A 111,255-nucleotide genomic window follows, 5' to 3' on the forward strand; every position below is an offset into this window, starting at 1 on the left:
TCCCGGACGGAAAACCGGTTCCCACTTTTCCTGGGATTGCTTCAGAGCCAGCCCTGCAGTTCGCGCTCGATGACGGTCTGCAGCACCCGCATGCCTTCCGGGCTGTCGTTGAGGCACGGAATGGCGGCGAACTGCTCGCCGCCGGCCTCGTGGAAGAACTCGCCGTTCTGGATGGCGATCTCCTCCAGCGTCTCCAGACAGTCGGACACGAAGCCGGGCGTCATGATGGCGAGCCGTTTGACCCCACTCTGCGCAAGCTCCTTCACCGTCACGTCGGTATATGGCTGGAGCCAAGGCTCCTTGCCGAAGCGCGACTGGAAGGTGACCCTCAGCCGCTCCTCCGGCCACCCCAACCGCTCGCGCAGCAGCCGCGTCGTCTTGTGGCAGTGGCAATGGTAGGGGTCACCCTTGCGGAGATAGGATTCCGGCAGCCCGTGATAGGAGGTGAGGATCACCTCCGGCTCGAAGTCGAGGCCCTCCAGGTGGCGCGTCAGCGAGGCTGCGAGCGCCTCGATATAGACCGGATCATCGTGCCAGGGCGCGGCGGTGCGCAGGGCCGGCTGCCAGCGCATCCCGGCCAGCGCCTCGAAGGCCTTGTCGTTGACGGTCGCGGTCGTGGAGGCGGCATACTGGGGATAGAGCGGCACCACGAGGATCTTCTCGCAGCCCTGCTCCTTAAGCGCCTGCATGCGCTCCACGATGGACGGCTTGCCGTAGCGCATGGCCCAGTCGACGACGAGGCGCGGATCCTTGCCCTCCATCAGGCCTGACAGGGTGTCCGACTGGGACCGGGTGATGGTCTTGAGCGGCGACTCGTCGCGCTCCTTGTTCCAGATCGTCTCGTAGGCCTCGCCCGACTTCTGGGGGCGCGTCGACAGGATGATCAGATTCAGGATCGGCCACCAGATCGCCCGCGGAACCTCGATGACACGCCGGTCGGAGAGAAACTCCTTCAGATAGCGGCGCATGGACCAGTAGTCGGTGCCCTCCGGCGTGCCGAGATTGACGATCAGCACGCCGACCCGCCCGAAGCGCACGGGCGGATGATCTTTCGGGAGAACGGTGGCAACCGCGGGGCGGCGGAGTTGGGACAGGTCGTTCATGGGGCCTCAAGGTGCTGATGACCGGTCCGGGCGGGCCAGTTCCAGAAAGTTTCTAATGCATCGACGGCCCGCGTCCACCGTCGGCCACCGCGACGATCCTTCGCGCCCACTGGCGCAAGCGCGCTTGCGTCTCGCTTCCTGCCGCCGACGGTGGCACTGTGAGGCCGTTCGGTCCGCTGCGGCGGACGGCTTCACGGGGAATGGGATGGCAGGTCCGTTATCGCGCACGCTTGCAGGGCTGGCCGGCCTGGTGGCCGCCGGCATCCTGGCGCTTGCCCCGCTTCCCGCCGGTGCCGAAAGCGGCGCCTTCACGCTGGTCGTCGTCAACGACGTGGACCAGATGACCAGCGACACCGGCAAGGGCGGCCTCGATCGGATCGCCACCGTCGTGCGCGAGGAGCGCGCCCGCGGCGGCGACGTCGTCGTGGTGCACGCCGGCGACGCGCTGTCCCCGTCCATCCTGTCCAGCATGGACCGGGGCGCTCACATGGTCGACCTCCTGAACCAGGTGGGCATCGACATCTTCGTGCCGGGCAACCACGAGTTCGATTTCGGCCGCGACATCTTCCTGGAGCGCATGGCAGCGCTCGAGACCACCAAGCTCGCGGCCAACCTGCGCGACGCGCAGAACGAAAAGCTGGCGGGCTTCAACGACCGGATCATTCGCGAGATTGCCGGACTGAAAGTGGGTTTTCTCGGCATCGCCGGCGACCGGACGCCGGTCGTCTCCTCCCCCGGCGACCTACGCTTCGCACCCAGCATCCAGACGGCGTTCGACCAGGCGCGCCTGCTGCGCAACGAGGGGGCAGACTTCATCGTCGCCGTCGTGCACGACAACATCTCACGCGACCTGCTGCTGGCCCGATCCGGTGCATTCGACGTGGTCTTGTCGGGCGACGACCACGTGCTGACCGTGACCTATGACGGCCGCTCGGCCCTTCTGGAATCCCGCGAACAGGGCGAGCTTCTCGTGGTGATGGACGTGGATTTCTCCGTTGAGGAGAGCAACGGCCGACGCGATGTCGACTGGCACCCCGCCTTCCGGATCGTGGAGACGGCAACCGTCGCACCCGACCCAAACCTCTCCGCCTCCGTGTCCGCCTACCAGGCGTCGCTGGACGAGGGCCTCGACGATCCGATCTGCACCATCGCCGCCGAGCTCGACACCCGCCGCGCCAGTGTACGGATGCAGGAGGCGGCATTCGGCAACCTCATCGCCGATGCCATGCGCGAGGCGACCGGCGCCGACATCGCCATCACCAATGGCGGCAGCATCCGGGGCGACCGGGTCTACCCGGCAGGCACGCCGATGACGCTGCGCAACCTCCTGACCGAACTGCCGTTCGCCAACCGGACCGTGCTCGTCGAGATCACCGGAACCGATATCGTGCGCGCGCTGGAGAACGGCTTCTCGCTTTCCGACACCGGCGCCGGACGGTTTCCGCAGGTCTCGGGCATGATCGTCGAGGCCGATCGCTCCCGGCCGGCCGGATCGCGGATCGCCGCGGTCACGATAGCCGGCGAGCCGCTCGATCCCGGCAGGCGGTACCGGCTCGCAACCAACGACTTTCTCGCCCGGGGCGGAGACGGCTACTCCGCCCTGCGCAATGCCGACACCATCATCGACGCAAAGGACGGCGTTCTGGTGGTGAACGTGGTTGCCGCCCATCTCGGCCGTGCGGCCGCGTTCACGCCGAAGACCGACGGGCGGATCCGCCTGGACTGACGCCGCTACCAGATGTCGGAGCGGACGGCCCCGCCAAGCACCTCGTCCAGCCGCCGGCGGGTCGCCGCCGTTGTCGTCTTCGGCAGGTCGTCGATGGCAAAGAAGCCGCACTCCAGGATCTCGCCATTGGGAACCTGCGGCGGCGCCGGCTGGGTGGCGTCCCGGGCCACGAACAGGACCACGTGATCGCGTCGGTCGAGAGCCTCGTTGAAATAGACGCCGAAGAGGCTGGCCGGTGACCCGAGTTCCAGGTTGCCCTCCTCGCGCAATTCCCGCGCCATCGCCTCGTGCACCGTCTCGCCGGGGTCGACGCCACCACCCGGCAGATGGAAGCCCGGCAGGTAGGAGTGGCGCACGAGAAAGACCTCGTTGCCGGGCGTGAGAACCATGCCCTTCACCCCCAGCGACACGCCGAGCCTGACCCGATGACGCACGCGCAGAAGCCGCTTGCCGGCGAAGGAATGCAGGCGCTGGCGCAGGTTCGGAGTGTCAATCGAATCGATCATGCGACAACCCTACCGACACGCGGTTCCACGCGCACGGGCGCTGTCGGGTGCGCCGCGCCTGATCGACTTGCCGGGCGAAGCCCGCTAGCGTCGGGGCCGTCGCGAGCAGGCCCTGAAGCGCGTGTTCCGCCGACGATGACATCCATCGGGAGATCCCCATGAAAGCCCTGCCCCTGGCGCTCGCGCTGATCGTCCTGTCCGGCGTCCCGGCGTTGGCGGAGTCCGCTGGCACGACGGTAAAACCGATTCTGCGCACCAGCGAGACGGCGTCCGGGAACCCGATCGAGGTTCCCGCCCACCCGGAGGTGATCGTCAGCACCTACGAGATCGCGGCGCACCAGAGGCTTCCGCTCCACAAGCATCCCTTCGCCCGCTATGCCTACGTGCTCGACGGCAACCTCACGGTCGAGGTTCGCGACGGCGGCCGGACCGACTATGCGACCGGCGATTTCATCGTCGAGGTGATCGGGGAATGGCACACCGGGGTCACCGGAGACAGCCCGGTGAAACTTCTCGTCATCGATCAGGTTCCTACCGGGGAGACGAACACCGTGCTCTGGGAGAAGAAGCCAGCGGAATGACCGACAGCTCCTCGAAGACCTACACGCTCGGCCACCTGTCGGATCCGCACCTCGGCCCCCTGCCCCAGCCGAAGATGCGCGAGCTCGCCTCCAAGCGCATGATTGGTTACGTGAACTGGAAGCGCAACCGGGTGAAGGCGCATCTGGAGGCACCGCTGCTGCGGCTGATGGACGACCTGCTGTCGCACGAGCCGGACCACATCGCGGTGACCGGCGACCTGGTCAACCTGGCGCTGAAGGCGGAATTGCCGCCGGCCCGCCAGTGGCTCGCCACCCTCGGCAACCACGACGACGTGTCGGTGATTCCCGGCAATCACGACGCCTATGTGCCCGGCGCCCTCAAACGGGCCTGGAAGGCCTGGGCCGACTACATGACCGACGACGAGCGGCCGCTCTCCACCGCCGGTGACACCTTTCCCTACGTGCGCCGGCGCGGCCCGCTCGGCATCGTCGGCACCTCGAGCGCGGTGGCCACCGGGCCGTTCATGGCCACCGGCAGCTTCGGTCCGGTCCAGGCGCAACTGCTCAAGGACTGCCTGCAGGCGCTCGGCCATGAAGGGGCTTTCCGGGTGGTGCTGATCCACCATCCGCCGATCCGCAACGCCACGCCCTGGCACAAGCGCCTGGTGGGCGGCTCGCGCTTCCGCGCCGCCATCCGGGAGGCCGGCGCGGAGCTCGTCCTGCACGGCCACACCCACAAGCGGTCCATCAACTGGATCGGCGACGTACCGGTGATCGGCGTTCCGGCCGCCTCGAACGCGGCGCACCGCCACGGCTCGGCCTTCAACCTCTTCCGCATTTCCGGCGGCGCGCGCCGATGGGACTGCGAAATGATCGAACGCGGCCTGACCTCGCCGACGGAAGAGGTCCACGAGATCGACCGGCGTTTCCTCTATCGCAAGGGCGCCATCCAGGGCGCGCCGGCCAGCGGCGAGCCGGCGCCGGTCGACAAGACGGAACCGGCGGAAACGGAGACGGCCGAGCGATGAGCGAGACAGTGCTGCCGGACAGTGCCCGGCGCGTGGCCGACGCCGCTGAGGCGGCCGGCCTCGCCATCACGGTGCGCGAGATGCCGGCCTCGACGCGAACGGCGGAGGAAGCTGCGGCTTCCTGCGGCACCGGCGTCGGCCAGATCGTCAAGTCGCTGGTGTTTCGCGGCAAGGAAAGCGGACGGGCCTACCTGCTGCTCGTCTCCGGCGAGAACCGGGTGAACGAGAAGGCCGTGGGCCGCGAGATCGGGGAAAAGCTGGAACGGCCAGACGCCCGCTACGTGCGGGAGACGACCGGGTACGCCATCGGCGGGATCCCGCCGATCGGCCACGCCGCGCAACTGCCCGTGTTCATGGACGCAGCGCTCCTCGCTTATGACGAGGTCTGGGCTGCGGCGGGCACGCCGCAGGCCGTTTTCGCAGTCGATCCCAAGGCCCTGAGAACCGCGACGAACGCCACGGTCCTGTCGATGGCCGGATAGGATCGCGCCGGTTCATCAGACCCGGTAGTCCTGCACCTTTGTCGCGCGGAGGCCGGCGAGCCCGTGACGGTCGATCAGCGAATTCCAGGACAGGAATTCCTCCACCGTCAGCGTATAGCGCTCGCACGCCTCTTCAAGCGACAAGAGCCCGCCGCGCACGGCGGCGACGACTTCCGCCTTCCGGCGGATCACCCAGCGCTTGGTGTTCGGCGGCGGCAGATCAGCCAACGTCAAAGGCGTCCCGTCCGGTCCGATGACATACCGGTAACGCGGTGAAACATGTTCGGTCATTCGACTCTCGTACTCACACACAAACCTGACCCAACTGAGCGTCGATATGACCTGCAGCTCTTTAAAAATCAGCTAAGCCGTTGCTAAGGAAACGGTAACGATAACTAATACTTGCCGACGACCATGCAGGCGGGGGTCGAGCGGCGAGGAATGGCGGAGGCGCGATCCGGCGATCCGGGGCGCATGCGCGGCCCCGCTTTCAGGACGCGCCCCGATCCGGTATGACGGAACCCTGGCCGGCGGCGGCAATTCTTCCCGGGGGCTTTGTGCTGCCCGATTTGATGCTTAAGTGCGGTTGAACGCTTTGCATTTCGCCGTCGCAGCGGGAGCCGGATCCGGTCTCCGGGCCGCGGCAAGCGCACTGGATGATTGCGGTTTCGCCAGGTCGGCCCGAACGGGCGCCGCCTGGCACGATCAGATGAACCGGAGCCCGCCTCCCCTCCCCGGCCCCCCGGCATCGGCCGGCGGCCGCAGCCGCATCCGGCGGCGACAGGGGTGGAGGCAGGGCACGACAAAGACGGGTTCGTGACGATGACGAACAGCCTGGACTTGCCCGGACGCCCCGAAGATACGCGAATCGTGGTCGCGATGTCGGGCGGTGTCGATTCGTCCGTCGTGGCCGCGCTGCTGGCGCGCGAGGGGTACGATGTGGTCGGCGTGACGCTGCAGCTCTATGACCACGGCGCGGCCACGCATCGGAAGGGCGCCTGCTGCGCCGGCCAGGACATCCAGGACGCGCGGCGCGTGGCCGAGATGCTCGGCATTCCCCACTACGTCCTCAACTACGAGGACCGGTTCCGCGAGAGCGTCATCGAGCGCTTTGCCGATTCCTACCTGCACGGCGAGACGCCGGTGCCGTGCATCTCGTGCAACCAGACGGTCAAGTTTTCCGACCTTCTGGACACGGCGAAGACGCTGGACGCGGCGGCGCTCGCCACCGGCCACTATGTCGACAGCCGCGCCAACGGCGCTCACCGGGCGCTCTATCGCCCGAGCGATGCCGAGCGCGACCAGAGCTATTTCCTCTACGCCACCACCCAGGACCAGCTCGACTATCTGCGCTTTCCGCTCGGCCGGATGACCAAGCCGGAAACCCGGCGGCTGGCCGGCGAGCTCGGCCTGCCGGTGGCCGACAAGGCCGACAGCCAGGACATCTGCTTCGTGCCGTCGGGTCGCTATGCCGACGTGATCGAACGGCTGCGCCCGGGCGCAGTGGAACCCGGCGACATCGTGCACATCGACGGCCGAGTTCTGGGCCGCCACGAGGGCATCATCCGCTACACGGTCGGCCAGCGCCGCGGGCTCGGGCTTGCCGTGGGCGAGCCGCTCTACGTCGTCGGCCTGGACGCGGAAGGCCACCGCGTCATCGTCGGCCCGAAGAGCGCGCTGGAAGCGCGCCGGGTCGTGCTGCGCGACGTGAACTGGCTGGGCGACCAGTCGCTGGAGCGCGCGGTGGAGGACAATGTCGAGGTCTATGCCCGGGTCCGCTCCACCCGGCCGCCGGTCCCCGCCCAGCTGATGGAAGAGGACGGCCGCATCGTGGTGGAGCTCCTGTCACCGGAGACCGGCGTCGCACCGGGCCAGGCCTGCGTGTTCTACGCCGAGCCGGAAGGCGCCTGCCGGGTGCTGGGCGGCGGGGTCATCGACCGCGCCCCCACGGCGGGCAGCCGGATGGCCGCCGGCGACACCCTGGCCTTCGTCTCGTGACGGCGGGGAACCTCGTCGCGCCCACCCTGTTACCCAACAAGCCGTTCCACTTCAGGACCCGACCGCGATGACCGATCCCGACCGCAGCCCCGCCTACGCCCGCAGCGCCACCCCCGTCGCCGCCGGAGCGGGGACCAGCCGGGACATCGCCATCGACGGCGACATGGTCCGCTCCGCCTATGCGCGCTGGGCCCCGGTCTACACGCTTCTCGCCGCCCCCACCGCACTCGGCCGCAAGGATGCCGTCGCCAAAGTGAACTCCATCGGCGGCCATTTCCTGGAGGCCGGCGTCGGCACCGGCCTGGCGCTCCCCGACTACGCCCCCAACGTGACCATCACTGGCGTGGACCTGTCCCACGACATGCTGGTGCGGGCGAACGAGAAGATCGCCAAGGAGCGGCTCGCGAACGTCACCGGCGTCCACGAGATGGACCTGACGAACCTCGCCTTCGCCGATGGCGCCTTCGACGGCACGGTCTGCATGTTCACCATCACGGCAGTGCCGGACGCCGCGAAGGTGATGGACGAACTGGCGCGCGTCGTGCGGCCCGGCGGCCACGTGGTGATCTGCAGCCACTTCCGCGCGGAACGCTTTCCCTGGACGCTCAGCGACAGGATCCTGTCGCCCTTCGCCACGCGGCTGGGCTGGAACCCCTCGATGACGATCGACGGCGTGCTGGGCTGCGAGGCGCTCGAACTGGTGTCCCGCGAGGACACGCGCCCGTCCGGTCTGTTCGACCTCCTCACCTTCCGCAAGCGCTGAGGAACGGACCCGCCCGGGCGACGAGACCGCGGGCAGACCGTGCCCGGGCACGCAGCACCATCCGATGCGGTCGCGCGCCCGCACCGGCCCCATGAGGGCGCCCGCGAGACAGGCCGGGCCCGAGCCGCCGTGCAGGGCACGGCCGGGCAGGCCCGGCTCCGCGGGGCGGGCGGAAAGGCCGTTGTGGCGGCCGGATCGCCGGTCGCTCCGGGCCCTCCACAATCCCCCGGTCCGGCGCCTTGACAATCCGGGTCCGGATCGCCTTATTAGCGCCTCGCGCGGCACCCGATTCAGTCGGGCGTCGCCGGCTCCACGCCGCCCCACCCGGTCGTTTGCGACCGCGATCGGCGGACGGCGTCGCGCCCCGAGCGGGCCCTGGGGCGGAGTAGCTCAGTTGGTTAGAGCAGCGGAATCATAATCCGCGTGTCGGGGGTTCAAGTCCCTCCTCCGCTACCAATTTTCCCTGACTACCAGCAAACCCGGCGCGCGGACGTGAAGACTGCGTGTCAACGTCCGCCCTGGATGACGACGGTCCGAAACGTCAGCGACATGCGCCGCGCCAGAGGACGCTTCACGCCGTCCACGACGTCCGTTTTTCGGGCTGCAATACCGTGTTTCCAGCCATATGGCGCCTCGCCGGAGAGGATAAGCAGGCTTCGCGGTTCGAGCAGATGGTCGAGCCGCTCGGACTGCTCCGCCTTTCGAAACTCCATCAGGCTGGCCGACCCGAGACTGAGGGAGGCGATCGTGTCGCCAAAACACGGTTCGCAGTCCACATGGGGCGCGATCCCCTGCCCAGGCAGATACTCGTTGACGATCACCTGATCTGGCATCGCGGCGAAAAAGCCATCAGCCACCAGCAGGCGCGCAATCGGCAGAAGCCAGTCCGGCAACGCACCCAAAAAACTGCCCTCTGCCACCCGCCGCTCACGATAGTCGTAGCGATAGCCGTAGTGCTGGACGCGCCGCTTCAGCTCGTCGATCCAGTCCGCGCGATCGAGCTGCGCCAGAAGGGCGGCTTCTTCGGCTACCCCGACATAATCCGGTCGATAGACGGCACCCGGCGGAAGCATGGCATCTCTGCTTTATTGCGGGGCGGGGTTCACCGTTTCCACGGCTTGCGGCTGATCTCGACCAGCCGGCGAATTTCAGCTCCCAGTTCCTCGTCTGACACCGATTCGGGAAGATCGGTGGGCTCTACACGTCGGAGACTGGTGAACCCGCCTCGCCCCTCATACTTCATCGGCCTCAGCCTTATGACGCCGTTCTTCAGCGTGAGGCCGACTTCACCGACCCCGCTATAGAGCGCTCCGTGGGTCTTCACTCCGGCGCGGGTCATGAACCGATCGAGAAGCTCGCGGTCCGGCAAGCTCTTCGAAAACGCGTCGACACGATCCCAGTCAGGGTGGTCTGGACCGATGAAGCGGCTTGCCAGAAGCGCCTCGCGTGCAGCAGCACCGAGTTCCGCGTCGTCCAGGTCCGGCGCATGGTCGGCATCTATTCCATCGGGGTCGAGCAGACAGGCTCGATAGACCGCCCAGGAGTGGATCCGATAAAATTTCTTGAAGGCAGTGACGCTGGCTTCTTTCCGCTGTTCAGGCGGCGGTGAATTGAATCGATTTCGATCTGTCATCGAACGAAGGTCACCTCCATCTCAATGCCGAGTTCGTCGGCATAGGCACGGGCCCGGGTGATTTCGTCGATCTGCGCCGAAGTCGATTCGAAAGGAACCGCCAGTTCAAGGCGACGACGCTCCCCGATCAGCGCGTCGCGGCGGGCAATGTCGCGTTCATCGAGGCCGACGAGTGCGTCCCTGACGACGAGAGCGGCAAGCTCCGCAGCCTCACCGGCGACCTCCGCGAGCTCGGCAAGTGCGTTCAGCAACGCCAGAGATCGTCCACAGACGAGACGAAATCGGAAACGAAATCCACCGCCGCGTCGAACGCGCCTTCGAGGATCGCTCGGTCGATCGCCCGGCCGTAGCTGCCGTCGATCGTCGGACGCCACTCCGGCTCGTCGACGAGCATCGGCTCTGCAAAGCAGCGACAGTTGTGGGCATCGCCCGGATGCCCGCGCTCTGGCGGATCGTCCCAGAAGAAGATCTTGTCGCCGGTCGCTGACACGCTGCCTGTAAATGATCTTGCACCGTTGCAGCAGACCTATTTCCGACGCAGCACATCCTGCCACTCGGGGTGGCGGTCGATCTGGGCCTTCGCGAACGGACAGAGCGGAATGATGCCGATCCCCTCGCTCCGGGCATCCTCGACCGCCCGACGGACCATCTGTTCGCCGACCTTTCGGCCACGCAAGGCCGTCGGAACGTCGGTGTGGTCGATGATCAGAAGGCCTTTGCCGACCCGGCTGTAGGTCATCTCGGCCTCGTGTCCGTCGACCAGCATCCGGTAGCGTCCCTTCGCGGGGCCATCCTCACGCTCGACGGTTCCTTCGGCCGCCGCCGGTGAAAGCGACGCCTGCCGGGCCGCTGGCGGGCGGACACTTCCCGGCTGCCCGGGTGCACACTCCAGAAGGTCACGGTCCCACCCGCCCAGATCCGCGGCGGCCTCGTAGGTGGAGAAGAGAAACGCCAGGAGCGCGGCATCCGGATCAGGAGCCGACTGCACGGCTTCGTAGGGCAGGACGAACTCCGACAGTCCCTCGTGCCAGAACGCGGCATCGGGCCGGACCGGGGCGGCGCGGTAGCCGTTCGGAGCCGGATAGGCGTAGGCGTAGAAGGCGGGATAGTCGATGCCGCCGCCGCCCGGCCAGAAGCCGGCCGAGGAGACTTCGTGGTCGTAGGCCTCCTGCGCCACCTCGTCCGGCAACGCCGGAACGCCGGCGGGATGGAGCGGGGCGCGCCGCCCGGAAAAGCGGGTAATCGCCATGTCGAAGCTGCCCCAGAACAGGTGGGCCGGGCTCGACTTGCCCAGAAACGAGGTCCGGAATGTCTTGAAAACGCGGTCGACCGCCATCAGCGCCTGATGGAACCGCCGAACCGCGTCTCCGTCATAGGGGCGGTCGCGGTGATCCTCGTCGAACGGGATGGGATCCGCGACTTCGTTCGGCCGTCGGTCGAAGGTCGGCGTGCCGCCGAGATCGGAAACCAGGCGCACGAAATCGGCGTGAAACTGCGCGACCGTCGTCGCCCCGAGGTCGAAGGCGGCCTGCCGGCCATCGCCGCTCGTCCCAATGACCCTGTGATCATGGACGTCGAACAGGATCTCGATACCCGGACCATCGGGGATCGGAGAAGAGATCAGCCCGCGCGGCGTCACATAGAAGGTCGCGTGCCAGGAATGGTTGAGCCACGGCGTGTGAGCCAGCCGATACTTGCCGGCAATCTGCAGATAGAGATGCAGCGCGGAGCACGTGTCCCGCCAGCCGAGATAGTCAAGGTGAGGCCAGTTGTTGCTCATTTGGCATCCTTCGGCCGGCCTGCACCCGGCGCATGTCGGTTTCGTCTTGTCTCGTCTCGGGGGACGGGGGCGCCTTCGGGGCCCTCCCCCGATCAGTCCGGCAGCGGGATATGCTCGTCGCGGTCATCGACCGGGAGATCGAAACGGCCCGTCCCCCAGTTCTGCGCCCGCCATTCTGCCTTCGCGGCCTCGATGCGTTCCTGCGACGAGGCGACGAAGTTCCACCAGATGTAACGAGGCCCCGGAAAGGTTGCGCCGCCGAGGATCATCAGCCGGGCGCCCCGGTCGCCCGCGCCGATGGTGATCTTGTCGCCGGGACGAAACACCATCATCCGGCCTGCGCCGAAGTCCTGACCGGCCACCGAAATCGAGCCTTCGACAATGTAGAGGCCCCGGTCTTCGTGATCGTCCGGCATGGGCAGGCGGCGCCCCGGCTCCAGCTGAACGTCGGCATAGAATGTCTCGGAGTACATCGCCGCCGGAGCGACCTTTCCGTAGGCGTTGCCGAGGATGAGCCGGACCGAAACGCCGTGATCCTCGATCACCGGCAGCGTCTCCTTGCCGTAATGCTCGAACGACGGCGCCGTGTCCTCGTGGCTGTCCGGCAGGGCGAGCCAGGTCTGGATGCCGAACAGGCTGTTGGGCCCGCTTCGCGCGGCCGCCGACGTGCGTTCCGAGTGGGTGACGCCGCGTCCGGCCACCATCCAGTTCAGCGCGCCGGGGGTGATGACCTGATCGGCTCCGGTGCTGTCGCGGTGATGGAAGTCGCCACGATAGAGGTAGGTGACGGTGCCGAGGCCGATATGCGGATGAGGCCGGACATCGACGCCTCGCCCGGTCAGCATCTCGGCCGGCCCTGCCTGGTCGAAAAAGATGAACGGCCCCACCATCTGTCGCTTCGGTGCCGGCAGGGCCCGCCGGACCTCGAAATCGCCAAGATCCCGGGTCCGGGGAACGATCAGGGTTTCAATCGCGTCGACGCCCACCGCGTCAGGGCAGCCCGGTTCGATTGCTGGATTCCAACTCATGATCGGTCGCTTTTCCTCGGCTTTGGTCTGGCCCCGCCGTCGCCGGCGCGCAGTGCGATGCCGGGCAGCGGTTTCAAACTGGCGCCTCGGCACGCATGCCACTAGCCGCGCTCGGCGATCAGCCGTGTCGCGTGGCGGGGAACGCGCTCCCCGCGCGTTCGCAGTCCCGGTCCGACCGATCGCACCTCACCGTTCCCATTCGGCCGCAGGTGCGGTGCGAATTCAGCGGCTCGCGCCCCAGACCTCCGGGTTCCGCTCGAAATGCTGGATCATCATCTCGGTCAGGACCCGAACCTTCCGCGAAGGATATTGGCCCGGCGGGCGGACGACGTAGACGCCTGCCGCTGGCGGCGGGTAGCGCGTCATGATCGGAACGAGGGCACCGGACATCAGATGGTCGTAGGTGAGGCAGTCGGGAAGCCAGCCGATGCCGAGCCCGGCAACCGCGGCCGCCGTCAGCGCGATGCCGTTGTCGGCCTTGAAGCGGCCCTGGGGCTGGACCCTGACCACGCTGTTACCGTCCATGAACTGCCAGGTTTCGGTGCCCTGCATGAGGGCTTCGTGCGCGACGACCTCGTCCGGCGTCTCCGGCTGGCCATGGGCTTTGATGTAGTCGGGGCTAGCGACGAGCTGTCCACAGCTCGGTCCGACACGTCTGGCGATCAGATTGGAATCCGGCATGAGGCCGACGCGGATCCCGCAATCGAAGCCTTCGGCGATCAGATCGACGAAGCGATCGCTGTAGGAGCTGTGGATCTGGAGCTCGGGGTGGCGGTGTGCCATGGACGCGAGCACCGGCGCGAAGTGCGTCGGCCCGATGGACAGCGGCATGGCGACGCGCAGACGGCCGCGGAGGTTTCCCGCCGGGTGGATGGTTTCCTTCGCCGTGTCGATTTCTGCGCCAACCCGCGCTGCATGCTCGCGAAACGTGACGCCCGCCTCCGTGAGAGCCGCCCCCCTCGTGGTCCGGGCCAGGAGCTGGACGCCCAGTTCGGCCTCGAGCCGGAAGAGTCGGCGGCTGACGATCGACTTGGAGATCCCGAGGCGGCGCGCGGCCGCCGAAACACCGCCGGCATCGGCAACGACAACGAACGTCTCAAGATCCTCGATATCCAAATCGGCGTTCCTCATTTGGCGACAGCGCGTGCTGGGCGCCGGCACTATCGCGCTGGTCAGCGGAACGGCAGAAAGCGACGAGGCAACGACGCCAACACCCTCTTCACCGAAATCCCAGCGCCACCCGAAGTGGCAGGAAGTGTGCAGAAATGACCTCTCGCAACGGCCTCGCTTCGCTTCTTCGTCCCGAGGATTCCGTCCTCGTCCTGATCGATCACCAACCATACCAGCTCGCCAACCTGAATAGCCACGACCCTCATCTAGCGGTCAACAACGCGACCGCTCTGGCGAAGGTCGCCAAAGTCTTCGGTGTTCCGACCATCTTGAGCAGCGTGGTCGCCGAGCGGGGAGGACGCATCTTTCCGCAGATCACCGACGTGTTTCCGGACCAGGAGGTGATCGACCGGACGTTCATCAATACCTGGGAAGACGAGAAGGTCGTCGATGCGGTCAAGGCCACCGGCCGCACGCAGCTGATATTCGCCGGCCTCTGGACCGAGATCTGCGTCGCCATGCCGGCGATCCAGGCGCTTGGAGAGGGCTGGGACGTGACGGTCGTGACCGATGCCTCCGGCGGCACGTCCATCGAGGCCCACGAGGTCGCGATACAGCGCATGATCGGCGCCGGCGCCAACATGATGACCTGGCTGGCCGTGGCCTCCGAATGGCAGCGCGACTGGGCCCGCACCGAGCACGCCGGCGAATTGACGGACATCCTGCTGCAGCACGCTGCCGGCAGCGGCGTCGCGTACCTCTGGGAGCAGCAGCTTCTCAACACGCCGGCACCCGGCGCGGCGGGCTGATCCAGGCGGAGTGACGCGGTCAGACCGATGGGGGCTCCGGTCGCCGGTCGAGCCGCGTCATTCCTTCACGGGCGTTCCCCCATGGACCATTCAGCCTACCTGACCTTCGTCCTCGTCAGCGCGGCCCAGGCGGCGACACCGGGTCCTTCCACCCTGTTTCTCGTCAACAACGCCGTGGCGGTCGGGCGCCGCCGTGCGCTCAGCGCGTTGAGCGGCGATCTCGTCGCGATTGCGCTGCTGGCAACACTTTCGGCGGCAGGGCTCAGCGCTCTGCTTGCCGCACGTCCGGCGACCTTCCTCGTCCTGCGCCTCGCAGGGGCCGCCTACGTCATCTGGCTCGGGTGGGACCATCTGCGAACCATCCCGCCCGAAGCGAAGGGGCACGCCGCCTCTAAACACCATGGGCGGAGTGGATTGGGGCTTTGGCTGCACTCGTTCGCAGTGGGCATCAGCAACCCGAAAGCCGTTCTCTTCTTTGCCGCCCTGTTTCCCCAGTTCATCCCCGCGGACAGTGACGCCTCTGTCCTTGCGCTACTCGTCCTGACCTTCGTCGCGGTGAAATTCCTGGTGCTCGGCGGCTATGCGCTCGGAGCGCGTCATGTCGGCCGGCTGTTGCGCAACCGAAAGAACGCAAGGCGTGGACGGGCGCTGACGGGCGTCATCTTCATAGTGTTCGGCGCGGCGATGATGGGGGCGGCGCTGAGCGAATATTTCGCCCCATGACGCCGACCGGCACAGGCTCGCCGAACCACTTCGAATAGGAAGACAACACCATGGCCGACGGTGGCTTGGGGCACACGATAGGCCCTGCAGTGGTTCTCATGGGGGCGGCGATTGTCGCCGTCCCGTTGTTTCGCAGGCTCGGCCTGGGTTCGGTCCTGGGCTATTTCGCGGCCGGTATCCTCGTGGGCCCATCGGTGCTCGGACTGTTCGGCGATGCCCAGTCCATTCTGCATTTCGCCGAACTTGGCGTGGTGATGTTCCTGTTCGTGATCGGGCTGGAGCTACGTCCCCAGAAACTCTGGTCGATGCGCGGCCAGATCTTCGGACTGGGCCTAGTCCAGGTGGCCGCCGCCACCGCCGCCCTCGCCCTGGCAGGTGCCCTGGTTTTCGGCTTTCCGCGCGAGGTCGCGTTCGTGGCAGGAGCCGGCTTCGTGCTTTCCTCAACGGCCGTCATCATGTCGGTGCTCCAGGACCGGGGTGAGGTCGCAAGCGTTGAAGGCCAGAAGTCGGTCGCGATTCTCCTCTTCGAGGATCTGATGATCGTGCCGCTTCTGGCTGTGGTCGTGCTTCTGTCGCCCCTCGCTCACGAACAGGCCGGGTGGACGGAAATCCTGGTGGCTGCTGCTGCGCTGGCAGCGCTGCTCGGCGTGGCGCGCTGGGGCTTGAATCCCTTCTTCGCACTGCTCGCACAGGCGCGAACCCGGGAAGTGTTGACCGCCGGCGCCCTCCTCGTCGTTCTCGGTGCCGCACTGCTCATGGATGCTGTCGGACTTTCGATGGCGATGGGTGCCTTCCTTGCCGGCGTGATGCTGTCGAGTTCGAGCTACAGGCATCAGATCGAGAGCGATATCGAGCCGTTTCGCGGCTTGCTCATGGGGCTCTTCTTCCTGGCCGTGGGCATGTCGCTCGACCTGTCCACGGTGGCGGCCGAATGGCGGCTTCTGCTGTCCATGCTCGCGGCTTTCATCGTTGCGAAGGGCACCGTGGTCTATGCGGTCGCACGCCTGTTCCACAGTTCCAATCATCAAGCGCTGCACCGGACCTCGATGTTTCTGCAGGGCGGTGAATTCGCCTTCGTGCTGTACACGGCGGCAATGTCGGGAGGCGTGATCGACGCGCGCGAAAACGCTCTGTTCGCCACCGTCGTGATCCTGTCCATGACCCTGACACCGGTGCTCATGATCGTCACAGACCGGATCCTGCGCGCCGAAGAGTCAATGGACGGCGTCGAGGCCGCCCGCGACCTGAAGGGACGCATTCTTCTCATCGGTTTCGGACGCTTCGGCCAGATTGCCGCCCAGCTCCTGCTTTCCAGGGGCATCGACCTGTCCGTCATCGACAACGATCCGAACCGGATCCGCGACGCAGGCCGGTGGGGATTCAAGGTTTTTTACGGCGACGGCGTCCGGCTGGACGTCTTGCGCCAGTCCGGCGCGGGGGAAGCCGATGCGATCATGATCTGCATCGACGACCAGAAGGCTGCGACCCGGATCGTGGAACTGGCGCAGCACGAATTCCCGCAGGCGAGGCTCCTGGTGCGAAGCTATGATCGGGGCCACGCCGTCGACCTGATCCGGGCAGGTGTCGACTATGAGATCCGCGAAACGGTCGAGTCCGCCTACCTGATGGGAGCCGCAGGCCTGCGGGCGTTGGGGTTCGCCGAGGTCGATGTCGAGGAGACGGCGGAAGACGTCCGCCGGCGCGATACCCTGCGTCTGTCTGAGCAGGTGCAGGGCGATCTCATGTCCGGCCGGGCGTGGATGCACACTCAGCCAGTGCCGGAGCCTCTCGGCACAGCTCCCGCACGGGACGGGTAGCAGAGCCGGATTGACTGTCGGCGCCCCGTCAAACTCTGCCCCGGCGGCTCTGCCCCCCCTGTAGGGCGTTCCGCACTTCGCGACACAGATGGCACCCGCGCGGCACTACCGGATCCCGCAGCGAGCTGGCACCTAAGTCCACAGACAAGGCGGCCACCGAGTGCCTGTCGTGTGTCTGTCGCGCAGCCTTTTGGAACCGCTCACGGAGCTCCTCAATGTCTCGCATCTCTGCCACAGGCCTCCTGCTCAGCCGCCGCGATGCGCTGATCTCGGCCTCTGCGATCGCCGCCAGCTTGGCCTTTCCATCGAGCACCCCGCATGCTGCGGGGCCAATCGCCCACCCTGTTCCTGAAGGAGAACACACCATGGGCTTTGTCACGACAGATGACGACGTGCAGATCTTCTACAAGGACTGGGGCCCCCGGGACGCCCAGCCCATCGTCTTCCATCACGGCTGGCCGCTCAGCTCCGACGACTGGGACGCGCAGATGCTATTCTTCCTTTCGAAGGGCTACCGCGTCATCGCCCACGACCGACGCGGGCACGGACGCTCCGAGCAGGTCGATGAAGGCCACGACATCGATCACTACGCGGCCGACGCCTTCGCCGTCGCCGAGGCGCTGGATCTGCGCAACGCGGTTCACATCGGCCATTCCACCGGCGGTGGCGAAGTCGCGCGCTACGTTGCGCGGCACGGCGAACCTGCCGGCAGGGTGGCGAAGGCCGTCCTCGTGGCCGCCATTCCGCCGCTGATGCTGAAGACCGCCGACAATCCTGAGGGCACGCCGATGGAGGTGTTCGACGGCTTTCGCACGGCGCTTGCCGGCAACCGTGCGCAGTTTTTCCGCGACGTCCCGTCGGGTCCCTTCTACGGGTTCAACCGCGAGGGCGCGGATGTCCACGAAGGCGTTATCCAGAACTGGTGGCGGCAGGGCATGATGGGCAGCGCTAAGGCGCACTATCACGGCATCAAGGCCTTCTCCGAGACCGACCAGACCGAGGACCTCAAGGCAATCACCGTGCCGACGCTGGTGCTGCACGGCGAGGACGATCAGGTCGTGCCGATCGACGCCTCCGCGCTGAAGGCGGTCAAGCTGCTGCCGAACGGCACGCTGAAAACCTATCCCGGGTTCTCGCACGGGATGCTGACGGTGAACGCCGATGTCTTGAACGCGGATATCCTGGCGTTCATTGCCGGCTGAGCGGCACGCCGGCCGGCCGTTCTGTTGCGGCCTGAAGCAAGCGGCCGACCGGCTGGCGGCCCTGATGGCGCTCCTGTTCGTCTTCCTGCGGCTGATCACCACCGATGTTCGACACCCATCCGTTTCTGGCGCCGGAGTTCACGCGGCTGGCCTTCATCGTTGTCATCATCCGGTCGGGAGCTTCTCTCCAACGACCAGGTCCGCGCCGCCTATCTCGGCCTTTAGTGGAGCGGAAACGGGCGGATCCGGGTCGAGTTCGGGCAGGCCTATCGGGCTATCGCACGAACTGCTCGACGTATTCGGCGCCCAGGCCGCAGCGTTCATAGTGGGCCCGGCACATGTCGAGCTTGGTGAACACGTCGTCGTGGCCAACGATCGCGCCGGCCTCGTCGACATAGAGCATCGCGCCGGAGATGTTGAAGAAGGTGATCATCTCTTCCTCACCCTCGACGACGAGGGTGTGAGTCTCGCCGGGCGGCTCGAACACGTAGTCGCCGGCGTTGGCGATCCAGTCGTGCTCCAAGTAACGCCAGCTGCCCCTGACCACGTAGCCGTGGACGGGGGCCGGATGGATGTGGCGACTGAGGACACCGGACTTGCGGACCCGCAGGAGATTGCACCACTGGCCCTGCACCGTGTTGAGAAGCAGCGGCCGGAACCAGACGTTCTCCTCTTGCGGCACCCAGACGCGCTCGTCCTCCGGTTCGCCCGTGACAACCAGTTCCGGCGGCGCCAGGGGATGGACAGAAGAAGACATGCTCATATCCGATGGCTCCGATAAAGACTGATGTCAGATGGCCGAGTAGCCGCCGTCCGCGGCAATCACGGCACCCGTAACGAACGCTGCCTGCGACGAGCACAGGAAGACCACGGCGCCCGTCACGTCCTCCGGCCGTCCCCAGCGGCGCATCGGCGTGCGCGCCTCGATGCGGGCACGGTGCCCGTCGTGGGTATGCAGCGCCTCGGTCAGCTCGGTTTCGATATAGCCCGGCGCGACGGCGTTGACGCGGATGCCTTCCTCCGCCCACGCCCCGGCCAGCGATTTCGTCAGGAGCAGCAGCCCGCCCTTGCTCGCCGCGTAGGCCGGAACGGTGGGGCTGCCGAAGAAGCTCAGCATCGAACAGACGTTGACGACACTCGACGCCTCCGCCTCCTGGAGCTGCGGCCTGGCCGCCATGCTCATGCGCATGGCGCCGTTCAGGTTGACGTCGACGATGCGGCAGAACACGTCGGGCTCGAACTCGCGCCCCTCGCGGGCGGTGATCCCGGCCGCGTTGACCAGGACCGACAGCGGGCCGAGCCCCTTGAGCACCGCCGCAACGCTCCCGTCGTCGGTCACGTCGAGATCGCGCCCCTCGACACCCTCCGGCAGGCCCGCACCGGTTCCGTCGAGCGCAGCCACCACGACGCGGTAACCCGCGTCGCGCAGCGCGACTGCGATCGCGCGGCCAATGGCCCCCGTGCCTCCCGTGACGAGGGCGACCGGCGCCGCGCTCATCGGACAGTCTCCCGTTCCGGTCTCACGCGATGCCCTCAGCCAGCGCCCTGCGCACGGCCTCGGCCTTCGGCATCGGCGCCACGGCGCCATGACCGAGGGTGGACAAGGCGGCTGCGGCATTGGCGTAGGTCGCCGCTGCGACCACGTCGTCGCCGGCAAGCAGGCGGGCGAGGAACGCCCCGTCGAACATGTCGCCCGCGGCGGTGGCATCGACGGCGCTGACCTTCAGGGAGGCAACGCGCTCGCGGCGGTCGGCGGTGGCGACCAGGGTCCCGTCCGCCCCCATGGTGAGAACCACGGTCGTCGGTCCGAGCGCCAGGTAGAAGTCCACGATGGCATCGGGATCCTCGAGCCCGGTGAGCTGGCGCGCGTCATCAAGGCCGGGAAGCGCGATGTCCGCCATTGCCATGGCGGCATGCGTGACGGCACGCGCCCGTTCGATGGGCCAGAGCTTCAGGCGCAGATTGGTGTCGTAGCTGATCCGGACACCCGCCTCGCGGGCGGCCCCGATCGCCGAGAAGACGGCGTCGCAGGCGCTGTCGCTGATCGCCTGGCTGATGCCGGAGACGTGCAGGATCTTCGCCTGGCGGATGGCGTCCAGCGGTAGAGTGCGGGGCGCCATCAGGCTCGCGGCGGACCCGGCCCGGCGGTAGCTGAACTCGTGCTCGCCGTTGGCATAGGTGATGAAATAGATCCCGGTGGGCGCCACGGGATCGACGGTCACGGCGCTCGCGTCGACGCCTTCATTGCGCCACAGGCGAAGGAACTCGCGCCCGAACGCGTCGTCGCCCACGGCCGTGACATAGCCGACGCTCGCACCCTGGCGGGCTGCCGCGATGGCGCAGTTGGACGTGTCACCGCCATAGCCCTGCAGATAGAAGGTCTTGCCGTCCCGCTCCTGGGAGGAAAACTCCAGGAGCGGTTCACCGAGACAGACGAGTTCGGGCATCGTGTCCTCCGATGGCTCAGATGCGGCCGTATTTCGCCAGACCCTTGCGAAGCGACTTCTCGGCCATGATCAGTTTGGCCTGTTCCGCCTCGCGGGCGTCGATCTCGTGGGCCATTTCCAGTACCGCCTCGGCGTGCTCGCGGGGAACCACGACGACGCCATCGACGTCCCCGACGATGATGTCCCCGGGATGGACCAGCACGCCGCCGATCTCCACCGGGATCTGTGACGCGATGGTCATGGCGCGGCCGAGCGTCGTTCCGGGCGACGACGAGCGGGCATAGACCGGGAAGTCGTAATCGCGTCGGATCTCCACGATGTCGCGGACTGCGCCGTCGAGGACGGCCGCCGCATGCGCGTTGGCGACCGCGCCTGCGGTCATCAAGCCACCCCAGACGGCGACGTCGGCATCGGCTCCGATGGAAATGCAGATGACGCTGCCGGCGTCCGCCTCGTCGATCAGGTCCAGGGCATGCTGCGGCGGTAGCACCTCGTCCGTGGGCACCTCGAGCACCGTGACGGCGGGACCAACGATCTTGTTCTCGTTGATGCGCGGGGCGATCTGGTGGTCCATGTAGCAGCGACGGCCGACGATCTTGTCGCAGGCGTCGGCGCAGGACGCGATGGCGGTCTGGTTGAAACCGGCGACCAGCTCTTCGAGAGTCATTGGTAGTCTCCTCGTTACAGAAAAAGCGTCAGGAACGGGCCGCCAGCCGAGATGCCCGCTCGACGATCGGGGCCTTGTCACCCGCTTCGATCTCGGCATCCCTCGCAAGCTGGCTGCCCAGACCGACGGCGAGCGCGCCGGCCTGGAAGTACGCGTCGACCTCGTCGATCTCGATGCCGCCGGTGGGAACCAGACCGACGAAGGGCAGTACGCTGCGGACGGCCTTGAGGTAGGCGTGGCCGCCCAGCTGACGGATCGGAAAGATCTTCACCGCGGTGGCGCCGGTCCGGTGTGCGGCAAGAACCTCCGTGGGGGTCGCGGCGCCTGCGATCACCGGGCAGCCCGCCGCAACGGCGGTCTCGATCACCTCGGGCACCACGCAGGGCGACACCAGGAAATCGGCACCCGCGTCGATGGCACGGCGGGCACCATCGGCGTCGAGCACCGTGCCCATGCCGACGAGCGCGTCCGGATCACCGGCCAGGTCGCGGACGATCGCGTCGTGACCGGGGACGCTGGTGGTGATCTCGAAGACGCTCATGCCGCCTTCGCGCAGCCAGTCGACAAGCACGCGGGCCGACCGCTCGATACCGGTGCGCACGACAGGAATGGCGGTGTGTTTCAGGCGTTCGAAGGTTTCGCTCATGTCAGCGGGCCGCCGGGAGTACGGGGTTGACGAGCGGCTCGCCGGTGAGGCCGCGCTTCACCTCTTCCGCGGCTTTCCTTTGGAGGTCCTGAACGGCCTCCTCGGAGAACCAGGCCGCGTGATCGCTCAGGACACAGTTCGGCGCTTGCCGCAGCGGGTTGTCCGCCGGCAGCGGTTCTTCGGCGAAGACGTCGAGGCCGGCGCCGAACAGGCGGCCGTTATGCAGCGCCTCGGCAAGGGCCGCCTCGTCGACGAGCCCTCCCCGCGCGGTGTTGATGAGGATCGCGGTCGGCTTCATCAGGGCGAGCCGGCGTGAATCAACGATGTTGCGGGTGGCCTCCGTCAGCGGCACGTGCAGCGAGATCACGTCGGCCTCGGCGCAGATGCGGTCGATATCGGCGGCCTCGGTACCGGCGGGCACGCTGTCGCGCGAATGGACGAGCACGCGCTCGAAACCAAGCGGCCGGGCCTTGTCGATGAAGCACTGGCCGATGCGGCCTGCGCCGATCAGGCCGAGAACCGTGCCGCGTGTGCGTTGAATGGGCTTTGCGGCCACGTCGCCCCAGCGGCCGGCGCGCACGACAGCATCGCGCTCGAAGAGCCGGCGCTTGACCGCCAGAAGCAGGGCCACGGCATGCTCGGAGACCTCCTCCACGCCGTAGTCGGGGACATTGGCGACCTTGATGCCGTTGGCGGCGGCGTAGGCCAGGTCGATGTTGTCGGTGCCGACGCCGTAGCGCACGATAACCTTGCAGCGCGGCAACCGCTGTAGCGTCGAGGCGGGAAGCGGCGTCTCGCGGACGAGCACCGCATCCGCCCCGTGCGCCACCTCGACGACGCGCTCGGCGTCGCCCTCGCACGGAGCCACCACCAGCTCGGCACCGAGGGGTGCCAGGATGGCGCGTTCCAGATCGTAGTGGTCGTAGCCGCCGTCGACGACGACGACCGTGGCTCCGTGCTCGGACATCAGTCGCTCCCTACTGGTTGCCGGCGGGCGCGGCCGCTTCGACCGCGGAGAACAGGCCATCGACCCACTCCTGGCCGACTTCGCCAGCGACCCACTCGGCCACCGGACCCTGCGCCTTCTCACGGAAGGCGGCCACCTGATCGGGGCTCAGCGGCGTCACCTGCATCCCGACGTCGGAGAGGATCGTCTGGGCATTGGCGTCCTGGGCCGCCGTCATGCCGCGATGGATCCACTTGGCGATCTCGATGCCTTCGAGAACGGCCTGCTGCTCCTTCGGATCGAGGCCCTCGAAGAAGTCGTTGTTCATCATGTAGGCGTGCAGGCTGTACACGTGGCCGTCGAGCGAGACGTAGTCCTGGTTCTCGTAGAGATCGGCCGCGAGGATGTTGGTGACGCCATTCTCCTGCCCGTCGACCACGCCCTGGGCGAGCGCACTCGGAAGCTCCGGCCATGCCACGACCGTGGCGCTGGCGCCCAGGCTCTCAACGAGACGCTGGAACACCGGGCTCGGCTGGACGCGGATCTTGAGGCCTTCCATGTCGGCCGGCGTCTCGATCGGCCGCTCGTTGTTGGTGAAATGGCGGATGCCGTTGTCGGCGTAGCCCATCAGGCGGATGCCGGTCTCTTCGAGCATGGCGTCCGCCACCTCGTCGCCGAACTCGCCGTCCAGCACGTCCCAGGCGACGTTCTGGTTGCCGAAGACGTACGGGATCTGGAACACTTGGAAGGGCGGGAAGGTGGAGCCGATCGGCCCGTCGTGGACCACGCCGAGCTGGATGGAGCCGAGCTGCAGCCCCTCCATGACCTCCTGGCCACCGCCGAGCTGGCTGGCCGGGTAGATCTCGACGGTGACTTCACCGTTGGTCGCCGCTTCCACGTGCGACTTGAAGGCCAGCGCGGCCGCGTGCTTCGGCTGGTCGAGCGAGGCCGGCTGGAAGTGGGCGTAGCGGATGGTCTCCGCGTTTGCGGCCCCGGCAAGGAAGGCGGCGGCGCCGACGAGCGCGGCGGTTTTCAGTCCCCTGGAAAACATAGGTCGTTCCTCCTAGCGTCCGGCTATTTTTCGGTTGGTTACCCTCGCCATCTGTCAGCCCCCGTAGCCGAACAACCGGGGAATGGAGAGGGTGATTGGTGGAATGAGAATGATGGCCATCAGCACCAGAATCTGGACCGCGAGCAGCGGCAGGATGGCGCGCGTCACGACCTCGATGCGGATGCGGCCAACGGTGCTGATGACGAACAGGACGGGTCCGACGGGCGGCGTCACCATCCCGATCGTGAGGTTGAGGATCAGCACCATGGCGAAGTGGAGCGGATCGACACCGGCCTTGAAGGCGATGGGCGCCAGGATTGGCGTCAGCACGATCACCGCCGGGATGGTGTCGATGAACAAACCGCAGAGGAAGATCAGAAGCGCGAGCAGCAGGAGCGTGCCGATCGTGCCGACGTCGAGGGCCGCGATGGCCGCGCCGAACTGCTGCGGCAGCTGAAACACGGTCAGGAGCCAGGCGAAGATCGACGCGGTGGCCACGATCATCAGCACGGCGGAGGTCAGAAGCGCCGAGCGGACCAGGATCTGGGGCAGCAGCCGGACGGTGAGCGTGCCCTGCAGGAAGCCCACGATCAGCGAGTACACCACCGCGACGGCGGCAGCCTCGGTGGGAGTGAACACTCCGCCCAGGATGCCGCCGAGGATGATCAACGGCACCAGCAATGCCGGCAGAGCCCTCAGCGCCGTGCGCACGACGGTTGCCGTGCCCGCGAAGGTCTGATCGCCGCCATAGTTGTTGCGACGGCTGATGACGAAGTTCGCGGCCGCGAGCGCCAGGCCCATCAGGCAGCCGGGAACGATGCCGGCCAGGAACATCTGGGCGATCGACACGCGCGATTCGGAAATGCCGTAGATCACCATGATGATGCTCGGCGGGATGATCGGCCCAATCGTCGCCGTCGCGGCACTCAGGGCCGCCGAGTAGGACGCGGGGTAACCGGCCTTGGTCATCATGCGCATGGCGATGGCGCTCGGCCCTGCGGCATCGGCGAGCGCGGATCCGCTGATGCCGGCGAAAAACACCGAGACCAGCACGTTGACGTGACCCATGCCGCCCCGGATGTGGCCGACCAGGGCGCGCGAGAAGGTCAGAAGCGCGGCCGTGATGCGCCCCGCCGTCATCAGGTCGGCGGCAAGAATGAAGAAGGGCACCGCCATCAGCGGGAACGAGTCGAGCCCGTTGAACATGCGCTGTGGCACGACGAGCAGCGGAAACGTTCCCTGCACCAAGAGCACCACGAGGCTGGCCACGCCCATCACGAACGCGATGGGAACGCCGAGAAGCAGCGCGCCGACGAAGACGCCGATCAGGAGCCCGCTCATGCGTCGCCCGCCGAGGGTCGGCCGGGGGACGGCGCGGAAGCCGACGGATCACTCCCCTGTCGCTCGGTCGGCTCGTCGGCCTCGAAATCCTCGAGCGCCAGCATGTTGCCGGAGAGGAAACTGCGCAGCGACAGCGCCAGGTGGATGAGCGCGAAAAAGGCGCCGAGCGGGACGGCGAGGTAGGGAAGGCCCCTCGGGATCTGCAACACCGGGGTGCGCAGTTTCCAGGAGAAGACGGAGAACTGCAGGCCGAGAACGACCAGCGCAAGGAGGAAGGCAACGATCACCAGGACGACGCCGAGCCGCATGGCGCGGGCGCCGGTCTCCGGGAGCATGAACTGTACCATCTCCACGGCAGCAAGCTGTCCGTAGCGCAGCGCCAGGCCCACGCCGAGGAAGGCGGCCCAGATCATTGCAAAGCGCGACAGCTCCTCGGCCCAGCCGAACGAGACGCCGAAGACGTACCGCCCCACGACGTTGCCGAAGACGAGTACCGTCATCGCCGACATCAGGAAGGCGAGAATGACTTTGTTCGCTGCCGTGAACCAGTGATCGAAGGCGTTGACCCCCGCCATGGCTCCTCCCGTGATATTATGGCATTATTAGATCTAAGATATCAGTTTGCGGTTTGGAGCGTCAAGGCGCATGAAGGGATCCATGGCAAAATCGAAGTCTCCGCGGTCGGGCGCGGCGGCAGGCCTCATCAGCCCCATCCAGGAAGGCCCGCAAGGCAGGACGAGCATGGAACCGATCAAGCGCAGTCCCCTTCTCGTCGACGAAGTCCTGGCGCGGATGCGTACCGCGATCGTTCAGGGCGACTGGGAGCTGGGCGAAAAGATCTCTGAAGCCCGGGTCGCCGCCTCGTTCGGCACCAGCAAGTCACCGGTGCGGGAGGCCCTCCTCCAGCTGAAGCGCGAGGGACTGGTCGAGATCCGGCCCCAGGCGGGAACCTACGTCTTCACTCTCCAGCCGGGCGAACTGGAGCACATCTGCGACATGCGCCTCATTCTCGAATCGGCCGCGCTGCAGCGGGTGTTCGAGCACGAGGCCCGCGATGTCCTCGGCAATGCGCTCTCCCGCCTCATGCAGGCCATGCAGACGGCCTGGTCACGGCAGGATGTCCGCGACTATCTCGACCTCGACGGGGCGTTCCACCATGCGCTGTGCGCCAACAGCGGCAACCCCTACATCATGCAGAGCTACGGGCTGATCGAAGGCAAGGTCGCTGCGCTGCGCACGCGGCTCGGCACCGACCCGCATCACATGAAGAAGTCCTACGAGGAGCACGGGCGGATCGCCGACTTGGTGGCGGCCGGAGATCTGGGCGCCACGCTCAGGCTGCTCGGCAGCCATATCGCCCGCAAAGAGGGATCCTACTGGGAGTATCTCACCCAGACGTCGGAAGGTGGTCTCCGCAAGTCCGCCGGCGGCGCACCAGCCTAATAGGCGATGCGCGGCAGGTGCAGGGCGAGGTCCGGGATCAGCCAGACCGCGATCAGGCCAACGAGCTGCAGGATCACGAACGGCACGATGCCCCGGTAGATCTGCACCGTCTTCACGTCGGGCGGCGCCGCGCTCTTCACGTAGAAAAGCGCCATGCCCACCGGCGGCGTCAGGAACGAGGTCTGCAGGCAGATCGCGATCAAGATCGCCACCCACAGCGGATCGAAGCCGAGCCCGACCACCACCGGCACCGTCAGCGGCGCGATGATCAGCACGATCTCCATCCAGTCGAGCACGAAGCCGAGCAGGAAGACCACCAGGAGCACCATGCCGAGCACCGCTTCCGGCGGGAACGGCAGGCCGGTGATGGCGCCCTCGATCACCTCGTCGCCGCCATAGCCGCGCAGCACGACGGAGAAGCAGCTGGCACCGAAGATCAGCGCGAACAGGAAGGCGGTCGTCTTGCCGGTTCCATGGCAGACGTCCTTGAGCGTCTCCCAGGTGAGCCGACGGTCGGCCGCGGCGAGCAACGTCGCACCGAGCGCGCCGACACCGGAGGCTTCCGTCGGCGAGGCAATGCCGAGGAAGATGGAGCCGAGCACCGCCGCCATCAGGGCCATCGGCGGCACCAGCGCGCGGACGAGTTCGAGGATGGCACTCCCCTCCCCGTTCCTGTCCGGCTCTGGCGGCAGCTTCGGCGCCATGTCCGGGCGAAGCGCGCACAGGATGACGATGTAGAGCGAATAGAGCACCGACAGGATCACGCCCGGCACCACCGCCGCCATGAACAGGTCGCCGACCGAGAGACGGAGCTGGTCGCCCATCACGATCAGCATGATCGAGGGCGGGATCAGGATGCCGAGGCAGCCGGACGCGGCCACCGTACCGAGACTGAGCGGGATGTCGTAGCCGGCCTTGCGCAGCGCCGGCAGCGCCACCGTCGCCAGGAGCACCACAGAGGCACCGATGATGCCCGTGGAGGCGGCCAGCACCAGCCCGATGAGCACCACCGACAGGCCGAGGCCGCCGGGCACGGAACGCATCACCCGCGACATGGCGGCAAGCAGCCGGCCGGCGACGCCGGAGCGCTCCAGCATCAGCCCCATGAACACGAACATGGCGATCGGCACGAGGCTGTAGTTGGAGAGAGAGCCGAAGATGCGGTCGGAGGAGAAGCCGATGAAATTGGTGCCGGCCATGACCTTGATGCCGACCATGGGCAGAAGGTCGCCGAGGACGGCGAAAAGAATACCGGTGCCGCCCAGCACGAAGGCAACCGGGAAACCGGCGAACAGCCCGCCGGCGAAGACGGCGAACATCAGCGCGACGAAGACGACTTCCTGCGTCACCGGGGCCCCCGCTCGCCGGTCGCCACCGCCGCGCCGCGCAGCGTGAGGATGGAGCGACAGATCTGGGCGATGCCCTGCAGTCCGAGCAGGAAGAAGCCGGCGAACATCAGGAACTTGATCACGTAGCGGGCGGGCAGGCCACTGGGCATGGGCGAGCCCTCACCGATGGACAGGGAGTAGGTGAAGGTGCCCCAGGCGAACCAGCAGATGCCGACCACGAAGGGCATCAGCAGCAGGACGCCGCCGAAGAGCTCCACCAGTGCCTTGCGGCGGGGAGAGTAGCGCGCGTGCAGGACATCCACCCGCACGTGCGCGTCGTCACGATAGGCGAAGGCGAGGCAGCCGAGGATCACCACCGCGTTGATGTGCCACTGCAGCTCCTCCATCTCCACCAGCCCCAGCCCGAAGCCGTAGCGCAGGGCGACATTGGCGATGATCACCAGCATCAGGACCGGCAGGAGAAGCGAAGCGGCGTGCCCCACGGCACCGGAGATCCGGTCTATGGCCGTTGCGATGCCGTGGAGCGTCGTGTTCATCGTGCGGGCGGTCGTTCCCGGTTGCGTCAGTCGTTGCGGACGCTGGCCCAGTCGGCCGCGTTGTCACGATAGGCCTGCAGCGAGTCCCAGACACGCTTGAAGTTCTCGTCCTTGTCGGACTGCTCAGCCATCACTTCGGCGGTCTTCACGCGGAAGGCCTCAATCAGCTCCGGCGAGAACTCGCGGATCTCCACGCCATTCTCCTTGAAGGCCTGCACGGCCTCGGCGTTCTCCGCAAGCGTGGAGGTGACGCCCCAGAGCATGGTCTCGCGGCAGGTGAGCTCGATCAGCATGCGCTGGGAGTCGCTCATGGCGTCCCATTTCGTCTTGTTGATGATCAGCTCGTTGATGGCCGCCGGCTGGTGCCAGCCTGGCAGATAGTAGTTCTTGGCGACGCTGTCGAAGCCGATGATGGCGTCGATGGCCGGCATGGAGAACTCGGTGCCGTCGATCACGCCGCGCTCCAGGTTCGGGAAGATATCACCACCGGCGAGCAGCACGACGGACGCGCCCATCTTCTTCATGACCTCGCCGGCGAGACCCGCGAAGCGGAGCTTCAGGCCGTCGAGATCGGCCTCGGTCTCGATCGGCTCCTTGTACCAGCCGCCCGCTTCCGGCTCCATCAGGCCGCAGGGAACTGTCATCACGCCCTGCTCGGCGTAGATCTCGCGCCAGATGTCGAGGCCGCCGCCGTTGTAGATCCAGCCGAGATACTCAATGGCGTCCGGGCCGAACGGCACGCCGCCGAAGAGCTGCAGCGCCGGGAATTTGCCGGCCACGTAGAGCGGGCTGGTGTAGCCGGCGTCCAGGGTGCCGCGCTGCACGGCGTCGAAGATCTCCAGCGAGGGGACCAGCTTGCCGGCGCCGTAGAGATCGATCTCGACCTGGCCGCCGGACGCCGCGTTGATGGCATCGGCGAAATGCTGGGCGTCGCGCCCGCTGGCGGGCAGCGTGAGCGGCCAGGCGCTCTGCACGCTGAGCGATACGGAATCCTGGGCCTGAAGCGGCGCCCCCCAGGCAAACGCCGTCAGTGTCATCGCGGCCAGACCGGCCACGCGGATGCTACGGATCATGATTGTCCCCTGTCCTCTGGTTGGTGCGTGTTCCGGCCCTGTCTCCTCACAGCGCCGCCACGGCTCTCTCCACCACGGTACCCGCTATCTCATATCGTAATTTAGCTTTTGACAAGCTCATTTTGTCCGGTAATTTTTCAGAATCCGGGTGAGCATGGGGCTCCGCCGGACCGCGACCGGAGTTGTGTACGGTGCAGGTTTTGGAGAACCGGGTGGCCCTCGTCACTGGTGCGGCGGGCGGCATCGGCCGGGCCTGCGCGCTGGCGCTGGCGGCAGCCGGAGCCCGCGTTGCCGTTACCGATCTCGACCCCTTCGCGCTCAACGAGCTGGTCGCGGAGATCCGCACGACCGACGGCGACGCCATGGCGTGCCGGCTGGACGTGGCCGACGAGGCGTCGGTCGCCGCAGCCTTCGACCGTGTGATCGAGACGCTCGGGCCGGTGTCGATCCTGGTGACCTGCGCCGGCATCATGGCGGAAGGTCCGGCCGCTGCCCATGACATCACCGACATCAGCCTCGACGACTGGGAGCGCATCCAGGCGGTGAACGCGCGCGGCACATTCCTGTGCATCCGGGAGTATATGCGCCGGCACCGCAAAACGCCCGTTCAGAACGGACGCATCATCACTCTGGCCTCGGCGGCGGCGCAGCTTGGCGGCTATCGGGGCGACCCGTGCTACGTGGCATCGAAGGCCGCGATTCTCGGGCTCACAAAGATCGCAGCACGGCAGGCGGCCGGGTCCGGCGTCACCGTCAACTGCGTCGCAGCCGGCCCGGTGAAGACCGGCATGTTCGAGCGCGCGATGAATTCGGAAGCGGTTCCCGGCCTGGTGGAGAAGATCCCGCTCGGTCGCGTCGGCGAAGCGTCCGACGTGGCCGCCGCCGTCACCTACCTCGCCGGCGACGGAGGGGCGTGGGTCACCGGCTCGACCCTCGACGTCAACGGCGGCTACAGGATGCAGTGAGCGGACGATGTCACGGCTGACGGTTCATGATGAGATCGCCGGACTGGTCGTAGATGCCGATCATCACGTGCATCTGCAGGATCAGCGTGTCGAGGTCGTCGGGGGCCGGCGCGACCTGCTGGAACAGCCGCAGCAGCACCTTGCGCCGCTGCTCCAGGTAGGCGCCGATGATCTCGTCGCCCCGGACCGACACGGCGTAGGTCATGTTCTTGCGCGAGTTGCCCCGCTTCTCGATGAGCCCGAGCTGGCCGAGCTTCTTCAGCCCGTACTGGATGTTGGTCATGTCGTCGCGATGCAGCAGGCGACCGATCTCCACCAGCCCCTTGTCGGTGCCGTTCATGTGGACGGCGTGCAGGATCGAGGCCTCTGTGCTGCTCAGGCTCACGTCGGAGACGGACCCGAGACAGTCGCGCCGCCAGCGCGTGAAGGCGGCCCCGAGATGCCAGATCGCGTACTCGAACTCGGCGAACTTGGTCTCGTAGTCGACGCCGGAGGCGCCTCCTTCCCCGGTCTTCGGCTGGACACTCTTCTTGGCCGTCATTCCGGACAGAACCTTTCAACTCAATGCGCGAACGAGATCGGATGACAGCGGAACAAGTCGCAAGACCGCAAGAAAGTCAACGCGCTGGCAACGGCAGCGTGTACGAGCTGCTGCGCGCCCAGACGGCGCGGTTCGCCGACAACGATCTCTTCGTCCTGCCGGCCGACGTGCAGGCGCTGTGGGCCATCGAACGCGCGTCTTGGAGTTACGCCCAAACGCTCGCCGAGGTCGACGCACTCGCCGCGCGCTACCGCGCAGCCGGCTATGGACCCGGCCACCGCGTCGCCCTCCTCATGGAGAACCGGCCGATCCACTTCTTCCACTGGCTGGCGCTCAACGCCGTCGGCGCAGGCACGGTGCCGGTCAATCCCGACTACACCGCCGACGAGCTCCACTACCTGCTCTCCCACAGCGAGGCCGATCTGCTCGTTCACCTGCCGTCGCGCGCCGAGCAGGCCCAGGCCGGGGCCGAGGGGCTGCATGTCGCGCTCGTCGCCAGCGATGCGGCTGGGCTGCCGGCCGCCCCCTCTCCCGCCGGATCGCCGCCCGCGGACGCGACCGACGCGGAGTGCGCGCTGATCTACACCTCCGGCACCACCGGGCGGCCAAAGGGATGCCTGCTCTCCAACGGCTACTTCCACGGCTGGGCGGAGTGGTATTGCTCCCAGGGTGGGCTGATCGCTCTACGCGAAGGCCAGGAGCGGCTGATGACGCCGCTACCCACCTTCCACGTCAACGCCATGGGTAACTCCTTCATGGGGATGCTGGCTTCCGGCGGTGCCCAGATCATCATCGACCGGTTCCATCCGCGGTCGTGGTGGGCGATGGCCCGCGAAACCGGCGCGACCTGTTTCCACTATCTCGGCGTCATGCCGGCGATCCTGCTGGCCCTGCCGGAAAGCGAAAGCGACCGCGATCACGGCCTCCGCTTCGGCATGGGCGGTGGCGTCCACCCCGACCATCACGCGACCTTCGAGGCGCGCTTCGGTGTACCGCTCCTGGAAGGCTGGGCCATGTCGGAAACCGGCGGCGCCGGCATCCTCTGCGCCGCGGAGGAGCCGCGTCATGTGGGCGAACGCTGCATCGGCCGCTCCGACCGGCCCGGCCCGCCGGTGGAAATGCGCCTGGTCGACGATGACGGCACAGAAGTGGCGCCGGGCGAGCCGGGCGAACTGATCCTGCGCGCCCGGGGCGATGACCCGCGCCGCCGCTTCTTCTCCGGCTATCTGAAGAATGAGGCGGCGACCGAGGAGGTTTGGGACGGCGGCTGGCTGCATACCGGCGACATCATGCGCCGCGGCGACGACGGCGCGTTGTTCTTCGTCGACCGGAAGAAGAACATCATCCGTCGATCCGGCGAAAACATCGCCGCCGTCGAGGTGGAAGCGGCCATCGGCACGCATCCCGGCGTCGCGCAGGTGGCCGTTGTGGCGGCGCTGGATCCGCTGCGCGGGGAAGAGGTCCTGGCGGTGGTTGTGCCGCGCGAGGCCGACGACGGCGCCACCCTCGCCGACAGCATTTTCGCCCACTGCGCCGAACGCCTCGCCTACTACAAGCTTCCCGGCTACGTGGCGCTGCGAAAGGCGCTTCCCACCACGTCCACCCAGAAGGTGCGCAAAGCCGATCTCGGCGATCTGGTCGAGCGTCTGGCCGAGGATCCCGACTGCCACGACCTGCGCGAGCGCAAGCAGGCCATGCGGAAGGTGGCCCCATGAGCCGCCGCCTCGGCTATGACGGGGTGGTTCTCGCAAGCCCGGTCACCATCCCCTACGAGCGTTTCTCCACGCGCGGCGCCCACTGGTTTCTGGGCCGGGCCATGCGCGCGCTCGTGGAGACCTCTGGCCTCGACAAGGCGGCCATCGACGGGCTCTGCGCGACGAGCTTTTCTCTGGCGCCGGATACCGCCATCGGCGTGACCGAGCATCTCGGCCTGTCGCCGCGCTGGCTGGACTACGTGCCACTCGGCGGCGCCAGCGGCATGATCGCGCTGCGACGCGCCGCCCGCGCCGTGCAGACCGGCGACGCGGAGATCGTCGCGTGCGTGGCCGCCGACACCAACCAGACGGACTCCTTCCGGCGCTCCACCGCCGCCTTCAGCCAGTTCGCCCAGGACGCGGTCTACCCGTACGGATCGGGCGGGCCGAACGCCAGCTTCGCGCTGCTGACCGATCACTACATGCGGACATTCGGCGCCCGGCCGGAGGATTTCGGCAAGGTCTGTGTGGCCCAACGCCGCAACTCGCTCGACTTCCCCCACGCCCTGTTCCGCTCCGAGCTGACCCTCGAGCAATATCTGAACAGCCCGCTGATCGCCGATCCGATCCGCCTCTACGACTGCGTGATGCCGTGCGCTGGCGCAGAGGCTTTCCTCGTCATGCGCGAGGAAACCGCGCGCACGCAGGGGCTGCCTCACGTCTACCTGCTCGGTGCCATCGAGCGACACAACGCCTTTGCCGACGACCCGATCCAGGAGCGCGGTGGCTGGGCCGCCGACCGCGACGACCTGTTCGCCCAGGCCGGTATCGGTCCCGGCGAGATCGATTTCCTCCAGGCCTACGACGACTACCCGGTGATCATCTTCCTGCAGCTGGAGGACCTGGGTTTCTGCGGCAAGGGTGAGGCGCGCGCCTTCGTGCAGGACAACGACCTGACGAACGCGGGCTCCTTCCCCGTCAACACGTCCGGCGGCCAGCTTTCGGTCGGCCAGGCGGGCGCGGCGGGCGGATATCTCGGGCTCGTCGAGGCCATCCGGCAGCTCAGCGGTCAGGCGGTCGGCGGAGTGGTGCCCGATGCCCGCTACGGCCTCGTCAGCGGCTTCGGAATGATCAATTACGACCGCGGCCTGTCCACCGGCGCGGCAGTCCTGGCGGCATGAGCATGAGCGATCACGGCCCCTCCCCGAAGCGCCGCAATCCCGTCCTGCCGCCCCGGCGCCCGACGCTGCCGCCCGTGGCCCGCACGCGGCACGCCCTCGGCCTCAGCGCGGCCGCCGCCATCGGCGAGTTCGCCCTGCAGGAGTGCCGCGAGTGCGGTGCCGTCCAGTATCCGCCGCGCGAGGCGTGCCGCTCCTGCCTGTCCGACATGCTGACCTGGCGACCGGACAACGGTGCCGGAACGCTGCTCGCCAGCACTGTGGTGCGCCGCCCCTACGAACTCTATTTCCGCGAGCACGCGCCCTGGCCGACCGGCCTCGTCCGCCTCGACTGCGGCGTCAGCGTCGTCGCCTTTCTTCATCGCGCCTGCCCGGAAGCCGAGGGCCGGGTTCGGGTGCGCGCGTATCTGGACAGGGCGGGACGCGCCGTCCTCGTCGCCCTTCCCGAACAGGAGGTTCCCGACATGAGCGAAGATCCACTCCTGAAAGCCTTCGGCAACGCACCGAAGGGACGCAACGTTCTTGTGACGGACGGCCGTTCGGACCTTGGCCAGGCGATGGCGCTGGCCGCGCTGAAGGCCGGCGCGGAGACCGTCTGGGTCGGCGTCAGCGACCCGTGGAAGGCGCCCCCCGGCTTCAAGGCGCTCGAGGAGACGCCGGGCATCACCGTGCTGTCCCTCGACGTGACGGAGGGCCAGTCGGTGGAAACACTCGCCGGCCAGATCGGCGGCAAGGTCGACATCCTGATCAACACGGCAGAGTTCCACCGCACCCATTCCGCCCTCTCGCGCCGCGGCGTGGAAACGGCGCGCGCCGAGATGGACGTGAACTATTTCGGCCTTCTGCGGCTTGGCCAGGCGTTCGGGCCGGCGATGTGTTCGCGCGCCGCGGAAAAGCCGAAGAACGCGGTCGCCTGGGTGAACGTGCTGTCGGTCTTCGCGCTCGCCAACTATCCCCAGCAGGGTACCTTCTCCGCGTCCAAGGCAGCCGCCCTGTCGCTCGCCCAATGCCTGCGCGCCGAGTTCCGGTCTTCCGGCCTGCGCGTTCTCAACGTGTTTCCCGGCCCGGTCGACGAGGACTGGAACCAGCTGGAGCTGCCGCCGAAGCTCGCCCCCGCCAAGCTGGCGTCGGCCATCGTCCGGGCGCTGGAGGACGGTATCGAGGACCTTTATCCCGATCCGATCGCCCGGGACTGGCACGAACGCTGGCGGGCCGACCCGAAGGTGCTCGAAATGGAACTCACGGCATGAATGCGCCCGCCGACAGCACCCTCGCCGGCCTCGTTGCCGACCTCGCCTGCGGACGGGTCGAGGTGGTCGACCTGACCCACACCCTGTCACCGGACTTTCCGCAGATCGTGCTGCCGCCGGAGTTCGGCCAGTGCGCGCCGTTCCGCATCGAGGAGATCTCCCGCTACGACGAGCGCGGCGCCTCCTGGTACTGGAACAACTTCTCCTGCGGCGAGCACACGGGCACCCATTTCGATGCCCCGATCCACTGGGTGTCCGGCCGCAACCTGCCCAACAACACCACCGACACCGTCCCGGTGGAGAATTTCGTCGGGCCGGTCTGCGTCATCGACTGCGTAGCGGAGACCGAGGCGGACGACGATTTCCTGCTGACGGTCGACTTCGTGAAGCGCTGGGAGGCCGAGCACGGGACCATCCCACCGCGCGCCTGGGTGCTGATGCGCACCGACTGGTCGAAGCGCGGCGACCCGGCCGCCTTCCAGAACTATGACGAGGTGGGGCAGCATTCGCCGGGGCCGGATCCCGACTGCGTGCGCTTCCTGGTGGACGAGCGCGACATCACCGGCTTCGGAACCGAGACCATCGGCACCGACGCCGGCCAGGCCGCCCATCTCAAGCCGCCCTACCCGGCGCACTTCTACCTGCACGCCGCCAACCGCTACGGGCTGCAGTGTCTGAGGAACCTCGACCAGCTTCCGGCCACCGGCGCGGTGCTGATCTGCCCACCGCTGAAGATCCGCAAGGGCAGTGGCAGCCCGTTGCGGGTTCTAGCGCTGGTGCCCCGGCCCGAGGTCACGGACGCATAGTTCGAACGCACAGGCGCCTGAAACAGCCGAAAGATGCAAGGAAAGCTGCGGCGAGCGGGCTTTTCCCCTGACGAGCGGCTCGACGCGGGAGCCCGGCGGTTTCGGCGTTCGGAGGAACGGCTTGATCTGCCCGGCACCCAGCGCGGCCTACATGCTCTCGATGAGCAGCAGGTTGTTGCGCGCCGTGACGTTGTCGGGCTCGGCGGCCAGGGCGCGCCGCGTGTAGGCTTCCGCCTCCTTGGCCTCGCCGCGCAGGAAGTACGAAAACCCGCGGTTGTTCAGGTAGGTCGGCGTCGAGCCGATGATCGGTGCCAGCTCAGAATAGAGCCTGTCCGACTGGTCGAAGCGACGCAGCCCGTCATAGGCGGCGGCGAGACCCAGCCTGGCCGTGATGCTGTCCGGACGCAGGTCAACCGCCCGCTGATAGGCGACCTGGGCATTGCCCGAATTGCCGTCCGCCAGCGCGAGCTGACCGCGCTGCATGCTCTCCTCGAAGTCCGTGGCCGACGAAGCCGCAGGGATCGTGCGGGCCTGCAACTCGCCGTGGGCAAGGTCGGAGGCCTGACAGCCGGCGAGCCCCGCCACCACCGCCGCGACCGCCAGCGCGCGCGCTGCACGCAGCAAGTCGTCCGGATAGCCGGAGACGCGGGGGATGCCGGCACGGTTCGTCACGCGGGGTCCTAACGTTGGGACAAGGTGGTCAGGATGCGCACCACCAGCGGCGCGAGCAGCACCACCAACAGCACGGGAAAGATGAACAGGCCGGTGGGCAACACGATCTTCACCGGCAGCGCGTTGGCGCGCTCTTCCGCTGCCAGAAGCCGGTCCTTGCGCAGACCGTGCGAGAAGCTGCGCAGCGTCGCGACCACGTCGGAGCCCCAGGTCTGCGACTGGCGGAAGAGGGCCACAAGCGCCAGAAGTTCTTCCAGCTCCGTGCGCCGGGCAAACCGCTCCAGCGCCTCGTGCAGTGCCACCCCGGCCTCCACCTCCAGTACCAGCACCTCAAGATGCATGCCCAGCAGCGGATGGAAATCGGCGAACTCCCGGGCGATACGCCGGAAGGCGGCCGGAACGCTCTGGCCGGCATCGACGCAGACCACGATCATCTCGATGAGATCCGGCAGCATGCGACGATAGTCGCGCCTGTGGGTCCGGACCCGCTGGAGAAGGATCACGCGCGGCAGGAGGCCCGCGACGGCCGCGGCGAGGACAACGGCCACCAGCGTGGATGACGCGTCCGGCGCGCGTCCCGTCGCGAGCTGTGCCGCAAGCGCGATGCCGCCCGCCGCAACCGCGGCGACGACGCTGGCCAGCACGAAGGTTGGTCGTTGGGGGGTCCACGGCCAGTGCGCATCAAGCAGCAGGTGGGTCAGTGACCCGTCCGGGGCCTCCTGAAAGGCCAGCCGGAACGCGTCGACCTCGCGCCGACGCACGTCACCGGCGAGCTCGGGCGCCTCGCCGGGGTCGGGAGCGAGCCGGCGCGACAGCACGGAGCGTTCCCGCCGCAGCTGCCACACAAGAAAGACGGCTCCGGCAAGGAGCCCGAGAAGGGCAATGTCTACGAGCACTGTCCGCATCGCCGCCGCCTCAGGCCTCGAGATCGACGAGCCGGCGAACGGCGAGGTAGCCGCCCGTCATCATCAGCACGCAGAACACCAGAAGCCCCCAGAACAGGCGGGATTCCACCAGCGGCGTGAAGAAGTCCGGCGACAAGATCTGCATCAGCACGGCCACGATGACCGGAAGCAACAGCAGCGCCCGCGCGGTGAGCTTTCCCTCGGCGGTGAGGGCCCGGACCCGCTTACGAAACCAGATGCTCTCGCGAATGCTCTGGGCGAGCGTGCGCAGCGTCTCCACGATGTTGCCGCCCGCCTCCGCCTGGACGCTGACGGCCACCGCCAGATAGCGCACTTCTGCGCACGGCATGCGCTTGTAGAGACGTTCGATGGCATCGGCCAGCGGCAGACCCAGCTTCACTTGCCGCGAGAGCTCGCGGAACTCGCCCGCAGCAGGTTCGGCAAGTTCGGCCGCCGCCATTTCCAGGCCCGAACTCGGCGGATGCCCGGCGCGCAGCGCGCGCACGACGACACCGAGCGCCTCTGGCAACTGTTCGACGAACCGCGCCAGCCGCCTCTCCCGCGCCCGACGAAGGAGCCCGGAAACCAGCGCGATCGTGGCGAGCGGTGCGGCAGCCACCTGGACCGGGAGCGGGAATCCGAGGCGCCCGATGACCAGGGCCAGGAAGAGCCCGGCAAGGGCGGACAGGCCAACCAGCATCGGCAGGCGCATCGACAAACCGCTTTCCCGGTGGAGGGTTCGCAGGCCAGGCGGCGCCAGCGGCATCGGATCGGCCGGCTCTTCGGGATCGTCGCCACTCACCCCCTTCGCTGCGGCCTGTCCCGGCCCCGGCGCGAGCCCGCCGACCAGCCGACGCTGCAGCGTCGCACGCCGCAGACGCACAACCTGCAGTGCGTCCCACAGAAGCAGCAGCATGACCGCGGCGATGACGACGGTTGCGAGGCGCGCTAGGAGCGGCAGGTCGATGCTCATGCGCGCGGCGCCCCCCCGACATGCGTGGCGAGCGCCATGGCCTCGGCCCCGTGGACCCGAGCCGCAAAGCGCGGGCGAACGCCCACCCCGGTGAATCGGCCCAAGACGCGGCCTTCCTCGTCTGCCCCCTGCTCGCGGAAGCGGAAGAGCTCGACCAGGCGAATCTCGCCGTCGCACATCCCGTCGACCTCTGCGATTGCGGTGATTCGGCGGCTGCCGTCGTGGAAGCGCGCGATCTGCACGATCAGATGAACCGCGGAGGCGACCTGCGCACGGATGCTTGACGTCGACATCGGAATGCCGGCCATGCCGAGCATCTGCTCGATGCGGGCCAGCGTATCGCGCGGGCTGTTGGCATGAACCGTGGTCATCGAGCCCTCGTGACCCGTGTTCATCGCCTGCATCATGTCGAAGGCTTCCTCGCCGCGAACCTCGCCGACGATGATCCTGTCGGGCCGCATGCGCAGGGCGTTGCGCAGGAGGTCGCGCTGGCGCACCTCGCCCCGCCCCTCGACGTTGGGCGCGCGCGTCTCCAGCCGCACGACGTGGGGCTGCTGGAGTTGCAGTTCCGCCGCGTCCTCGATGGTGATCAGCCGTTCGTCGCTGCGGATTTCCGCCGACAGGGCGTTCAGGAGCGTCGTCTTGCCGGAGCCGGTACCGCCCGCGATCACGATGGAGACCCGGGACCGCACCGCAATCGCGAGGACGTCGGCCATGGCACGGCTCAACGCGCCGGCGTCGACGAGATCGTCGAGCGAGAGCTTGCGGCGGGAGAACTTGCGGATGGAGACCAGAGGCCCGTCGAGCGCCAGCGGCGGAATGGCGGCATTGAAGCGCGAACCATCGGGCAGCCGCGCGTCGGCCATCGGGTTCTGCTCGTCGATCCGACGCCCCACCCGGCCGACGATCTTGTGAATGATCTGCATCAGGTGGGCTTCGCTGTCGAAGCGGACGGTGCTGCGCTCCAGCCGACCATCTCGTTCCACGAAGATCGTGCGATGGCCGTTGATGAGAATGTCGGAAATCGTCTCGTCCTCGAGCAGCGGCTCCAGCGGACCGAACCCGGTTAGTTCGTCGGTCACAGACGTCACCAGCGCGTCGAGCTCGGACGCTGTCAGCGCGTGCCCGCCGAGACGCAGGAATTCCCGGACCAGCGGCTCCACCGCGCGGCGAAGGGCCAGCCGGTCGCCACCCTGCACGAGGCTCAATGGCAGCCGGTTGATGAGGAAATGATGCGCTTCGACGCGGAGCGCCCGCTCGTCACCCGGGGGTACTGCCGCCTGGCCGTGGTCGGCTCCGTTGCCTGGACCGGCATAGCGTCCGCCAATCGCTGGACCGCCCGGCTCCCGGTCCGCCTGAACGGAGGGCGCAGTCGTCTGGCGGGCAAGGGTGAAGCGGCTCGTCACCCGTCGAGCTCCCGAATGAGACGGGCGAGATCACCGACCGCGCCCCGCTGGCGCACGTCCTGCGGAAACAGGCCGAGATTGCCCGCCTCGTCGAAGGTATGGACGTCCTCGCGGATGGTCTCGAAGCGGATCTCGCCGAGAGCCTGGCCGATGGCCTCGCGGTCGAGGGAGGAGTCCCGCCAGCCCTTGCGCACTCGGTTGATGACGACGTGGATGCGGGCGGCGTCGATGCCCTGGTCCAGGAGGCTGTCGCGGCGCGCCCGGACCAGCCGCAGGCACGGCACGGACGGCCGCCCCACCAGGACGATGTCGTCGGCCGAGGCAAACAGGGTGTCGGCCCAGCGCTCAGGCCGCGCCGGCAGATCGAGGATCAGATGGGCATGGCGGGGTTCCAAGAGTTCCAGTGTGCGGTAGACGAGATGCGGCACCCGATGATCGGCCGCGCGTGCCGGATCGCCGAAGGAGAACAGGCGCACGCCCTGGTAGATCGGCAGGAGCTGCTCCAGATACTCGCTGTCCAGGCGATCGGCCGCCTCCAGCAGGTCGCCGAGCCCGCCGGTCGGAGGCAGATCCAGACTGAGCGCCGCCGCGCCGGTGTGCAGGTCGAGATCGACAAGGGCGACGTCGGTCTCCGTCAGGGCCGCCCGGTCGGCGTGCTCGGCGGCGATCGCCAGCGCCAGACTTGTCGCGCCGACACCGCCCGCCACGCCGTGCAGGACGGTGATGCGACACTGATGATCCGACGGTCCGGCCGCCAGGCGCTCGAGCGCCTCGGCCAGCGCCTGCGGGTTCACTGGCTTGTGGACCAGGTCCAGCGCGTTGACCCGCACCGCGAAGCGGGCGGCATGCGCGGAGCCCTCCCTTGCGATCACGATCACGGCCCCCGGCTGGCCGGACCGCGCCAGTCGCTTCAGAAGCCGGTCGCGCAACTCCGTCTCTTCGGGTCCATCGACGAGGACCAGATCCGGCACGAGCGCCCGAGCCTGTGCAACGAAGTCTTCGGCCTTCATGATGGCGGGATCGGGGTAGCCGGCGCCGGCAAGCGGCGCGCGCAAAGCGGCGATGCAATCTGCGTCGTCGCTGACGATGACGCAGCGCGCGGTGGTCGTTTCGGATGGCTGGGCCTGACGCTTGCCGAACATGTCAGGGCACCAGCGCACCATCGAGAGTCTGGTCCGTGAAGGCCTCGGCCGATTGCACCAGGTCCTCGGCCGTGCGCACCGACGCCACGTCAGCCCGACGGGTGCGGTCGACGGCGATGCGCCGGGCGAGACGCGCACCGTCGGTGGAGAAACGCACCTGGTCCGCGCGCGGGTGTCGCGGATCAACCGCCATGATCGCGATGTTGGCGTTCTGCGCATCGCCCGCCCATGACACCACCGCATCCTGATGGTCGAGATACGGGCTGCAGGCCGCGCAGGCGACGAGAAGCGGAAGCGCCAATGCGGCGACCGGCCAGCGCAAGCGGACCTCTGTCGCGGCCTTCTTGAGGCTGATCCACACGGTCAGTTCGCCGGAATGATGTGGCCCACCGGACCGGTGATGCCACGGCTGCGCGCCAGCTGCCGGATGGGTATGGACTGGGTTTCCAGCTCGCCCATCAGGAAGAATTCCGGATCGTTGGACGGCACCGACGAGGTCAGCGGGTCCTTCAGGGGCGTTCCGGGCGCCGCCGGCTGCACGATGGTCGGCGTCACGATGACCACCAGGTCGGTCTGACGCTTGGCGAAGGACTGGGAACGGAACAGCGTGCCGAGCACCGGCACCTGGCCGATCCACGGTATAGCGCGCTGATCCTTTTCCGAGATTTCCTGAAGCAGTCCGGAAATGGCGAAGCTCTGGCCGTCGCGCAGCTCCACCATCGTCTCCGTGCGGCGGGTGGAGAGACCGGGAACGCCGTCGACGGACACCGTCCGATCGATCTGGCTGACCTCCGGCGCGAGCTCCAGATTGATCAATCCGTCGCCGAGCACGATCGGGGTGAAGGTCAGCCGCACACCGAACTCGCGAAACTGGACGGTGACCTCGCCGTCGCTGCCCCGGACGGGGATCGGAAACTCGCCGCCAGCCAGGAAACTCGCTTCCGAGCCCGACATGGCAACCAGGTTCGGCTCGGCGAGCGCCCGTCCCAGCCCGTTCTGCTCCAGTGCACGGATATAAAGATCCACGTCCAGGCTGCCGGAAATGACCTGGGCAGCGAGCGTGGCGAAGGCCGCGTTTCCGGTGAGCGGAAACTGGAAGGAGCCCGCCCCGGTGCCCGCATCGGACACCCCGCCGAAGCCGACATCGCCAGTATAAAGGCCCCGGCCGGTGGTGTTGGGGTCGGTGATGGCCAGATTGACGCCCAGCTCGCGCCCCGCGTTGCGCGTCACCTCGACGAAGCGGACCTTCAACAGCACCTGCTGGCTGTCTTCCACCGACAGCGCGTTGATGAAATCGGCGCTGCCGACATATTGGCGCGCCAGATCGAGGACGCCGGCGAGCGTCTGGCCGTTGTCGACCCGCCCGCCGAGCCGCAGCCGGCCATTCACGGTGTTCACGTTCACCTTGGCCGAGGGGTAGTTGGCACGGATAGCCTGGGTCAGGTCCCGGACATCGATCCCCACCTCGACCTGCAGCACTCCGAGCGGAATCCGGTCGCCGTCATAGAGCGTCACGGTGGTGCGACCGGCCGCCTTGCCGACGAGGTAGAGGCTGCGGGTGGTCAGCGGCGCCACGTCCGCCACCGACGGATCGGCAACGCGAATGTCGCCGAGGACACCGGGCGCGTTGACGGTGGCCGCCTGGCCGGCCGGGATCCGGATCTGCCGGGCCGTTCCCCGGGGCAGATCCACCGTATAGCCGGACTGCGCCAAGGCCGGAACGGCGTCACCCGCCACACAAAGCAGGAGGGCCAGCGCAAGCCCCCGAACGGGTCCGAGAGCGCCCTGCAGGGTCCGGCTTCGGCGACCTTCAAACCTCACGCGATACCTCAACTCGATCTCTGGATGAGCCGGCCCGCCCGGCTGGAAAGCGACCGTCAGCGGCCCGACAGCGTGTGGCGTTCCGCGGTGGTGCCGCGATAGATGGTCAGGTGGGATGGGCCGACCGCACGCACCGGTTCCGGCGCCACCACGGGGTCGATCCCGAACAGGTCGTCGGCGGTGATGGGCGTGGTGAGCCCGACCTCGTCGCCATCCTCGTCGCGGCCACGTTCCAGGAGCGTGAGCTTGCCGAGATTCTGCGCCAGGGCGATGCGCTTGGCCGCATCGATGTCCACGTCGAGCGTGTAGGTGCGGCCGTCCGCACCCTCACGGGCCGCTGCGAGGACCGGAATCGCCGTGGCCAGTGGATAGACGGCGCTGGCCTGACCATCACCCGAGGAGGCCAGCAGGAACACGTCCACGACACTTCCGGCAATGACCTGACGGTCGCCGCCAGCGAGCGCCCCCGATGACACCGAGATCGCCCGGCGTCCCGGACGCAGCGAGAAGGCGACGGGCCGCGCCTGATCGTCGCCGCTGACATTTCTCAGGGTCAGGAGTGCGCCGGGCTCGATGTCCGCGAGCGCGTAATGCGGCGTGGCGGCGATCTCGATGGCGTCGGCGGCTAGGGCTGACTTCGGTGGGGCGGCGGAGGGGTCGTCCCATCGGGCCTTGCGGTAGTCGGCCGCGCCGATGACGGCGCCCGCGGCAATTGCCCCGTCGGCCAGAAGCACCACCGGCCGCTGCGGCGCCGGCTCGCTGGCGGTCGGGCCCGGCTGCCGCGCGAGCATCAGCACCGCGAACGCGCAGACCAGCACGACCAGCAGGATCAGACGGCGACGCGCGACCATGTCATGCACTCCGCACAAACGGGGTAAGGCCCAGCAGACCCAAGGCTCGCGCTCTCCGCGCGTCCTCCAGTCTCGCTGAACCCGGGTTCAGGCGTTCCGGCCTGGGCAGCAACGGCGACTTGCCAGGCGGTCTGACTTGCGAGGCAATGCCCGCATCGACTGTCAGGTCACCCACTTCCATTCACTGGTCCGATGAAAGGACGATGACGGCGAGCGCCAGAGCGCCGAACCGCGCCTTCCTTGATCCCCGCGAAGTCTCAGATAAGGAGAAGCCACTCTCAACAAGGCCAGAAGCCGGACCGCCGGCGCTTCGATGAGGCGAAGCGCCGGCGCCGGACCAATGATCGTGGCGCTCAGTTGCCGCCAGCGTACTCGTTTTCGTTCACGGCAGTGTCCAGCGACGTTCCGATCTTGCCGAAGCCGGTTTCGATCGAGTCGCCGAGCGTGGTCATGGCGGTGACCGAGCCGAGCGCGATCAGAGCGACGATGAGCGAGTACTCGACCAGACCGCCACCCTTCTTGTCGGAGGCGAAGCGCGCGAAGAGCTTGTTCATGATGTAACCCCTGAATCATCCTGGACAATGATGCTCCCCGGATGGACGCCGAGCCCTTTCGCTCACCCTCCCCCCCAGGGGCCAACAGAGCAGCCTTGAGACCCTGTTAACGACGGTTAATTGCGGGAGCAGCCTGACGCGTGTCCAGCCGTAAATACAACCATTCCGATTAAGCGACCCTTGCTCAATGAGCCTTGGAGCGGGCGGCGATGCCAAGCAATTCATCTTTCTTCCGAAAGCGTTTAGCCGGCTGTCGGCATGAAATTTTTGCAACACTTTTTAATTGAGTTCATGCTGCGTACATATTTTTCATGAAGCGCACCTTGAGCGCCCGGGCGCAGGCAGGACCGGCGACTGCATCTGATCGCCGGGCGCCCCTGCTTCTGGCGTCCGACCAGATCGTGTCCGGCCCCTGCCGACCGGATTCGTGAATTCATCACCTAATCCCTCGCCGCCACCAGCCGCGCCACGCACGCTGCCGCGCCCGGACCGGCATCGAGACAGGCGGTTTCGTCGTAGGCGGCCGCAGCGCCGGCCGACACGTCGATCCGGTGCAGACCGCCGACGGTGAGGATCACCAGAGGCAGGCCATTGCCCGCATCGACGCTGCGCGACAGACCGACCGAGACGGCTGTCGCCGGCGTGGCGCGCGCCTCGAAGCGTGCGCCGTCCCAGCTGCCGATATGGATCGTGGCTGTCGGGTAGTCGCCCGCGCCCGGCTCCCCGGCCAGGTTGGCGTCCAGAAGGGCCGAGGCCGCGCTGCGTGCCGCCGCCTCGTCGGGCAGTTCCCGGGCAGCCGCCAGCGCAGCCGCCTCCGCGGCGATGGTCATCCGGGTGCGGGTTGCATCGATCATCAGGAGATCGACGCCCGCCAGGCAGAACAGAAGGATCGGCAGCACCAGCGCCGCCATGACCAGCACCGCGCCATCCTGGTCGCGGGCGAGTGCCCGTATCGATCGTTCGAGCCCCCGCATCAGAGCCGATCCGACGGCTCGGCCCGCATCACCACCCGGGTGGTCAACGGCTCGCCGACGAGGCCGAGAATGCCGGTGACCGTGGCGTGCTGGAACGGGATCGACACGACGACCGCCACGTCGTCGGAGCCCAGCCCGGCCTCCTCCACGTCGACCGTGTAGGGGCCCGCACCGAAAAGGCGGCTGCGCGTCATGGCTTCTGCCTCCGCAGCATCCCCGGCATGCAGGGCGAGCAACCGGGTGCCGTCGCGCGCTCCGCTCAACATCGAGGCGTAGGTGGCGTGCAGCATGATCACGTCGATCGCCCCGAAGATCAGCAGCAGGAAGACCGGCAGGACGATGGCGAATTCCAGCAGCGCCCCACCACGCCTGTCGCGACGCAGGCGGCGGCCGAGCACACCGACACGCAGTACCACGGCTCTCGGACGACGGACGGAAGCCGGCATGGCCACTCCCCAGAGATCGCTGTCTTATAAATGCAACCGCTCCCCCTTTAATCGCTCATGACGGGAACTGGATGACAGCGGCACAGCACCGAGGAGTGCGATCGTGGACCATGCGTTGACCGGCGACCTCATCGGCTGGGTCGCAGCCCTGGTCCTGGCCATCCAGTTGCTCGCCGTGGCCTGGAGCGACTTCCACACCTTCACCATCGGCAACCGGATCTGCATCGCGCTCGTTGCGACGGTTGCGGTGGCGGTGCTTCCCGGCCTTGCCGGCCATCCGGTGCTCGGCTTCGGGCCGGCGAACCTTCTCGTCGGCGCGGTGTTCTTCGCCGCCGCCTTCCCGCTCTGGCTGTGGGGGCGGATCGGGGGCGGCGACGTCAAGCTTCTGGCCGGCTGCGGCGCGATTGCCGGACCCGCCTGGTGGAGCGTGTTCCTGCTCCTCGCCTCGCTCCTGTCGCTGATCGCGATCGCCGCGCTGCTGGCGGTGCGGCACTGGCCGGTTGCGGCCGGCGCGCCCGCCGCGGACCAGTGCGACAGCCTCTGGCAGACCTATCGCGCCACCCGGCACCTGCCCATGGGCGTGCCGCTTGGCCTCGCCGCCCTCGCAATCCTCGGCCTGCGCCTGATGACGCAGGTCTAGCCGTCACCCATCGTCGTGTGGGGGCTTGAGCCGCGACAGGACTTCGGCCGTGTGCTGGCCGAGCAGCGGCGGCGCGGTCTCGAAAGCCAGCGGCGCTTCGGCGAACCGCATCGGCGAAACCACCGAGGGCACGCTTCCGGACAGCGGATGCGGCAGGTCCCGCAGCATCTCGCGATGGCGGACCTGAGGCTCCGCCAGCACCTGGGGAACGGTGTTGATCGGCGCGCACGGCACGTTGCGCTCGGTCAGTACCTGGCGCCAGTCGGCAAGGTCGCGCTCCTGAAGCCGGGCGCAGATGAGCGGATGCAGCGTGTCGAGATTCTCCACCCGCGCCTTGTTGGTGGCGTAGCGCGGATCGTCGGCCAGGTCCGGCATCCCCAGCGCATCGGAGAACCGGCCGAACTGCTCGTCGTTGCCCACAGCGATCACGATGTGGCCGTCGCGCACCGGGAAGATGTCCTGCGGCTGAATGTTCGGATGCTTGTTGCCGGCCCGCTTCGGCGCCACGCCGGAGACCAGATAGTTCATCGCCTGGTTGGCAAGCGTCGCCGCCGCCACGTCCAGCATGGCGATGTCGATCGTATCGCCGCGGCCGGTCTCCGAACGGCGCGCCAGCGCGGCAAGAATCGCCACCGTGGCGTACATGCCGGTCATGATGTCGACAATGGGAACGCCGACCTTCTGCGGGCCGGCGCCGGGCTCGCCGTCTGGAACGCCGGTCACGCTGAGGAGGCCGCCCATCGCCTGGATCATGAAATCATAGGCGACGTCCTTGGCCATTGGGCCATCCTGGCCGAAGCCGGTAATGGAGCAGTAGATCAGGCGCGGATTCAGGGCGCGCAAATCGTCCGGTCCGAGCCCGTAGCGCTTCAGCGAACCGGCCTTGAAATTCTCCAGCACCACGTCCGCCTGGCGGGCGAGCGCGCGCACTGTCTCCTGCCCTTCAGGGCTGGCGAGATCGATTTCGACCGACTTCTTGCCCCGGTTCACCGACAGGAAGTAGCCCGACTCGCCCGTCTCTTCCCCATCGCTGGCCTTCAGATAGGGCGGCCCCCAGCGGCGGGTGTCATCGCCGACGCCGGTGCGCTCGACCTTGATGACCTCCGCTCCGAGGTCAGCCAGCGTCTGGCTCGACCAGGGACCGGCCATGATGCGGCTCAGATCGAGTACTGTGATGTGGGAAAGCGGACCTGTCATGGAGGGCACCGGAAAAGAAATCTTCGGGGAATCGGCAGTGACGGTTCAGCGGCCCTTGAAGACCGGAGCGCGCTTTTCCAGCGTCGCGGCAGTCGCCTCGCGGGCATCCTCGGTGCGCATGAGGAGCGTGCTGAACTGCTGCTCGATCTGGTAGCCCTCGTCGACGGGCAGGAACTCGATCTGGTTGAGCGCCTGCTTGCCGTAGCGCAGGCCGAGCGGCGCTTTGGTGGCGATCCTCGCGGCAAGCGCCCGAGCAGCAGGCATGAGCTCATCCGGCTCCGTAACCTCCTGGACGAAGCCAAGGCGCCAGGCCTCCGCTGCGTCGACGGGATCGCCGGTGAAGAACATCCTGCGCAGCATGCCCTGAGGGAAATGACGGCCGAGATGCGCAGCGCCGCCACAGCGTCCGACGTTGATCTCCGGCATTGAGAAGCGCGCAGCACTGGAGGCAATGCGGATATCACAGACCGAGGCGAGCACCGCGCCCGCGCCCAGAGCCGGCCCGTTGACCGCGGCGATCGTCGGCAGCGCGCAGTCGCGGATGGACTTGAAGCAGCGGCGCACGGTGCGGGCCCGGGCCGGATCTTCCTCCACGGTCGCGGCGAGAAATTCCTTCAGATCGAGGCCGGCGCAGAAGGCCCGGGTGCCGCTGGCGGTAAACAGGACGCAGTTGATTCCGTCCCAGGTATCCGCCGCCTCGAAGGCTTCGGCGATCTCGCGGTAGTTGGCCAGCGTAATGGCGTTCACCGGCGGGCAGTCGATGGTGATCTCGGCGACGCCCTCCGCAAATGTTACGTCGATGCCCATGGGCGTTTCCCTCGTTTCGCGGCGCTCAAGCGGCCATCCTTGTTGAAACCGGTGACGTCGCGCGACGCGTGTCGCGGACGCTAGACGCACCCTGCAACCAACGGCTCCATTGTCCAGATTCCGGATCTGCAAAGGTCCTTGCGAAAATCTGCGTGCTCACCGGTTCGCGGCCGGCGCGCCGCAAGGTTTGCGCCGGATCGAATTTGCGGGTGCCGGCGCGCACCGACGGCGATAAGGTCGATGGTTCTCCCGGCCGACGGACGCGCGCCGGCACCCAAGGACGAGACACGCCGTAAACGCATGAACTGGCTGCACGCCGTCAAAGTCTTCCGAGAGGTCGCCCACCACGGCTCGCTGTCCGCCGCCAGCCGCCGGCTCGGCATGTCGCCGGCCACTGTTTCACGCCACATCTCAGCACTGGAGCACGAACTGAGGGCCACCCTCTTCCATCGCTCCAGCCGACAAATGAGCCTCACCGAGGCCGGCCGCATCTACAAGACGCTGATCGAGCCCATCGTCTCCCAGATCGAGGAGGCGAGCCTTGCCGTGGAAGGTCTTCAGTCGACCCCACGTGGAACGCTGCACGTCCACTCGCGCATGATGGTCGGCCAGCAATATGTCGTGCCGCTCTTGCCGAAATTTCTCGACCTCTACCCGGAAGTGGACGTCGATCTGACCATGTCGAACTTCGAGATCGACATCGTGGAGAAAGGCCTCGACCTGGACATCCGCATCGGCCGTCTGAGCGACAGCACGCTGCATGCGCGCAAGATCGCCACCAGCCGACGGGTGGTCGTCGCCTCCCCCAGCTTCCTGGAAAAGCACGGAGACCTGCTGCACGAGCCCGCGGATCTGGCCAATGTGAGCTGCCTCACATACCGGCTGCGGATGGGCTCCATCATTTGGCGCTTCCGGCGCGGCACGGAGGAGGTGGAAGTCCCTGTCTCCGGCCGGCTTCAGTCGGATAACGGCATGTCGCTGCTGTCCGCCGTGCTCGACGGAATCGGCGTGGCCCTGATGTCGGACTGGGCCGTACGGGACGCGATCGCCGACGGCCGGCTGGCGCCGCTTTTCGTCGACTACAGCGCCAGCCACAGCGACTACGAGAACGGCATCTACGCTGTCTTCGAAAAGCGCGAGTTCCTGCCGCAGAAGACGCGCGTCTTCATTGATTTCCTCTGCTCCGAGCTCGCTTACCTGAACCAGGGCTGAGGCCGAGACCGGCGGTCAGGTCGGCACGCGCCGACCGACCACCCTTCGCCCGAGCGGCTTGAGCGCCGGCAGCACCAGGATCACCGCCGTCAGGGCAATGAACGTCGCCGCGATCGGGCTGCCAATGAGCACCGTGAGATCGCCGCGACCGATGAGCAGGGCACGGCGCAGATTTTCCTCGATCATCGGGCCGAGCACGAAACCGAGCAGCAGCGGCGCGGCCGGAAACCCGCCGATCATCATGGCGAAGCCAAGAACGCCGAAGCCGATCATGAGGTAGATGTCGAAGATGTTGGAGCGCACCGTGTAGACGCCGATGCACATCAGGAACAGCATACCGACATACAGCGCCTTGTAGGGAATCTTCAGGATTGACACGAACACGCCGATCAGCGGCAGGTTCAGGAGCAGGAGCATCAGGTTGCCGATCCAGAAGCTCATGATCAGCCCCCAGAACATCTGAGGCTGCTCCAGCACGAGGCCTGGGCCCGGCGTGATCCCATGGATGATCAGCGCGCCCAGCAGCACCGCCATGATCGGATCGCCCGGGATGCCCAGGCTCAGTGTGGGCACGAAGGCCGCCTGGACCGAAGCGTTGTTGGCTGATTCCGGTGCTGCAATGCCCTCGACCGCACCGGTGCCGAAGATCTCGGGTGTGCGGCTGACACGCTTTTCGATGGCGTAGGACAGGAACGAGGCAATCGTCGGCCCTGCCCCCGGCAGCATGCCGATGAAACTGCCGATACCGGTGCCGCGCAGCATCGGCAGCACGCTGCGACCAACATCCTCGCGGGTGGGAAGAAGCGCGCGCAGCGAAACCGTGGTTACGCGCGGATGGTCGGTGCTGCCAAGCGCCAGGTTGTTGAGGATCTCGGCGATGCCGAACAGGCCCATGACCAGCGCGACCAGGCTGACGCCCTCCGCAAGTTCCATAAAGCCGAACTGGTAGCGCAACTGGCCGGAGTAGATGTCCATGCCCACGACGCCCAGGATCAGGCCGAACACGACCATTGCCAGCGCCTTGATGCGGGAGCCGGAGGACAGCGAGGACGCCACAACCAGGCCGAAGATCATGATGGCGAAATATTCCGCCGCCCCGAACCGATAGGCGAAGGACGCGATCAACGGCGCCAGCACCATCAGCAGCACAATGGCCAGCGACCCTCCGACAAAGGACGCAATGCTGGTCATCGCCAGCGCCACACCGGCCCGCCCCTGCTTGGCCATCGGGTACCCGTCGAGGCAGGTGATGGCATTGGTCGCTGTACCCGGAATGTTGAGCAGGATCGACGCCGTGGAACCGCCGTACTGGGCTCCGTAGAAGATCCCGGCCAACATGATGATGGCCGTCGTCGGATCCATGTAGAAGGTCAGCGGCAGCAGCAGCGAGATCGTCGACAGCGCGCCGATGCCAGGCAGGAGGCCAATGACCGTGCCGACGAAGACACCGATGAAGCAGAACAGGATGTTCGACGGCGCCAGCGCGACCTGCGAGCCGAGGGCGATGTTGTTCAGGAGATCCAACTGAGGAACCGCCTATAGCTTGAGGAAGGGCAGCGGCAGGCCTAGCGCCTCGACGAACAGGAGATAGCCGGCTCCGCACAGGACCACCACCAGCCCCGCAAGCAGGGCGGGCTGCGGCCGACCGGAGGCAAGTGAGGCCAAGAGGATCAGCGCGATGGTGCCGGGTGCAAGCCCGAAGAGCGGCGTCAGAACCGCCCAGGCGACCAGCCCACCGAAGACGCAGGCCACGGCCATCCAGCGGATGCGGCGGGGTCGGTCCGCCGCCACCGGCACGCGAACCAGAGCGGAAATGACGAGCAGCACGCCGAGAACGGCCAGGGCAACTCCCGCAGCGAAGGGGAACAGCCCCGGCCCGATGGTGCGCAATGACCCGAGCCCGTAGTCCAGCGCCTGCAGCGTCACCAGAAGCCCGACGAGGGCAACGATGACACCGCTGGCGAGGTCGGTTCTGTGAACGCTCACTGGATCGATCCGGACTGCGGGCGCCGGCGACGCTACTGGATGCTGATTCCGGCTTCGTCGATCACCTTACTCCAGAGAGCGCGGGCGTCGGAAACCGTCTCCTGAAGGTCTTCCGGCGAACCACCCTGGGCAATCACCGACATGGAGGTGAGCTTGTCCTTGATGGCCGGGTCGGCGAGCGCGTCATTGATCGCGCCATTGAGCCAGGCAACAGCCTCGTCAGGCATGCCGTCCGGGCCAATCACGTAGACCATGCCGGACGCGGCGAAGCCCGGCAGCGTCTCGCCGATGGTCGGCAGATCCGGCTGCGCATCGATGCGCTCCGGGGTTCCGACGGCGATCAGCTTCATGCTGCCGTCCTCCACCAGCGGCATCATCGCCGAATAGGAATCGATCGCCATCTGGACCCGGCCGGCGACCAGGTCGACGATGGCCGCGCCGGTACCCTGGTAGGGAACGTGCTGGATGTCGACGTCCGCCAGCGACTTGAAGGCCTCGCCCGCGAGATGGCTCGAGGAGCCGACGCCGGAGCTGGAGAAGCTGACCTCGTCGGGGTGCTCCTTCAGATAGTCAACGAGCTCCGGCACCGTGTTGGCCGGGATATCCGGGTGGACCACGAGCACGTTCGGCACCAGGCCGATATCGACGATGGGCTGAAAGTCGGCTTCCGCGTCGTAGGGGAGCGACTTGTAGAGATAGGGATTGAGGATCTGCACGCCCGGCGTGGCGGTCAGGATGGTGTAGCCGTCGGCGTTTGCTCCGGCGACGGTCTGCGCACCCACGGAGCCGCCCATGCCAGGACGGTTGTCGATCACGAACGTCGCACCGGTCTGCTCAGACACCTTGCCGGTCACCATGCGGGCGATGGAATCCGTTGCGCCACCGGCCGAGAACGGCACGACGACGGTGATCGGCTTGTCGGGATAGGACTGCGCGTTGGCTGCGCCCGGGAGCGCGGCCGCAGCGGCGATCCCCATGGCCGCGGCCACGACGTGGCGACGAGTGAACATGGCATTTCCTCCAGGATGGTTCTTGCTTGCGGACCCTAGGAAGTCGGCTCTTGCGCAAACAAGCTGCCTGTCCGGCAAGCACCTTTTCGGAATCTAAAAAGCGTGCACCGCGTCATTTGCTGACGAATAAAGGAGACGACAAGCACTCATGGACGCCGCACGCAGTCGTTTCCAGTGGCCAGCCTCGGACGACCGCCGCGATGTCAGCCACAGACGCTCGCAGTTTGCGCGCGACGGCGGGACGCCAGGACCGTTAAGAAGACGGCAGCCAGTGCACGAATGCAGAGACGATCCATCATGACCCAGCCGCATCCGCCGATCGAGCCTGCCGACTATGCCGCCATGACCGGCCGGGAAGTCGGGCTGTCGCGCTGGTTCACGCTCTCCCAGCGCGAGATCGACAAGTTCGCCGCGTGCACCGGCGACCGGCAGTTCATCCACACGGATCCCGATCGCGCGCGGAACACGCCGTTCGGCGGGACCATCGCGCACGGTTTCCTGACGCTCTCGATGCTGGCGGAAATGCTGCGCGACATTCCGGCCGTCGCGGGCGTGTCGATGAGCGTGAACTACGGTCTGAACCGGATGCGGTTTCTTTCGCCGGTCCCCGTCGACAGCCGTGTCCGGGGCCGGTTCGTCCTGCAGGATTACGACGAGATCGCACCCGGCCAGGTCCAGACGACCTATGCCGTCACCGTCGAGATCGAGGGCAGCGAGCGGCCGGCCCTCGTGGCGGAGTGGCTCGTGCGCCATCATCTGGGTGCTGCCGCCGCCTGAGGCAGCCGGCGGATGCGCGGCAGACCGACGGCCTTCTCAGGCCTGGTCGCGATTGTAGATGATCACGGAAAGGTAGGTAGCCGGCAGCTCGATCAGGGCTTCCGGCCCGTGGTGCGCAAAGGAATCGAAGAGAATGGCGTCGCCCGCACGCAACTCGTAGATCTGCTCGCCGTGGCGGTAGGCGACACAGCCGGACAGCATGTAGATGAACTCCGATCCGGCATGCTTGAAATGGGGATAGGGGATGGCGTCCTCGTGCAGCTCGATCAGGTAGGGCTCGACGATGACGTCGGCCCTCAGCCCATGGCCGAGCAGCCGATAGATGTGACCGACCTTGGTACCACGCCGGTCGATGATCACGCCCTGACCGTTCTGCACGTAGGAACAGTCGCGCCGCTCTTCCGATTCCGCGAGCAGGCTGGACATCTGGAGGCCGAGCGCACCGGCAATCGCCTGAAGCTTGGTCAGGGAAGGCGAGATCTGACCGTTCTCGAATTTCGACAGCATCCCGCTGGAGATGCCCGCGGCCTGCGCGAGGTCGCCTATGGAGAGGTCCTGCTGGCGTCGCAGGCGCCGCACATGCGCTCCGAGCACACGCTCCAGCGGCCTTTTCTCATTGGATGGGGCCAGCGACCCGGTCTTCAGGTCTTCAGCCAGTGCGGGATCGGATCGGGTCCAGTTGGCATCGTTTGACATGTTCGATTCCCGCTGTCTGCGATGACGGCCGCGTCGATCCCTGGGGTCACACTCCCGGTAACCCTTCTTCGGCCGACACCCCGTTCGCGCGCGGCATCTCGCCTCCCGGCAACGACGCCTTTTCCCGGTACATGTAGACCCAGTTGTGGCTAGCCGGGGGAACGGGAGCCGGCTGGCCCATGACCCGGCAACGCCCGGTCATGAATTCCAGAACGATCTCCGCCGCCCTGGGGGTCGCCGCCGGCTTGCCGATGAAGACATAGTTGTCGGGCTCCAGGCCCTCGCTGGTCAGGGCCTCCGCCGGAGGCCGGTCGGAGAGCCCGATCCGCCAGTCGGACCCGTCGCCACCGAACTCCTTGATGGCACTCAGAAGGTCGAACTTTATCTGCTGCACGCTGAACGCCATGGATCCACTCCAGATGAACCGAGACTAGTGAGTGACGACCCTGAACACGGCACGCTCGGACACCTCGCGGGTGCGGACCTGCCACTCCTGAACGAGCTTCATCGCCTTCGCCTTCTCGTCCGACGACATCTCGTTGACCACGCGTTCCAGGATGGTGAGCGCGGTCCCCACGCCGTGCTGGGCTGCCAGAGACAGCCAGACGAACGCCTCGACCCTGTCCTTCTCCACGCCGAGCCCGTTGCGGTAGCAGTAGCCGAGCCGCGCCTGGGCCGGGTAATGGCCGCCTTCCGCAGCCAGCCGGTAGTACCGGACGGCCTCATGCCAGTCCTGCTCCACCCGTTCTCCCGCCGAAAGAACCGTGGCGAGGTTGAACTGGGCGGCAGTGTCACCGGCATCGGCGGCGCGGCGAAGCCATGCGAGGCCGGCCTCCGGGTCCGCTTCCGCCGCGCGCCCCTCGACAAGCATCACTCCGAGATTGGTCTGCGCCTGCGTGTTTCCGAGCTCCGCCGCGCGTCTGTAGCAGGCCAGCGACTCCTCCTCCGAGCGCGGCAAGCCGTGCCCGTTGGCATGGCAGGTGGCGAGCCACATCCAGGCGGTCGCATCGCCCTCCTCCGCGGCCGACCTGAACACCGCCAGCGCATCGTCGTATTGACCGGCCTCATAAAGGGAGGCCGCATCGTCAAGCGTCACGGCTGCAGCGCCGTTGATCATGGCAGCGCTCATATCAGGTAGTTCCTCGTACCCTGGTAGATTGGCATCTCGCTGTTCTGGCGGGGCATGGAAGCCACCCGCTCGATCAGCATCTTCTGGCCCCACAATCCCGAAGCGTCGGTCTGAGGCAGCGACGTCGCGGCGGCCTGATCACCGGCAGCCGACGCTTGGCGGACATCGCGCTGAAGTGCCTCGGCCGCCTGGCCGCACCGCCGGACCTCGCCGATCCAGCCATCGATGCTGGCGGGCACTCCTCCGGCGGAGAAGACCTGGACCCTGTACAGCGTCTTCTCGATCGCCGTCTGCTGGACGATGACCAGACAGCTCTCCTCGCCTGCCGACAGCACAACGGCGTTCGGGAAGATCCAGTCGGCCCGAATGGCCCCGTCCGGTCCGGTACGGCGACTGCTCAGCATGCGGCTGGTGCTCGCCACGCTCTCGCCAGAGGCGAGCGCTTGAGCGGACAGCTTCCAGTTCGCATCGAACTCGAGCCACTGGCCGTGGACATGGGTGGCGTCCGGGGACGAAAGGGTCTCCGGCAACGCGATGCCGCCGAGGACCTCTTCGCGACAGTCCGGGTCGAGGTTGGCGAACACGACGGGGCCGACGGTGGCCACGGCAACGGGCAGGAGCCGTTCCGGGCGAAGGCCGAGATACTGATGCATCGTGGGCAGGTTGTCCCCTTCCGCGGCCATCGAGATCGCGCCGCGATCGCGGCTATAGCCACAGGAGGTGAACGAGCATTTCGTCTTCACGCCGACCTGACATTGGGCCGGCACCATACGGCAACCTCCGTGCTGCGCCTTGTTGAAGCGGCCGACGAGGCGTCCGGCCGCTTCACGCTGCACGTGAATGCCGTGATAGCCGACGGTGAACGGCAGGAGATCGCCTTCTTCCGGGACTTCGGACGTGGTGCCCAGCGCGATCCACGATCTCGTCCAGACTGCCTCGTCCTCCAGATAGGCAAACGTGTTCGAACGGTAGGCCACCGGCGGCAGCAGGGTCGCGCTTCCGAGCGCGCCGCGCGCTGCCTGGTAGAGGGTTGGATCGGCCAGGTCGAGGCCCTCGTCGAAATAGCCGAGGTCGGGACGACGGGACATGACGAAGCCTCCTTTGTTTGGTTGGTTTCGATGGTCCGCGGCGACAAGCCGCCGCGGACCGGTTTGGCGGGGCCGTGCTCAGTAATCGGCGCGGCCGCGATACTTGATCTCCTCGGCCGGCGGCGGCGGCAGCGGGCCATCGACCATGAACCGATCCAGCACGTTCTTGGTGAGCCGCGAGATGTTGTTGTCGCAGTTGTTCCAAGGCAGCGAGCCGCAATAGGCGATCGACGAGAACGAGAAGCAGGCGCCACCATTCGGCGTCTCGTGATAGGCGATGTCGCCGCGCACCCGGGGATGGGTGGTGCCGTCGAGACCCTGCTGGTTGAAGCCGAAGTCCTCCATCACGAGCAGGTAGGCCTCGGTATGGCGGCCGGCCGACGTGGCGACCGTCAGGGTGTGCGGCGGCGAGCCCAGCGTGGTGTCGACGATGTCGAGCTCGAGACCGGCAGCACCGCCGCCGACGAGGCCGAAGTTGCCGAGCGGCTCATCATAGTCGATGCCATCCATCGCCCAGGAGACCCGGGGGTTCTTCGCGTCCGGCGTGAACGAGAAGTAGCTGGAGATGTCGAAGCCTTCCGACGACATGCCCACCCCCGCGACCGAGTGCAGGTAGCGGCCGCGATAGCGCCACATCCCGCCGAGTTCGCCGGTGCCGGCGTGGTAGTACTCGCCGGGATCGGCACGCCAGGTGCGGATACCGGACTCGCAGCGCCGCATCTCGGTGACGACACCGCGGCCCTTGTCGTCATAGGCCGGGTGGAAGGAATGCACCCAGTACCAGGCGTCGGCGCCCATATACATGAGCCGGCCGCCGCGCTGGGTGTAGTTGTGCAGGGCATCGAGCTGGGTGCCCGAGTTATGCTCCGGATGCGAACCGGTGATGATGACGTTGTAATTCTCCAGCCGCGCCAGACCGTCATAGGTCAGGTCCTCGTCGGTGAAGACGTCATACTCGTACCCCATCGTCTCCAGCCAGTAGATCAGGTGGAGATCGGCCGGGTACTGCCACGGCGCCTGTGCCAGGAAGTGGTCGTATTTGGGTCGGATCGACAGGATCGGCCTGAGCCGCGACGAGAAGCAGATGCCGGTTCCGTCAGTGTGGGTGTCGTAGATCGAACCGCCATACTCCCGGTGCTCGGCCAGGAACATGTTCTGGTGCTGCATGATCGGCACGCGATAGACAAACAGCTCCGCGCCACCCGCGTTACAGGCAACGTGCTCGTTGGCGTAGGCCATGTAGCTTATGGTCGGGACCATAAAGGCGATCTTGGACTGTTCCTCGCCGATCCGGGGAACGACCCAGAACGGGATATAGTCCTCGTCCCCTTCCGGGGTCGTGAGCTTGGCCGCGAAGAAGCGGCTCTTGCAGTCGGCCGGGACCGTCCACTCGAAGTCGATTTCCCAGCGGGCATCGTCGACGTCGTCGTCGTGGAAGTGGATCGCCCCGTACTCCTTCGGAGCCTCCTTCCAGTCGAAGACTGTCCCGGACCAGTTGTGCCCGGTCATGCCGCGGGTGGGCAGGTTCACGAGCTGCGCATCGAACCGATAGGGACCGCAGTCCTTGGCCACGATGGTGTCGATGCCCTCGGAGAACTCCCACGCCGCCACGATGACTTCCGACAGCGCGCCGGTCGGGCCGGAGTTGCGCCGCTCGGTAAGCCCGGGCTGTGCGCCGAGCTTCATCGTCTCGATTTCCAGTCGCGACAGCGCGACCTTGCAGATCCGGGGCGTGTCGAGCTTACCGTTGTACTTGCCGGCAAATGTCACCCCGGCAGGCATTGATGACTGCGCGAGCGGGTCGTCCGTCATGCTTTCGGTGTAGGCGGCGAGTGCGACGGGAGCCGGAGTGTGGATGATGGCTTCGCTCACCGTCGTGGAGACCGGCTCGACGACGGGATCGAGCGCGTACTGGATCTGCGGCTCGTGATAGAGGATCAGTTCGCCGGTTTTTGCGTCGAACGTCGCGGCGACAAAGTGCCAGGCGTGATCGCGCAGCGGCGTCGGGCTGGCGAGCTTGGTGCCGTTGACGCGCACCTCAACGTGACCTTCCGGATTGATGAAAAGCCCGTAGCCCTTGTCATCGATCCACTTCGTCACGAGGCCCTGGGAGCCGTGCTTCCAGTATTTCGGATGGGTCTTCGGCGTGGTCGGCCAGATCCAGCATTGGATCGTGAAGCTCTCGACCTGCAACGGCTTGGCATCGAGCGCGTAGCCGTAGGAGCCGGAGTGGATGATCTGCTTCCGGCCGGGGAGCGTCTCGTCGAGGCTCCCGGCGACGGGCTTCTCGATGAAGCCGGGTCCGCGCGGATTGGTATCGCCGTTGATCATCTGGACGATCTCGGCCTTGTACTCGGACGGCCCGTCACAGTTCACGTAGAACTTGATCGTGTCGCCCGGGTGGACACCGAACCGGTCCGCATAGCCGGTCAATCGCATGGCAGACATGGGGGTTTTCCTTTGACGATAGGTTGAGCGAGGCCGTTCGCGCTCCCGACGAAGCGCGGCATGCCGTTCAGTCGTTTCGGTTTCGTCGGAGGCGGCCCGGGCGCCGGTCGATTAGCCCGCGACGCTCAGGCCGTCCCGTTTCCTACGAACGCAGGGCCGGAATCACGTCACCGGCCAGTTGTCGTCGCGCCGCTTCCAGCCCTCGGTGTAGTGCTCGGGGAAACCTGCGGTCTCCGGGAGTTCCTCGAGCCGAAGCAGGAAGATGTCGTGCTGGGCGTCCTGCTCGTTGGTGTAGACCTTGTCGCTGACGATCTCCGGCGGCACGCCACGGATGCCGGAGAGCTTGGCGATGCGCCACTCCTCCTCGACCTTCGTGCAGATGATGATGTACTTGCCGGCCACGGACTCGCCGCGCATGCGCTGCAGCACGCGCTTCAGGTGCGGGTGCTCGTGGACGCCACCGGTAACCACTGTCGTGTCGCCCGGCGTCTCGCACTTCAGGATCGAGAACCCGGCGACCCCCTTCATGGACTCCGTGCACTCCTTGTGCTCCCGGATCATGTCCTCGCGCTCTTTCGTACCCTTCTTCGGTATGGATTCCATCTGAACCTCCTCCGGTTACCCAGTTGCATTCCGCCCCGATTCCAGAGCGAATTCCGCTTCGATCGCGACAGCCGCAGTCCGGCCGTGCAGTCCGCTAGACCGTCATGTGCCGGTGGACCACGTCATCGGTCAGCTCGGAGATCGGCCCCTGCTCGACCACCCGCCCGTTATCCATCATGACGAAGAGATCCCCGAGTTTCCGGGCGACCTTGATGTGCTGCTCGGTCAGGATCATCGTGATCCCGAGATCCTTGTTCAGCATCCGCAGCGTTTCGCCGATCTCGGCGACGATGTTCGGTTGGATGCCTTCGGTGGGCTCGTCGAGCAGCAGGATCTGAGGCTCCACCGCCAGCGCGCGGGCGATGGCCAGCTGCTGCTGCTGGCCGCCCGACAGGAGCCCGGCGCGCCGGCCGAGATTCTCCCGCAGGTAGGGAAACAGCTCCAGGCAGCGCTCGGGGATATCGCCCCCGCCAGATTTGCGCGCGAACCCGCCCAGAAGGATGTTCTCGCGCACCGTGAACTTGCCGAGAATCTGGCGCCCTTGGGGAATGTAGCCGATGCCTTGCTTGGCCCGCTCATCCGTCCGCCGGTCGGTGAGATCTTCGCCGGCCAGCGAGATCGTACCGGTCATCCGGTCGACCAGCCCCATGATGGTGCGCACCAGGGTGGTCTTGCCGACACCGTTCCGGCCGAGAACGCACACGCAGGAGCCCTTCGGAACGTCGAGATCGACATCCTTCAGGATCGGCGTCTTGCCGTAGTAGGAGGTGACTTCGTTCAGCTTGAGCAGCATCACGCATGCTCCTCTTCGGCGCCCAGATAGACTTCGCGCACCCGTTCATCCTTCTCGATGTCGCTGATCGATCCCTGGGCCAGCAGCTGGCCCATGTGCATCACGGTGACGATGTCAGCGATCTGCCGGACGAAGCCCATATCGTGTTCGACGACGATGATGGTGTGGTTCTTCTTGAGCTCATTCAGCATTTCGATCGTCTTGCCGATCTCGTGCTCGGTCATCCCGGCGACCGGCTCGTCGAACAGCAGCAGCGACGGGTTCTGCATGAGGACCATGCCGATCTCCAGCCACTGCGTCTCCCCGTGGGAGAGCGTTCCCGCCATCACGGAGAGCCGGTCCTTGAGGCCGACTTCGACCGCCACCTGCTCCAGCCGTTCCGCACAGCCGGGCACGGTGAAATGGAACATGTTGCGGAAGACGCGGGTCTCGCGGCTGTAGGCGACCTCGAGATTCTGGTGCACCGTCAGCTCGCGGAAGACGGCCGGTACCTGGAACTTCCGGCCGATGCCCCGGCGGGCGATTTCGTGCTCGCTCAGCCCGGTGATGTCGTCGCCGCGGAAGATCACCGATCCCGAGGTGGGCTTTTGCCGCCCGCTGATGAGATCGATTGTCGTGGTCTTGCCGGCTCCGTTCGGTCCGACAAGACACTGCAGGGTGAGTTCGGTGACGTCCAGGCTGAAGCCGTTGATCACCTTGGCCGCGTCGAAGCTTTTGCGCAGATCGTGGATTTCCAGAACGCCGGCCATGATCAGGCCCCCTCCGTGCCAGCTTTGGAGACATCCACCGGAACATCGCCGCCGCGACGGCGGCCACCGGTGGACAGGGCCCCGAGCAGCGATTCCGTCAGTCCGGCGAAGCCACCGGGCAGGAAGCGGACGACCAGGATGAAGAAGAGGCCCAGGATGAGGACCCAGCTGTTCAGGAATTCGTCGCCCACGTAGCTCTGCGCGCCCTGCACCATGAAGGCGCCCATGATCGCCCAGATGAGCGAATTGCGACCGCCAATCGCCGCCCAGATCACCATGGAGATGGAGAAGCCGACATCGAACTGGGCCGGCGAGACATACTGGGTGAGGAACGCCCAGCAGCACCCGGCGAGCGCAGCGATCAGGCCGGACACGGCGTAGACCGCCGTCTCGTAGAAGGCGACGTGGTAGCCGAGGAAGCGCACCCGCTCGGAGTCGTTCTTGAGCGCCTGGACCACCAGGCCGAACCGGCTCTGGGTCAGCAACTTGGCGCACACGGTCGACACAAGAAGCAGAACGAACACCGTCCAGTACGACACGCTTGAATACGGATCGACGACCACGAAGCCCAGATCGAGCGCGCCGGGCGGCGAAATGCCGTTCACGCCGTTCGTGTAGGGCTGCAGATCGATGAACAGGGTGGCGAGGGCGCTCAGGATGGCGAGCGTCATGATCGCGAAGAACGGTCCGGCCACGCGGGCCTGGAACATCAACCCGCCGAAGATCACGTAGAACAGCGTCGGCACGAGCAGTGCGAGGAAGATGCCGGCGCTGGTGTTCCAGAACGGCTCCCAGAAGAACGGCAGCTCCTCCAGGGCGTTGTTCAACATGAACGGCGGGATCGGATTGATGTCCGGGTCCTGCGACTGCATCTGCATGGTCATCGCCATGCCATAGGCCCCGAGGCCGAAGGCAATGCCCTGACCGAGATTGAGGATGCCGCCGAAGCCCCAGCACAGGCTGATGGAGAGAGCCAGCATCCCGTAGACGCCGTAGGTGGCGAACTGGTTGAGGATGAAGGCGTCGTCCTGGACCAGCGGGATGATTGCCAGGGCGATGAAGAACACCGCGTAGACACCCCACTGAAGAGCCTTGTTGTGATAGATATTCTTTTCCATTGCCGCCATCGCTACGCGCTAAGGGATACTGGGTGACGCGCTCGGAACTGGCCGTTCATCGCCGCACGCCTCCTGCCGAGATCAGGCCCTGCGGCCGGAAGCGGAGGAAAATGACGATCAGGATGAAGACCAGGAAGCGGGCGAAGGTGTCGTTGAAGATGAAGGCGAAGATCGACTGCGCCTCGCCGGTCACTCCGCTGGCGATGATGGTGCCGAGCAGCGAGCCGCCGCCTGTCACGACCATGAGGAACGCTTCCACCACGTAGCCCATACCCATGGTCGGCAGCACGATGTTCAAGACACCGAACAGCGACCCGGCGATGCCGGCGAGCCCTGCCCCGAGGGCGAAGGTCATTGTGTAGACGCGACTGGAATTGATGCCGAACGACGCGGCCATCTCCTTGTTCTGCGTGACCGCTCGCACCTTGATGCCGAAATCGGTGCGGTAGAACAGCCACCAGACGGCGCCGATCAGCGCGATCGCCACAGCGAAGACGAAGACGCGGAATAGCGAGATGCTGACATCGCCGATGGCAATGTTCGTCGACATGAAGCTGGGCATCTGGATGTACTTCGGATCGCTACCGAAGATCAGACGCACGCCCTGCATCAGCACCAGGGAGACACCCCACGTCGCGAGAAGCGTGTCGAGGGGCCGGTTGTAAAGATACTGGATCAGCGATCGTTCGATGATCAGCCCGATGACCGCGACCACCAAGAACGACAGGGGAATACAGAGGAAGAAGGGAACACCGAGGTAGTTCTGCATCGTGAAGGAGGCGTAGGCGCCCAGCATGATGAACTCGCCGTGGGCCATGTTGATGACACCGGCCGTGCCGTAGATGATCGTCAGGCCGAGCGCAGCAACCAGGAAGATGCTGGCGATACTCAGGCCGAGGATCAGCGCGTTGATCGACGACGCAAACGTGATGTCGAGCACCTGCAGGCTCCCTCTCGCAATCCGGGGCAATCGATCGCTAAGCGGGGTCCGCGCGCGTCAGGCGCAGACCCCGCGGAACGCGTTCGTCAGATGACGTCCTGGCGGATCGTGCCGTCGGGCGTCTTGAGGCCTTCGGCGGTACAGGTGCCGATGTCCGGATAGATCGAGTAGGGATCCGGCTCGACGTGCTCCGGAGCTTCCTTGACGATCTTGAAGCTTCCGTCCGCCTGGCACTGGCCGATCTTCGGGACGAGCCAGGTGTTGAAGTTGTTCTCGTCGATCCAGACGAGACCTTCCGGCGAAACGTCTGCCTTGACCTCGATGCCGGCGCAGGCGTCGCGCACGACCTTGGAGGTGACCGCGTCGGGCTCGTTCTCCTTCAGCGCCTTCTCAACGGCGTACTTGAACACGTACGCGGAGGTGTAGGTCTCCTCCATGTTGTAGTGGGTGACGCCGTTCTTGCCGTACTTGCTGGAAAGGAAGCTATCCACGAACTTGTTGTTCGTCGGGTTGTCGAGCGCCATGAAGTACGGAGCGGAGAGGAAATGGCCCGCGCCGTTCTCCGCGCCCATCGCCTTGACTTCGATCTCGCCGGTGGTGAGCGATGCGATCGGCATCTTCTCGGCGCTGAAGCCAGACTGGCGGAACTGGCGGTGGAAGGCGATGTCGGATGCGCCCACCACGGTGGAGAAGATGAAGTCCGGGTTGGCGGACCGGATCTTGTTCAGAACCGGGCCAAACTCGGAAGATCCGAGCGGGACGTACTCTTCGCCGAGCAGCTCACCGCCGGCCTGCTCCAGCCAGATCTTGGCGTTCTTGTTCGACTCCTTCGGCCACACATAGTTGGAGCCGACGAAGAAGACCCGCGGGCCGAACTCGTTGACCATGTAGGGAATGAGGTCTTTCGAGTGCTGGTTCGCCAGCGGGCCCGTGCACACGGTGTTCTGGGTGCACTCGGCGCCCTCGTAGCAGGTCGGGTAAAACAGCAGGCTTTCCTGCTGCATGACGATCGGCAGGATCGCCTTGCGGCTGGCCGATGTGTAGCAACCGAAGATCGCGAGTACCTTGTCCCGCAGGATCAGCTCGCGGGCCTTCTCGGTGTAGACCTTGAAGTCCGACTTCGCGTCGATGATGATCGGCTCGATCGGGCTGCCGTCGATGCCGCCGTTGTCGTTGATCTCCTCGATTGCGTACTGCATCACCAGGGTGGAGTCTTCCTCCGGCACGGCGAGACCGCCGGTCAGAGAGAACAGAAGGCCGACCTTGATCGGTTCGCCTTTCTTGATCGACGCGCCCCAGGCCTCCCGGGAAGCGGGAATCCAGACGTGGGGCGCTGCGACGGCGCCAGCCGCTAGGGCTGAGTTCCTAAGAAATTTGCGTCGGCTGATGGCCATTTAAGACCCCCTCCAGGTTCAGCTGCACTACTGCTCGGTCAATCTTGGACGGCTCACGCTGCAATGCAGCATTAAGCCCGTTCTGCGCGGCCTAGTGCAGCTATGAGGGTAATCATTGTCAAGAAAGAAAAATTCCTGAGAGGCAACGAATGTTCCCGTTGGGCAAAATCGATGCACCAGAGGAAATTTCTCAAGGGTGGCTTGAGATACGAAATTGAACAACTTGGATGCCTTTTCTGAACGGGGAAAGCGCATTCGGCCTTTTAATTGTGCAATACTGGACCGCGGTGTGCTCGCCTGTGCGCCATACCCTTGATTGGAACGTTCGGGATCATCATGCAGTGCTGCAAAACAACCGCGGCGCTTGACTACATTTTTTGCAGCGCAGCAGACCCCACACCGAAGCGATCAGCTGCAGAGCGGCAGCCGACGACGGATGAACACTGCGCACTGCAGTAAATTACCGGACGGCCTCGCCATTGCGGCCACATTGGCCAGCGGACAGGCCTACCCCACGTCATTGCAGCCGACCGGAGCGAGATGTGTACAATCTATGATTAACGAGCGCCTAACGTCGATTATTGAAGGCTGTTCGCCGAACCAATAGGGTGATCCGGTTCGGTTGCAGAACCGACATCGGATCCCTTCCGGATCGAACTCCTTCCGGCGAGCAACGGGATGATCCCAATAGTCGGTCTGCTCAGGCGAGCGAGCCCGGCCGCGCCCCCACGCCGGAGACTGCCCCGCTTCCCGCGATCATGCGGGTGACTTCTATCCATGACTGCATGGTGCTAGGCCCGCGAAGATGTGGGGTCACAACACTGGAACGACCTGATCCACTGGCTGACCAAGGGAGCCCGGAAGGAAGAGATGGCCATGCGTACGAGACAGGCGAATGCCCTGGCGGCAACGGAAGACGACCTCGCGACCGGTTCAGAAGCCCCGTCGGCACCGGACCGGACCCTCGAACGCGCGCTGGGACAGCAAGTCCGATTCCTGCGCCACCAGAACGATCTCTCCATTTCAGACCTGTCGGCATCCGCGGGCATTTCCTCCGGGATGCTCTCCAAGATCGAGAACGGGCAGATCTCACCGTCCCTCGCGACGCTCAACGCCATCGCCGAGGCCCTGTCGGTACAGATATCGACCCTCTTTTCAGGATTCGAGGAACGCCGCGACTGCTCCTACGTGCACGCAGGCGATGGCGTCGCCATCGAGCGGCGAGGGACCAAGGTCGGGCACGCGTACCACCTGCTGGGCCATGGCGTGCGCGGCAATGTCGTGGTCGAGCCCTATCTCATCGAGCTTGACGAAAGCGCGCAGCCCTACACGGGCTTTCGTCACGGGGGGACCGAGTTCATCTACATGCTGTCCGGCAAGATCGTCTATCGCCATGGTGACCGGTCCTATCCGCTCAACACGGGGGATGCGCTGCTCTTCGATTCCGCCGCGCATCACGGCCCAGAGATCCTCAAGGAACTTCCTGCCGAGTTCCTGTCGATCATCGTCTATTCGCGCGACGACGCCTGACCGCCCTTCTCGGCAGACCCGCCGGGCCCGGCACGGTTTGTCCGCCCTATTTCCTGAAGAAGGCGGCGAAGGCGGCCTGAGCGGCCGGTCCCTGCCTGAGACGCTGAAAGGCCTCGCCCTCGCGGTCGAGGGTTTCGCTCACGGCGCGGGCGGACCCGGCGCGCATCAGGCGCTTGGTTTCCCGCACGGAGTCCGCCGGGAGCGCGGCCAGGCCAGCCGCCCGCTCCAGCGCCAGCCCGAGTGCCGCGCCATCATCGGTGACGGCGTTGACAATACCGGCCGCCTGGGCTTCCTCCGCCCCGAACGGCTCGCCGAAATAGAGGAGCTCGGCGGCGCGTTTGCTGCCTGCAAGCTGTGGCAACAGGTACGTCGAGGCCCCTTCCGGGCAGAGGCCGAGGGCCACGAACGGCATCCGGAACGTCGTGCTCCCGCCGGCATAGGCCAGGTCGCAGTGCAGGAGCAGCGTGACGCCGATGCCCACGGCGACGCCCTCCACCGCCGCGATCACCGGCCTGGAGAAGCCGGAGATGACATGCAGGAACTCCAGCGCGTCGCTGGCGCCGCCCGCATCGTCCAGGTCCTGGAAATCGGCGAGATCGTTGCCGGCGGTGAAGATGCCCTCGGCGCCGGTCAGCACCACCGCGCGGACGGCATCGTCGTTCTCGGCTGCGCGAAACGCCGCCGAGAGGGCGCGGTAGGTTGCGCGATCCAGCGCATTCTTGCGCAGGGGCCGCGCGATCGTCAGCTGGCGCACGCCCGTCTGCGGTTCGCTCACAACGAGGCTGTCGGTCATCCCCGTTCCTTCCCTTTCATGCGGCACCGGCCCTGATCGTTAGCCAGCAAAATCACTTGAGACCTGCGCAAGCCGCGCGCGGGCATCCCGGTATTCCGTCTCCAACCGGTTCACGACATCGGCCACCGGCGGCGCATCGACGATGGTGCCGACGCCCTGCCCCGACCCCCAGATGTCGCGCCACGCCTTGGTGCTCGACGAGCCGAAATCCATGCTGGCCTTGTCGGCATGGGGCAGATTGTCGGGGTCGAGGCCGGCAGCGACGATGCTGGGCTTCAGGTAGTTGCCGTGCACGCCGGTAAAGGTGGGCGAATAGAGGATGTCGGCGGCGGAAGAGGTGGTGATCATCTCCTTGTAGGCGGGTGCGGCATTGGCCTCCCGGGTGGCGATGAAGCGGGTGCCCATGTAGGCGAGGTCGGCACCCATGGCCTGGGCTGCGAGCACCGCATCGCCGGTCGTGATGGCGCCGGCGAGCACGATCGGCCCGTCATAGAAGCGGCGTACCTCGCCAAGCAGCGCGAACGGGCTCAGCGTCCCGGCGTGGCCGCCCGCCCCGGCGCAGACGAGGATCAGCCCGTCGACACCGGCCTCCAGCGCCTTCTCCGCATGGCGCACCGAAATCACGTCGTGAAAGACCAGGCCGCCATAGGAATGGGCCTGACGCACCACCTCCCCCGGAGGGCGAAGCGAGGTGATGATGAGCGGCACCTCGTGCGCGACGCAGGTCTCCATGTCCCGGGCCAGCCGGTCATTGGAGGCATGGACGATCTGGTTGACCGCGAACGGCGCGATGCGGCGGTCGGGCTCTGCGGCCCGGGCCGCGGCGAGCTCGGTGCGGATGCGGGTGAGCCAACCGTCGAGCGTGTCTGGGGCGCGCGCGTTCAGCGCCGGAAAGGCGCCGATGACGCCGGAGAGACATTCGGCGATGACCAGCTCTGGCCCGGACACGATGAACATCGGCGAAGCGATCACCGGAAGCCGGAGGCGGCCGGCGAACGCGGTCGGAAGACGGTCGGCGGCAGGTGACATGGAGCAGTTCTCTCCCGGGTATCTTGTGTTGATGGACGCGCGTGACGGCCGGTGGCCGATCCGTCAGCCGGCCTTGCGGAAATCGAGGAAACCCATGGTCCCGAGCGGGAACAGGGAGAGCGTGTTGTCCGTCGTCTCGACGATCTCGAAGCAGCGCGGATCCTCGTCCGGATCGTAGGAATGGGCGATCACATAAGGCCCCTCCCCCTTCGATCCCGCGCACGAGGAGGCAATCTCGATCACAGCCGTCTCGGTGGGAATGTTGTCGTAATATTCCTCAAAGAGCGAGCCGGCCAGAAGCAGCGCGTATGATGGATCCTCGGTGGAAATCCAGTACCCCTGCAGGCGAGCACGCACACCGGCGAACGGGTCGTTGCCCCCCGTCTCCATCTCGCGGATCGTGACTTCCGCCACGGGGCCGTGATAGGAGATCATGTCGCCCGCCCAGTACATCGGCGTGTTGATCGGCATGTCCATCAGCCGCTCGATGGTCGCCTGCGGGGTCGGACCGTTGGTCGACGCCCGGTAGCGATATCCTCCCGCATATAGGTCGCACTGGATGGCCGTGTCGGTGCCCTCGCAGCCGCCGAGAAAGCCGCTGATGGTGTAGGGCTCGCCATGGGTGCCGGGCGGATCGACCGACGGGGCAGCCGGCGCGGGCGCCGCCGGCTCCGGGGTCGCGGGCGAAGCGGGCTCAGGCGCGGCTTCGGCCGTCTTCGGCGCGGCCGACGGCGGGTTCAGAGTGAACTTGAACGATTTGACCCCCTCGGGAATCTTGATCTCGTTGAAGCCGTTGCGGTCGTAGCCGCGCTCGGCACAGTTCTCGTCGCCGACGATGGTGAAAGCCTTCGGCGAGGTGCAGAACATGAAGCGGCGCATGGACCAGCTGTAGGCCTTCGACGTGGCCCGCCAGTAGTAGACGGACCGCTTGAGGTCGCCGCCCACGACCGTCTTGCAGCCTTCAGGGGCGATGCCCCACCATCCCTCCGACGTCCAGGCGCCGTCGTCGCCCTTGTAGCCGACCGCGACACTCACCTTCGCGTCCGTCGTGTTGCAGAAGCGAAGGTCCGCTTCGGCCGGATCTGTCAGCCCGCCCACCAGAAGCAGGGCGACGACGGGAGAGACTGGGAGAAGGCGAGAAATCATGGCCGGATCCGGTCTGGACGCACACGGGGCGAAAGCCGGCCAAGGATGGCCCGATCGCAGCGGTGCGTCCACAGCGACCGCGCCGCCTCTCCCCCGGGACTTGCGGTTCGGCGACAGCCCGGCGAAAGCTGCTGCAACGACCCCATTCGGAGACGGCGCATGAGCGGCACTCTCGACATTCGACGCGACGGCCAGATCGCCCTCGTGACGCTTTCCAACCCGGCCAAGCGCAACGCCCTGTCCGCCACGATGCTGGACACGCTCAGGACGTTCGCGGCGGAGATCGCTTCGGACCGGGCTGTGCGGGCGGTCATCATTTGCGGCGAGGGCACGACCTTCTCCGCCGGCGCCGATATCGGTGGCTTCGACGCACCGGGCGGCGGGTCACGGGCGGAGAATTACGACCCGCTTCTGGAAGACACCCTGGCTGCACTGGAGGCGCTGCCGCAGCCGACCATCGCCGCCATCGCCGGACCGTGCATGGGAGCCGGGACCGCGCTGGCAGCGGCCTGCGATTTCCGGGTGGCGGAGGAAAGCGCCTTCTTCGCGATCCCCGCCGCCCGCCTGGGTCTCGGCTACGACCCGAAAGGCGTGGGGCGCATCGTGCGCACCTTCGGCGACCCGGCGGCGCGAGAACTCTTTCTGCTGGCCGAGCGCATTCCCGCGACGCGTGCCCATACCCTCGGCGCAGTGCACCGGCTCGCCAACGAGGGCGGCGTGATGGCGGTGGCGGAAGGCCTTGCGACCGTGGCGCTCACTCGCGCGCCACTGACGATTGCGGCGGCTAAGGCGGCGCTGGCCGAAACCGGCGGCGCCTACGAGCCATCCCCCAAAGTCCGCGCCCTTGCGGACGCAGCAGACGCAAGCGCCGACTACAGAGAGGGACGCGCCGCGTTCGCGGACAAGCGCTCGCCAGTCTTCACCGGGCGCTGAGCAGCGCCAGGCTCAGGCCGCTGCGACCGGAACGTTGTCGATCAGGCGCACGGTGCCGAGCCAGGCTGCGACCAAAAGCCGTGCCGGACGATCGGCCGTGGCGAGCGGGGCGAGGTCTTCCTCGGCCCGAAGCTCCAGATATTCCACCTCGCGAAAGCCGGCATCGACGATCGCCCCCCGGGTTTCGACCAGGACCCGGTCGAGGCCTTCGCCGGCCGTCAGCCGAGCGCTGGCGACGGTCAGGGCATGTGCGAGACGCGGCGCCACGGCCCGCTCTTCCTCAGACAGGCGCGCGTTGCGCGACGACATGGCGAGCCCGTCCGCCTCGCGCACCGTCGGACAGCCGATCACGCGGATCGGGATATCGAGGTCGCGGGCCATGCGGCGGACCACGTGGAGCTGCTGGAAATCCTTCTCACCGAACATGGCGTAGTCGGCGCCGGTCTGCAGGAAGAGCTTGGAGACGACGGTGGACACGCCGTCGAAATGGCCGGGTCTAAATGCGCCGCAGAGACCTTCGGTGACACCGGCGACCGACACGGCGGTCGCGAAGCCCTCCGGATACATCTCGTCGCCGTCGGGCGCGTAGAGAAGATGGCCGCCAGCCGCCTCCACCTTGACCGCGTCGTCCTGTTCCGTGCGCGGATAGGCCGCCAGATCGCCGGGATTGTTGAACTGTCGGGGATTCACGAAGAGGGTGACGATGACCCGTTGGGCGACATCGAGCCCGGCCTCGATGAGGCTGAGATGACCGGCGTGTAGCGCGCCCATGGTCGGGACAACGGCAACCCGGGCGCCCTCGCCCCGCCAGCCGGCGACGGTGTCCCGCAGATCCGCCACGGTGCGCACGATGGGAAGGGTCATGCCGCGCCTCCGGACACGGGCGATGCCGCTTCGTCCGAAAACACGTGCTCCGCCGCCGGGAATCGGCGTTCGCGCACGTCGTCGGCATAGGCGCCGATCGCCTCGCTCGCCGTCACCGCATGGTCGGCATAACGCTTGACGAATTTCGGCCGGAACTCGGCGAACGCGCCGAGCATGTCGTCGACAACCAGGATCTGGCCATCGCAGTCCACCGAGGCACCGATGCCGATCGTCGGGATCGGGATGGCCCGGGTGACCTCCCGGGCCAGGTCCGCCGGGATCTTTTCCAGAACCACCGAAAAGGCGCCGGCATCGGCCACCGCTCTCGCATCGTCCAGAACCCGCTCCGCTGCCTCTCCGCGCCCCTGGACCTTGTAGCCGCCGAAGGCGTGCACCGACTGCGGAGTGAGGCCGATATGCGCCATGACCGGGATGCCACGCGCCGTGAGGAAGGCGATCGTGTCGGCCATGGCGACACCGCCTTCCAGCTTGACCGCTGCGCAGTCGGTCTCCGCCATCAGTCTGGCGGCATTGCGGAAGGCCTGCTCCGGGCTTTCCTCGTAGGTACCGAACGGAAGGTCGACGACCAGCAGCGCGCGGGAAAGCCCGCGGCGCACCGCCCGGCCATGCAGGATCATCATGTCCAACGTGACACCGAGCGTGGACTCCAGACCATGCAGGACCATGCCGACGCTGTCGCCCACCAGAACCACGTCGCAATGGGGGTCGACCAGCCGGGCGACAGGCGTGGTGTAGGCCGTGAGACAGACCAGCGGCACTCCGCCCTTGCGCTCCGCCACCTGCGGAGGCGTGACCGCCCTCATCTTGCGTCCGACGCTCATACTCTCTCCCCGATCATGCATTGCCGCGGGTTGTGGACGGGAACGGTGTCGAAGTTCAACCGTCCCTCAATGCGGACAAGCGCGACCCGAGGATCCGGCGCAACTCGTGGAAGTCCTTTGCCGGCATGTCGGAGAAGACAGATTCCTCGATCTCGTCGGCGATCGCATCGCAGGAAACCAGGATCGTTTCGCCCTCCGGCGTCAGCGAGGCCGTGAGGATACGTCGGTTCTCGACACTCGGCTCACGATGCAGAAGGCCGCGCTTCTCCAGTCCGGTGACGATCTCGTTCATGGTCTGCGGCGTCACGAAGAAGCGCCGCGACAGCTCGGCCGACGAGATGCCGTCGCGCGAGCCGACGATCGACAGGACCGTGTACTGGATGCCGGTGAGGCTGAGCCCTCTGAGCGCCTGCTCGAGCCGCGAACGGATCGCCAGGTTCGCCTGGTTCAGGAGATACATGGTGCGCGGCCTGTGCGCGCTGCGCCCAGGCCGACCGGCGTCGCTTGACAATATCAGGGCCCCTTATTTAAGCATCACCTATTCTGTTTAGCCCATGGGCCCGCGAAAGGACAGGCAGTGGAGGGAGAGGCCACGTCTTCCGGATCGCGCCGAGGGTCGACGAGGGACACGCGCGCCACGGGCCAAGCGCTCCGCGCTGACGCGGTCCACCCCGACACCGCCACCACTTGCGTTCGCGCCGTGACTGTCTGCCGATGGCGCCAAGAAATCGTCTTCGCGACCAGGGAGGTCTCAGAATGAGTTACGCCGGCTATCCGGAACTCGGTCTCTTCATCGACAACACGCTTCTGCCGGGCACGGGATCGGGCGACCGCTTCGTCGTCAACCCGGCCACGGGCGAGCAGCTCGCCCGCCTGCCGATTGCGTCGCGGGACGATCTGGACCGGGCGCTTGCCAGCGCCGAGCGGGCCTTTCCCGGCTGGAAGGCGACCTCGGTCGTGGCGCGGTCGCAGATCCTGCGCAAGGCCGCCCAGATCATGCGCGAACGGCTGGACGATATCGCCCGCACGATGACCCTGGAGCAGGGCAAGGTGCTGGCCGAATCGCGCATGGAAACGGCGGCCGCGGCCGACATCCTCGACTGGTATGCCGAAGAGGGTCGGCGCGCCTACGGCCGGGTGATCCCGTCGCGCGCGGTGGGCACCCGCTTCCTGACGATCAAGCAGCCCGTGGGCCCGGTCGCCGCTTTCTCGCCGTGGAACTTCCCGGCGGTAATCCCCGCCCGCAAGGTGGGCGCCGCGCTGGCCGCCGGCTGCACCTGCGTGCTCAAGCCCGCCGAAGAGACGCCGGCCACGATGCTGCTCATGGCGCAGGCGCTGGCCGAGGCCGGCATGCCGGAAGGCGTCCTCAGCGTGGTCACCGGCAACCCGTCGGAGATCTCGAGCTACCTGATCGCCTCGCCGATCGTCCGCAAGGTGTCGTTCACCGGGTCCACCGCCGTCGGCCGCGAGATCGGCCGGCTCGCCGCGGACGGCATCAAGCGCACGACGCTGGAACTCGGCGGCCACGCGCCCGTGCTGGTGCTGGACGATGCCGACCCGGAAGCCGCGGCGGCGGCGAGCGCGGCGTCGAAGTTCCGCAATGCCGGCCAGGTCTGCATCTCCCCCACCCGCTTCTACGTCCACGACCGGATCTACGATGACTTCGTGGATGCCTTCGCCGGCAAGGCCCGGGCGCTGACCGTCGCCGACGGGACCACCGACGGCGCCCAGATGGGCCCCACGGCCAACCCGCGCCGGGTCACCGCGATGGAAGGCCTGACCGCGGATGCCGTCAGCGCTGGAGCGCGGCTGGCAGCGGGCGGAGAGCGCGGGGCCAACCAGGGCTTCTTCTGGCAGCCGACGGTGCTCGCCGACGTGCCGGACACCGCGCGCATCATGAACGAGGAGCCGTTCGGGCCGGTGGCCGTGATCCGCCGGGTCACCTCGACGGACGAGGCGATCGCCGAGGCAAACCGGCTGCCCTACGGGCTTGCGGCCTATGCCTTCACCCGCTCCAGCGCCAACTCCATCCGGCTCGGCGAGGAGGTGGAAACCGGCATGCTCGGCATCAACACCTTCATGATCAACATGCCGGAGACGCCCTTCGGCGGGGTCAAGGAAAGTGGCTATGGCAGCGAGGGCGGCAGCGAAGGGCTTGAGGCCTATCTCGACGTGAAGCTCATCGCGGAAAGCTGACAACAGCACGCGGCGGGGGAACGCGGCCATGGACATGGGCTTCAGCGAAGAACAGCGGATGCTGCGCGACAGCGTGCGCAAGCTCATGGACCGGCACGCCCCGCCGGAGATGGTGGCGCGCCACGACAGGGAGGGCAGCTATCCCTTCGCGCTCCACCGGGAATGGGCCGAGGCCGGCTTGTTCGCCCTGCCCTTCACCGAGGCCGACGGCGGCCTCGGTGGCTCGGTGATCGATCTCGCCATCGTCGGCGAGGAGATCGCCTACACCAGCGCCGACTTCTACATGGCCTATGCCGGCAGCGTCTTCTGCGGGCTGAACATCGCCCGGAAGGGCACGCCGGCTCAGAAGGAGCGCTTCCTGCCCACCGTCATCGCGGGCGACCTCAGGATGGCGATCTCCATCTCCGAGGCCGATGCGGGTTCCGATGTCGGCGCCATGCGCACCAGTGCCCAGCCCGATGGCGGCGACTGGATCGTCGAGGGAACCAAGCTCTGGTCCACCGGCGCCGGCGTGGAGAACACGCTCCTGAACGTCTACCTGAAGACCGATCCGACCGTTTCGCACCGCAAGGGCATGTCGCTCTTCCTCATCGACAACGACGCGCCCGGCGTGGAGATGAAGAAGCTCGACATGCTGGGCCGGACGGCGACCGGAACCTACGAGATCCGGTTCGACGGTGTGCGCGTGGCCGACGACCGCATCGTCGGCGGGGTCAACGGCGGCTGGGACTGCATCCTCTCCGGCCTGCAGGTGGAGCGCATCGTGTCGGCGGCCGGCAACTGTGGCGCCTCGCGGGCGGTGGTGGACCTGGCGGCCGCCTATGCGCGCGAGCGGACCCAGTTCGGAAAGCCGATCGGATCGAACCAGGCGATCGCCCACATGATCGCCGACATGAAGACCGAGGTGGAGGCCGCCCGGGCGCTGATGTGGCAGGCGGCGTGGAAGGTCTCGACCGGCGAGGACGCGCTGTCGGAGATCAGCATGGCGAAGCTGTTCTCCTCGGAGACCTACGTGAAGGTCGCCAACATGGGCATGCAGGTGATGGGGGCGTTCGGCTACTCCATGGAGTTCCCCATGCAGCGCCACTACCGCGACGCACGCTCCGCCACCATCGCGGCCGGTTCCTCGCAGATGCAGCGCAACCTGATCGCCGGCCTGATGGGCCTGAAGGTCGGCTGAGCGGGACGACGGGACCTAGGTCATGACCTAGATCCCGACGTAGCGCTCCACCGCCTCGGCATCGCGCGCAAGGTCGGCGCCCGTGCCGGTCCAGACCGTGCGGCCCTTCTCCAGGATGTGATGACGGTCGGCCAGGCGCTTCAGGATGCCGATATTCTTGTCGATCAGCAGGATCGACTGGCCCTCGCGCTTGAGCCGCGCCACGCACTGCCAGATCTCGGTTCGGATCACGGGGGCAAGGCCCTCGGTCGCCTCGTCCAGGATCAGGAGCTTCGGATTGGTCATCAGCGCGCGGCCGATGACCAGCATCTGCTGCTCGCCACCCGACAGCGTGCCCGCCGACTGGTTGGCGCGCTCCTTGAGGCGCGGGAACAGCGTGTAGACGCGCTCAAGCGTCCACGGGTCGGAGCGTTTCAGCCGGTTGGCGGCGGTGGCGACCAGGTTTTCACGCACGGTGAGCGTGGGGAAGACCTGGCGGCCTTCCGGCACCAGCCCCACCCCGAGGCGCGCAACCGCCTCCGGCACGGCGCCGGTGATGGCGCGGCCGGTGAAGCGGATGTCGCCGCCCATGACCCGGCAGGCGCCCATGATGGACCGTACGGTGGTCGTCTTGCCCATGCCGTTGCGGCCGAGCAGCGTCACCACCTCGCCCTCGCCGATCTGGAGGCCGACGTCGAACAGGACCTGGGTCGAGCCGTAGGCCGCCTGAAGGTTTTCCACGCTCAGCATACGAGGTCCTCCGCGCCGAGTTCGTCGCCCTCACCCAGATAGGCGGCCTTCACTTCCTCGCTGGCGCGGATCTCCTCCGGCGTGCCGGAGGCGATGACCCGGCCGTAGACGAGAACGGAGATGCGGTCGGCAAGCGCGAACACGGCATCCATGTCGTGCTCGACCAGGAGCATGCTGGCGTGGCTCTTGAGGCCGGCCAGGATCTCGATCATCTCCGCGCTCTCCACCGGGCCGAGGCCGGCCATCGGTTCGTCGAGGAGCAGCAGGCGCGGCTCGGAGGCGAGCGCCACGGCAAGCTCCAGCTGCTTGCGCTCGCCATGGGCGATGTTGGCGACCAGTGCATCGGCCCGGTCGGCAAGGCCCACCCGGGCGAGATGCGCGTGCGCGCGGGCCAAGAGCGCCGTGTCGGAACGCACCGGCTTCCAGAAGCGGAAGCTGTGCCCCTGCCGGATCTGCACGGCCAGCGCGACGTTCTCCAGCACCGTGTAGGTGGGCAGCAGGCAGGTGATCTGGAAGGAGCGCGCCAGCCCGAGATGAACGCGATCGGCGACGCTCACGCCGTCGATCGTCTTGCCGTCGAGGGCAATGGTGCCGGCATCGTGAGAGAGCTCGCCGCAGAGCTGCGCGATCAGCGTCGTCTTGCCGGCGCCGTTGGGGCCGATCAGCGCGTGGATCTCGCCGGGATAGACGTCGACGTCGACATGGTCGGTAGCGACGAGGCCGCCGAAGCTCTTGACCAGGCCGCGGACGGACAGGATTGGTTCGCTCATTCCCGCTTTCCTCCGAGCCGCTCGATCAGGCCCTGCACGCCGCCGTGGGTGAACAGCACGACGAAGAGCAAGATAATGCCGAGCGGGAACTGCCAGTTCGGCGTCCAAGAGGCGAGCACCGATTCCAGGAAGATGAACACCGCCGCCCCGATGAACGGGCCGAACAGCGTGCCCACGCCGCCGAGGATGACCATGATCATCAGCTCACCGGACTTGGTCCAGGCCAGCATGTCCGGGCTGGCGAAGCGCAGGAAGTTGGCCATCAGCGCGCCGGCGATGCCGGCTCCGATGCCGGAGATGATGAAGCCGACGAGCTTGTAGCGATAGGTGTCGAGGCCGATGGCCGCCATGCGCCGCTCGCTCTGCCGGATGCCAACCAGGGCAAAGCCGAAGCGCGAGCGCACGATGCGCCAGATGGCGAACAGGACCAGCGCCGCCATGCCCAGGCACAGATAATACATGGTCGTCCGGTCGCGAAGGTTCAGGCCGAAGAACTCGTTGGTGCGCCGGATGATCAGGCCGTCGTCGCCGCCGTAGGTCTCCAGCGAGACGAACAGGAAGAACACCATCTGCGCGAAGGCCAGCGTGATCATGATGAACTGCACGCCGCTGGTGCGCAGCGACAGCGCGCCGATGATCGCGGCGAAGATGCCGGAGACCAGGATCGCCACCGGTATCGTGACGAGGAGCTGGTTGGAGCCCGGGATGAAGCCGAGGAAGGCTTCGCCGGTGCCGTGGTGGTAGGCGAGGATGCCGACCACGTAGCCGCCGATGCCGAAGAAGGCGGCATGGCCGAACGAGATCATGCCGCCGTAGCCGAGCGCCAGGTTCAGGCTGGCCGCGGCGATGCCGTAGATGAGCGCGCGCGTCGCCAGCGAGGTGAAGGCGCGCCCGCCGGCATATTCGGCGAGATAGGGCAGTGCCAGCAGGAAGGCGGCCAGCAGCACCAGAAGGACGATCTTGACTGTCTTGTTCATAAGGCGATCCGGCCGCGCTCAGTGACTTGCCGCAAAGAGGCCCTTGGGCCGGATGAGAAGCACGATCGCCATGAGGAGATAGATTCCCATCGACGACAGGCCCGCTGCCAGGGTGTCCGCTTCCGGACCCACCATGATCTCGCGGAAGAAGCCGGGCAGGTAGGAGCGCAGCATCGTGTCCACCACGCCCACCAGCAGGCTGGCGAAGAAGGCGCCGCGGATCGAGCCCACCCCGCCGATGACGACGACCACGAAGGTGGTGATCAGGATCTGCTCGCCCATGCCCACCTGCACCGCCAGGATCGGCCCGGCCATGAAGCCGGCGAAGCCGGCCAGCAGCGCGCCGAGGCCGAAAACCAGCGTGTAGAGAAGGCCGATCGGCACGCCGAGCGCCCGCACCATCTCGCGGTTGGTGGAGCCTGCCCGCACCAGCATGCCCAGCCGCGTGTGGTTGATGAGCCCGTAGAGCCCGACGGCCACGGCGAGGCCGGAGACGATGATGGCAATCCGATAGACCGGATAGATCAGGCCGGGCAGCAGTTCGACGGAGCCGGACAGCAGCTCCGGCGTTGCAACGAAGAGCGGCTGCAGGCCGAAGACCATCGAGACCCCCTGGTTGAACAGCAAGATCAGCGCGAAGGTGGCCAGCACCTGGTCGAGATGGTCACGTTCGTACAGACGCCGGATGACGAAAAATTCGATGAGGACACCGGTGGCCGCCGCGGCCGCAATCGCCGCCGGAATGCCCAGAAAGTAGGACCCGGTTTCCAGAAACACCCAGCTCCCGACATAGGCGCCCACCATGTAGATGGAGCCGTGGGCCAGGTTGATGACGCCCATGATGCCGAAGATCAGCGTCAGGCCGGCCGCCATCAGGAACAGCATGACGCCGAGCTGGAGGCCATTGAGCAATTGCTCGAGAAACAACGTCATGGGCGGAGCGAAACCTCAAGGGTAGTCAGAGACGAAAGACGGAAAGGCCCGGCGGCGGCAATTGCCGCCGCCGGTCGAGAGCGAAGCCGCCCTCTTACATCTTGCACTGGTCGGAGTAGGCGTCGCCGTGGTCTTCCAAGATGACTTCCTTGGTCTTCAGCATCGGCTTGCCGTCCTCGCCGGCAACGACCTCGAGCGAGTACCAGTCCTGGATCGGGTGCTGGTTCGGACCGAACTCGAAATCGCCGCGGACAGAGTCGAAGTCCGCCTTGCGCATGGCCGCGCGAAAGGCGTCCATGTCGCTGATGTCGCCACCGGTGGCCTCCAGCGCGGAGGCGATCAGGAGCGCCGTGTCATAGCCCTGGCTGGCGTAGAACGTCACCGGCTGGTCGTAGGTAGCCTCCCACTTCTCCATGAAGGCCTTGTTCGCCTCGTTGTCGAAGTCCGGCACCCAGTGCGAGGAACCGTGCACGCCGATGGCGGCATCGCCGAGGGCATCGAGGATCACGCCGTCGATGGACGGCTCGGAGACGACCATCGGGATCTCGCCGAGAAGGCCGGCCTGCTGATACTGGCGCATGAAGGCGATGCCCATGCCGCCCGGCTCGAACTGGAACACCATGTCCGGATCGGCTTCGCGGATCTGGGCCATCTCGGCGGCGAAGTCGGTCTGGCCGAGCTGGGTGTAGATCTCGCCGACGATCTCGCCCTCGAACATGCGCTTGAAGCCGGTGATGGCGTCCTTGCCAGCCTGATAGTTCGGGGCGAGCACGAAGGCGCGCTTGTAGCCGAGGTTGTTGGCGTTCTGGCCGGCGCTCTCGTGCAGGCTGTCATTCTGCCAGGCGACAACGAAATAGTTCTCGTTGCAGCCCTCGCCGGCGAACACCGACGGCGCGGCATTCGGGCTGACATAAATGGCGTCGGCATCGAGGATGTCGGGCACCGTCGCGCCGGCGATGTTGGAGAACACGATGCCAGTGAAGAGCTTGATGTCCTCGTCGTAGAGCATCTTGTCGGCGATCTGCCGGCCGTTGGCCGGCTTGAAGCCGTCATCCTCGGCGACGATCTCCACGGGCACGCCGCCCAGCTTGCCGTCTTCGAGCGCGAGCTTGAAGCCGTCCAGGATCTGGCTGCCGAGATAGCCTGCCGGACCGGACAGGGTGGAGATGAACCCGATCTTCACGGGATCCTGGGCCAGGGCGGGCGCCGCCGCGAAGGCCGAAAGCGCCAGGGCGGCGCCAATGGTCTTGAGTTTCATGGAGTGTACCCCTCGTACGTTGTTGAACAGTCCTAGCACCAAGGTGGCCACGGACGCAGGATGCTTTTGCCCACTGTCCCCGACCATTCCCTTTCCTCCGCGTGCACCGGCGCCGGGCGGAGGTCCCCGCCATCTGCAAGAACGGGGCCCGTCTTCGACACTCGGTGCATGAAGCCGACGATCGCGGGGCTCCTCGTCTCCCGCGGTCCGCCCGCCCCGCAGTCCTAGAGCTTCACCCAGCCTTCCGGCGGCGCCTTGCCCGGATGAATCGCGCCGCATTTGGAGCACTTGCGCGCCTCCTCGTCGGCGTAGAATGCCTCATAGATGGGCGGCAGGTCGCGGACGATGCTCTTGAGCGAGACCTCGACCCGCTTCACCAGTCCCCCGCACTCGAAGCAGTACCACTCGAACGCGTCGAGCTGATCCTCGGCGCGCTTCGGCTCGATGACGAGGCCGACCGAGCCCTCCTGCGGACGCTGCGGCGAATGACGGACGTGCGGCGGCAGCATGAAGATCTCGCCCTGCCGGATCGGCACGTCGTAGAACTCGCCATCGTCCACCACCTTGAGGACCATGTCGCCCTCCAGCTGGTAGAAGAACTCCTCCACCGGATCGTCGTGATAGTCGGTCCGCTTGTTGGGACCGCCCACGACGGTGACCATCATATCGGCATCCTCCCAGACCTGCTGGTTTCCGACCGGCGGCTTTAGCAGATGGCGGTGCTCGTCGATCCACTTCTGGAAATTGAAGGCGGAAAGCCGTCCCGTTTTCATCCCGTCATCCTTTCAGCTTGTCCCCGGTCCCCGATGCTTCCGTCCGGCCCGGTCTTCAGGCCGCAGGTCTCGAACGCCTCGCGTATGGCGGTCTTCTCCGCCTCGGTGAGCGGCAGGCAGGGCGGACGAACCTCGCCTCCCACCTGACCGAGCAGTTCCTGCCAGTATTTCTGCTGGGCGTGCGGCTTCTCCGCCGGGCGCGTCTCGCGCAGTGCCCGGCGAACCGGCTCCAGGCTGGCGCTCACCGCGCGGGCCTTCTCGACCTCACCGGCCAGCGCCAGATCGGTGTATTCGCGCATGCGCAGATCGTGCTTGGTCTGGATGAGGTAAGGCGGCGAGGAGCAGAGATAGAGCTGCCAGCCAAGCTCGACGATGTTGTCGAGCCACTCCGTCTCGGAGGCCGTTGAGACGATAATCCGGTCGCTCGCCAACCGCGTCAGCTCGGCGTACATGGGCCGCGGCACGGAGTATTTGATGGCCACGACGTTCTCGATGTCGGCGAGCTTGTTGCAGACCTCCGGGCTCAGCAGATAGCCGCTGTCCTCGTGGCTCCAGAGCGCCATGCCGATGTCGATTTTGTCAGCGATGGTCCGGTAGTAGTTGAGGACCGTCTCGTCCTGCGCCGAGTAGAAGTGCAGCATCGGGGCGTGGACCACGATGTAGTCCGCGCCGCAGTCCTGAGCGTGCTTGGCGAGCTCGATCACCACGTCCATGTTCTGGTCGGAGCAGGACATGATGGTCTGAGCGCGACCGGCGCAGGCCTCCACGGCGAGGTCGAAGGTGCGCTTGCGCTCGTCCAGCGACATGGCGAAGAACTCGCCCTGCTTGCCGGAGATGAAGAAGCCGTCGATCTTCAGATCCTCGATCCAGTGATCGATGTTCTGACGGAAGCCGTCCTCGTCGATGGCGAGCGACTTGGTGAAAGGCGTCAGGGCAGCGGCCCAGATCCCCTTCATGTGCTCGAAGGCGTGGGCCTTGGCGTCTTTCTTCGTATAGTTCATCGGTCCTCCGCACCTGGTGCGTTGTTCGGTCCGTGCGCAATGGCACGCCAGACCCGTTCGCTCGTCAATGGCAATTGAAAATCGGCCGCGCCCATCGGTGCAAGCGCGTCGGCGACGGCGTTTACGACGGCCGCCGGAACGCCGATGCACCCCGCCTCCCCGACACCCTTCACGCCGAGCGCGTTGGAGGGTGAGAGCGTCTCGATCTTGGCGATCTCCACGGGCGGAATGTCGCCGGCGCGCGGCATGGCGTAGTCCATGAAGGAGCCGGTCAGGACCTGGCCCTCGGTGTCGTAGACGAGCCGCTCCAGGAGCGCCTCGCCGAGACCCTGGGCAAGGCCCCCAAGCAGCTGGCCTTCCGCCAAGAGCGGGTTAACCACCAGCCCGGCGTCGTCGATCCAGACGATGCGCTCCACCGTGGTCTCACCCGTATCGGCGTCGATGGCGACGCAGGCGAGGCAGGCGCCGCTGGCCCACGCCTCGCCTTCGGCGTTGTAGATCGTGGATGCGGTGAGCGCGGCGTCGCCCCGGCTGGAAGCGATGTGGCGGGCGAGCTCGGCCAGGCCGACAGAGGCGGCGTTGTCGCCGCCATAAACGCGCTGGGGGCGGACAAGAACACTCTCTGGCGGGCACTGCAGGAGCTCGGCGGCAGCCTCGACCAGGGTGGTTCGCAGGGCTTCGCAGGCCTTCCGCATGGCGCTGCCGCCAATGGCGGTGGAGCGGCTGGCGAGCGCGCCGAGACCGGCAGCGGCGTCGGCGGTGTCGCCCTGGCGGATCGCAACCCGGTCCGGCGTGGTGCCGAGCGCATCGGCGGCGATCTGCGCAAAGGCGGTCTCCCGCCCCTGCCCCTGGGCGCTGGACCCGGTTGTAGCGACAAAGCGGCCATCGCGGATGAGCGTCACCTCGGCGCTTTCCCAACCCTGGCCGCAGGGCTCGATGTAGAGGCAAAGCCCGAGGCCGACGATCTCTCCGGCGGCACGGCGGCGTGTCTGCTCGGCCCTCAGCTCCGCATAGACGGCGCGCTCGCGCAGCGTTTCCAGCAGGCGCGGGAAGTCGCCGCTGTCGACGATGGCTCCGCCGGAACGCGCCAGCGGCAGATCGGCGGGAGCGAACGCGTTCAGAAGGCGGATCTCGATGGGATCGATGCCGGTTGCGCGGGCTCCCTCGTCCATCAGACGGTCGAGCAGCATCGCGGCTTCCGGGCGTCCGGCGCCACGATAAATGCCGACGGCGGCCCGGTTGGTCATACGCGCCCTGGATTTCAGGTCGAGCACGGGAATGGCGTAGGGACCGGGCAGGATGCGCAGCGCGTTGCCGGCCGGCACCACGGCGCTGTAGGTCATCCAGCTGCCCTGCTGGAAAGCGAGGTCGGCGCGCAGCGCGAGCGCCCTGCCCGATGCATCGAAGGCCATCTCGCCGGTGGAGACCGCTCCGCGCCCGTGGGTGGCAAACAGCAGGTCGTCGTTGCGGGTAGCACACCACTTCACCGGCGCGGCAAGCGCGCGGGCGGCGAAGGCGACCATGGCGTCCTCGGGGAAGATGGAGGCCTTGCCGCCGAAGGCGCCGCCGACATCGGGAGCGATGACGCGCACGGCCTCCAGATCGAGGCCGAGAATGCGGGCCAGGTCCTCACGGACCCGGTAGGGCGTCTGGGTCGAACACCAGGCGGTAAGACGGCCCTCCTCCCAGGTCGCCAGCGTGGCACGCGGCTCCATCGGGCTCGGCGCCAGGAGGGAATGTTCGACGCGGATCGAGACCACGTGCGCCGCGGCGGCAAAGGCCGCGTCGGCGTCGCCTTCCGAGATAGAATAGACCACCGAGCAGGGGCCCTCGCCGTCGGCCAGCGGATCGAGCGGCTCGATGTCGAGTTCGATCAGTTCGGCGGCGTCGCGGGCGGCGGTCGGCGTGCGGGCCACCACGGCGGCGACCGGCTGGCCGAGCGACGTAACGGTCTCGGAGGCCAGCACCTCGAACGGCGTTTCCACGATGTCCGGCGCCAGCGGGTTGATGGCATTGCCGGGGAGCGGCCCCAGTTCGGCGGCGGTGAAGACGGCCACGACATTGTCCGCCGCATCGGCCGCCTCGCGCCCCACCGCCTCGATGCGGCCGTGGGCGTAGGGGCTGCGGGCGAAGGCCAGGTGGAGGCAACCCTCCGGCGTCAGGTCGTCGACATAGCGCCCCTGCCCGGTCACGAAGCGCGCGTCTTCCCGCCGCAGCATGCTGCGGCCGAGCCAGGGCGTTTCGGTTTCGGATGCGGGCGACAGACCCAAGCGCGTTCCCCCAACAGCGCAGATGCGCGCCATGACCAGTTTCAAGGCAAGGGGATCACCGATGGATCTATATGTGAATATCCGTTTGTGAGATAAATTAATCTCGAAATCGAATAAATAAGATCATGCGCGTCACGTTCCGACAGATCGAAGCCTTCCTCGCCGTTGCCGAAGCCGGCAACTTTTCGCGCGCTGCGACCCGTCTTCAGTCGGCGCAGCCGGCGCTGTCGCAGGCGGTGAAGGAGCTGGAGTCCGAGCTCGGCGTGCGGCTGCTCGACCGGACCACGCGCCGGGTCGAACTGACCGAGGCGGGCCGCGAGTTCCAGGCCTCCGCGGGCAAGATCGTGGAAGACCTGGGCCACGCGGTGGGCAACCTGCACGCGCTGGCCGAGCGCAAGCGCGGCCGCATCCGGATCGCGGCGCCGCCGCTGCTGGCCGCCTCCGTTCTGCCTGCGGCCATCGCGGAGCTTCAGGCCGAGGCCCCGGGCATCAGCGTCGACCTCATCGACACCAGCACCGACCAGATCGTGGAAAGCGTGCGCAGCGGCCGGGCGGAGTGCGGCCTGGGCACCTTTCCACCCGGCGGCGACCAGATCGAGCGCCTGTCGCTCGCCCGCGACGAGCTGATGCTCTTCTGCCACCGCGCGTCACCGTTCGCCGGGCGCAACTCCGTGGACTGGGAAGCCCTGGAAGGAGAGACGCTTATCACCCTGACGCGCGACAGCGGCATCCGGCTTCTGACCGAGGTGGGTTACGAGAGCGCTTGTATCGCCCTCGTCCCCGGCTACGAGGTGAGCCACATCACCACGGCCATGGCGTTGGTGGAGGCCGGGCTGGGCGTTGCGGTGCTGCCGACCTATGCGCTTGCCGCGGCCGGCAACGAGGCGCTGGCCGGGCGGCCTCTGGCCAACCCCACCATCGCCCGCGAAATCCAGCTGATCCACGCCAGCGGCCGCTCGGTCTCGCCGGCGGTCGCCGCGTTCACCCCGATCCTGCGCCGCTGCGTGCAGCGGCTGAAGCCGGGCGCGGGATGAAACCTATTCGGGAACTCGGCCCTCGATCAGATCGAGCAGCGCACGGCCCATCTCCGTCTGGTCGGACATGAGATCCAGCACCACGTCGAAATGATGCCGCTCGGGGATCTCCTTGAGCACCGAGGCGAAGCCCGCTTCGGTCCACGCCTGATGATAGGCAGACGACTGACGGCCGAAGCCGGCCGGTTCGCCGGAGGCGTAGGCGACCACGATCGGACAGCCGGACGCCGGCAGATTGACCGCCGGGCTGAGGGCCTGGATTTCCTCGTCGGACAGCGAGATCCACTCCGACACGAAGGACTTCGCGATGGGCGCCAGGTGAAAGAGGCCGCTCACCGGCATGGCGCCCTTCACAACGTCCTCTGGCACGCCGAACTCCGCCTGCCAGCCACCCGAGATAACGGCCCCGGTGAGATGGCCGCCCGCGGAGCTGCCGCCCACGAAGATCTGTTCCGGATCGAGACCGTAGCGCCGGCCCTCCCGGTGCACGAAGGCGATTGCGGCGCGGACCTCGCGCACGATTTCCGCGAGCGTCACTTCCGGTGCGAGCCGGTAGTCGACCGCGACTGTGGCGACGCCATGCCGGGCGAGCATCTCGGCCATGAAGGCGGATTCGTTCTTGGAAAGCGCTCGCCAGTAACCGCCGTGGATGAACACGAAGACGGGGCGCGGCTCCTCGCCACCGCCGAAGATGTCGATGGTCTGGCCGCTTTCGGCGTCATAGACGACGTCGAGCGCGGTGGCGATCTTGCGGGCGGAAACGGATCCCTCCCGGTAGCGGCCGATGGTTTCCTCGAAGACCTCCACCGAGACCGTAGCCCGGGCATTGTAGTCGTCGTTGATGGTCTCGACCGGCAATCCGGCCTCGTCCGACAGATCGCGCACGCTCGTCACTGAACAGTCCCCCGTTTGGACACCGGGCCGGCCGACGCGGCCGACTCGCGTCCGGACGATAGCGCCAAATGCCCGGCCGCGAAATTTCCGCCACCGAGGCGCCGGTCAGTTCCAGTCGCCGGTGGGACGTGGGGTGCGGGCAGAGGTGGTCCCGACCCAGGACGGCCGATCGATACCGCAGCGAAAATTGCGTGCCCCCGCATCGGCCAGACCACGCGCGATCAGGTTGGCAGACGGATTGGCGTTGGCATCGACGAAGCCCACCATGCAGCTCGGCTCGCCCGCCTCCGACACCGTGGAGACGACGAGCACCTGACGCTCGCCGCCGTTGCCGTCGTCCACGAACCAGCGGTGGATGGTGGCGAAGGGGCGTCCGCCATCAAGGCGCCACTCGATCGTCTCGTTGACCCGATTGAAGGCGCCGAAGCTCTCCCACTGCCCCGGCCTGGCCACCGCGCCGTAATCGAGCGACACACGGTCATCGCCTTCGTCCACGAGAACCGGGGCGTTTCCATATCCGCTGCAGATGAGCCTGACCCAGTTGCCCTCGTCGGCCGGTGCCTTCTCGACGATCCGGCAGCCGCCCTGCCAGTCCAGCTTCGAATAGGCGCTCTCGATGCCGGCCGCCCCGACGGGCAACGCGCCGGCCAGGACCAGGGCGCAGGCCATACCGGCCGCTCTCCAAACCTGCCGCAGTCCCATCGGATCTCTTCTCCCCCTCGGCGGCGAGTTCGCCAGCGCACTCACCGACAAAACCCTTGGCGCACGGTTCGCGCTACGCATGGCGGCAGCGCGGCAACCGGACCGATCTGGCGAGCATGCAAAGGCCGCTGCCATCTTACGCGGCGACCTTGGTCTCGCTCTGCACGCGCTCTTCGAGGTGCCGCCCAAGCCGATTGGAGAGCGCCATGATCGAGAGCGTCAGGTGCTTGTCCGGCAGGTTCGGAATCACGCCGCCATCGCAGACATAGAGATTGTCGAGGCCGTGGCAGCGCAGGTCTCGGTCGACCACACCCGCAGACGGATCGTCGGAGATCGCGGTGGTCCCGGCGTAGTGGATGCCGGTGCCGTTGTTGTCGATGCTCTCGTAGATCTTCGTGGCCGACGCCTTGCGCAGGATCTTGCGGCCCCACTTCAGCATCGATGCCATCTGCTCGCGGGCGGCCGGCGGCGTGGTGAAGTCGATGGTCACCTGGGGCACGCCGTCGCTATCCGTGGTCGAGCCGGGCCGGATGCGGTTTTCCGGCCGCGCCTCGCCGGCGCAGAACAGGCCGAGCGTCACGTAGCTGTGGAACATCATCCGCGCCATGCGGATCTTCACCGCCGGCGGGAAGCCCGCGAAGCCGGACAGGTAGTGCGGCACGTCAGGCAGGCCGTGGATGGCATGACCGATGAACGGGAAGTCGGATCCGTCCGGCAGCTTGCCCCGGGACATCAGGATCAGGAGGTCGCCGTAGCCGATGTCGTAGGTGCGCTTGTGACCCCAGAGCTTCAGGAGCGAGGTCGACAGCACCGATTTGGGATTGTCCTGCAGCCCCTGACCGACGCGGTCGGTTCGGTTGGCGAGGCCGGCGGGGTCCGCGTCGTCGGCGGAATTGAACAGGATGCGCGGGGTTTCGATGGCGCCCGCGGCGAGCACAACGAAACGGGCCTCGAGCCTGCGTCGCTCGCCGGTCTTCGTGTCGATATACTCGACCCCGGACACGGTTTCGGCCCCGGGCTCGCGGAGCACACGCGTCACCTTGGCGTTGGTCCGCAGCTCGTAGTTGTCGAGCCCGGCGATTTCCGGCAGCAGACGGGCGGAGAACTTGTAGACGGCCCCGACCGGGCAGCCGGACGTGCAGATGCCGGTGGAGATGCAGGAGTTGGCAAGCCCCGGCGTGGTGATGATCGCCTTGCGGTTGGGTATGGCGTGGGAGAAGGGCTCGCGCAGGCTCTTCACGGCATTCACGATCATCGTGTCGGCCGGTCGCAGCGGCTTGGGCGGAATGAACTCGCCGTCGGGAAGCTCGGCTATGCCTTCCTTCGTGCCACACACGGTGATCAGCCGCTCCACCTGCGAATAGTCGTCGGCCAGATGGTCGTAGCCGAACGGCCAGCCGGCGAAATCGGCCTCGCAGAAGCGCACGCTGACGCCGTTCCAGAGATTCTGCAGGCCGTTCAGCTTGAGGATCTGGAAGTGGCGGAAGCCGTCCGCCGGTCGCGGGGTGGCGCCGTGCGCCCCATCGGCGAACAGCGGATGGACGAACAGGCTGTCGTGGGGATCGGCGGGCCAGACGGTGGACGGCCCGATGCCGAAATCCAGCTTCGCGCCGGGCGGTGCGGTCTCCGAGAAATAGTCGTCGGGAAGCCGACCGCCCTGTTCCAGGGAAACGACCTTCAAGCCGGCCTTGGCCAGGCGATGGGCGATGATACCGCCGCCCGCGCCGGTGCCGACGATCGCGACATCGCAGTGGTCCGCCTCAATGGCCATTGTGCGAGCCCTCCTTCGGCCCCTCGCCGACCGACGCGAGAAAGGCCGGAGACGCGAAATAGACGTACTCGAGAAAGGACATCAGCGTTGCCCGCTGGGGGCCGAGGTCGCGCCGGCCCAGCGTGCGCGTCGCCTCGAAATTGCTGCGGATCGCAACGTCGGCCAGCGCCGCCCGGATCTGGTTGTTGGCCAGCGCGATGCGGGTGATCTCCCCTATCATGGGCGTGAGCGCGCGACGGTAGGGGCTGCGCGCCACGATTGCCGCAACCAACGCGGCTCCCACATCGTCGGTCAGTTTGACACTCATGGTCGACGATGGACCTCCTCAGGCCGTTGCGGCTGCGGGACGGGCACCGACGGTCCTGCCAAGCTCGCGGAACGGCTTGCCGGAGCGCAGATGCTCCTCAATGTCCTCCAGCTCGATGCCGCTGGTTTCCGGCACGTAGCGATAGGCGAACACCAGTCCCAGTGCGCAGATGATCGCGTAGATGGCGAAGACGCCGCCCAGGCCCAGGTGCGCCACCAGGATCGGGAAAGAGAAGACGACGACGAAGTTGAAGCCCCAGTTGGTCAGCGAGGCGATGCTCATGCCCCGACCGCGAACGTTAAGGGGGAACACTTCCGACATCATCACGTAGGGAAGCGGACCGAGGCTCACCGCGAAGGCGCCGATGTAGACGACCAGGCCCACGAAGGCGAGGACGTCCAGCGACTGGGCGCCGGTGGCCGCGCCAATCGCGATCATACCGAGCGAAAGCGCAGCGAGGCAGAAGCCGGTGAGCAGCAGCTTGCGGCGGCCGATCCGGTCGATGAGCAGCATGCCGACGACGGTCATCGCCACGTTGACGATGCCGATGCCGATGGTTGCAAGGAGCTGGGTCGAGGCCCCGCTGAAGCCCGCCTCCTGGAAGACGGTCGGCGCGTAGTAGATGACGGCGTTGATGCCAGACAACTGCTGCAGGAAGAACAGGCCGATGCCGACGATGAGCGCCGGCCGCGCCACCGGGCCGAAGAGCTCCGCCCAGCCGCGTTGGCCGCGGTCCTGTTCGGCGGTTTCCTCGATCTCGGAGAGCTCGCGCTCGATCTCCGGGTCGCTGGCCGGGACGCCCCTGAGGCTCGCCATGGCTTTGCGGGCCGCCTCCGGCTTTCCGGAGATCGCCAGGAAGCGCGGCGTGTCACGCAGCATCATCATGCCGGCAAACAGCGCCACGCCGGGGATGATGCCGATGGCGAACATGATCCGCCACGAGTCGTCGAAGGCGAAGCCGACCAGATAGGCGCCGAGAATGCCGACAGTGACGGACAGCTGGTAGATGGAGACGAGCATGCCGCGCTTGTCGGCCGGAGCGCTCTCGGAGATGTAGAGCGGCGCTACAAGTCCGGCGATACCGATGGCGAAGCCGAGCACGAGGCGGGCGAAGGTGAGCATCTCCGCGCCCAGCGCCGCCGATGCAAACGCCGCCCCGATGGCGAACAGAACCGCCGCGAAGAGCAGCATCGCGCGGCGCCCGAACCGCTCCACCGCGCGCCCCGCCGCCAGTGCGCCGAACAGCGCTCCGAACGGGACGGCAGCCGTCATCACCCCTTCCTGGGTGGAGGTGATGTCGAACTGTGCCCGCAGGAGGTGCAGTGCACCTGCGATTACGCCCTCGTCGAATCCGAACAGAAATCCGGCGATGCCTGCAACGGCAGCCACGAAATAGATCATCGGAGCGTCCCCTTCCCCACCTGTACGGAGCCTAGCGCAAAAGCGCGTCGGCCACCTTCCTGATCGCCGTGACGATGTCGCGCTCGTCCTTCTCCGTCAGGGTCGAGGCGATGGCGAGGATCGCCCCTCGATGGTGCAGGTCATCGCACGTCGGCAGTGCTCCGAACGCATAGGAATAGTCGGCGGCGAAGGCGTTGGACGGGTGGGTCCACGGGAAGCCGTCGCGCGCGTTGGAGCGCTTGTGCACCAGGCTCGGAATGTTGGAGTACCAGTGAAGACCCCACTCGCGCATGGTCAGGCAGGCAAGGCTGCCCTCCGGTCCCGAAATGCCCTCGGCACGAACGGCCGCGACGAACCGGTCGGCAAGCTCCGCATCCGGCAGGATCATCAAGAGGAACGGGCCCGTGTCACCCGAGGGATCCGGCACGACGCGGAACCGCAACTTCTGCACATCGCCCAGCGCCTCGCGGATGCGCCACTTGGACGAGCGCATGGCGCCGGTGATGGCCGGCAGCTTGCGCATCTGGGCCAGCGCCATCGCGCCGGCAAGCTCCGACATCCGGGCCCCGACGCCCCAGAGCTGGCAGGCCTCGTCAGAGGTATCGAGACGGCCGGCCGGGGTGCGCGCATAGCCCAGATCGTGCAGCGCCACGATGCGCCGGAACAGGGCATCGTCCTCGCAGACCATGAGGCCGCCGTCGCCGGAGGTCATGTTCTTGTTGAGCTGGAAGGAGAAGATGGCGATATCGCCGAAGCGTCCAACGGACGTGCCGCCGGTGCTGGCACCCGCCGCCTGGGCGCAGTCCTCGACCAGACGCAAGTCGTGCGCCTTGCAGATCGCCGCGATCTCCTCGATGCGGCCGGGCGCGCCGCTCATGTGGACACAGAGCACCGCACGCGTGTGCGGCCCGATCTTGCGCTCCAGGTCCGTCGGATCGATGCAGAAGGTCTCGTCGATGTCGACCAGACGCGGGATGGCGCCGGAGCGGACCACCGCCGAGACGCAGCTGACCCACAGATAACCGGGGACCATCACCTCGTCGCCGGGGCCGATATCGAGCGCCGACATGGCGATGGACAGGGCCGCGGTTCCGGAAGAGACGCCGAGGGCGTGCTTGTGGCCGAAGGTCTCGCACCATTCGCGCTCGAGCGTATCGACCATGTGCTGGGGATCGGGACCGTAGAAACGGAACGGGCTGCGGGCGCGCACAACGCGCCCCACGAGTTCCATCTCTTCTTCGCCGATATAGTGGGCGCCCGGCAATTCCCAGGGGAGAGGTTCGGTCCGAACCGGTTCCCCACCCTCTATTGCCAACCTATTCGCGCGCGTATGCTGCGCGGAATCAATGGATTCACCAAAACTCATCTTCTACCCCACCCTCGATCGAAGATCTTCTTTACGTGAATATTAAGAAATAGTATTGAACAATTGGACCGCGCCTTCTATGGAAAAGCGTAGCGAACCGTCGGGCTCAAGCGAAGCACCGATATTCACTTCTGTTGGAAAACGCTGGAAGACGCCCTCACCCGATGATCGGCCCCGCCATTCTTCTTTCCGCGGCGATGGTTGCGCTGTCCGGCCTACTCTTCGGATACAGCACCGCCGCAATCGCCGGCGCGCTTCAGCAGATCGAAGCTCTTCTTTCCCTCAGCATACTCGAAGAACAGGTTCTCGTCGCCTCCGTGCCGGCGGCCTGTTTCGTCGGCGCGATCGCGGCCGGTCCGGCAACCGCGCGCGCCGGTCGGCGATCGGTCCTTATCCTGGCCTTCACCCTCGCGGTGGTCGGCAACATCGTTGCCTTGACGGCGCCCGGCTTCGGGCTTCTCGTCGGCGCGCGCATGCTGGTCGGGCTTGCCGTCGGCCTGTCATCGATGATCGCGCCCATGTACGGCGCAGAGATCACGCCCGCCCGCTGGCGCGGCACGGTGGTCGCCTCATTCCAGCTAGCCGTGACGGCCGGTATCCTGCTGGCTTACGCGACGCCGCTGATCATCCCCGGCGAACAGTCCTGGTCGCTGATCCTCGGCCTGGGCATCGTACCGGCCGCGATCGGCGTCGCCACCGTGTTCCTGCTTCCCGAAAGCCCGCGCTGGCTGCTTGCTCGCGACCGGATGCCGGAAGCCAAGATCGCCGCCGCGCGGCTCGGCCTGCACGAGAGTCTGGCGGAGATGATGCCCGCGGTCCACGACGGCGCCCCCGCGGCCCTGTGGTCGACCATCCGCCGCGGCAGCACAATGGCCGTGCTGATCCTGTGCAGCGTGCTGTTCATCCTGCAGAATCTCAGCGGCATCGACGGGATCCTCTACTACGCGCCGCGCATCTTCGAGCAGCTCGGCTTTACCGCCGGCACCTCGGCGCTGGCGGCCACCTTCGGGCTCGGCGTGCTGAATTTCCTCGCCACGCTGGTCGCCCTGTGGCTGGTGGACCGGGCCGGCCGCCGACCGCTGATGATCGTTGGCAGTGCGGTCATGGTCGCGGGTCTGGGCTGCGTGGTGCTCTCGTCGATGCTTGCGATGCCCTATCTCGGCCTCGTGGGGCTCGGTATCTATATCGTCGCCTTCGCGCTGAGCCTCGGCCCTCTTCCCTACGTGCTGATGGCGGAACTGTTCCCCTCCACCATCCGCGAAGCCGGCATCGCGACGGCCTCGGCCACCAGCTGGCTGTTCAACATGCTGGTGGCCTTCACCTTCCTGTCGCTGGTGGAAGCCTTCGGCCTGTCGGCCGTGATCCTGCTCTTCCTGTCCATGTGCGCGCTGGCGCTGGTCATCGGCATCCTGTTCGTGCCGGAGACGCGGGGCCGGTCGCTGGAGGCGATCGAGGAGAACGTGCTGTCGGGGAAACGGATCCGGCGCGTTGGCGCGGAGTGAACGGTACCGGCGCGGCGTCCGGAGCCCTGCCCTAAACCGAAGCGGCGTGCGAGCCCGGCTTGTGCAGCGCCAGCCGATCGAAACGCAGTCCGAGGGCGGCAATGCCGTCGGGATCGATCTCGAAGAGTTCGGGGCTGGGGCCCGGCTCGCGCAGAAGGTCGAGGATGGCGCCGGCCGCACCGAGCCGGTCGCGGGAGGTCGCGTAGCCAAGCGCCGCAAGCTGGCCGTCGAGCGCTTCGGCGGTCGGCTCGAGATAGTCGATGACGTGCTCGGGGTCCGGCCCGCTGATCCGATCGCGAACCAGCACGATCCGGCCGGCGATGGAGCGGGTGTTGGGATCGTGCAGGGCAGATCCGGCCAGCATGCCGCCGACGATGTTGGCGGGCGGAGACGGAACCTGCAGGGCGAGGAGATAAAGGCGGCGGCTGTAATTGCATTCGAGCACCGCCTGGGCGGCGCGGCCATCGCCGACGACCACTCCGGTCATCGGCACGAGCTGGCCGAACAGCCATTCGCTGTAGCGCGCTTCCGGCTTGCCATCGCCGCCCGGCTCGATATCCATCCGGCCCAGGATGAGGCGGCCCGCTTCGCCGCGCGACCAGGCGAACGAGATCGCGAGGTAGCGCCCGCACAGGACATGGCTCGACTGCCAGACAAGCGGCACGAGGGACTCAGGATTGTCTTCCCCGTCCGCCGCCTGCGCGGTGCGGACCGCTCCCCCGAGCCTGAGGATCGCCGCGTCCGGAACCTGGTGGCGGGCCTGCACCTCGACGGCGAACTCGTCGAAGGTCGAGGCCGCGATGAACGATCCGGTGAAGCCGCTGCCGAGGACCACTGCCCAGTCCTCGTACACGCTTGCCAGGCGCGGCGTGGCCTTGCCCCGCACCCATTTGTACGCGTTCTGAACGGTGAAGGCGGTGTTCGGATTGACCGCAGCAAAGCGCGCGCAGAGTTCCTTGCTGGTCGGGCAGCCGAGCGCAATCGATGTCAGCTGGAGTTTGCGGGAAAGCTCCGTCCGCCCGTCGCTCGCTGAAATGGTTCCTGCTCCCGGATGGCCGCGCCCGATGACCGGCGGCGGACGCACCATCGTCCAATTCCCGGCCGATCCGCACCGTCCGCGAACCTGGCCATCCTGTGCCCCGCCCGTCTCATAGCACACTTGCCGAGAAGACCGAACCAGCCGGCTGCCCTGCACCCTTCGCGACCCCACCGTGCCGGGGCTGCGCTCAGCCGGCGAAGAAGGTCTCGTAGCTGTCGGGCTTGAAGCCGACCAGCAGACGCCCGTCGTCGTCGAGCACGGGCCGCTTGATCATGGACGGCTGGGTGGTCATCAGCGCGATCGCCTTGTCGCGATCGATGTCGGCCTTGCTGGCTTCAGGCAATTTGCGGAAGGTCTGTCCGGCCTTGTTGAGGAGCGGCTCCCAGCCCAGCTCGTCGGCCCACGCTTCCAGAAGCTCGCGCGGGGCGCCGCCGGTCTTGTAGTCGTGAAAGGCGTAGGCGATGCCGTGAGCGTCGAGCCAGTTCCGCGCCTTCTTCATCGTGTCGCAGTTCTTGATACCGTAGAGGGTGACCACCACCGCCGTCTCCGTAGCCGCCGCTCAGTCGCGGTCCGGCGCACCGAGCGGAAAAAAGGACCGATAGGGCCGTGCCGCATCCACGGCCCGGGCGAAGGATGGCCGTGCCAGCAGGCGCGACCGGTAGGCGCGCACGGCCGGGAATCGGTCGCCGATCTCGTGCGTCCAGTCGGCATAGAACAAAGATGGCGCCGCGGCGCAATCGGCCAGGGAGAACGCGTCGCCGCAGGCCCAGGTGCGCCCGGCCATGCGATCGTCGAGCCAGGCATAAGCCTGGTCCAGCAGCGCACGGGAGCGGTCCACGCCCTGCGGATCGCGCGCCTCGTCGGAACGCATGGCGTCGAAGACGATCATCTGCACCGGCGCCATCACGTAATTGTCGAAGACCCGATCCATGAAGCGGACGTCGAGTGCGGCGACCGGATCGCTCGGGATCAGCGGTGCGGGCCCGCCGAGAACCACGCCCAGATACTCGATGATGATGGACGACTCGGCCACCGTCCGGTCGCCGTCGACCAGCACGGGCATTCGCTTCAAAGGCCAGAGGCGTCCGAATTCGGCATCGGCTTCCTCGTCTCCAATGGCCAATTCCCTGAAGGTGAAATCCAGCCCGTGCTCGTGGAGCGCGGTGATCACCTTCTGGCAGTAGGACGAGAACGGATGGGCGTGAAGTGTCGGCATGGCTGAGCCTCCCGGATGCAGCGCGAAAGCCCGATAGGACGGGCCGGCGCAGCCGCGTCCCGCGACACCCCGCCCGGTCCCGTTCGGGCAAGGCCATCCTGCCATTCCAGTTTTATATTGCAACTGGTTTTATTCTAGGGTCGGCCTGGCGGGGCGCGATGCCGGGATCGACATCCCCCTACGGACACCGACGCGTTCGTGGAGCAGGCAACCACCCGGTAGCGCACTGTCCAAGGCGTCCGGCACCACCTACGCAAAAGGGGGCCTCGCGGCCCCCTTTATTCAGTCCGGCAGGTGGCGCCGGTCAGACGGTGAATTCGCCCTCATCCATGCCTTTCCAGTAGTGAATCCGCTCGGCATGAACCTTGATCAGCACGATGCCCGGCGTGTCGACGCCGTCGGGGAACCACTCGTCCAGCGACTTTGCCCAGTGCTTGGAGAAGGCTGCCTTGTCGCGGATCAGCGAGGCAGAGCCCTCGATGGAAATGAACATCCGGGAACCGCCGAGGACACCCTTCGATCCGACATAGGACAGTCCCACCTCGGATCCGCGCTCGATGTCCTCGACGGTGCGCGTCTTCTCGTAGGTGAAGAAATAGGTGTCGCCGTCGAACTCCACGTCGCGGTTGTTGCTCATGGGGCGGGCTGCGATGGCTCCGCCCTCGGTGCGCGTGGACAGCATCGCGAAATCGATTTCGCGCATCGCCTTCGACACATCGGCCAGGGTCATCTCACTCATGTTGGTCTCCTCAGCGCTCTTGCTGGTCCGGTCCCGCACCGCCTCGGGCGGCAGGGTTCGGCTATGGGAAGCGCTGAGGGCCGTCAGAGTTCCGGGAAGACATGACCTATTCGATACCATCCAGCCGGCCGACCCCGTTCACGATGGCCTGGAAGTGGGCGTGCCGCCCTACTCCCACTCGATGGTGCCGGGGGGCTTCGAGGTCACGTCGTAGACGACGCGGTTGATGCCCTTCACCTCGTTGATGATCCGGGTCGCGGCCCGGCCGAGAAAGTTCATGTCGTAGGGGTAGAAGTCCGCCGTCATGCCGTCGACGGAGGTGACGGCGCGCAGCGCGCAGACGAAGTCATAGGTGCGCCCGTCGCCCATCACGCCGACAGTCTGCACCGGCAGGAGCACGGCGAACGCCTGCCAGATGGCATCGTAGAGCCCCGCCTTGCGGATCTCGTCGAGATAGATCGCGTCGGCGTTCCTGAGGATCTCCAGCTTTTCGCGGGTGATGCCGCCCGGGCAGCGGATGGCAAGGCCCGGTCCGGGGAACGGATGCCGGCCGACGAAGCTGTCGGGCAGGCCCAACGTGCGGCCGAGCGCCCTCACCTCGTCCTTGAAGAGCTCGCGCAGCGGCTCCACCAGCTTCATGTTCATGCGTTCCGGCAGGCCGCCGACATTGTGGTGCGACTTGATGGTGACCGAGGGACCACCGGCGAAGGAGACGCTCTCGATCACGTCCGGATAAAGCGTGCCCTGGGCCAGGAAATCGGCGCCGCCCAGCTTCTTCGCCTCCGCCTCAAAGACATCGATGAAGAGCTTGCCGATGGTCTTGCGCTTCTGTTCGGGATCGCTGACCCCCTCCAACGCGCCGATGAACAGGTCGGAGGCGTCGGCATGCACCAGCGGGATGTTGTAGTGCTCGCGGAACATCGACACGACCTCGTCGGCCTCGCCCTTCCTCAGAAGGCCATGGTCGACGAAGATACAGGTGAGCTGGTCGCCGATCGCCTCGTGCAGCAGCACCGCGGCGACGGAGGAATCCACGCCGCCCGACAGGCCGCAAATGACCTTCGACGCGCCGACCTGCTCGCGGATCTTTTCCTTTGCCTCCTCACGGAAGGCGGCCATGGTCCAGTCGCCCGAGCAGCCGGCGATCTTCTTGACGAAATTCTCGATGAGCTTCGCGCCGTCTGGCGTGTGCACCACCTCGGGGTGGAACATCAGGCCATAGACCTTGCGCTCGGGGTTGGCGAGAACGGCATAGGGCGCACCGTCCGACTTCGCGTAGGCCTTGAAGCCGTCCGGCAGGCGGACGACGCGGTCCCCGTGGCTCATCCAGACCTGGTGCTGCTCGCCCTTGTCCCAGACACCGTCGAAGAGCGGGCAATCATCGACGACCTCGACGAGGGCGCGACCGAACTCGCGGTGATCGGACGGCTCCGCCTCGCCGCCCATCTGTACGCACATGGTCATCTGGCCGTAGCAGATGCCGAGGATCGGAAGGCCGGAATCGAAGACCTCCTGCGGGGCGCGCGGGCTGCCGATCTCCGCTGTCGATGCCGGGCCGCCGGAGAGGATGACCGCTGACGGGTTGGTGCGTTCGAAGGCCTCTTTCGCCGACTGAAACGGCGCAATCTCGCAGTAGACGCCGGCTTCGCGCACCCGGCGCGCGATGAGCTGGGTCACCTGGCTGCCGAAGTCGATGATGAGGATGAAGTCGTGGCGGTCAGCGGGACGTTCGGTCATGGGCGCATCCGGTCGAAGGGCGGTCAGGGAAGCATTGGATCAGGCATCGACGCGGCGCTCCAGCGCAGCGACGAAGAAGCCGTCGGTTTGCGTGGCGGCGGGCGACAGAAGCAGTCCGAACGGCACGTCGCGAGCGGGAACAGCGGTGAGCGCCTCGCCCTTCAGCCGTTCCGCCGGCACCGGCGCGAAGCCGGGCGCGCGATCGAGGAAGGCCTCGATCTGGCGGCTGTTTTCTGCATCGAAGAGCGAACAGGTGACGTAGACGAGACGGCCACCGGGGCGGACGTGGCGCGCGGCGGCGTCGAGCACTGCCCGCTGCTCCTCTTGCCGGGTAGCCAGCGCCTCGGCAGACAGGCGCCACTTGGCATCGGGGCGGCGCCGCCATACGCCGGAGCCGGTGCAGGGCGCATCCACCAGCACCCGGTCCATCCGGCCTTCCAGCCCGGACAGATCGGCGTCGGCGGCATGGACCTGGACGTTGCGGGTGCCGGCACGGCGCAGGCGTTCGAAGATCGGCTGCAGGCGCGAGCGGTCGCTGTCGAAGGCGTGGACCTGGCCGCGGTTGCCCATCTCGGCGGCCAGCGCCAGGGTCTTGCCGCCGGCGCCGGCGCAGAAATCGAGGATCTGCTCGCCCGGCTCGGATCCGGCGAGAAGCACGGCCAGCTGGCTGCCCTCGTCCTGAACCTCGAACCAGCCCTTCTGGTAGCCCGGCTCGCGAACCACGTTGGCCGGCCGCTCGAACTCCCGGCCCATGGCGATACGTGCACCAAGCGGCGAATAGGGCGTCGGAACCGCGTTGAAACGGGCAAGCGCGCGGACAACCTTCTCACGCGGAGCCTTCAAGACGTTGGCGCGCAGATCGATGGGCGCGCGCGCGGCAAGCGCCTCGGCCTCGCCGATCCAGTCGGCCCCGAAGGTTGCCTCCAGGTGCTGAGCGGCCCACTCCGGTACATCGGCACGCACCACATCGGGAGCACCGGAGAGATCCGAACCGGCAAGTGCCTGCCGGTCCGCGTCGGTCAGCGGGTCCGGTCCGAAATTGTCGGTGGCGAGCAGGTCGTCCAGCGCCTCCACCGTCCAGCCCCAACGGTGAACGACGACGGACAGGATGGTGGCACGGGGCGTATCGTCGCCCATCCGCCAAGCCGACGAGGCACGCCACCTGAGAGCGTCGAAAACCAGGTTGCCGATGGCCGCCCGGTCGCCGGATCCGGCAAAACGGTGCGCGTTGCCCCAATCCTTGAGGACCTCCGCAACCGGGCGATGCTGGGCATCCACCGTGGTCAGGACGTCGATGGCTGCCTGAATCCGTCCGCCAGCGCGCATTTCACCTCTGCAGGAATGTCGGGGCCGCCGGTTCTTCGCCGCCGGCCGCCGGTCTCGTTGGGTCGCCGATCAGGCGCCGGTCGGATAGTTCGGGCTCTGACGCACGATGGAGACGTCGTGGACGTGGCTTTCGCGCAGGCCGGCATTGGTGATCCGGACGAAGCGCGCACGCTCCTGCATCTCCGGGATCGTGTGTGCGCCGACATAGCCCATGGCCGAGCGCAGCCCGCCGGCGAGCTGATGCAGGACACTCGCGATCGTGCCCTTGTACGGCACCTGGCCCTCGATGCCTTCCGGCACGAGCTTCAGCGTGTCGCGGACCTCGGCCTGGAAGTAGCGGTCTGCCGAGCCAAGCGCCATGGCCCCAACGGACCCCATGCCACGATAGGCTTTGTAGGAACGCCCCTGGTGCAGGTAAACCTCGCCCGGGCTCTCGTCGGTGCCGGCGAGCAGCGAGCCCACCATGGCGCAGGACGCGCCGGCGGCGAGCGCCTTTGCCAGATCGCCGGAATATTTGATGCCGCCATCGGCGACGACCGGGATGTCCGCCTTGGCGGCGGCCTCGGCCGCGCCCATCACCGCGGTGAGCTGCGGCATGCCCACGCCCGCCACGACGCGGGTGGTGCAGATGGAGCCCGGCCCGATGCCGACCTTGACCGCATCCGCGCCGGCGTCGATGAGCGCCATGGTGGCCTCCGGCGTCGCCACGTTGCCGGCGAGCACCTGGACCTGGTTGGACATCTTCTTCACCCGGCGGACCGTGTCGAGCACGCGCTCGGAGTGGCCGTGGGCGGTGTCCACCACCAGCAGGTCGACGCCGGCGTCGATCAGACGCTCGGAGCGCTCCATCGCCGCGTCTTCAACCGAGGTAGCCGCTGCGGCGCGCAGGCGGCCCTGCTCGTCCTTGGAAGCGTGCGGGTGAAGCTGGGCCTTCTCGATGTCCTTCACCGTGATCAGGCCGATGCAGTTCTGGTTCTCGTCGACCACCACCAGCTTCTCGATCCGGTGCTGGTGGAGAAGCCGCTTGGCCTCGGCCTGGGAGACGCCGTCGCGGACCGTCACCAGGTTGTCGCGGGTCATCAGGGTGTAGACCGGGGTGTCCGGATCGGAAGCGAAGCGGACGTCGCGGTTGGTCAGAATGCCGACCAGCCGTCCGATGACCTGGCCGCCCATGCCGCCATTCTCGACCACCGGGATGCCGGAGATCTTGAAGTGCTCCATCAGCGTCAGAGCATCCTTCAGACGGGCGTCGGGGCCGATGACCACCGGATTGATGACCATGCCGGACTCAAACTTCTTCACCTGCCGGACGTGTTCGGCCTGCTCTTCCGGGGTCATGTTGCGATGGATGACGCCGATGCCGCCGGCCTGAGCCATGGCAATGGCTAGCCGCGCTTCCGTCACCGTATCCATGGCCGCCGAGAGGATCGGCAACGACAGGCTCATCGAGCGCGTGAGCCGGCTCGTGAGATTGGTGGAGTTGGGCATGACCTCCGAATGCCCCGGAAGCAGGAGCACGTCGTCGAAGGTGAGCGCATCGCGCCCGCTGTGGGTTTCGATAATCTGGGCCATCCGCCGCCTCGACGATCAGAGAGGAATAGGGCGCACGTCGAGCGGGCAACGTGCCCCGCCCGCGTGTCCATTTCACGCTTCTATGCGGTGGCGCATGGCTTTACCATGACGGATCGCGCCACGCAAAATGCCGTAGGCGCATATCTGCCCCTTGTCCCCCGCTCATGATTCCTGCACTAGACTGCGCTGGTTTGCTCGGCGCGCCGGCATCGCCGCGACGTTCTTCCCGCCTCGAAAAAAACCAGAAAAACAGCCGGCTGGATCCTGCCCCGTGGCTCGCGCGAACGTCACCGCCCTGATCGTCGCCTCCGCGCTGTTTATGGAGAACATCGATTCCACGGTGATCGCGACGTCGCTGCCCGCCGTTGCAGCGGATATCGGCACCGATCCGATTCGCCTTAAGCTGGCGCTGACCTCCTACCTCCTGAGCCTCGCGGTGTTCATCCCGGCCTCGGGCTGGGCGGCCGACCGGTTCGGCGCCAAGACCATCTTCCGCGCCGCCATCGTGGTCTTTATCATCGGCTCGATCTGCTGCAGCCTGGCATCGAACCTTCACGAGTTCGTTCTGGCGCGGGTGCTGCAGGGTGCCGGCGGCGCGATGATGACGCCCGTCGGCCGGCTGGTGGTGCTGCGGGCCGCACCGAAGGACCAGCTGCTCTCCGCGCTGGCGTGGCTTTCCATCCCGGCCCTGGTGGGGCCGATGCTCGGCCCGCCGCTGGGCGGCTTCATCACCACCTACTTCGACTGGCGCTGGATCTTCTGGATCAACGTGCCGGTGGGGCTGATCGGGATCGTACTGGTCACCCTGGTGATCGACAATGTGCGCATCGACGAGGTGGTGCCGCTGGACAAGAGCGGGTTCGTGCTCTCCGGCCTCGGCCTGTCGGCGCTGATCTTTGGCCTGTCGGTGATGGGTCAGCAGATGATGCCACTCCCCTTCTCCGGCGCGCTCGTGGCGGGCGGCGCGGTGTGCCTCGCCCTCTATGTCCGGCATGCCCGCCGCGTGGAGCACCCGCTTCTCGACCTCGACCTCTTGAAGGTGCCGACATTCCGCGCCAGCGTTTTCGGTGGATTCTTCTTCCGGGTCGGCGTCGGCTCGATCCCGTTCCTGCTGCCGCTGACGCTGCAACTCGGCCTCGGCATGAATCCGTTCGAGGCCGGTTCGCTGATCTTCGTCACCACCATCGGCGCTCTTGCGATGAAGTTCACCGCCCAGCCGATCGTGCGCCGCTTTGGCTTCCGTCGCGTGCTCATCGTGAACGGCCTGGTGAGCGCCGCGATCCTGGCCGGAATGGGCCTGTTCTCGCTCGGCCCGGCAGCCGCGGTGATCGTCACCGTTCTCTTGGTCGGCGGCTTCTTCCGCTCGCTGCAGTTCAGCTGCATCTCGGCGCTTGCCTACGCCGACATCCCGCAAGAGCGCATGAGCCGCGCCACGAGCTTTGCCAGCGTGGCGCAGCAGGTGGGGCTGTCCACCGGCGTGACGGTCTCGGCCTTCATCCTGGAATTTCAGCGCTTCGGGCGACCGGACGGCGCGGTTCTGCCGGGCGACTTCCTCACCGCGTTCGTGCTGGTGGCGGCGATCGCGGCGCTGTCGATCCTGGTCTTCGCGCGGCTGTCACCGGATGCCGGATCGCAGATGTCCGGGCGGCCGGCGACGGCGCGCTCCTGACGGCTCAGTCCTCTGCGTCGTCCGCGTCCGGCCCATCGGCGGGCGCCCCACGAAATCCGGTGGCCAGCACGTACTGCTCCGCCGATTCCGATCGGCTGGCCTTCGGCTTGATGTGGTACACCTTCTCGAAATTGCGGCGAAGCTCGGCAAGCAGGGCCGCCTCGGTGCCGCCCTGGAAGACCTTGGCCAGGAAGCTGCCTCCGGGCGCCAGAACCTCCCTGGCGAACTCGGCCGCGACCTCGCAAAGATGCATGATCTTGAGGTGATCGGTCTGCTTGTGGCCGGTTGTCGGAGCGGCCATGTCGGAGAGCACGCAATCAGCCTTGCGGCCACCAAGCGCCGCGATGAGCGCGTCCGGCGCGTCGTCGTCCAGGAAGTCCTTCTGCAGGAGCGTGACGCCCGGCAGATTGTCCATCTCCAGGTAGTCGATGCCCACGACGCTCGGCGCCTCGGGCTTCGAGGCGACCCGGTCGGCGGCGATCTGCGACCAGCTTCCCGGCGCGGCGCCGAGGTCGACCACCCGCATCCCCTTCTTCAGGAGCCCATAGCGGTCGTCGATCTCCAGGAGCTTGTAGGCCGCGCGCGAGCGGTAGCCTTCCGCCTGGGCGCGGCGCACGTAGGGGTCGTTCAGCTGGCGCTCCAGCCAGCGCACCGACGAGGCCCGCCGGCCGCGCGCCGTCTTCACGCGCTGCCTCAGTCCGCGGCTTCCGTCGCCGCCGGTCTTTCGGCTCATGCGGAGGATCCGGAGGGGGCGGAGCCGGCCGCGGGGCGTGCCGTCCTGTCCTGCGCCATCAGTTCCATCAGAATTCCTTCACGCAGACCCCGGTCGGCCACGCGCAGCCGCCGGCAGGGCCAGCGGCGACGAATCGCTTCCAGGATTGCGCAGCCGGCGAGCACGAGGTCGGCCCGGTCTGCGCCGATGCAGGGGTTGGCGACGCGTTCATGGAACGGCATCGCGAGGATCCGGCCGATCATCGCGTCGACGTCCTGCTCATGGAGCCAGGTCCCATCGACACGCCGCCGGTCGTAGCGCTCGAGACCGAGGTGAACCCCGGCAAGCGTGGTGACCGTACCCGAGGTGCCGAGCAGATGCACGCGCCCGCGTCCGACGACCTGGTCGAGAGCCCCACCGTGGTCGAGACGGGCGAGCAGGCACGACACGTCATCCACCATCGCCTCGAAGGTGCCGACATCGACTTCCACGCCGCCGTGGCGCTCCGCCAGCGAGACCACGCCGACCGGCAGCGACGTCCAGGCCCGGATGCAGCGGGTGATGGCGACACCCTTGAGCCGGTGCCGGCCGGACAGGTCGACCCAGACGATTTCCGAGGATCCCCCCCCGATGTCGAAGAGCACCACGCCCTCGGCGCCGCGGTCGATCAGCGTGGAGCACCCGGCGACGGCCAGCCGGGCCTCGGTCTCGCGGCTGACGATCTCCAGGTCGAGCCCGATCTCGCGGCGCACCCGCTCGACGAACGCCTTGCCATTCGCGGCCATCCGGCACGCCTCGGTGGCGATCAACCGGAACCGGTCCACGCGGGCATGGTCCAGCTTGCGGGCGCAGACCTCCAGCGCCTCCATGGCGCGGTCCATTGCGGGCGCGCCAAGCTGGCCACAGCCGGAAACCCCTTCGCCGAGCCGAATGATGCGGGAAAACGCATCGACCACCCGGTAGCCATGGCCGCGCGGCTCGGCCACGAGCAGCCGGCAGTTGTTGGTCCCGAGATCGAGAGCCGCGTAGCGGCGCGACGGCTGCGGATCGGTGCGATCGAACCGTTGAGACGGCTGTCGGGCCGCCTGAGAGCGGGCAGATCCGCCGCCGGCATGATGGCGCGCAGCGCCGCCGCCCTCGCAAGGACGCCGGCCGGAGACGATCGGGCCGAAGCCCGGTGCGGGCTTGCGACCAGCCTCGCCCCCCGCACCGGGGCGCTCCGTCTCACGCGCGGTTTCGGCAAGTCCATCCGGTGCCGACGCCCTTACTGCGGGCGAAGACGGACCGGCGTCGTCCATGCCATCCATGGTCCATCCGCTCCCGGCGGATCGGCGCGCCCTATCCCCTGCCCGAGACCGTCACCGGTGGTTCCGGTTCCGGCGGCTCGGTGCAGCCCGGCGCTGCCTTGTCCGCCCCTTGTTGGAACGAGTGTAGCAATCCACGGGCCAAGGACCAAATGCTGGATGCTGCATCCATGCGCAACCGGTGCGCTGGACCGACGCCCCCCGCCAGTCGCTCAGGCCTTGTCGTCCGGGGAGTGGCCGGTCAGGTGATCGATCAGGATGCCGAGGGCGCGGCCACCCTCGCTGGCCTCGCGGCGGATGACGCACAGGCGCCGGTCGGCCCAGGGCTCGGCCAGCGGCCGCCCCTCGATCTCCAGCGCAGCGAGGTAGCGGGTCACGCCGCTCTCGCGAATGAAGCCGATGCCGAGACCGACCTCCACGAGGCGGCGCAGCGAATCGTAGCGCGACACCTCGAAATGCTTGCGCACGGAGCGCTCGATGGTGGTGGCGGCGGCGGCCAGGAGCGATTCCGTCGAGGCACCGCCCATCATGGAGATCACGTCGTACTCGATGGCACGCTCGAAGCGGATGCCTTCGCCGGGCGCCACCCCGTCAAACAGGGGATGGCCTTTCCGGCCGATGACCCAGACCGGATCGCGGGCGTACGGCACCTTGATGAGGCCGGGCGGGAGATGGTGGTCGACGACGACGCCCACCCCGGCCGTACCATCGGCCACGGCGCGCGCGGCGTCGAAGTTCATGCCTTCGGAGAGCATGATGCGGATGCCGGGATAGGCTCGCTCGAAACCGGCGATGTCGTCGGCGAGCCGACCGCTGACGGCGGCGGCCACCGCGGCCAGCCGGATTTCGCCGCGCTCGCCCGTGGCATGGGCATCGAGGTCGTCGCCCAGGGACTGGGCAATTTCCAGCATGTGCTCTGCCCGCCGCAGCACGGTCTCTCCGGCAGAGGTCAGCCGGACGCCGCCCGCGCCGCGCTCAAGCAGCGTCTGGCCGACGAGAGCCTCGAGATCGGACAGGCGCTTGGAAACGGCGGAGGTTGCCACATCGAGCCTGCGCGCACCGGCCGCGATGCCGCCCGCATGGGCGACGGCCACGAAGCAGCGCAGGGTGGTCAGGTCAGGATCTCTCACGAGCAGCCCGGCGCGATCGTTGTCGAAGCGACAAGACTAGCCGCCCTTGGAGGCCGCTGTCGCGCGCTTGGCGCACTTTTCGGTGGAGATGCCGTGCAGGGAGCGGCGCGCAGCAGGCGGCGTCGCCCCCGGTCGTCACTATGCGGTCCGGTCGAACCCGCTCAGAAGTCGAGGTGGGTGCGCTTGCCCATGACGACGTCGACGGCGTCCTGGGGCAGCTCTTCGCGGTTCGACGCGGCGATGGACAGCCGGCGCGCAGCGCGGAAGATCTCGAAGAAGGACGCCTCGTGGCGGCGCGGCGCAGCCGCTTCGCGGGCGGGAATGACGGTGTCGGCGATGTCGGCAAAGAAAGCCATGTCTGATCTCGCAGTCTGGAGTCCGGGGAGGAATTCGATGACCCGAAGATGGACTTCTTTTTCGCATCGCACAACGAGATCGAGACGAAGCCCCCTTTCTGCATTCGCGATGGCTCATCCTCCGCTGCGGTGCATGACCCGCCGCGATGGCAAGGACAAAGGAGGGAAGACGGCTGCTGCCGAAAAAGGGATGAGCGAGGAGCGTTGAAAACCCGGCGACGGCCCCTTGCCTCGTCTGCCAAGAAGGCTTAATGGACACCCTCCGACGGGCAAGGGCGCGTAGCTCAGCGGGAGAGCGTTCCGTTCACACCGGAAAGGTCACAGGTTCAATCCCTGTCGCGCCCACCATCCTCCCCCGTCTCTCAGGTCCCGTCAGATCCAACCGTTCACGCCCACCGGGCCCGATCCTTGCCCGCCGCGGTGCCGATCCCGGGCGCCGGCCTGCGAGCGGTTACGCTTCTGTCTTCTGGCCTGGCGGCGGCTCGCTTACTCCAGCTTCGGTGATGATGGCATCCATCGGGATGTCGTGCGGCTGGGGAAAGATCGTCGCGATGCCCTGCCGGGCATAGCCGACGCCCAGCACGCGCGGTCTGGGATCGCGGGCGGCCAGCGTCCTGTCGAAGAAGCCTCCGCCATAGCCGAGCCGGAAGCAGCCGGGATCGAAGCCGACCACCGGCGCGATCACGATGTCCGGCTCGACCACCGCCTGGCCCTCCGCCGGGATCGGAATGTTCCACACCCCGCGTTCCAGGGGCTCTCCCGGGGACCACAGCCGGAATGTGAGGGGCTGGCCCTTGCCGGTTACGACGGGCAGCGCCGGGCGTCCGCCGCAGGAGACGACCCACTCCATGAGGGGCCGCAGGTCCGGTTCTCCGCGAAACGGCCAATAGGCGCTGACCACGCGCCCGGCCGGGTTTCCGATCAGATCCCTGGCCCGCCCGATGATGCGCTCGGCAAACGCCTGCCTCTCCGCGACGGGCATGGCCAGGCGCGCACCGATCAGGCGTTCGCGTTCCGCCTTGCGCCAGCGGGCGACGTCCGTGCGCTGCTGAGCATCGACCCCAATGCCGCCGAATGCCGGGTCGAGTTCATGCATCAGGCACGGCGGCGAGGCGAAACTCGCCCCCGGTGTCTCGTCGTCCGGAACGCCCATGCGATCGATCCTCCCGAACCAACCGTGGGCTTTCGGACTGAACGCCGCAAGTGGGTCCCGAACAGGCTGGTCAGCGCAGGTCGATTTCCAGGCGGACGCTGTCGCCGCGGTAGGTTCCCTCGCTGGCATAGACCAGAACGTCATCACTGGAGAGGACGGCACGCCGCATGATCGCCACCGGCGCGTTGACCGCGATTTCGAGAAGCGCGGCGGTGTCCACGTCTGCTGTTGAGATCGTCAGCACCTGACGGGCCGAGCCCAGGCTCTCTGCCGCCGCTTCCTGGAGAAGTTGCAGCAGCGGCTCCGTTTCGAACCGCTCGGCGGCAAGCTTCCGGTAGAGCCGCTCGTCGAGATAGGACGTCCCCAGAAGGTGCGGTTCGCCATCGCGCCGGTGCAATCGGCGGAAGCGGCGATAGCCGGGCGCGGCGGTGCCGCCATTGCGCAACACGTCCGGCAGAACGGGCACGGTGGTGGTGTCCAGGGTGACGATATCCGAGCCCTGATGGGCCTTGATGATCGAGCCCCAGTCCATCTCCAGCCGGTGGACGCGGCCGGCATGCGGCGCGCGCTTCACGAACGAGCCCTTCGCGCGGAGCCGTTCGACCAGCCCCTCCTCCTCCAGCGCGTCGAACGCCTGGCGGATGGTGCCGCGAGCCACGCCGAACTCCTCGGCAAGATCGTCAATGTTCGGGATGCGCCCTCCCACCGGCCAGTGCCCGGAGGCGATCCGGCTGCGGAACAGGTCGGCAAGCTGCAGGTAGATCGCGATACGGCTGCGCTTCAGATTGACGGGATGATCGGAGCCTGGAGCCCTGTCCTGTTCAGCCAATCGCCCTGTCCTTTCCCTCATGCCGCAGCCGCTTCGATCCCGGGTCCCGTGACCGACCGGACCGCAATGCACGCGATCCACGTGTCATATTGCGCGCCAGTCCCGCGCACGCAACGTACCGATGTCATTCGCGCCTCTTCTCTACATCTGGCTGGGAAGCCACAGGACGATTGCCGGAAGGAGGATCAGGATGGCCAGGCGGATCAGGTCGGTGACGACGAAGGGCAACACGCCTCTGAAGATGTCCGGCAACTCGATGTTTCTCACGACGCCCTTGATGACGAAGATGTTCATTCCGACCGGCGGAGTGATCAGCCCGAGTTCGACCGTCATCACGATGATGATGCCAAACCAGATCGGATCAAAGCCCAGAGCCAGGATCACCGGGTAAACGATGGGAACGGTGAGGATGACCATGGCCATCGTGTCCATCAGACACCCGAGGATGACGTACATCAGCAGGATCAGCACGAGCACGCCGTAGCGCCCGATGCCTAGGCCCGCGAGGAACTCGGTGATTGCCTGCGGTGTCTGGGTGATGGTCAGAAAATAGCCGAACAGGAGAGCGCCGATGAGGATCAGGAAGATCGAAGCGGTGGTCCGCACCGCGGCGATCGTCGCCTCCCAGAAGCCGGCCCTGTCGAGCTTGCGCCGCGCCACGGAAATGATCAGCGCCCCGGTTGCGCCCACTCCGGCCGCCTCCGTGGGTGTGAAGACACCGCCATAGAGCCCGCCGATCACGCAGAGGAACAAGAGCGCGATCGCCCAGACATTCTTCAACGCCGCGATCCGCTCCGCGCGGGAACTGGCGCCGCGGGCGGGCAGGAAGTCCGGCCGCCGCCAGTTGATGACGGAAATGGTCAGCAGGTACATGACCATGGCGAGGATGCCCGGCACGAGGCCGGCGATGAACAGTCGCCCGATATCCTGGTCGGTGAGGATGCCGTAGACGGCCAGAATGTTCGACGGCGGGATCAGGATGCCGAGCGTCCCACCGGCGGCGACGGCTCCGGCCGCGAAGCTGCGGGGATAACCGAAGCGCAGCATCTCCGGATAGGCGACGGACGAAAAGGTCGCCGCGGTGGCAACCGACGAGCCGGAAATGGCCGCGAAACCGCCCGAGGAGACGATGGTCGCCATCCCAAGCCCGCCACGCTTGTGCCCGAAGAAGCTGTCGGCAGCCTGGAAGAGCTCCCGGCTCATGCCGGAGTGGGACGAATAGTTGCCCATCAGGATGAACAGGGGAATGACCGCGAAGCCGGCTTCCGTTGCGGTGCGGATGGGCGACTGCGCAAGCAGAGCGAATGCCGGACCGAAACCGCTCAGGTAACCGAAGCCGCAGATGCCCACCGCGCCCATGGCGATACCAATCGGCACGCGCAGCAGCATGAGCGCGAACAGGGCGACGAAACCCGTGACGGCGACCAGTTCGTTGGCCATCGGAAATCAGTCTCCTGCGGGAAGGACGAGCCGGTCGCTCACTCTGCAGCCGGTGCGCGAACGACGTCGGCGATCTTGAGGACGGTCAGGCAGGTTGCGGCGAGAATTCCGGTCCAGGCGACGAGATGGTACGGCCAGATCGGAAAACCGAGATCGATCGTGGTCACGCCGGCGTCGCGCGTATCGGACACCTTTTCCAGCATCGCCCAACAGAAATAGGCGAGACAAACCGCCGCGAAGATCGTGGCGAAGACGTCCACGATGCGCTTGCCGCGAGCCGACAGCGGCGTCCAGAGAAGGTCGACAGTGATGTGCTCGTCGCGGTAGCTGGCGATCGCGATCCCCCAGAAGATCACGATTCCGAGCAGGTTCTCGGTCACGTCGTTGGCGTCGGGAAGACCCCACGCGAAGATGTAGCGCAGGATCACCGAAACGAAGACCAGAGCCGTGACAACGGCGAGAAAGGCCGCGGAGATCCGCTCAACCGTATCGATCGCCCTGCCGAGCATTGTCAGCTCCCCTGCCCTGTTTCGAGCGGCTGGACCTGCGGCCGCCCGGGACGAGCCCGGACAGCCGCACCGGCCTTCAGTAGGCCGCGCCGTTCTTCTTCAGAAGTGCCTTGTAGTCGGCAAGGGCAGCGTCCGGATCGGTAACGGACGTGCTCTTCTCCTTCACCGTCTCCGCCCACTGCTGGGTCAGGGGCGCTGCCGCATCCCGCCAGACGGAAAGCTGGTCGTCGGAAAGCTCCACCACCGTGTAGTCCGGGTCCGCCTTGAGCTCATCCAGCCCGGCGTTCTCGAAATCCGACCACGGAGACGCAACCTTCACCGCCCAGTCGGTGGTGCAGTGGCTGTCGACCGCCGCCTTCTGCTTCTCCGAAAGGCCCTCGTAGGTCGCCTTGTTCATCACCCACGCGTAAGCCGACGAATAGAAGGGGATGTTGAGGTAATGATCCGTGGCCTTGGTGATGCCGAACAGGTTGGCCGAGCCCGGCGTCAGCGGTGCGATGTCGATCGTTCCGCGCTCGATCAGGTCACGCATTTCCGGCGCGCGCGCCAAGACGTTCGCACCACCGAGCGAGCGCACGAAGCGGCCCGAGGTGCCGTTGACGGCACGCACCTTCTTGCCTTCCAGGTCGGACGGCGCCGTCAGCTCGCCCTTGGAGTGAATGCCGCCCGGCTCGATCACGAAGCCGAAGCAGTAGTGCACGTCGCCCATCTCACTCTGCGCGTGATCGCGGTACCAGGCGTCGAACGCTGCCGTGCCGCCCTTTGAGTTTGCCGTGGTGAAGGGAAGCTCGACGGCCACCGCGACGGGGAAGCGCCCCGGTTCGCCGCCGACATTGTACCAGCCGAAGGTGACGATGCCGTCCCGGGCCATGTCGTAATGATCGTTCGGCTTGCCCAGCTGGCGCGCCGGAAACATCACGGTCTCGATGGTGCCGTCCGACGCGGCTTCGAGCGATTCCGCCCATTCAACCAGTGCCCCGTGCAGCGGGTGCGTCGTGGGCAGCCAGTGCGAGAGCTTCATGTTGGCGGTGTCGGCGGCCGAAGCGCTCGTAGCGGCGAGCGCGATGGCCGAGGCGAATGCCAAGCTGCGATACATGGATGGTCCCTCCCCAGGGTCGGTGCAGTCTATCTTGTCTTGGACCCACCCCGATCCATCACGTGAAGCGGTACGCGGCGGGCGATCGGGAATCACGTCAGGCAACTCGTCGACGTTCAGCGGCACTCCCGCGAACCTCGTCAGACGCAACCACAGTCTTTAAAATCCATAAGTTTGATCTTATGTCAAATTCCTGGCGGACGCCATCGCATCAGGCCTCGAGGCGATGGCGCCAGTAGTCCCATGCCCGTTCCAGCACCAAAGGCCCGAGATTGGCAGCCGCGGCGCGCTCAACCTCTCCCTCGGTGAGAAAGGTGGGCGATCCGATGAGCGATGCCTGCCATTGCGCCCGTGCGTTGAGACAGAGATGGACGGACCGGAACACCATCTCCTTGAGGCTAGCTCCGGCCGCCACCCCGCCGTGATTGCGCAGCAGCACCGCCGGAGCCGTGCCGAGGGCAACGGCCAGCGAATCCGCCTGCTCCCGGTTGGCAACGAGGAGGCTGGTGTCGCCGAACGCCTCCTGCGCGCTCCAGAACGGGAGCTCGGCACCGGCCGTGGCGCCCACATGCGTGACGGCCCGAACCGGCACTCCGGATACGCAGAACGGCATGATGGCCTCTGCGTGGAAATGGCTGATGGCCTGGATGTCCGGTCTGACGCTGTAGATCGCGGCGTGAATCACGCGTTCGAGGAACAGGCGTCGCCCGTCG

The 111,255-nt window shown here is 66.9% G+C and carries 114 protein-coding genes and 2 tRNA genes (1 of these 116 only partly in view); 28 read left to right on the forward strand and 88 right to left on the reverse strand.

Going from position 1 to position 111,255, the window contains the following annotated elements; genetic code table 11:
- Positions 1–41: 41 nt before the first annotated feature.
- Entirely contained in the window at positions 42–1,103 is a 1,062-nt protein-coding gene (gene hemH, locus C507_RS0110780; protein ID WP_018699708.1) for a ferrochelatase, read from the reverse strand.
- Positions 1,104–1,308: 205 nt separating this feature from the next.
- Here hemH and C507_RS0110785 point away from each other — a divergent pair, with 205 nt between their 5' ends.
- On the forward strand, positions 1,309–2,829 hold the full coding sequence (locus C507_RS0110785; protein WP_018699709.1) for a bifunctional metallophosphatase/5'-nucleotidase: 1,521 nt from the start codon (positions 1,309–1,311) through the stop codon (positions 2,827–2,829).
- Between the two features lie 5 nt (positions 2,830–2,834).
- Here the strand turns inward: C507_RS0110785 and C507_RS0110790 are convergent, their stop codons facing one another.
- On the reverse strand, positions 2,835–3,335 hold the full coding sequence (locus C507_RS0110790) for an NUDIX domain-containing protein (RefSeq protein WP_018699710.1): 501 nt from the start codon (positions 3,333–3,335) through the stop codon (positions 2,835–2,837).
- Between the two features lie 158 nt (positions 3,336–3,493).
- On the opposite strand from C507_RS0110790, the gene C507_RS0110795 reads away from it, so the two are divergent.
- From C507_RS0110795 to C507_RS0110805, 3 genes are read left to right on the forward strand one after another with little or no spacing between them, the layout of a single operon-like run.
- Positions 3,494–3,916, forward strand: coding sequence for a cupin domain-containing protein (locus C507_RS0110795; protein WP_018699711.1), 423 nt, complete (start codon positions 3,494–3,496; stop codon positions 3,914–3,916).
- Positions 3,913–4,905, forward strand: coding sequence for a metallophosphoesterase family protein (locus tag C507_RS0110800; RefSeq protein WP_018699712.1), 993 nt, complete (start codon positions 3,913–3,915; stop codon positions 4,903–4,905). The genes C507_RS0110795 and C507_RS0110800 overlap by 4 nt, the downstream gene beginning before the upstream one ends.
- A complete protein-coding gene (locus C507_RS0110805; RefSeq protein WP_018699713.1) occupies positions 4,902–5,387 on the forward strand; it encodes a YbaK/EbsC family protein in 486 nt (161 codons plus the stop codon). The genes C507_RS0110800 and C507_RS0110805 overlap by 4 nt, the downstream gene beginning before the upstream one ends.
- Positions 5,388–5,402: 15 nt before the next feature.
- Here C507_RS0110805 and sciP read toward each other — a convergent pair whose 3' ends face one another.
- The gene (gene sciP, locus C507_RS0110810) at positions 5,403–5,678 is read right to left on the reverse strand and encodes a CtrA inhibitor SciP (RefSeq protein WP_026319009.1); all 276 of its coding nucleotides are present in this window, start codon (positions 5,676–5,678) and stop codon (positions 5,403–5,405) included.
- 531 nt (positions 5,679–6,209) lie between these two features.
- On the opposite strand from sciP, the gene mnmA reads away from it, so the two are divergent.
- The 3 genes from mnmA to C507_RS0110830 all read left to right on the forward strand — a co-directional run bounded on the left by mnmA (position 6,210) and on the right by C507_RS0110830 (position 8,604).
- Positions 6,210–7,385, forward strand: coding sequence for a tRNA 2-thiouridine(34) synthase MnmA (gene mnmA, locus C507_RS0110815; RefSeq protein WP_018699715.1), 1,176 nt, complete (start codon positions 6,210–6,212; stop codon positions 7,383–7,385).
- A 67-nt stretch (positions 7,386–7,452) separates the two neighbouring features.
- The gene (locus C507_RS0110825) at positions 7,453–8,148 is read left to right on the forward strand and encodes a class I SAM-dependent methyltransferase (RefSeq protein ID WP_018699716.1); all 696 of its coding nucleotides are present in this window, start codon (positions 7,453–7,455) and stop codon (positions 8,146–8,148) included.
- 379 nt (positions 8,149–8,527) lie between these two features.
- Positions 8,528–8,604: transfer RNA gene (locus C507_RS0110830), tRNA-Met, on the forward strand.
- Positions 8,605–8,654: 50 nt separating this feature from the next.
- On the opposite strand, the gene C507_RS0110835 is transcribed toward C507_RS0110830, so the two are convergent.
- The 7 genes from C507_RS0110835 to C507_RS0110865 form a co-directional block, all read right to left on the reverse strand.
- Entirely contained in the window at positions 8,655–9,221 is a 567-nt protein-coding gene (locus C507_RS0110835) for an alpha-ketoglutarate-dependent dioxygenase AlkB (RefSeq protein ID WP_018699717.1), read from the reverse strand.
- A 29-nt stretch (positions 9,222–9,250) separates the two neighbouring features.
- Positions 9,251–9,781: a contact-dependent growth inhibition system immunity protein gene (locus C507_RS0110840; RefSeq protein WP_018699718.1), complete on the reverse strand. Its 531-nt coding sequence runs from the start codon at positions 9,779–9,781 to the stop codon at positions 9,251–9,253.
- Complete coding sequence (locus tag C507_RS0110845; protein ID WP_018699719.1) at positions 9,778–10,032, reverse strand: hypothetical protein; 255 nt, start codon at positions 10,030–10,032, stop codon at positions 9,778–9,780. Before C507_RS0110845 ends, C507_RS0110840 begins: the two co-directional genes overlap by 4 nt.
- Positions 10,026–10,271 carry a hypothetical protein gene (locus C507_RS0110850; RefSeq protein ID WP_018699720.1) on the reverse strand — a complete coding sequence of 82 codons (246 nt, stop codon included), beginning with the start codon at positions 10,269–10,271 and terminating at the stop codon, positions 10,026–10,028. The genes C507_RS0110845 and C507_RS0110850 overlap by 7 nt, the downstream gene beginning before the upstream one ends.
- A 36-nt stretch (positions 10,272–10,307) precedes the next feature.
- Complete coding sequence (locus C507_RS0110855; RefSeq protein WP_018699721.1) at positions 10,308–11,561, reverse strand: DUF5996 family protein; 1,254 nt, start codon at positions 11,559–11,561, stop codon at positions 10,308–10,310.
- A 92-nt stretch (positions 11,562–11,653) separates the two neighbouring features.
- Entirely contained in the window at positions 11,654–12,589 is a 936-nt protein-coding gene (locus tag C507_RS0110860; RefSeq protein WP_026319010.1) for a pirin family protein, read from the reverse strand.
- Positions 12,590–12,811: 222 nt separating this feature from the next.
- A complete protein-coding gene (locus tag C507_RS0110865) occupies positions 12,812–13,705 on the reverse strand; it encodes a LysR family transcriptional regulator (RefSeq protein WP_018699723.1) in 894 nt (297 codons plus the stop codon).
- A 149-nt stretch (positions 13,706–13,854) separates the two neighbouring features.
- Here C507_RS0110865 and C507_RS0110870 point away from each other — a divergent pair, with 149 nt between their 5' ends.
- From C507_RS0110870 to C507_RS0110890, 4 genes are all read left to right on the forward strand, one after another.
- Positions 13,855–14,508 (forward strand): hydrolase, encoded by a 654-nt coding sequence (locus C507_RS0110870; protein WP_018699724.1) that lies wholly within the window; start codon positions 13,855–13,857, stop codon positions 14,506–14,508.
- 81 nt (positions 14,509–14,589) lie between these two features.
- The gene (locus tag C507_RS0110875; RefSeq protein WP_018699725.1) at positions 14,590–15,231 is read left to right on the forward strand and encodes a LysE family translocator; all 642 of its coding nucleotides are present in this window, start codon (positions 14,590–14,592) and stop codon (positions 15,229–15,231) included.
- Positions 15,232–15,281: 50 nt separating this feature from the next.
- The gene (locus tag C507_RS0110880; RefSeq protein ID WP_026319011.1) at positions 15,282–17,048 is read left to right on the forward strand and encodes a monovalent cation:proton antiporter-2 (CPA2) family protein; all 1,767 of its coding nucleotides are present in this window, start codon (positions 15,282–15,284) and stop codon (positions 17,046–17,048) included.
- Between the two features lie 365 nt (positions 17,049–17,413).
- Positions 17,414–18,250, forward strand: a complete 837-nt coding sequence (locus C507_RS0110890) for an alpha/beta fold hydrolase (protein ID WP_018699728.1) — start codon at positions 17,414–17,416, stop codon at positions 18,248–18,250.
- Here C507_RS0110890 and C507_RS0110895 read toward each other — a convergent pair.
- The 10 genes from C507_RS0110895 to C507_RS22410 form a co-directional block, all read right to left on the reverse strand.
- Complete coding sequence (locus C507_RS0110895) at positions 18,237–18,419, reverse strand: hypothetical protein (RefSeq protein ID WP_018699729.1); 183 nt, start codon at positions 18,417–18,419, stop codon at positions 18,237–18,239. The genes C507_RS0110890 and C507_RS0110895 overlap by 14 nt on opposite strands.
- Positions 18,420–18,524: 105 nt before the next feature.
- Positions 18,525–19,013 (reverse strand): 2,4'-dihydroxyacetophenone dioxygenase family protein, encoded by a 489-nt coding sequence (locus C507_RS0110900; RefSeq protein ID WP_018699730.1) that lies wholly within the window; start codon positions 19,011–19,013, stop codon positions 18,525–18,527.
- 27 nt (positions 19,014–19,040) lie between these two features.
- Positions 19,041–19,748 (reverse strand): SDR family NAD(P)-dependent oxidoreductase, encoded by a 708-nt coding sequence (locus C507_RS0110905; RefSeq protein ID WP_018699731.1) that lies wholly within the window; start codon positions 19,746–19,748, stop codon positions 19,041–19,043.
- A 22-nt stretch (positions 19,749–19,770) separates the two neighbouring features.
- On the reverse strand, positions 19,771–20,697 hold the full coding sequence (locus C507_RS0110910) for a sugar kinase (protein WP_018699732.1): 927 nt from the start codon (positions 20,695–20,697) through the stop codon (positions 19,771–19,773).
- A 16-nt stretch (positions 20,698–20,713) separates the two neighbouring features.
- A complete protein-coding gene (locus tag C507_RS0110915) occupies positions 20,714–21,364 on the reverse strand; it encodes an RraA family protein (RefSeq protein ID WP_018699733.1) in 651 nt (216 codons plus the stop codon).
- A gap of 28 nt (positions 21,365–21,392) precedes the next feature.
- A complete protein-coding gene (locus tag C507_RS0110920) occupies positions 21,393–22,010 on the reverse strand; it encodes a bifunctional 4-hydroxy-2-oxoglutarate aldolase/2-dehydro-3-deoxy-phosphogluconate aldolase (RefSeq protein ID WP_018699734.1) in 618 nt (205 codons plus the stop codon).
- A 1-nt stretch (position 22,011) separates the two neighbouring features.
- Positions 22,012–22,977 (reverse strand): C-terminal binding protein, encoded by a 966-nt coding sequence (locus C507_RS0110925; protein WP_018699735.1) that lies wholly within the window; start codon positions 22,975–22,977, stop codon positions 22,012–22,014.
- 10 nt (positions 22,978–22,987) lie between these two features.
- Complete coding sequence (locus C507_RS0110930; protein WP_018699736.1) at positions 22,988–24,007, reverse strand: DctP family TRAP transporter solute-binding subunit; 1,020 nt, start codon at positions 24,005–24,007, stop codon at positions 22,988–22,990.
- A 54-nt stretch (positions 24,008–24,061) separates the two neighbouring features.
- On the reverse strand, positions 24,062–25,348 hold the full coding sequence (locus C507_RS0110935; RefSeq protein ID WP_018699737.1) for a TRAP transporter large permease: 1,287 nt from the start codon (positions 25,346–25,348) through the stop codon (positions 24,062–24,064).
- Positions 25,345–25,923, reverse strand: coding sequence for a TRAP transporter small permease (locus tag C507_RS22410; protein ID WP_018699738.1), 579 nt, complete (start codon positions 25,921–25,923; stop codon positions 25,345–25,347). Before C507_RS22410 ends, C507_RS0110935 begins: the two co-directional genes overlap by 4 nt.
- Before the next feature lie 166 nt (positions 25,924–26,089).
- Between C507_RS22410 and C507_RS21070 the strand changes: the two genes are divergently transcribed.
- A complete protein-coding gene (locus C507_RS21070; protein WP_018699739.1) occupies positions 26,090–26,791 on the forward strand; it encodes a GntR family transcriptional regulator in 702 nt (233 codons plus the stop codon).
- On the opposite strand, the gene C507_RS0110950 is transcribed toward C507_RS21070, so the two are convergent.
- Genes C507_RS0110950 through C507_RS0110960 form a run of 3 tightly spaced genes read right to left on the reverse strand, consistent with a single transcriptional unit; the run spans position 26,788 to position 29,749 of the window.
- The gene (locus C507_RS0110950) at positions 26,788–28,140 is read right to left on the reverse strand and encodes a TRAP transporter large permease (RefSeq protein WP_018699740.1); all 1,353 of its coding nucleotides are present in this window, start codon (positions 28,138–28,140) and stop codon (positions 26,788–26,790) included. The two genes, C507_RS21070 and C507_RS0110950, sit on opposite strands and share 4 nt — an antisense overlap.
- Entirely contained in the window at positions 28,137–28,676 is a 540-nt protein-coding gene (locus tag C507_RS0110955; RefSeq protein WP_018699741.1) for a TRAP transporter small permease subunit, read from the reverse strand. The genes C507_RS0110950 and C507_RS0110955 overlap by 4 nt, the downstream gene beginning before the upstream one ends.
- 26 nt (positions 28,677–28,702) lie before the next feature.
- The gene (locus C507_RS0110960) at positions 28,703–29,749 is read right to left on the reverse strand and encodes a TRAP transporter substrate-binding protein (protein ID WP_018699742.1); all 1,047 of its coding nucleotides are present in this window, start codon (positions 29,747–29,749) and stop codon (positions 28,703–28,705) included.
- A gap of 212 nt (positions 29,750–29,961) precedes the next feature.
- Between C507_RS0110960 and C507_RS0110965 the strand changes: the two genes are divergently transcribed.
- Positions 29,962–30,714, forward strand: coding sequence for an SDR family oxidoreductase (locus C507_RS0110965; protein ID WP_169508966.1), 753 nt, complete (start codon positions 29,962–29,964; stop codon positions 30,712–30,714).
- Positions 30,715–30,724: 10 nt separating this feature from the next.
- On the opposite strand, the gene C507_RS0110970 is transcribed toward C507_RS0110965, so the two are convergent.
- Positions 30,725–31,255, reverse strand: coding sequence for a winged helix DNA-binding protein (locus tag C507_RS0110970; RefSeq protein WP_018699744.1), 531 nt, complete (start codon positions 31,253–31,255; stop codon positions 30,725–30,727).
- 98 nt (positions 31,256–31,353) lie between these two features.
- Here C507_RS0110970 and C507_RS0110975 point away from each other — a divergent pair, with 98 nt between their 5' ends.
- The 4 genes from C507_RS0110975 to C507_RS0110990 are packed head-to-tail and all read left to right on the forward strand — an operon-like array spanning position 31,354 to position 36,183.
- The gene (locus C507_RS0110975) at positions 31,354–32,970 is read left to right on the forward strand and encodes an AMP-binding protein (protein WP_018699745.1); all 1,617 of its coding nucleotides are present in this window, start codon (positions 31,354–31,356) and stop codon (positions 32,968–32,970) included.
- Positions 32,967–34,130, forward strand: coding sequence for a thiolase family protein (locus C507_RS0110980; RefSeq protein WP_018699746.1), 1,164 nt, complete (start codon positions 32,967–32,969; stop codon positions 34,128–34,130). The genes C507_RS0110975 and C507_RS0110980 overlap by 4 nt, the downstream gene beginning before the upstream one ends.
- Before the next feature lie 2 nt (positions 34,131–34,132).
- Positions 34,133–35,377, forward strand: coding sequence for an SDR family NAD(P)-dependent oxidoreductase (locus C507_RS0110985; protein ID WP_018699747.1), 1,245 nt, complete (start codon positions 34,133–34,135; stop codon positions 35,375–35,377).
- Entirely contained in the window at positions 35,374–36,183 is an 810-nt protein-coding gene (locus C507_RS0110990) for a cyclase family protein (RefSeq protein WP_018699748.1), read from the forward strand. Before C507_RS0110985 ends, C507_RS0110990 begins: the two co-directional genes overlap by 4 nt.
- A 147-nt stretch (positions 36,184–36,330) precedes the next feature.
- On the opposite strand, the gene C507_RS0110995 is transcribed toward C507_RS0110990, so the two are convergent.
- From C507_RS0110995 to C507_RS0111045, 11 genes are all read right to left on the reverse strand, one after another.
- The gene (locus C507_RS0110995) at positions 36,331–36,855 is read right to left on the reverse strand and encodes a tetratricopeptide repeat protein (RefSeq protein WP_018699749.1); all 525 of its coding nucleotides are present in this window, start codon (positions 36,853–36,855) and stop codon (positions 36,331–36,333) included.
- 8 nt (positions 36,856–36,863) lie between these two features.
- The gene (locus C507_RS21075) at positions 36,864–37,760 is read right to left on the reverse strand and encodes a type II secretion system F family protein (RefSeq protein ID WP_018699750.1); all 897 of its coding nucleotides are present in this window, start codon (positions 37,758–37,760) and stop codon (positions 36,864–36,866) included.
- A gap of 10 nt (positions 37,761–37,770) precedes the next feature.
- The gene (locus C507_RS21080; protein WP_018699751.1) at positions 37,771–38,733 is read right to left on the reverse strand and encodes a type II secretion system F family protein; all 963 of its coding nucleotides are present in this window, start codon (positions 38,731–38,733) and stop codon (positions 37,771–37,773) included.
- A complete protein-coding gene (locus C507_RS0111010; protein WP_018699752.1) occupies positions 38,730–40,139 on the reverse strand; it encodes a TadA family conjugal transfer-associated ATPase in 1,410 nt (469 codons plus the stop codon). The genes C507_RS21080 and C507_RS0111010 overlap by 4 nt, the downstream gene beginning before the upstream one ends.
- Entirely contained in the window at positions 40,136–41,281 is a 1,146-nt protein-coding gene (locus C507_RS0111015; protein ID WP_026319016.1) for a CpaE/TadZ family protein, read from the reverse strand. Before C507_RS0111015 ends, C507_RS0111010 begins: the two co-directional genes overlap by 4 nt.
- 1 nt (position 41,282) lies before the next feature.
- Positions 41,283–41,642 (reverse strand): hypothetical protein, encoded by a 360-nt coding sequence (locus tag C507_RS23280; protein ID WP_018699754.1) that lies wholly within the window; start codon positions 41,640–41,642, stop codon positions 41,283–41,285.
- A 2-nt stretch (positions 41,643–41,644) separates the two neighbouring features.
- Complete coding sequence (locus C507_RS0111025) at positions 41,645–42,994, reverse strand: type II and III secretion system protein family protein (RefSeq protein ID WP_018699755.1); 1,350 nt, start codon at positions 42,992–42,994, stop codon at positions 41,645–41,647.
- A 164-nt stretch (positions 42,995–43,158) separates the two neighbouring features.
- Positions 43,159–43,953 carry a Flp pilus assembly protein CpaB gene (gene cpaB / locus C507_RS0111030; RefSeq protein ID WP_018699756.1) on the reverse strand — a complete coding sequence of 265 codons (795 nt, stop codon included), beginning with the start codon at positions 43,951–43,953 and terminating at the stop codon, positions 43,159–43,161.
- A 353-nt stretch (positions 43,954–44,306) separates the two neighbouring features.
- Complete coding sequence (locus C507_RS0111035) at positions 44,307–44,507, reverse strand: Flp family type IVb pilin (protein WP_018699757.1); 201 nt, start codon at positions 44,505–44,507, stop codon at positions 44,307–44,309.
- Positions 44,508–44,947: 440 nt separating this feature from the next.
- Entirely contained in the window at positions 44,948–45,481 is a 534-nt protein-coding gene (locus C507_RS0111040) for a pilus assembly protein TadG-related protein (protein WP_018699758.1), read from the reverse strand.
- Positions 45,481–45,927, reverse strand: a complete 447-nt coding sequence (locus C507_RS0111045; protein WP_083923482.1) for a TadE/TadG family type IV pilus assembly protein — start codon at positions 45,925–45,927, stop codon at positions 45,481–45,483. Before C507_RS0111045 ends, C507_RS0111040 begins: the two co-directional genes overlap by 1 nt.
- Before the next feature lie 103 nt (positions 45,928–46,030).
- On the opposite strand from C507_RS0111045, the gene C507_RS0111050 reads away from it, so the two are divergent.
- Positions 46,031–46,567, forward strand: a complete 537-nt coding sequence (locus C507_RS0111050; protein ID WP_018699760.1) for a prepilin peptidase — start codon at positions 46,031–46,033, stop codon at positions 46,565–46,567.
- Between the two features lie 3 nt (positions 46,568–46,570).
- Here C507_RS0111050 and C507_RS0111055 read toward each other — a convergent pair whose 3' ends face one another.
- Together C507_RS0111055 and C507_RS0111060 are read right to left on the reverse strand one after the other, a co-directional pair.
- Positions 46,571–47,764 carry a CaiB/BaiF CoA transferase family protein gene (locus tag C507_RS0111055; protein ID WP_018699761.1) on the reverse strand — a complete coding sequence of 398 codons (1,194 nt, stop codon included), beginning with the start codon at positions 47,762–47,764 and terminating at the stop codon, positions 46,571–46,573.
- A gap of 45 nt (positions 47,765–47,809) precedes the next feature.
- A complete protein-coding gene (locus C507_RS0111060) occupies positions 47,810–48,571 on the reverse strand; it encodes an enoyl-CoA hydratase-related protein (RefSeq protein WP_018699762.1) in 762 nt (253 codons plus the stop codon).
- A gap of 300 nt (positions 48,572–48,871) precedes the next feature.
- Between C507_RS0111060 and C507_RS0111065 the strand changes: the two genes are divergently transcribed.
- Entirely contained in the window at positions 48,872–49,783 is a 912-nt protein-coding gene (locus C507_RS0111065) for a LysR family transcriptional regulator (RefSeq protein ID WP_018699763.1), read from the forward strand.
- Between the two features lie 15 nt (positions 49,784–49,798).
- On the opposite strand, the gene C507_RS0111070 is transcribed toward C507_RS0111065, so the two are convergent.
- Genes C507_RS0111070 through C507_RS0111080 form a run of 3 tightly spaced genes read right to left on the reverse strand, consistent with a single transcriptional unit; the run spans position 49,799 to position 52,779 of the window.
- Positions 49,799–51,307 (reverse strand): tripartite tricarboxylate transporter permease, encoded by a 1,509-nt coding sequence (locus tag C507_RS0111070; protein ID WP_018699764.1) that lies wholly within the window; start codon positions 51,305–51,307, stop codon positions 49,799–49,801.
- Positions 51,308–51,319: 12 nt separating this feature from the next.
- A complete protein-coding gene (locus C507_RS0111075) occupies positions 51,320–51,769 on the reverse strand; it encodes a tripartite tricarboxylate transporter TctB family protein (protein WP_018699765.1) in 450 nt (149 codons plus the stop codon).
- Between the two features lie 32 nt (positions 51,770–51,801).
- The gene (locus C507_RS0111080) at positions 51,802–52,779 is read right to left on the reverse strand and encodes a Bug family tripartite tricarboxylate transporter substrate binding protein (protein ID WP_018699766.1); all 978 of its coding nucleotides are present in this window, start codon (positions 52,777–52,779) and stop codon (positions 51,802–51,804) included.
- Positions 52,780–53,076: 297 nt separating this feature from the next.
- Here C507_RS0111080 and C507_RS0111085 point away from each other — a divergent pair, with 297 nt between their 5' ends.
- A complete protein-coding gene (locus C507_RS0111085) occupies positions 53,077–53,556 on the forward strand; it encodes a MaoC family dehydratase (RefSeq protein WP_018699767.1) in 480 nt (159 codons plus the stop codon).
- 36 nt (positions 53,557–53,592) lie between these two features.
- On the opposite strand, the gene C507_RS0111090 is transcribed toward C507_RS0111085, so the two are convergent.
- From C507_RS0111090 to C507_RS0111140, 11 genes are all read right to left on the reverse strand, one after another.
- The gene (locus C507_RS0111090; protein WP_018699768.1) at positions 53,593–54,252 is read right to left on the reverse strand and encodes a helix-turn-helix domain-containing protein; all 660 of its coding nucleotides are present in this window, start codon (positions 54,250–54,252) and stop codon (positions 53,593–53,595) included.
- A 46-nt stretch (positions 54,253–54,298) separates the two neighbouring features.
- Positions 54,299–54,658 carry a hypothetical protein gene (locus C507_RS0111095; RefSeq protein WP_018699769.1) on the reverse strand — a complete coding sequence of 120 codons (360 nt, stop codon included), beginning with the start codon at positions 54,656–54,658 and terminating at the stop codon, positions 54,299–54,301.
- A 24-nt stretch (positions 54,659–54,682) separates the two neighbouring features.
- Positions 54,683–55,381: a tetratricopeptide repeat protein gene (locus C507_RS0111100; protein WP_018699770.1), complete on the reverse strand. Its 699-nt coding sequence runs from the start codon at positions 55,379–55,381 to the stop codon at positions 54,683–54,685.
- Entirely contained in the window at positions 55,378–56,469 is a 1,092-nt protein-coding gene (locus C507_RS0111105; protein ID WP_018699771.1) for a Rieske (2Fe-2S) protein, read from the reverse strand. Before C507_RS0111105 ends, C507_RS0111100 begins: the two co-directional genes overlap by 4 nt.
- Before the next feature lie 78 nt (positions 56,470–56,547).
- The gene (locus C507_RS0111110; protein ID WP_018699772.1) at positions 56,548–58,917 is read right to left on the reverse strand and encodes a N,N-dimethylformamidase beta subunit family domain-containing protein; all 2,370 of its coding nucleotides are present in this window, start codon (positions 58,915–58,917) and stop codon (positions 56,548–56,550) included.
- Positions 58,918–59,079: 162 nt separating this feature from the next.
- Positions 59,080–59,520: a N,N-dimethylformamidase alpha subunit family protein gene (locus C507_RS0111115; protein ID WP_018699773.1), complete on the reverse strand. Its 441-nt coding sequence runs from the start codon at positions 59,518–59,520 to the stop codon at positions 59,080–59,082.
- A gap of 94 nt (positions 59,521–59,614) precedes the next feature.
- Positions 59,615–60,313, reverse strand: coding sequence for an urea ABC transporter ATP-binding subunit UrtE (gene urtE / locus C507_RS0111120; RefSeq protein ID WP_018699774.1), 699 nt, complete (start codon positions 60,311–60,313; stop codon positions 59,615–59,617).
- Positions 60,313–61,062, reverse strand: coding sequence for an urea ABC transporter ATP-binding protein UrtD (gene urtD, locus C507_RS0111125; RefSeq protein ID WP_018699775.1), 750 nt, complete (start codon positions 61,060–61,062; stop codon positions 60,313–60,315). Before urtD ends, urtE begins: the two co-directional genes overlap by 1 nt.
- A 2-nt stretch (positions 61,063–61,064) precedes the next feature.
- A complete protein-coding gene (gene urtC / locus C507_RS0111130; RefSeq protein ID WP_018699776.1) occupies positions 61,065–62,180 on the reverse strand; it encodes an urea ABC transporter permease subunit UrtC in 1,116 nt (371 codons plus the stop codon).
- Between the two features lie 55 nt (positions 62,181–62,235).
- Entirely contained in the window at positions 62,236–63,120 is an 885-nt protein-coding gene (gene urtB / locus C507_RS0111135) for an urea ABC transporter permease subunit UrtB (RefSeq protein ID WP_018699777.1), read from the reverse strand.
- 86 nt (positions 63,121–63,206) lie between these two features.
- A complete protein-coding gene (locus C507_RS0111140) occupies positions 63,207–64,514 on the reverse strand; it encodes a transporter substrate-binding domain-containing protein (RefSeq protein WP_018699778.1) in 1,308 nt (435 codons plus the stop codon).
- An 870-nt stretch (positions 64,515–65,384) separates the two neighbouring features.
- Here C507_RS0111140 and C507_RS0111145 point away from each other — a divergent pair.
- Positions 65,385–66,044: a helix-turn-helix domain-containing protein gene (locus C507_RS0111145; RefSeq protein ID WP_018699779.1), complete on the forward strand. Its 660-nt coding sequence runs from the start codon at positions 65,385–65,387 to the stop codon at positions 66,042–66,044.
- 46 nt (positions 66,045–66,090) lie between these two features.
- On the opposite strand, the gene C507_RS0111150 is transcribed toward C507_RS0111145, so the two are convergent.
- From C507_RS0111150 to C507_RS22415, 3 genes are all read right to left on the reverse strand, one after another.
- Entirely contained in the window at positions 66,091–66,837 is a 747-nt protein-coding gene (locus tag C507_RS0111150) for an enoyl-CoA hydratase-related protein (protein ID WP_018699780.1), read from the reverse strand.
- Between the two features lie 39 nt (positions 66,838–66,876).
- Entirely contained in the window at positions 66,877–67,866 is a 990-nt protein-coding gene (locus C507_RS0111155) for an NAD(P)H-dependent flavin oxidoreductase (RefSeq protein WP_018699781.1), read from the reverse strand.
- Positions 67,867–67,929: 63 nt separating this feature from the next.
- On the reverse strand, positions 67,930–69,012 hold the full coding sequence (locus tag C507_RS22415) for a DUF1036 domain-containing protein (RefSeq protein ID WP_018699782.1): 1,083 nt from the start codon (positions 69,010–69,012) through the stop codon (positions 67,930–67,932).
- Between the two features lie 159 nt (positions 69,013–69,171).
- Between C507_RS22415 and C507_RS0111165 the strand changes: the two genes are divergently transcribed.
- A complete protein-coding gene (locus C507_RS0111165) occupies positions 69,172–69,945 on the forward strand; it encodes an enoyl-CoA hydratase/isomerase family protein (RefSeq protein WP_018699783.1) in 774 nt (257 codons plus the stop codon).
- Positions 69,946–69,957: 12 nt separating this feature from the next.
- On the opposite strand, the gene panC is transcribed toward C507_RS0111165, so the two are convergent.
- From panC to C507_RS0111180, 3 genes are read right to left on the reverse strand one after another with little or no spacing between them, the layout of a single operon-like run.
- On the reverse strand, positions 69,958–70,809 hold the full coding sequence (gene panC / locus C507_RS0111170) for a pantoate--beta-alanine ligase (protein ID WP_018699784.1): 852 nt from the start codon (positions 70,807–70,809) through the stop codon (positions 69,958–69,960).
- A complete protein-coding gene (gene panB, locus C507_RS0111175; protein ID WP_018699785.1) occupies positions 70,806–71,651 on the reverse strand; it encodes a 3-methyl-2-oxobutanoate hydroxymethyltransferase in 846 nt (281 codons plus the stop codon). Before panB ends, panC begins: the two co-directional genes overlap by 4 nt.
- A gap of 55 nt (positions 71,652–71,706) precedes the next feature.
- Positions 71,707–72,111: a MarR family winged helix-turn-helix transcriptional regulator gene (locus C507_RS0111180; protein ID WP_018699786.1), complete on the reverse strand. Its 405-nt coding sequence runs from the start codon at positions 72,109–72,111 to the stop codon at positions 71,707–71,709.
- Between the two features lie 296 nt (positions 72,112–72,407).
- Between C507_RS0111180 and C507_RS0111185 the strand changes: the two genes are divergently transcribed.
- Both C507_RS0111185 and C507_RS0111190 read left to right on the forward strand, forming a co-directional pair.
- The gene (locus C507_RS0111185; RefSeq protein WP_018699787.1) at positions 72,408–73,847 is read left to right on the forward strand and encodes an NAD-dependent succinate-semialdehyde dehydrogenase; all 1,440 of its coding nucleotides are present in this window, start codon (positions 72,408–72,410) and stop codon (positions 73,845–73,847) included.
- A 28-nt stretch (positions 73,848–73,875) separates the two neighbouring features.
- Entirely contained in the window at positions 73,876–75,027 is a 1,152-nt protein-coding gene (locus C507_RS0111190) for an acyl-CoA dehydrogenase family protein (RefSeq protein WP_018699788.1), read from the forward strand.
- Between the two features lie 27 nt (positions 75,028–75,054).
- Here C507_RS0111190 and C507_RS0111195 read toward each other — a convergent pair whose 3' ends face one another.
- The 8 genes from C507_RS0111195 to C507_RS0111230 form a co-directional block, all read right to left on the reverse strand.
- Positions 75,055–75,756, reverse strand: coding sequence for an ABC transporter ATP-binding protein (locus tag C507_RS0111195; protein WP_018699789.1), 702 nt, complete (start codon positions 75,754–75,756; stop codon positions 75,055–75,057).
- A complete protein-coding gene (locus tag C507_RS0111200; protein ID WP_018699790.1) occupies positions 75,750–76,526 on the reverse strand; it encodes an ABC transporter ATP-binding protein in 777 nt (258 codons plus the stop codon). Before C507_RS0111200 ends, C507_RS0111195 begins: the two co-directional genes overlap by 7 nt.
- On the reverse strand, positions 76,523–77,503 hold the full coding sequence (locus C507_RS0111205) for a branched-chain amino acid ABC transporter permease (protein ID WP_018699791.1): 981 nt from the start codon (positions 77,501–77,503) through the stop codon (positions 76,523–76,525). Before C507_RS0111205 ends, C507_RS0111200 begins: the two co-directional genes overlap by 4 nt.
- 18 nt (positions 77,504–77,521) lie before the next feature.
- A complete protein-coding gene (locus tag C507_RS0111210) occupies positions 77,522–78,436 on the reverse strand; it encodes a branched-chain amino acid ABC transporter permease (RefSeq protein ID WP_018699792.1) in 915 nt (304 codons plus the stop codon).
- Positions 78,437–78,530: 94 nt separating this feature from the next.
- Complete coding sequence (locus C507_RS0111215) at positions 78,531–79,694, reverse strand: ABC transporter substrate-binding protein (RefSeq protein ID WP_018699793.1); 1,164 nt, start codon at positions 79,692–79,694, stop codon at positions 78,531–78,533.
- 224 nt (positions 79,695–79,918) lie between these two features.
- Entirely contained in the window at positions 79,919–80,467 is a 549-nt protein-coding gene (locus tag C507_RS0111220; protein ID WP_018699794.1) for a 3-hydroxyanthranilate 3,4-dioxygenase, read from the reverse strand.
- Positions 80,464–81,468, reverse strand: a complete 1,005-nt coding sequence (locus tag C507_RS0111225) for a dihydrodipicolinate synthase family protein (RefSeq protein WP_018699795.1) — start codon at positions 81,466–81,468, stop codon at positions 80,464–80,466. The genes C507_RS0111220 and C507_RS0111225 overlap by 4 nt, the downstream gene beginning before the upstream one ends.
- Entirely contained in the window at positions 81,465–83,738 is a 2,274-nt protein-coding gene (locus tag C507_RS0111230) for a xanthine dehydrogenase family protein molybdopterin-binding subunit (RefSeq protein ID WP_018699796.1), read from the reverse strand. Before C507_RS0111230 ends, C507_RS0111225 begins: the two co-directional genes overlap by 4 nt.
- Positions 83,739–83,863: 125 nt before the next feature.
- Between C507_RS0111230 and C507_RS0111235 the strand changes: the two genes are divergently transcribed.
- On the forward strand, positions 83,864–84,772 hold the full coding sequence (locus tag C507_RS0111235) for a LysR family transcriptional regulator (RefSeq protein ID WP_018699797.1): 909 nt from the start codon (positions 83,864–83,866) through the stop codon (positions 84,770–84,772).
- 3 nt (positions 84,773–84,775) lie between these two features.
- Here C507_RS0111235 and C507_RS0111240 read toward each other — a convergent pair whose 3' ends face one another.
- The 6 genes from C507_RS0111240 to C507_RS0111265 form a co-directional block, all read right to left on the reverse strand.
- Positions 84,776–85,666 carry an alpha/beta hydrolase gene (locus tag C507_RS0111240; RefSeq protein ID WP_018699798.1) on the reverse strand — a complete coding sequence of 297 codons (891 nt, stop codon included), beginning with the start codon at positions 85,664–85,666 and terminating at the stop codon, positions 84,776–84,778.
- Between the two features lie 105 nt (positions 85,667–85,771).
- The gene (locus tag C507_RS21095; RefSeq protein WP_018699799.1) at positions 85,772–86,335 is read right to left on the reverse strand and encodes a hypothetical protein; all 564 of its coding nucleotides are present in this window, start codon (positions 86,333–86,335) and stop codon (positions 85,772–85,774) included.
- 169 nt (positions 86,336–86,504) lie between these two features.
- The gene (locus C507_RS0111250; protein ID WP_018699800.1) at positions 86,505–88,139 is read right to left on the reverse strand and encodes a GMC oxidoreductase; all 1,635 of its coding nucleotides are present in this window, start codon (positions 88,137–88,139) and stop codon (positions 86,505–86,507) included.
- Entirely contained in the window at positions 88,129–88,446 is a 318-nt protein-coding gene (locus C507_RS0111255) for a hypothetical protein (protein WP_018699801.1), read from the reverse strand. The genes C507_RS0111250 and C507_RS0111255 overlap by 11 nt, the downstream gene beginning before the upstream one ends.
- An 18-nt stretch (positions 88,447–88,464) precedes the next feature.
- The gene (locus C507_RS0111260; RefSeq protein WP_018699802.1) at positions 88,465–89,847 is read right to left on the reverse strand and encodes a sugar porter family MFS transporter; all 1,383 of its coding nucleotides are present in this window, start codon (positions 89,845–89,847) and stop codon (positions 88,465–88,467) included.
- 31 nt (positions 89,848–89,878) lie between these two features.
- Positions 89,879–91,078, reverse strand: a complete 1,200-nt coding sequence (locus C507_RS0111265) for a DegT/DnrJ/EryC1/StrS family aminotransferase (RefSeq protein ID WP_245559678.1) — start codon at positions 91,076–91,078, stop codon at positions 89,879–89,881.
- 299 nt (positions 91,079–91,377) lie between these two features.
- On the opposite strand from C507_RS0111265, the gene C507_RS0111270 reads away from it, so the two are divergent.
- Positions 91,378–92,715: a sugar porter family MFS transporter gene (locus C507_RS0111270; RefSeq protein WP_018699804.1), complete on the forward strand. Its 1,338-nt coding sequence runs from the start codon at positions 91,378–91,380 to the stop codon at positions 92,713–92,715.
- A 31-nt stretch (positions 92,716–92,746) separates the two neighbouring features.
- On the opposite strand, the gene C507_RS0111275 is transcribed toward C507_RS0111270, so the two are convergent.
- The 7 genes from C507_RS0111275 to guaB form a co-directional block, all read right to left on the reverse strand.
- On the reverse strand, positions 92,747–93,802 hold the full coding sequence (locus C507_RS0111275) for a hypothetical protein (RefSeq protein ID WP_018699805.1): 1,056 nt from the start codon (positions 93,800–93,802) through the stop codon (positions 92,747–92,749).
- A gap of 139 nt (positions 93,803–93,941) precedes the next feature.
- Entirely contained in the window at positions 93,942–94,292 is a 351-nt protein-coding gene (locus tag C507_RS0111280; RefSeq protein WP_018699806.1) for an ArsC family reductase, read from the reverse strand.
- 21 nt (positions 94,293–94,313) lie between these two features.
- A complete protein-coding gene (locus C507_RS0111285) occupies positions 94,314–94,970 on the reverse strand; it encodes a glutathione S-transferase family protein (protein ID WP_018699807.1) in 657 nt (218 codons plus the stop codon).
- A gap of 304 nt (positions 94,971–95,274) precedes the next feature.
- The gene (locus C507_RS0111290) at positions 95,275–95,709 is read right to left on the reverse strand and encodes a pyridoxamine 5'-phosphate oxidase family protein (protein WP_018699808.1); all 435 of its coding nucleotides are present in this window, start codon (positions 95,707–95,709) and stop codon (positions 95,275–95,277) included.
- A 168-nt stretch (positions 95,710–95,877) separates the two neighbouring features.
- Positions 95,878–97,446, reverse strand: a complete 1,569-nt coding sequence (guaA, locus tag C507_RS0111295) for a glutamine-hydrolyzing GMP synthase (RefSeq protein WP_018699809.1) — start codon at positions 97,444–97,446, stop codon at positions 95,878–95,880.
- Positions 97,447–97,485: 39 nt separating this feature from the next.
- Positions 97,486–98,772 carry an RsmB/NOP family class I SAM-dependent RNA methyltransferase gene (locus C507_RS0111300; RefSeq protein WP_018699810.1) on the reverse strand — a complete coding sequence of 429 codons (1,287 nt, stop codon included), beginning with the start codon at positions 98,770–98,772 and terminating at the stop codon, positions 97,486–97,488.
- A 69-nt stretch (positions 98,773–98,841) separates the two neighbouring features.
- A complete protein-coding gene (gene guaB / locus C507_RS0111305) occupies positions 98,842–100,344 on the reverse strand; it encodes an IMP dehydrogenase (protein ID WP_018699811.1) in 1,503 nt (500 codons plus the stop codon).
- A gap of 271 nt (positions 100,345–100,615) precedes the next feature.
- On the opposite strand from guaB, the gene C507_RS0111310 reads away from it, so the two are divergent.
- Entirely contained in the window at positions 100,616–102,013 is a 1,398-nt protein-coding gene (locus tag C507_RS0111310; protein WP_018699812.1) for an MFS transporter, read from the forward strand.
- Between the two features lie 4 nt (positions 102,014–102,017).
- Here the strand turns inward: C507_RS0111310 and C507_RS0111315 are convergent, their stop codons facing one another.
- The 4 genes from C507_RS0111315 to C507_RS0111330 form a co-directional block, all read right to left on the reverse strand.
- Entirely contained in the window at positions 102,018–102,746 is a 729-nt protein-coding gene (locus C507_RS0111315) for an RlmE family RNA methyltransferase (RefSeq protein WP_018699813.1), read from the reverse strand.
- Positions 102,743–104,032, reverse strand: coding sequence for a Ppx/GppA phosphatase family protein (locus C507_RS0111320; RefSeq protein ID WP_018699814.1), 1,290 nt, complete (start codon positions 104,030–104,032; stop codon positions 102,743–102,745). The genes C507_RS0111315 and C507_RS0111320 overlap by 4 nt, the downstream gene beginning before the upstream one ends.
- 209 nt (positions 104,033–104,241) lie before the next feature.
- Positions 104,242–105,159 (reverse strand): LysR substrate-binding domain-containing protein, encoded by a 918-nt coding sequence (locus C507_RS21100; protein ID WP_018699815.1) that lies wholly within the window; start codon positions 105,157–105,159, stop codon positions 104,242–104,244.
- A gap of 161 nt (positions 105,160–105,320) precedes the next feature.
- Positions 105,321–105,515, reverse strand: a complete 195-nt coding sequence (locus C507_RS0111330) for a hypothetical protein (protein ID WP_018699816.1) — start codon at positions 105,513–105,515, stop codon at positions 105,321–105,323.
- A 273-nt stretch (positions 105,516–105,788) separates the two neighbouring features.
- Between C507_RS0111330 and C507_RS0111335 the strand changes: the two genes are divergently transcribed.
- Positions 105,789–105,863 (forward strand) — tRNA-Val (locus tag C507_RS0111335).
- Positions 105,864–105,966: 103 nt separating this feature from the next.
- On the opposite strand, the gene C507_RS0111340 is transcribed toward C507_RS0111335, so the two are convergent.
- From C507_RS0111340 to C507_RS0111365, 6 genes are all read right to left on the reverse strand, one after another.
- Positions 105,967–106,668, reverse strand: a complete 702-nt coding sequence (locus C507_RS0111340; RefSeq protein ID WP_018699817.1) for a 5-formyltetrahydrofolate cyclo-ligase — start codon at positions 106,666–106,668, stop codon at positions 105,967–105,969.
- Positions 106,669–106,738: 70 nt separating this feature from the next.
- Positions 106,739–107,497 (reverse strand): GntR family transcriptional regulator, encoded by a 759-nt coding sequence (locus C507_RS0111345; RefSeq protein WP_018699818.1) that lies wholly within the window; start codon positions 107,495–107,497, stop codon positions 106,739–106,741.
- Positions 107,498–107,638: 141 nt separating this feature from the next.
- Entirely contained in the window at positions 107,639–108,937 is a 1,299-nt protein-coding gene (locus C507_RS0111350) for a TRAP transporter large permease (protein ID WP_018699819.1), read from the reverse strand.
- A gap of 38 nt (positions 108,938–108,975) precedes the next feature.
- Entirely contained in the window at positions 108,976–109,446 is a 471-nt protein-coding gene (locus tag C507_RS0111355; protein WP_018699820.1) for a TRAP transporter small permease, read from the reverse strand.
- 76 nt (positions 109,447–109,522) lie between these two features.
- The gene (locus tag C507_RS0111360; RefSeq protein ID WP_018699821.1) at positions 109,523–110,542 is read right to left on the reverse strand and encodes a TRAP transporter substrate-binding protein; all 1,020 of its coding nucleotides are present in this window, start codon (positions 110,540–110,542) and stop codon (positions 109,523–109,525) included.
- Between the two features lie 211 nt (positions 110,543–110,753).
- Positions 110,754–111,255, reverse strand: partial view of a class II aldolase/adducin family protein gene (locus C507_RS0111365; protein WP_018699822.1) — the 3' portion only. Its footprint extends 194 nt past the window's final position; 502 of the gene's 696 nt are visible here — the last part of the coding sequence; its start codon lies off the right edge, out of view — the gene reads right to left on this strand; its stop codon occupies positions 110,754–110,756.

It is taken from the genome of Amorphus coralli DSM 19760 (genome assembly GCF_000374525.1).
In the GTDB taxonomy this organism is placed as follows: domain Bacteria; phylum Pseudomonadota; class Alphaproteobacteria; order Rhizobiales; family Amorphaceae; genus Amorphus; species Amorphus coralli.

Excerpts from the sequence above, each read along its gene's own strand:
- hemH (WP_018699708.1), bottom strand. The coding sequence starts at position 1,103 with ATGAACGACCTGTCCCAACTCCGCCGCCCCGCGGTTGCCACCGTTCTC.
- C507_RS0110785 (WP_018699709.1), top strand. The coding sequence starts at position 1,309 with ATGGCAGGTCCGTTATCGCGCACGCTTGCAGGGCTGGCCGGCCTGGTG.
- C507_RS0110790 (WP_018699710.1), bottom strand. The coding sequence starts at position 3,335 with ATGATCGATTCGATTGACACTCCGAACCTGCGCCAGCGCCTGCATTCC.
- C507_RS0110795 (WP_018699711.1), top strand. The coding sequence starts at position 3,494 with ATGAAAGCCCTGCCCCTGGCGCTCGCGCTGATCGTCCTGTCCGGCGTC.
- C507_RS0110800 (WP_018699712.1), top strand. The coding sequence starts at position 3,913 with ATGACCGACAGCTCCTCGAAGACCTACACGCTCGGCCACCTGTCGGAT.
- C507_RS0110805 (WP_018699713.1), top strand. The coding sequence starts at position 4,902 with ATGAGCGAGACAGTGCTGCCGGACAGTGCCCGGCGCGTGGCCGACGCC.
- sciP (WP_026319009.1), bottom strand. The coding sequence starts at position 5,678 with ATGACCGAACATGTTTCACCGCGTTACCGGTATGTCATCGGACCGGAC.
- mnmA (WP_018699715.1), top strand. The coding sequence starts at position 6,210 with ATGACGAACAGCCTGGACTTGCCCGGACGCCCCGAAGATACGCGAATC.
- C507_RS0110825 (WP_018699716.1), top strand. The coding sequence starts at position 7,453 with ATGACCGATCCCGACCGCAGCCCCGCCTACGCCCGCAGCGCCACCCCC.
- C507_RS0110835 (WP_018699717.1), bottom strand. The coding sequence starts at position 9,221 with ATGCTTCCGCCGGGTGCCGTCTATCGACCGGATTATGTCGGGGTAGCC.
- C507_RS0110840 (WP_018699718.1), bottom strand. The coding sequence starts at position 9,781 with ATGACAGATCGAAATCGATTCAATTCACCGCCGCCTGAACAGCGGAAA.
- C507_RS0110855 (WP_018699721.1), bottom strand. The coding sequence starts at position 11,561 with ATGAGCAACAACTGGCCTCACCTTGACTATCTCGGCTGGCGGGACACG.
- C507_RS0110860 (WP_026319010.1), bottom strand. The coding sequence starts at position 12,589 with ATGAGTTGGAATCCAGCAATCGAACCGGGCTGCCCTGACGCGGTGGGC.
- C507_RS0110870 (WP_018699724.1), top strand. The coding sequence starts at position 13,855 with ATGACCTCTCGCAACGGCCTCGCTTCGCTTCTTCGTCCCGAGGATTCC.
- C507_RS0110875 (WP_018699725.1), top strand. The coding sequence starts at position 14,590 with ATGGACCATTCAGCCTACCTGACCTTCGTCCTCGTCAGCGCGGCCCAG.
- C507_RS0110880 (WP_026319011.1), top strand. The coding sequence starts at position 15,282 with ATGGCCGACGGTGGCTTGGGGCACACGATAGGCCCTGCAGTGGTTCTC.
- C507_RS0110890 (WP_018699728.1), top strand. The coding sequence starts at position 17,414 with ATGGGCTTTGTCACGACAGATGACGACGTGCAGATCTTCTACAAGGAC.
- C507_RS0110895 (WP_018699729.1), bottom strand. The coding sequence starts at position 18,419 with ATGATGACAACGATGAAGGCCAGCCGCGTGAACTCCGGCGCCAGAAAC.
- C507_RS0110900 (WP_018699730.1), bottom strand. The coding sequence starts at position 19,013 with ATGAGCATGTCTTCTTCTGTCCATCCCCTGGCGCCGCCGGAACTGGTT.
- C507_RS0110905 (WP_018699731.1), bottom strand. The coding sequence starts at position 19,748 with ATGAGCGCGGCGCCGGTCGCCCTCGTCACGGGAGGCACGGGGGCCATT.
- C507_RS0110910 (WP_018699732.1), bottom strand. The coding sequence starts at position 20,697 with ATGCCCGAACTCGTCTGTCTCGGTGAACCGCTCCTGGAGTTTTCCTCC.
- C507_RS0110915 (WP_018699733.1), bottom strand. The coding sequence starts at position 21,364 with ATGACTCTCGAAGAGCTGGTCGCCGGTTTCAACCAGACCGCCATCGCG.
- C507_RS0110920 (WP_018699734.1), bottom strand. The coding sequence starts at position 22,010 with ATGAGCGAAACCTTCGAACGCCTGAAACACACCGCCATTCCTGTCGTG.
- C507_RS0110925 (WP_018699735.1), bottom strand. The coding sequence starts at position 22,977 with ATGTCCGAGCACGGAGCCACGGTCGTCGTCGTCGACGGCGGCTACGAC.
- C507_RS0110930 (WP_018699736.1), bottom strand. The coding sequence starts at position 24,007 with ATGTTTTCCAGGGGACTGAAAACCGCCGCGCTCGTCGGCGCCGCCGCC.
- C507_RS0110935 (WP_018699737.1), bottom strand. The coding sequence starts at position 25,348 with ATGAGCGGGCTCCTGATCGGCGTCTTCGTCGGCGCGCTGCTTCTCGGC.
- C507_RS22410 (WP_018699738.1), bottom strand. The coding sequence starts at position 25,923 with ATGGCGGGGGTCAACGCCTTCGATCACTGGTTCACGGCAGCGAACAAA.
- C507_RS21070 (WP_018699739.1), top strand. The coding sequence starts at position 26,090 with ATGGAACCGATCAAGCGCAGTCCCCTTCTCGTCGACGAAGTCCTGGCG.
- C507_RS0110955 (WP_018699741.1), bottom strand. The coding sequence starts at position 28,676 with ATGAACACGACGCTCCACGGCATCGCAACGGCCATAGACCGGATCTCC.
- C507_RS0110960 (WP_018699742.1), bottom strand. The coding sequence starts at position 29,749 with ATGATCCGTAGCATCCGCGTGGCCGGTCTGGCCGCGATGACACTGACG.
- C507_RS0110970 (WP_018699744.1), bottom strand. The coding sequence starts at position 31,255 with ATGACGGCCAAGAAGAGTGTCCAGCCGAAGACCGGGGAAGGAGGCGCC.
- C507_RS0110980 (WP_018699746.1), top strand. The coding sequence starts at position 32,967 with ATGAGCCGCCGCCTCGGCTATGACGGGGTGGTTCTCGCAAGCCCGGTC.
- C507_RS0110985 (WP_018699747.1), top strand. The coding sequence starts at position 34,133 with ATGAGCGATCACGGCCCCTCCCCGAAGCGCCGCAATCCCGTCCTGCCG.
- C507_RS0110990 (WP_018699748.1), top strand. The coding sequence starts at position 35,374 with ATGAATGCGCCCGCCGACAGCACCCTCGCCGGCCTCGTTGCCGACCTC.
- C507_RS21075 (WP_018699750.1), bottom strand. The coding sequence starts at position 37,760 with ATGCGGACAGTGCTCGTAGACATTGCCCTTCTCGGGCTCCTTGCCGGA.
- C507_RS21080 (WP_018699751.1), bottom strand. The coding sequence starts at position 38,733 with ATGAGCATCGACCTGCCGCTCCTAGCGCGCCTCGCAACCGTCGTCATC.
- C507_RS0111015 (WP_026319016.1), bottom strand. The coding sequence starts at position 41,281 with ATGTTCGGCAAGCGTCAGGCCCAGCCATCCGAAACGACCACCGCGCGC.
- cpaB (WP_018699756.1), bottom strand. The coding sequence starts at position 43,953 with ATGGTCGCGCGTCGCCGTCTGATCCTGCTGGTCGTGCTGGTCTGCGCG.
- C507_RS0111035 (WP_018699757.1), bottom strand. The coding sequence starts at position 44,507 with ATGAACAAGCTCTTCGCGCGCTTCGCCTCCGACAAGAAGGGTGGCGGT.
- C507_RS0111040 (WP_018699758.1), bottom strand. The coding sequence starts at position 45,481 with ATGCGGGGGCTCGAACGATCGATACGGGCACTCGCCCGCGACCAGGAT.
- C507_RS0111045 (WP_083923482.1), bottom strand. The coding sequence starts at position 45,927 with ATGCCGGCTTCCGTCCGTCGTCCGAGAGCCGTGGTACTGCGTGTCGGT.
- C507_RS0111055 (WP_018699761.1), bottom strand. The coding sequence starts at position 47,764 with ATGACAGGTCCGCTTTCCCACATCACAGTACTCGATCTGAGCCGCATC.
- C507_RS0111060 (WP_018699762.1), bottom strand. The coding sequence starts at position 48,571 with ATGGGCATCGACGTAACATTTGCGGAGGGCGTCGCCGAGATCACCATC.
- C507_RS0111065 (WP_018699763.1), top strand. The coding sequence starts at position 48,872 with ATGAACTGGCTGCACGCCGTCAAAGTCTTCCGAGAGGTCGCCCACCAC.
- C507_RS0111080 (WP_018699766.1), bottom strand. The coding sequence starts at position 52,779 with ATGTTCACTCGTCGCCACGTCGTGGCCGCGGCCATGGGGATCGCCGCT.
- C507_RS0111085 (WP_018699767.1), top strand. The coding sequence starts at position 53,077 with ATGACCCAGCCGCATCCGCCGATCGAGCCTGCCGACTATGCCGCCATG.
- C507_RS0111090 (WP_018699768.1), bottom strand. The coding sequence starts at position 54,252 with ATGTCAAACGATGCCAACTGGACCCGATCCGATCCCGCACTGGCTGAA.
- C507_RS0111095 (WP_018699769.1), bottom strand. The coding sequence starts at position 54,658 with ATGGCGTTCAGCGTGCAGCAGATAAAGTTCGACCTTCTGAGTGCCATC.
- C507_RS0111100 (WP_018699770.1), bottom strand. The coding sequence starts at position 55,381 with ATGAGCGCTGCCATGATCAACGGCGCTGCAGCCGTGACGCTTGACGAT.
- C507_RS0111105 (WP_018699771.1), bottom strand. The coding sequence starts at position 56,469 with ATGTCCCGTCGTCCCGACCTCGGCTATTTCGACGAGGGCCTCGACCTG.
- C507_RS0111110 (WP_018699772.1), bottom strand. The coding sequence starts at position 58,917 with ATGTCTGCCATGCGATTGACCGGCTATGCGGACCGGTTCGGTGTCCAC.
- C507_RS0111115 (WP_018699773.1), bottom strand. The coding sequence starts at position 59,520 with ATGGAATCCATACCGAAGAAGGGTACGAAAGAGCGCGAGGACATGATC.
- urtE (WP_018699774.1), bottom strand. The coding sequence starts at position 60,313 with ATGCTGCTCAAGCTGAACGAAGTCACCTCCTACTACGGCAAGACGCCG.
- urtD (WP_018699775.1), bottom strand. The coding sequence starts at position 61,062 with ATGGCCGGCGTTCTGGAAATCCACGATCTGCGCAAAAGCTTCGACGCG.
- urtC (WP_018699776.1), bottom strand. The coding sequence starts at position 62,180 with ATGGAAAAGAATATCTATCACAACAAGGCTCTTCAGTGGGGTGTCTAC.
- C507_RS0111140 (WP_018699778.1), bottom strand. The coding sequence starts at position 64,514 with ATGGCCATCAGCCGACGCAAATTTCTTAGGAACTCAGCCCTAGCGGCT.
- C507_RS0111145 (WP_018699779.1), top strand. The coding sequence starts at position 65,385 with ATGGCCATGCGTACGAGACAGGCGAATGCCCTGGCGGCAACGGAAGAC.
- C507_RS0111150 (WP_018699780.1), bottom strand. The coding sequence starts at position 66,837 with ATGACCGACAGCCTCGTTGTGAGCGAACCGCAGACGGGCGTGCGCCAG.
- C507_RS0111155 (WP_018699781.1), bottom strand. The coding sequence starts at position 67,866 with ATGTCACCTGCCGCCGACCGTCTTCCGACCGCGTTCGCCGGCCGCCTC.
- C507_RS22415 (WP_018699782.1), bottom strand. The coding sequence starts at position 69,012 with ATGATTTCTCGCCTTCTCCCAGTCTCTCCCGTCGTCGCCCTGCTTCTG.
- C507_RS0111165 (WP_018699783.1), top strand. The coding sequence starts at position 69,172 with ATGAGCGGCACTCTCGACATTCGACGCGACGGCCAGATCGCCCTCGTG.
- panC (WP_018699784.1), bottom strand. The coding sequence starts at position 70,809 with ATGACCCTTCCCATCGTGCGCACCGTGGCGGATCTGCGGGACACCGTC.
- panB (WP_018699785.1), bottom strand. The coding sequence starts at position 71,651 with ATGAGCGTCGGACGCAAGATGAGGGCGGTCACGCCTCCGCAGGTGGCG.
- C507_RS0111180 (WP_018699786.1), bottom strand. The coding sequence starts at position 72,111 with ATGTATCTCCTGAACCAGGCGAACCTGGCGATCCGTTCGCGGCTCGAG.
- C507_RS0111185 (WP_018699787.1), top strand. The coding sequence starts at position 72,408 with ATGAGTTACGCCGGCTATCCGGAACTCGGTCTCTTCATCGACAACACG.
- C507_RS0111190 (WP_018699788.1), top strand. The coding sequence starts at position 73,876 with ATGGACATGGGCTTCAGCGAAGAACAGCGGATGCTGCGCGACAGCGTG.
- C507_RS0111195 (WP_018699789.1), bottom strand. The coding sequence starts at position 75,756 with ATGCTGAGCGTGGAAAACCTTCAGGCGGCCTACGGCTCGACCCAGGTC.
- C507_RS0111200 (WP_018699790.1), bottom strand. The coding sequence starts at position 76,526 with ATGAGCGAACCAATCCTGTCCGTCCGCGGCCTGGTCAAGAGCTTCGGC.
- C507_RS0111205 (WP_018699791.1), bottom strand. The coding sequence starts at position 77,503 with ATGAACAAGACAGTCAAGATCGTCCTTCTGGTGCTGCTGGCCGCCTTC.
- C507_RS0111210 (WP_018699792.1), bottom strand. The coding sequence starts at position 78,436 with ATGACGTTGTTTCTCGAGCAATTGCTCAATGGCCTCCAGCTCGGCGTC.
- C507_RS0111215 (WP_018699793.1), bottom strand. The coding sequence starts at position 79,694 with ATGAAACTCAAGACCATTGGCGCCGCCCTGGCGCTTTCGGCCTTCGCG.
- C507_RS0111220 (WP_018699794.1), bottom strand. The coding sequence starts at position 80,467 with ATGAAAACGGGACGGCTTTCCGCCTTCAATTTCCAGAAGTGGATCGAC.
- C507_RS0111225 (WP_018699795.1), bottom strand. The coding sequence starts at position 81,468 with ATGAACTATACGAAGAAAGACGCCAAGGCCCACGCCTTCGAGCACATG.
- C507_RS0111235 (WP_018699797.1), top strand. The coding sequence starts at position 83,864 with ATGCGCGTCACGTTCCGACAGATCGAAGCCTTCCTCGCCGTTGCCGAA.
- C507_RS21095 (WP_018699799.1), bottom strand. The coding sequence starts at position 86,335 with ATGGCCTGCGCCCTGGTCCTGGCCGGCGCGTTGCCCGTCGGGGCGGCC.
- C507_RS0111250 (WP_018699800.1), bottom strand. The coding sequence starts at position 88,139 with ATGGCCATTGAGGCGGACCACTGCGATGTCGCGATCGTCGGCACCGGC.
- C507_RS0111255 (WP_018699801.1), bottom strand. The coding sequence starts at position 88,446 with ATGAGTGTCAAACTGACCGACGATGTGGGAGCCGCGTTGGTTGCGGCA.
- C507_RS0111260 (WP_018699802.1), bottom strand. The coding sequence starts at position 89,847 with ATGATCTATTTCGTGGCTGCCGTTGCAGGCATCGCCGGATTTCTGTTC.
- C507_RS0111265 (WP_245559678.1), bottom strand. The coding sequence starts at position 91,078 with ATGGAACTCGTGGGGCGCGTTGTGCGCGCCCGCAGCCCGTTCCGTTTC.
- C507_RS0111270 (WP_018699804.1), top strand. The coding sequence starts at position 91,378 with ATGATCGGCCCCGCCATTCTTCTTTCCGCGGCGATGGTTGCGCTGTCC.
- C507_RS0111275 (WP_018699805.1), bottom strand. The coding sequence starts at position 93,802 with ATGGTGCGTCCGCCGCCGGTCATCGGGCGCGGCCATCCGGGAGCAGGA.
- C507_RS0111285 (WP_018699807.1), bottom strand. The coding sequence starts at position 94,970 with ATGCCGACACTTCACGCCCATCCGTTCTCGTCCTACTGCCAGAAGGTG.
- C507_RS0111290 (WP_018699808.1), bottom strand. The coding sequence starts at position 95,709 with ATGAGTGAGATGACCCTGGCCGATGTGTCGAAGGCGATGCGCGAAATC.
- guaA (WP_018699809.1), bottom strand. The coding sequence starts at position 97,446 with ATGACCGAACGTCCCGCTGACCGCCACGACTTCATCCTCATCATCGAC.
- C507_RS0111300 (WP_018699810.1), bottom strand. The coding sequence starts at position 98,772 with ATGCGCGCTGGCGGACGGATTCAGGCAGCCATCGACGTCCTGACCACG.
- guaB (WP_018699811.1), bottom strand. The coding sequence starts at position 100,344 with ATGGCCCAGATTATCGAAACCCACAGCGGGCGCGATGCGCTCACCTTC.
- C507_RS0111315 (WP_018699813.1), bottom strand. The coding sequence starts at position 102,746 with ATGAGCCGAAAGACCGGCGGCGACGGAAGCCGCGGACTGAGGCAGCGC.
- C507_RS0111320 (WP_018699814.1), bottom strand. The coding sequence starts at position 104,032 with ATGGATGGCATGGACGACGCCGGTCCGTCTTCGCCCGCAGTAAGGGCG.
- C507_RS0111330 (WP_018699816.1), bottom strand. The coding sequence starts at position 105,515 with ATGGCTTTCTTTGCCGACATCGCCGACACCGTCATTCCCGCCCGCGAA.
- C507_RS0111340 (WP_018699817.1), bottom strand. The coding sequence starts at position 106,668 with ATGGGCGTTCCGGACGACGAGACACCGGGGGCGAGTTTCGCCTCGCCG.
- C507_RS0111350 (WP_018699819.1), bottom strand. The coding sequence starts at position 108,937 with ATGGCCAACGAACTGGTCGCCGTCACGGGTTTCGTCGCCCTGTTCGCG.
- C507_RS0111355 (WP_018699820.1), bottom strand. The coding sequence starts at position 109,446 with ATGCTCGGCAGGGCGATCGATACGGTTGAGCGGATCTCCGCGGCCTTT.
- C507_RS0111360 (WP_018699821.1), bottom strand. The coding sequence starts at position 110,542 with ATGTATCGCAGCTTGGCATTCGCCTCGGCCATCGCGCTCGCCGCTACG.